At 65.2% G+C, this 111,728-nt stretch carries 110 protein-coding genes, 3 tRNA genes and 1 pseudogene (1 of these 114 running past the window's edge); 56 read left to right on the top strand and 58 right to left on the bottom strand.

Annotated features, from left to right (window positions below; translation table 11 throughout):
- The 3 genes in view from HSR6_RS00555 to HSR6_RS00545 are tightly spaced (at most 49 nt apart) and all read left to right on the top strand, a layout consistent with a single transcriptional unit that may run on beyond the window.
- A protein-coding gene (locus tag HSR6_RS00555; RefSeq protein ID WP_071932519.1) for a replication factor A crosses the window boundary here: on the top strand, positions 1-630 show its 3' portion. It extends 300 nt beyond the left edge of the window; 630 of the gene's 930 nt are visible here — the last part of the coding sequence; the start codon falls outside the window, past its left edge; the stop codon is at positions 628-630.
- The gene (locus tag HSR6_RS00550; RefSeq protein ID WP_070364101.1) at positions 631-1,233 is read left to right on the top strand and encodes an RPA family protein; all 603 of its coding nucleotides are present in this window, start codon (positions 631-633) and stop codon (positions 1,231-1,233) included.
- 49 nt (positions 1,234-1,282) lie between these two features.
- Complete coding sequence (locus HSR6_RS00545; protein ID WP_070364100.1) at positions 1,283-1,699, top strand: CopG family transcriptional regulator; 417 nt, start codon at positions 1,283-1,285, stop codon at positions 1,697-1,699.
- On the opposite strand, the gene HSR6_RS00540 is transcribed toward HSR6_RS00545, so the two are convergent.
- A complete protein-coding gene (locus HSR6_RS00540; RefSeq protein WP_070364099.1) occupies positions 1,700-2,149 on the bottom strand; it encodes a DUF5814 domain-containing protein in 450 nt (149 codons plus the stop codon).
- Positions 2,150-2,246: 97 nt separating this feature from the next.
- Between HSR6_RS00540 and HSR6_RS00535 the strand changes: the two genes are divergently transcribed.
- A tRNA-His gene (locus tag HSR6_RS00535) sits at positions 2,247-2,319 on the top strand.
- Positions 2,320-2,831: 512 nt separating this feature from the next.
- Complete coding sequence (locus HSR6_RS00530; protein WP_070364098.1) at positions 2,832-5,093, top strand: PAS domain-containing protein; 2,262 nt, start codon at positions 2,832-2,834, stop codon at positions 5,091-5,093.
- 4 nt (positions 5,094-5,097) lie between these two features.
- On the opposite strand, the gene HSR6_RS00525 is transcribed toward HSR6_RS00530, so the two are convergent.
- Positions 5,098-6,297 carry a CBS domain-containing protein gene (locus HSR6_RS00525; RefSeq protein ID WP_070364097.1) on the bottom strand — a complete coding sequence of 400 codons (1,200 nt, stop codon included), beginning with the start codon at positions 6,295-6,297 and terminating at the stop codon, positions 5,098-5,100.
- A gap of 70 nt (positions 6,298-6,367) precedes the next feature.
- On the opposite strand from HSR6_RS00525, the gene HSR6_RS00520 reads away from it, so the two are divergent.
- Together HSR6_RS00520 and HSR6_RS00515 are read left to right on the top strand one after the other, a co-directional pair.
- Positions 6,368-6,745, top strand: coding sequence for a cupin domain-containing protein (locus tag HSR6_RS00520; RefSeq protein WP_070364096.1), 378 nt, complete (start codon positions 6,368-6,370; stop codon positions 6,743-6,745).
- A gap of 41 nt (positions 6,746-6,786) precedes the next feature.
- On the top strand, positions 6,787-8,832 hold the full coding sequence (locus HSR6_RS00515; RefSeq protein WP_070364095.1) for a DEAD/DEAH box helicase: 2,046 nt from the start codon (positions 6,787-6,789) through the stop codon (positions 8,830-8,832).
- On the opposite strand, the gene HSR6_RS00510 is transcribed toward HSR6_RS00515, so the two are convergent.
- On the bottom strand, positions 8,829-9,107 hold the full coding sequence (locus HSR6_RS00510) for a pro-sigmaK processing inhibitor BofA family protein (protein ID WP_070364094.1): 279 nt from the start codon (positions 9,105-9,107) through the stop codon (positions 8,829-8,831). The two genes, HSR6_RS00515 and HSR6_RS00510, sit on opposite strands and share 4 nt — an antisense overlap.
- 124 nt (positions 9,108-9,231) lie before the next feature.
- Between HSR6_RS00510 and HSR6_RS00505 the strand changes: the two genes are divergently transcribed.
- From HSR6_RS00505 to HSR6_RS00490, 4 genes are all read left to right on the top strand, one after another.
- Positions 9,232-9,304 (top strand) — tRNA-Pro (locus tag HSR6_RS00505).
- 713 nt (positions 9,305-10,017) lie between these two features.
- The gene (locus tag HSR6_RS00500; RefSeq protein WP_070364093.1) at positions 10,018-10,248 is read left to right on the top strand and encodes an antitoxin VapB family protein; all 231 of its coding nucleotides are present in this window, start codon (positions 10,018-10,020) and stop codon (positions 10,246-10,248) included.
- On the top strand, positions 10,245-10,652 hold the full coding sequence (locus HSR6_RS00495) for a PIN domain-containing protein (protein ID WP_070364092.1): 408 nt from the start codon (positions 10,245-10,247) through the stop codon (positions 10,650-10,652). The genes HSR6_RS00500 and HSR6_RS00495 overlap by 4 nt, the downstream gene beginning before the upstream one ends.
- Before the next feature lie 109 nt (positions 10,653-10,761).
- On the top strand, positions 10,762-11,100 hold the full coding sequence (locus HSR6_RS00490; RefSeq protein WP_071932518.1) for a DUF5658 family protein: 339 nt from the start codon (positions 10,762-10,764) through the stop codon (positions 11,098-11,100).
- A gap of 116 nt (positions 11,101-11,216) precedes the next feature.
- Here the strand turns inward: HSR6_RS00490 and HSR6_RS00485 are convergent, their stop codons facing one another.
- The 5 genes from HSR6_RS00485 to glmM form a co-directional block, all read right to left on the bottom strand.
- The gene (locus HSR6_RS00485) at positions 11,217-11,627 is read right to left on the bottom strand and encodes a type IV pilin (protein ID WP_071932517.1); all 411 of its coding nucleotides are present in this window, start codon (positions 11,625-11,627) and stop codon (positions 11,217-11,219) included.
- Positions 11,628-11,850: 223 nt separating this feature from the next.
- A complete protein-coding gene (locus HSR6_RS00480) occupies positions 11,851-12,048 on the bottom strand; it encodes a hypothetical protein (protein ID WP_071932516.1) in 198 nt (65 codons plus the stop codon).
- Positions 12,049-12,087: 39 nt separating this feature from the next.
- Positions 12,088-12,291, bottom strand: coding sequence for a hypothetical protein (locus HSR6_RS00475; protein WP_071932515.1), 204 nt, complete (start codon positions 12,289-12,291; stop codon positions 12,088-12,090).
- A 40-nt stretch (positions 12,292-12,331) separates the two neighbouring features.
- On the bottom strand, positions 12,332-12,772 hold the full coding sequence (locus HSR6_RS00470; protein ID WP_071932514.1) for a metal-dependent transcriptional regulator: 441 nt from the start codon (positions 12,770-12,772) through the stop codon (positions 12,332-12,334).
- Between the two features lie 62 nt (positions 12,773-12,834).
- Positions 12,835-14,196, bottom strand: a complete 1,362-nt coding sequence (gene glmM, locus HSR6_RS00465; protein ID WP_070364087.1) for a phosphoglucosamine mutase — start codon at positions 14,194-14,196, stop codon at positions 12,835-12,837.
- Between the two features lie 83 nt (positions 14,197-14,279).
- Between glmM and prs the strand changes: the two genes are divergently transcribed.
- On the top strand, positions 14,280-15,122 hold the full coding sequence (gene prs / locus HSR6_RS00460; protein WP_071933603.1) for a ribose-phosphate diphosphokinase: 843 nt from the start codon (positions 14,280-14,282) through the stop codon (positions 15,120-15,122).
- Here the strand turns inward: prs and ileS are convergent.
- A complete protein-coding gene (gene ileS, locus HSR6_RS00455; RefSeq protein ID WP_071932513.1) occupies positions 15,119-18,283 on the bottom strand; it encodes an isoleucine--tRNA ligase in 3,165 nt (1,054 codons plus the stop codon). The genes prs and ileS overlap by 4 nt on opposite strands.
- Positions 18,284-18,365: 82 nt before the next feature.
- Here ileS and HSR6_RS00450 point away from each other — a divergent pair, with 82 nt between their 5' ends.
- Together HSR6_RS00450 and HSR6_RS00445 are read left to right on the top strand one after the other, a co-directional pair.
- On the top strand, positions 18,366-18,794 hold the full coding sequence (locus tag HSR6_RS00450; RefSeq protein WP_070364084.1) for an HIT family protein: 429 nt from the start codon (positions 18,366-18,368) through the stop codon (positions 18,792-18,794).
- Between the two features lie 44 nt (positions 18,795-18,838).
- Entirely contained in the window at positions 18,839-19,591 is a 753-nt protein-coding gene (locus HSR6_RS00445; RefSeq protein WP_070364083.1) for a ParA family protein, read from the top strand.
- On the opposite strand, the gene HSR6_RS00440 is transcribed toward HSR6_RS00445, so the two are convergent.
- The gene (locus HSR6_RS00440; RefSeq protein WP_071932512.1) at positions 19,588-20,103 is read right to left on the bottom strand and encodes a DUF7858 family protein; all 516 of its coding nucleotides are present in this window, start codon (positions 20,101-20,103) and stop codon (positions 19,588-19,590) included. The genes HSR6_RS00445 and HSR6_RS00440 overlap by 4 nt on opposite strands.
- 166 nt (positions 20,104-20,269) lie before the next feature.
- Here HSR6_RS00440 and HSR6_RS00435 point away from each other — a divergent pair, with 166 nt between their 5' ends.
- On the top strand, positions 20,270-21,130 hold the full coding sequence (locus HSR6_RS00435) for a transcription initiation factor IIB (RefSeq protein ID WP_071932511.1): 861 nt from the start codon (positions 20,270-20,272) through the stop codon (positions 21,128-21,130).
- Position 21,131: 1 nt separating this feature from the next.
- Here the strand turns inward: HSR6_RS00435 and HSR6_RS00430 are convergent, their stop codons facing one another.
- The 11 genes and pseudogenes from HSR6_RS00430 to fer all read right to left on the bottom strand — a co-directional run bounded on the left by HSR6_RS00430 (position 21,132) and on the right by fer (position 30,971).
- Entirely contained in the window at positions 21,132-21,803 is a 672-nt protein-coding gene (locus HSR6_RS00430) for a nucleotide-binding protein (RefSeq protein WP_070364080.1), read from the bottom strand.
- Positions 21,800-22,201, bottom strand: a complete 402-nt coding sequence (locus HSR6_RS00425; protein ID WP_071932510.1) for a DUF7857 domain-containing protein — start codon at positions 22,199-22,201, stop codon at positions 21,800-21,802. Before HSR6_RS00425 ends, HSR6_RS00430 begins: the two co-directional genes overlap by 4 nt.
- 26 nt (positions 22,202-22,227) lie before the next feature.
- Positions 22,228-23,055, bottom strand: coding sequence for a DUF7856 family protein (locus tag HSR6_RS00420; RefSeq protein WP_071932509.1), 828 nt, complete (start codon positions 23,053-23,055; stop codon positions 22,228-22,230).
- Positions 23,052-23,390 carry a DUF7855 family protein gene (locus HSR6_RS00415; protein ID WP_071932508.1) on the bottom strand — a complete coding sequence of 113 codons (339 nt, stop codon included), beginning with the start codon at positions 23,388-23,390 and terminating at the stop codon, positions 23,052-23,054. The genes HSR6_RS00420 and HSR6_RS00415 overlap by 4 nt, the downstream gene beginning before the upstream one ends.
- Before the next feature lie 38 nt (positions 23,391-23,428).
- Positions 23,429-23,707, bottom strand: coding sequence for a DUF7854 family protein (locus HSR6_RS00410; protein WP_071932507.1), 279 nt, complete (start codon positions 23,705-23,707; stop codon positions 23,429-23,431).
- Positions 23,708-23,750: 43 nt separating this feature from the next.
- The gene (locus tag HSR6_RS11440; RefSeq protein ID WP_449271677.1) at positions 23,751-25,196 is read right to left on the bottom strand and encodes a hypothetical protein; all 1,446 of its coding nucleotides are present in this window, start codon (positions 25,194-25,196) and stop codon (positions 23,751-23,753) included.
- Positions 25,173-27,899: pseudogene (locus HSR6_RS11180) on the bottom strand (helix-turn-helix domain-containing protein); the annotation flags it as partial. The pseudogene HSR6_RS11180 and the gene HSR6_RS11440, both read right to left, overlap by 24 nt.
- Positions 27,900-27,939: 40 nt before the next feature.
- Positions 27,940-29,079 carry a DUF7118 family protein gene (locus HSR6_RS00400; RefSeq protein ID WP_071932505.1) on the bottom strand — a complete coding sequence of 380 codons (1,140 nt, stop codon included), beginning with the start codon at positions 29,077-29,079 and terminating at the stop codon, positions 27,940-27,942.
- Entirely contained in the window at positions 29,066-29,431 is a 366-nt protein-coding gene (gene hisI, locus HSR6_RS00395; RefSeq protein ID WP_071932504.1) for a phosphoribosyl-AMP cyclohydrolase, read from the bottom strand. The genes HSR6_RS00400 and hisI overlap by 14 nt, the downstream gene beginning before the upstream one ends.
- 43 nt (positions 29,432-29,474) lie before the next feature.
- A complete protein-coding gene (locus HSR6_RS00390; protein ID WP_071932503.1) occupies positions 29,475-30,461 on the bottom strand; it encodes a prepilin peptidase in 987 nt (328 codons plus the stop codon).
- Positions 30,462-30,581: 120 nt separating this feature from the next.
- Entirely contained in the window at positions 30,582-30,971 is a 390-nt protein-coding gene (gene fer, locus HSR6_RS00385) for a ferredoxin Fer (protein ID WP_070364072.1), read from the bottom strand.
- Positions 30,972-31,131: 160 nt separating this feature from the next.
- On the opposite strand from fer, the gene hisA reads away from it, so the two are divergent.
- From hisA to HSR6_RS00365, 4 genes are read left to right on the top strand one after another with little or no spacing between them, the layout of a single operon-like run.
- Entirely contained in the window at positions 31,132-31,857 is a 726-nt protein-coding gene (hisA, locus tag HSR6_RS00380; RefSeq protein WP_071932502.1) for a 1-(5-phosphoribosyl)-5-[(5-phosphoribosylamino)methylideneamino]imidazole-4-carboxamide isomerase, read from the top strand.
- Between the two features lie 56 nt (positions 31,858-31,913).
- The gene (hisB, locus tag HSR6_RS00375; RefSeq protein WP_071932501.1) at positions 31,914-32,501 is read left to right on the top strand and encodes an imidazoleglycerol-phosphate dehydratase HisB; all 588 of its coding nucleotides are present in this window, start codon (positions 31,914-31,916) and stop codon (positions 32,499-32,501) included.
- Between the two features lie 6 nt (positions 32,502-32,507).
- Positions 32,508-33,011, top strand: coding sequence for an amino acid-binding protein (locus tag HSR6_RS00370; RefSeq protein WP_071932500.1), 504 nt, complete (start codon positions 32,508-32,510; stop codon positions 33,009-33,011).
- 41 nt (positions 33,012-33,052) lie between these two features.
- Positions 33,053-33,664 (top strand): IMPACT family protein, encoded by a 612-nt coding sequence (locus HSR6_RS00365; protein ID WP_071932499.1) that lies wholly within the window; start codon positions 33,053-33,055, stop codon positions 33,662-33,664.
- Here the strand turns inward: HSR6_RS00365 and HSR6_RS00360 are convergent.
- Both HSR6_RS00360 and upp read right to left on the bottom strand, forming a co-directional pair.
- Positions 33,661-33,873, bottom strand: a complete 213-nt coding sequence (locus tag HSR6_RS00360) for a DUF7569 family protein (RefSeq protein ID WP_071932498.1) — start codon at positions 33,871-33,873, stop codon at positions 33,661-33,663. The genes HSR6_RS00365 and HSR6_RS00360 overlap by 4 nt on opposite strands.
- 50 nt (positions 33,874-33,923) lie before the next feature.
- Positions 33,924-34,601: a uracil phosphoribosyltransferase gene (gene upp / locus HSR6_RS00355; RefSeq protein ID WP_071932497.1), complete on the bottom strand. Its 678-nt coding sequence runs from the start codon at positions 34,599-34,601 to the stop codon at positions 33,924-33,926.
- Between the two features lie 87 nt (positions 34,602-34,688).
- On the opposite strand from upp, the gene HSR6_RS00350 reads away from it, so the two are divergent.
- Positions 34,689-35,387 (top strand): DUF5828 family protein, encoded by a 699-nt coding sequence (locus HSR6_RS00350; protein WP_071932496.1) that lies wholly within the window; start codon positions 34,689-34,691, stop codon positions 35,385-35,387.
- Positions 35,388-35,432: 45 nt separating this feature from the next.
- Complete coding sequence (locus HSR6_RS00345; RefSeq protein WP_071932495.1) at positions 35,433-36,602, top strand: inorganic phosphate transporter; 1,170 nt, start codon at positions 35,433-35,435, stop codon at positions 36,600-36,602.
- Here HSR6_RS00345 and HSR6_RS00340 read toward each other — a convergent pair whose 3' ends face one another.
- Positions 36,603-37,952, bottom strand: a complete 1,350-nt coding sequence (locus tag HSR6_RS00340; protein ID WP_071932494.1) for a hemolysin family protein — start codon at positions 37,950-37,952, stop codon at positions 36,603-36,605. It lies immediately after the preceding gene.
- 102 nt (positions 37,953-38,054) lie between these two features.
- Here HSR6_RS00340 and HSR6_RS00335 point away from each other — a divergent pair, with 102 nt between their 5' ends.
- Together HSR6_RS00335 and HSR6_RS00330 are read left to right on the top strand one after the other, a co-directional pair.
- Complete coding sequence (locus HSR6_RS00335) at positions 38,055-38,348, top strand: glutathione S-transferase N-terminal domain-containing protein (protein ID WP_070364062.1); 294 nt, start codon at positions 38,055-38,057, stop codon at positions 38,346-38,348.
- The gene (locus tag HSR6_RS00330) at positions 38,348-38,860 is read left to right on the top strand and encodes a redoxin domain-containing protein (RefSeq protein ID WP_198400419.1); all 513 of its coding nucleotides are present in this window, start codon (positions 38,348-38,350) and stop codon (positions 38,858-38,860) included. Before HSR6_RS00335 ends, HSR6_RS00330 begins: the two co-directional genes overlap by 1 nt.
- Here HSR6_RS00330 and HSR6_RS00325 read toward each other — a convergent pair.
- Positions 38,857-39,297 (bottom strand): TIGR00725 family protein, encoded by a 441-nt coding sequence (locus HSR6_RS00325; protein WP_070364060.1) that lies wholly within the window; start codon positions 39,295-39,297, stop codon positions 38,857-38,859. The two genes, HSR6_RS00330 and HSR6_RS00325, sit on opposite strands and share 4 nt — an antisense overlap.
- Before the next feature lie 77 nt (positions 39,298-39,374).
- Here HSR6_RS00325 and HSR6_RS00320 point away from each other — a divergent pair, with 77 nt between their 5' ends.
- The gene (locus HSR6_RS00320; protein ID WP_071932493.1) at positions 39,375-39,983 is read left to right on the top strand and encodes an L-threonylcarbamoyladenylate synthase; all 609 of its coding nucleotides are present in this window, start codon (positions 39,375-39,377) and stop codon (positions 39,981-39,983) included.
- Here HSR6_RS00320 and HSR6_RS00315 read toward each other — a convergent pair.
- Together HSR6_RS00315 and HSR6_RS00310 are read right to left on the bottom strand one after the other, a co-directional pair.
- The gene (locus HSR6_RS00315) at positions 39,980-40,642 is read right to left on the bottom strand and encodes a CRISPR-associated protein Cas4 (RefSeq protein ID WP_233488542.1); all 663 of its coding nucleotides are present in this window, start codon (positions 40,640-40,642) and stop codon (positions 39,980-39,982) included. The genes HSR6_RS00320 and HSR6_RS00315 overlap by 4 nt on opposite strands.
- A 32-nt stretch (positions 40,643-40,674) precedes the next feature.
- Positions 40,675-41,169 carry a hypothetical protein gene (locus tag HSR6_RS00310; protein WP_071932491.1) on the bottom strand — a complete coding sequence of 165 codons (495 nt, stop codon included), beginning with the start codon at positions 41,167-41,169 and terminating at the stop codon, positions 40,675-40,677.
- 251 nt (positions 41,170-41,420) lie between these two features.
- Between HSR6_RS00310 and HSR6_RS00305 the strand changes: the two genes are divergently transcribed.
- The 7 genes from HSR6_RS00305 (at position 41,421) to HSR6_RS00275 (ending at position 50,526) form a co-directional block, all read left to right on the top strand.
- A complete protein-coding gene (locus tag HSR6_RS00305; protein WP_070364056.1) occupies positions 41,421-43,526 on the top strand; it encodes a heterodisulfide reductase-related iron-sulfur binding cluster in 2,106 nt (701 codons plus the stop codon).
- Between the two features lie 40 nt (positions 43,527-43,566).
- Positions 43,567-44,547, top strand: a complete 981-nt coding sequence (gene hemB, locus HSR6_RS00300; protein ID WP_070364055.1) for a porphobilinogen synthase — start codon at positions 43,567-43,569, stop codon at positions 44,545-44,547.
- A gap of 207 nt (positions 44,548-44,754) precedes the next feature.
- Positions 44,755-45,777, top strand: a complete 1,023-nt coding sequence (locus HSR6_RS00295; protein WP_071932490.1) for a hypothetical protein — start codon at positions 44,755-44,757, stop codon at positions 45,775-45,777.
- Positions 45,778-45,882: 105 nt separating this feature from the next.
- Positions 45,883-47,217: a glutamate-1-semialdehyde 2,1-aminomutase gene (gene hemL, locus HSR6_RS00290; RefSeq protein ID WP_071932489.1), complete on the top strand. Its 1,335-nt coding sequence runs from the start codon at positions 45,883-45,885 to the stop codon at positions 47,215-47,217.
- A gap of 58 nt (positions 47,218-47,275) precedes the next feature.
- On the top strand, positions 47,276-48,346 hold the full coding sequence (gene hemC / locus HSR6_RS00285; RefSeq protein WP_071932488.1) for a hydroxymethylbilane synthase: 1,071 nt from the start codon (positions 47,276-47,278) through the stop codon (positions 48,344-48,346).
- On the top strand, positions 48,343-49,068 hold the full coding sequence (locus HSR6_RS00280; protein ID WP_071932487.1) for a uroporphyrinogen-III synthase: 726 nt from the start codon (positions 48,343-48,345) through the stop codon (positions 49,066-49,068). Before hemC ends, HSR6_RS00280 begins: the two co-directional genes overlap by 4 nt.
- Before the next feature lie 36 nt (positions 49,069-49,104).
- Positions 49,105-50,526 (top strand): single-stranded-DNA-specific exonuclease RecJ, encoded by a 1,422-nt coding sequence (locus HSR6_RS00275; RefSeq protein ID WP_071932486.1) that lies wholly within the window; start codon positions 49,105-49,107, stop codon positions 50,524-50,526.
- On the opposite strand, the gene HSR6_RS00270 is transcribed toward HSR6_RS00275, so the two are convergent.
- Positions 50,523-51,149, bottom strand: coding sequence for a helix-turn-helix domain-containing protein (locus HSR6_RS00270; RefSeq protein WP_071932485.1), 627 nt, complete (start codon positions 51,147-51,149; stop codon positions 50,523-50,525). The two genes, HSR6_RS00275 and HSR6_RS00270, sit on opposite strands and share 4 nt — an antisense overlap.
- A 321-nt stretch (positions 51,150-51,470) precedes the next feature.
- Here HSR6_RS00270 and HSR6_RS00265 point away from each other — a divergent pair, with 321 nt between their 5' ends.
- The 3 genes from HSR6_RS00265 to HSR6_RS00255 all read left to right on the top strand — a co-directional run bounded on the left by HSR6_RS00265 (position 51,471) and on the right by HSR6_RS00255 (position 55,423).
- Positions 51,471-52,160 (top strand): helix-turn-helix domain-containing protein, encoded by a 690-nt coding sequence (locus HSR6_RS00265; protein ID WP_070364049.1) that lies wholly within the window; start codon positions 51,471-51,473, stop codon positions 52,158-52,160.
- 617 nt (positions 52,161-52,777) lie between these two features.
- Positions 52,778-53,560 carry an IclR family transcriptional regulator gene (locus tag HSR6_RS00260; protein ID WP_070364048.1) on the top strand — a complete coding sequence of 261 codons (783 nt, stop codon included), beginning with the start codon at positions 52,778-52,780 and terminating at the stop codon, positions 53,558-53,560.
- 129 nt (positions 53,561-53,689) lie between these two features.
- Positions 53,690-55,423, top strand: coding sequence for a BCCT family transporter (locus tag HSR6_RS00255; RefSeq protein WP_070364047.1), 1,734 nt, complete (start codon positions 53,690-53,692; stop codon positions 55,421-55,423).
- A 78-nt stretch (positions 55,424-55,501) separates the two neighbouring features.
- On the opposite strand, the gene HSR6_RS00250 is transcribed toward HSR6_RS00255, so the two are convergent.
- The 8 genes from HSR6_RS00250 to HSR6_RS00220 form a co-directional block, all read right to left on the bottom strand.
- A complete protein-coding gene (locus tag HSR6_RS00250; RefSeq protein WP_071932484.1) occupies positions 55,502-59,575 on the bottom strand; it encodes a DNA-directed DNA polymerase II large subunit in 4,074 nt (1,357 codons plus the stop codon).
- The gene (locus HSR6_RS00245; RefSeq protein WP_071932483.1) at positions 59,576-59,989 is read right to left on the bottom strand and encodes a PPC domain-containing DNA-binding protein; all 414 of its coding nucleotides are present in this window, start codon (positions 59,987-59,989) and stop codon (positions 59,576-59,578) included.
- Positions 59,990-60,049: 60 nt separating this feature from the next.
- Positions 60,050-60,220 (bottom strand): DUF7556 family protein, encoded by a 171-nt coding sequence (locus HSR6_RS11045; RefSeq protein ID WP_449271674.1) that lies wholly within the window; start codon positions 60,218-60,220, stop codon positions 60,050-60,052.
- Positions 60,221-60,342: 122 nt separating this feature from the next.
- Positions 60,343-60,693, bottom strand: a complete 351-nt coding sequence (locus HSR6_RS00240; RefSeq protein ID WP_449271673.1) for a DUF7268 family protein — start codon at positions 60,691-60,693, stop codon at positions 60,343-60,345.
- Between the two features lie 2 nt (positions 60,694-60,695).
- Positions 60,696-61,619 carry an ABC transporter permease gene (locus HSR6_RS00235; protein WP_070364044.1) on the bottom strand — a complete coding sequence of 308 codons (924 nt, stop codon included), beginning with the start codon at positions 61,617-61,619 and terminating at the stop codon, positions 60,696-60,698.
- Positions 61,616-62,635, bottom strand: a complete 1,020-nt coding sequence (locus tag HSR6_RS00230; RefSeq protein WP_071932482.1) for an ABC transporter permease — start codon at positions 62,633-62,635, stop codon at positions 61,616-61,618. The genes HSR6_RS00235 and HSR6_RS00230 overlap by 4 nt, the downstream gene beginning before the upstream one ends.
- 14 nt (positions 62,636-62,649) lie before the next feature.
- Positions 62,650-64,320 (bottom strand): ABC transporter substrate-binding protein, encoded by a 1,671-nt coding sequence (locus tag HSR6_RS00225; RefSeq protein WP_071932481.1) that lies wholly within the window; start codon positions 64,318-64,320, stop codon positions 62,650-62,652.
- Between the two features lie 54 nt (positions 64,321-64,374).
- Complete coding sequence (locus HSR6_RS00220; RefSeq protein WP_071932480.1) at positions 64,375-67,029, bottom strand: ABC transporter ATP-binding protein; 2,655 nt, start codon at positions 67,027-67,029, stop codon at positions 64,375-64,377.
- A 96-nt stretch (positions 67,030-67,125) separates the two neighbouring features.
- Here HSR6_RS00220 and HSR6_RS00215 point away from each other — a divergent pair, with 96 nt between their 5' ends.
- The 5 genes from HSR6_RS00215 (at position 67,126) to HSR6_RS00195 (ending at position 73,310) form a co-directional block, all read left to right on the top strand.
- Positions 67,126-67,620, top strand: coding sequence for a DUF7529 family protein (locus HSR6_RS00215; RefSeq protein ID WP_071932479.1), 495 nt, complete (start codon positions 67,126-67,128; stop codon positions 67,618-67,620).
- A gap of 89 nt (positions 67,621-67,709) precedes the next feature.
- Positions 67,710-68,558 (top strand): CBS domain-containing protein, encoded by an 849-nt coding sequence (locus HSR6_RS00210; protein ID WP_071932478.1) that lies wholly within the window; start codon positions 67,710-67,712, stop codon positions 68,556-68,558.
- Positions 68,555-70,294: a glycine--tRNA ligase gene (glyS, locus tag HSR6_RS00205; protein ID WP_071932477.1), complete on the top strand. Its 1,740-nt coding sequence runs from the start codon at positions 68,555-68,557 to the stop codon at positions 70,292-70,294. Before HSR6_RS00210 ends, glyS begins: the two co-directional genes overlap by 4 nt.
- Complete coding sequence (locus tag HSR6_RS00200; RefSeq protein WP_071932476.1) at positions 70,291-70,848, top strand: dolichol kinase; 558 nt, start codon at positions 70,291-70,293, stop codon at positions 70,846-70,848. Before glyS ends, HSR6_RS00200 begins: the two co-directional genes overlap by 4 nt.
- A 44-nt stretch (positions 70,849-70,892) precedes the next feature.
- A complete protein-coding gene (locus HSR6_RS00195) occupies positions 70,893-73,310 on the top strand; it encodes a DEAD/DEAH box helicase (RefSeq protein WP_071932475.1) in 2,418 nt (805 codons plus the stop codon).
- Here the strand turns inward: HSR6_RS00195 and HSR6_RS00190 are convergent.
- Positions 73,307-73,711, bottom strand: coding sequence for a universal stress protein (locus tag HSR6_RS00190; RefSeq protein ID WP_070364035.1), 405 nt, complete (start codon positions 73,709-73,711; stop codon positions 73,307-73,309). The genes HSR6_RS00195 and HSR6_RS00190 overlap by 4 nt on opposite strands.
- Positions 73,708-74,316 carry an Sjogren's syndrome/scleroderma autoantigen 1 family protein gene (locus HSR6_RS00185; RefSeq protein WP_071932474.1) on the bottom strand — a complete coding sequence of 203 codons (609 nt, stop codon included), beginning with the start codon at positions 74,314-74,316 and terminating at the stop codon, positions 73,708-73,710. The genes HSR6_RS00190 and HSR6_RS00185 overlap by 4 nt, the downstream gene beginning before the upstream one ends.
- A gap of 86 nt (positions 74,317-74,402) precedes the next feature.
- Between HSR6_RS00185 and HSR6_RS00180 the strand changes: the two genes are divergently transcribed.
- A complete protein-coding gene (locus tag HSR6_RS00180; protein WP_071932473.1) occupies positions 74,403-76,664 on the top strand; it encodes an ATP-dependent DNA helicase in 2,262 nt (753 codons plus the stop codon).
- Positions 76,661-77,152: a KEOPS complex subunit Cgi121 gene (gene cgi121 / locus HSR6_RS00175; RefSeq protein WP_070364032.1), complete on the top strand. Its 492-nt coding sequence runs from the start codon at positions 76,661-76,663 to the stop codon at positions 77,150-77,152. The genes HSR6_RS00180 and cgi121 overlap by 4 nt, the downstream gene beginning before the upstream one ends.
- A 211-nt stretch (positions 77,153-77,363) precedes the next feature.
- Here cgi121 and pdo read toward each other — a convergent pair whose 3' ends face one another.
- The 3 genes from pdo to HSR6_RS00160 form a co-directional block, all read right to left on the bottom strand.
- Entirely contained in the window at positions 77,364-78,005 is a 642-nt protein-coding gene (gene pdo, locus HSR6_RS00170; protein ID WP_071932472.1) for a protein disulfide oxidoreductase, read from the bottom strand.
- A 200-nt stretch (positions 78,006-78,205) separates the two neighbouring features.
- Positions 78,206-79,480, bottom strand: a complete 1,275-nt coding sequence (locus HSR6_RS00165) for a hydroxymethylglutaryl-CoA reductase, degradative (protein ID WP_071932471.1) — start codon at positions 79,478-79,480, stop codon at positions 78,206-78,208.
- 43 nt (positions 79,481-79,523) lie between these two features.
- Positions 79,524-81,083, bottom strand: coding sequence for a spermidine synthase (locus tag HSR6_RS00160; RefSeq protein ID WP_071932470.1), 1,560 nt, complete (start codon positions 81,081-81,083; stop codon positions 79,524-79,526).
- Positions 81,084-81,417: 334 nt separating this feature from the next.
- Here HSR6_RS00160 and HSR6_RS00155 point away from each other — a divergent pair, with 334 nt between their 5' ends.
- Positions 81,418-81,621 carry a ferredoxin gene (locus HSR6_RS00155; RefSeq protein ID WP_070365879.1) on the top strand — a complete coding sequence of 68 codons (204 nt, stop codon included), beginning with the start codon at positions 81,418-81,420 and terminating at the stop codon, positions 81,619-81,621.
- 39 nt (positions 81,622-81,660) lie between these two features.
- Here HSR6_RS00155 and HSR6_RS00150 read toward each other — a convergent pair whose 3' ends face one another.
- The 4 genes from HSR6_RS00150 to trpB are packed head-to-tail and all read right to left on the bottom strand — an operon-like array spanning position 81,661 to position 85,458.
- Positions 81,661-82,146 carry a dihydrofolate reductase gene (locus HSR6_RS00150; RefSeq protein WP_071932469.1) on the bottom strand — a complete coding sequence of 162 codons (486 nt, stop codon included), beginning with the start codon at positions 82,144-82,146 and terminating at the stop codon, positions 81,661-81,663.
- A complete protein-coding gene (gene thyA / locus HSR6_RS00145; RefSeq protein WP_071932468.1) occupies positions 82,143-83,138 on the bottom strand; it encodes a thymidylate synthase in 996 nt (331 codons plus the stop codon). The genes HSR6_RS00150 and thyA overlap by 4 nt, the downstream gene beginning before the upstream one ends.
- 39 nt (positions 83,139-83,177) lie before the next feature.
- Positions 83,178-84,263: an NADH:flavin oxidoreductase/NADH oxidase gene (locus HSR6_RS00140; protein WP_071932467.1), complete on the bottom strand. Its 1,086-nt coding sequence runs from the start codon at positions 84,261-84,263 to the stop codon at positions 83,178-83,180.
- A gap of 43 nt (positions 84,264-84,306) precedes the next feature.
- The gene (trpB, locus tag HSR6_RS00135) at positions 84,307-85,458 is read right to left on the bottom strand and encodes a tryptophan synthase subunit beta (protein ID WP_070364025.1); all 1,152 of its coding nucleotides are present in this window, start codon (positions 85,456-85,458) and stop codon (positions 84,307-84,309) included.
- A 127-nt stretch (positions 85,459-85,585) separates the two neighbouring features.
- Between trpB and HSR6_RS00130 the strand changes: the two genes are divergently transcribed.
- Complete coding sequence (locus tag HSR6_RS00130; RefSeq protein WP_071932466.1) at positions 85,586-86,473, top strand: universal stress protein; 888 nt, start codon at positions 85,586-85,588, stop codon at positions 86,471-86,473.
- Positions 86,470-87,660, top strand: a complete 1,191-nt coding sequence (locus HSR6_RS00125; protein WP_070364023.1) for an inorganic phosphate transporter — start codon at positions 86,470-86,472, stop codon at positions 87,658-87,660. The genes HSR6_RS00130 and HSR6_RS00125 overlap by 4 nt, the downstream gene beginning before the upstream one ends.
- Here the strand turns inward: HSR6_RS00125 and HSR6_RS00120 are convergent, their stop codons facing one another.
- Complete coding sequence (locus HSR6_RS00120) at positions 87,661-88,836, bottom strand: inorganic phosphate transporter (RefSeq protein WP_070364022.1); 1,176 nt, start codon at positions 88,834-88,836, stop codon at positions 87,661-87,663. It abuts the gene before it with no gap.
- 132 nt (positions 88,837-88,968) lie between these two features.
- Here HSR6_RS00120 and HSR6_RS00115 point away from each other — a divergent pair, with 132 nt between their 5' ends.
- Together HSR6_RS00115 and HSR6_RS00110 are read left to right on the top strand one after the other, a co-directional pair.
- Positions 88,969-89,514, top strand: a complete 546-nt coding sequence (locus tag HSR6_RS00115) for a hypothetical protein (RefSeq protein WP_071932465.1) — start codon at positions 88,969-88,971, stop codon at positions 89,512-89,514.
- Between the two features lie 250 nt (positions 89,515-89,764).
- Complete coding sequence (locus tag HSR6_RS00110) at positions 89,765-90,313, top strand: DsrE/DsrF/DrsH-like family protein (protein WP_070364020.1); 549 nt, start codon at positions 89,765-89,767, stop codon at positions 90,311-90,313.
- 13 nt (positions 90,314-90,326) lie between these two features.
- Here the strand turns inward: HSR6_RS00110 and HSR6_RS00105 are convergent, their stop codons facing one another.
- Entirely contained in the window at positions 90,327-90,797 is a 471-nt protein-coding gene (locus HSR6_RS00105) for an Lrp/AsnC family transcriptional regulator (protein ID WP_071932464.1), read from the bottom strand.
- Between the two features lie 298 nt (positions 90,798-91,095).
- Between HSR6_RS00105 and HSR6_RS00100 the strand changes: the two genes are divergently transcribed.
- From HSR6_RS00100 to HSR6_RS10945, 3 genes are all read left to right on the top strand, one after another.
- Positions 91,096-93,306 carry an APC family permease gene (locus tag HSR6_RS00100; RefSeq protein ID WP_071932463.1) on the top strand — a complete coding sequence of 737 codons (2,211 nt, stop codon included), beginning with the start codon at positions 91,096-91,098 and terminating at the stop codon, positions 93,304-93,306.
- A gap of 50 nt (positions 93,307-93,356) precedes the next feature.
- Positions 93,357-94,940 carry a Na+/H+ antiporter NhaC family protein gene (locus tag HSR6_RS00095; RefSeq protein WP_070364017.1) on the top strand — a complete coding sequence of 528 codons (1,584 nt, stop codon included), beginning with the start codon at positions 93,357-93,359 and terminating at the stop codon, positions 94,938-94,940.
- A gap of 112 nt (positions 94,941-95,052) precedes the next feature.
- The gene (locus HSR6_RS10945) at positions 95,053-95,202 is read left to right on the top strand and encodes a hypothetical protein (RefSeq protein ID WP_158514124.1); all 150 of its coding nucleotides are present in this window, start codon (positions 95,053-95,055) and stop codon (positions 95,200-95,202) included.
- Here HSR6_RS10945 and HSR6_RS00090 read toward each other — a convergent pair whose 3' ends face one another.
- Together HSR6_RS00090 and HSR6_RS00085 are read right to left on the bottom strand one after the other, a co-directional pair.
- On the bottom strand, positions 95,203-95,634 hold the full coding sequence (locus HSR6_RS00090) for a universal stress protein (RefSeq protein ID WP_071932462.1): 432 nt from the start codon (positions 95,632-95,634) through the stop codon (positions 95,203-95,205).
- A gap of 1 nt (position 95,635) precedes the next feature.
- On the bottom strand, positions 95,636-96,715 hold the full coding sequence (locus HSR6_RS00085) for a sulfite exporter TauE/SafE family protein (RefSeq protein WP_070364015.1): 1,080 nt from the start codon (positions 96,713-96,715) through the stop codon (positions 95,636-95,638).
- Between the two features lie 512 nt (positions 96,716-97,227).
- On the opposite strand from HSR6_RS00085, the gene HSR6_RS00080 reads away from it, so the two are divergent.
- On the top strand, positions 97,228-98,484 hold the full coding sequence (locus HSR6_RS00080) for a twin-arginine translocation signal domain-containing protein (RefSeq protein ID WP_070364014.1): 1,257 nt from the start codon (positions 97,228-97,230) through the stop codon (positions 98,482-98,484).
- A 26-nt stretch (positions 98,485-98,510) separates the two neighbouring features.
- On the opposite strand, the gene HSR6_RS00075 is transcribed toward HSR6_RS00080, so the two are convergent.
- Positions 98,511-98,583 (bottom strand) — tRNA-Gln (locus tag HSR6_RS00075).
- Positions 98,584-98,743: 160 nt separating this feature from the next.
- Between HSR6_RS00075 and HSR6_RS00070 the strand changes: the two genes are divergently transcribed.
- Entirely contained in the window at positions 98,744-99,316 is a 573-nt protein-coding gene (locus HSR6_RS00070; protein ID WP_071932461.1) for an IMP cyclohydrolase, read from the top strand.
- A 25-nt stretch (positions 99,317-99,341) separates the two neighbouring features.
- Positions 99,342-100,001 carry a metallophosphoesterase family protein gene (locus HSR6_RS00065; RefSeq protein WP_071932460.1) on the top strand — a complete coding sequence of 220 codons (660 nt, stop codon included), beginning with the start codon at positions 99,342-99,344 and terminating at the stop codon, positions 99,999-100,001.
- Position 100,002: 1 nt separating this feature from the next.
- On the opposite strand, the gene HSR6_RS00060 is transcribed toward HSR6_RS00065, so the two are convergent.
- Entirely contained in the window at positions 100,003-101,343 is a 1,341-nt protein-coding gene (locus HSR6_RS00060; protein WP_071932459.1) for a tryptophanase, read from the bottom strand.
- 129 nt (positions 101,344-101,472) lie between these two features.
- Between HSR6_RS00060 and lipA the strand changes: the two genes are divergently transcribed.
- A complete protein-coding gene (gene lipA, locus HSR6_RS00055; RefSeq protein WP_257785455.1) occupies positions 101,473-102,393 on the top strand; it encodes a lipoyl synthase in 921 nt (306 codons plus the stop codon).
- On the opposite strand, the gene HSR6_RS00050 is transcribed toward lipA, so the two are convergent.
- Positions 102,390-103,133: a lipoate--protein ligase family protein gene (locus HSR6_RS00050; protein ID WP_157754343.1), complete on the bottom strand. Its 744-nt coding sequence runs from the start codon at positions 103,131-103,133 to the stop codon at positions 102,390-102,392. The two genes, lipA and HSR6_RS00050, sit on opposite strands and share 4 nt — an antisense overlap.
- Positions 103,134-103,272: 139 nt before the next feature.
- Between HSR6_RS00050 and HSR6_RS00045 the strand changes: the two genes are divergently transcribed.
- Positions 103,273-103,707 (top strand): hypothetical protein, encoded by a 435-nt coding sequence (locus HSR6_RS00045; RefSeq protein ID WP_083258751.1) that lies wholly within the window; start codon positions 103,273-103,275, stop codon positions 103,705-103,707.
- Positions 103,704-104,225: a hypothetical protein gene (locus HSR6_RS00040; protein WP_071932458.1), complete on the top strand. Its 522-nt coding sequence runs from the start codon at positions 103,704-103,706 to the stop codon at positions 104,223-104,225. Before HSR6_RS00045 ends, HSR6_RS00040 begins: the two co-directional genes overlap by 4 nt.
- Here HSR6_RS00040 and HSR6_RS00035 read toward each other — a convergent pair.
- The 3 genes from HSR6_RS00035 to HSR6_RS00025 all read right to left on the bottom strand — a co-directional run bounded on the left by HSR6_RS00035 (position 104,222) and on the right by HSR6_RS00025 (position 108,091).
- Positions 104,222-105,193, bottom strand: coding sequence for a radical SAM protein (locus tag HSR6_RS00035; protein ID WP_199399063.1), 972 nt, complete (start codon positions 105,191-105,193; stop codon positions 104,222-104,224). The two genes, HSR6_RS00040 and HSR6_RS00035, sit on opposite strands and share 4 nt — an antisense overlap.
- A gap of 63 nt (positions 105,194-105,256) precedes the next feature.
- Positions 105,257-106,435, bottom strand: coding sequence for an aspartate kinase (locus HSR6_RS00030; RefSeq protein WP_070364007.1), 1,179 nt, complete (start codon positions 106,433-106,435; stop codon positions 105,257-105,259).
- A gap of 120 nt (positions 106,436-106,555) precedes the next feature.
- Positions 106,556-108,091 (bottom strand): DNA-directed DNA polymerase II small subunit, encoded by a 1,536-nt coding sequence (locus HSR6_RS00025; RefSeq protein ID WP_071932456.1) that lies wholly within the window; start codon positions 108,089-108,091, stop codon positions 106,556-106,558.
- Between the two features lie 94 nt (positions 108,092-108,185).
- Between HSR6_RS00025 and HSR6_RS00020 the strand changes: the two genes are divergently transcribed.
- A complete protein-coding gene (locus HSR6_RS00020) occupies positions 108,186-109,016 on the top strand; it encodes a S26 family signal peptidase (protein ID WP_148661787.1) in 831 nt (276 codons plus the stop codon).
- Here the strand turns inward: HSR6_RS00020 and HSR6_RS00015 are convergent.
- The 3 genes from HSR6_RS00015 to HSR6_RS00005 form a co-directional block, all read right to left on the bottom strand.
- Positions 109,004-109,279 carry a DUF7521 family protein gene (locus tag HSR6_RS00015; protein ID WP_095532142.1) on the bottom strand — a complete coding sequence of 92 codons (276 nt, stop codon included), beginning with the start codon at positions 109,277-109,279 and terminating at the stop codon, positions 109,004-109,006. The genes HSR6_RS00020 and HSR6_RS00015 overlap by 13 nt on opposite strands.
- Complete coding sequence (locus HSR6_RS00010; RefSeq protein ID WP_070364005.1) at positions 109,276-109,653, bottom strand: winged helix-turn-helix domain-containing protein; 378 nt, start codon at positions 109,651-109,653, stop codon at positions 109,276-109,278. The genes HSR6_RS00015 and HSR6_RS00010 overlap by 4 nt, the downstream gene beginning before the upstream one ends.
- 130 nt (positions 109,654-109,783) lie before the next feature.
- Positions 109,784-111,268 carry a Cdc6/Cdc18 family protein gene (locus tag HSR6_RS00005; protein WP_071932455.1) on the bottom strand — a complete coding sequence of 495 codons (1,485 nt, stop codon included), beginning with the start codon at positions 111,266-111,268 and terminating at the stop codon, positions 109,784-109,786.
- Positions 111,269-111,728: the final 460 nt, after the last annotated feature.

Here is a 111,728-nt window from a genome sequence, read left to right as displayed (position 1 = left end):
GGGCAGGTTGGCCTGCTCGGCGATGCGAGTGGGACCATCAAGTTCACCGCCTGGGCCAAGTCCGACCTCGAATCTCTCGAGGAGGGGGAGGTCTATCGCCTGGACAACGTCGTCACCGACGAGTACCAGGGCCGATACTCGGTCAAACTCAACAAGACGACCGAGATCACCCACCTCGAGGAGGAGATCGAGGTCGGGAACAACGACACCACCATGGAGGGCGCGCTGGTGGACATCCAGTCCGGGAGCGGGCTCATCAAGCGCTGTCCCGTCGAGGACTGCACCCGAGTGCTCCAGAACGGCCGCTGTTCGGAGCACGGCGACGTCGAAGGCGAGTTCGACCTGCGCATCAAAGGGGTCCTCGACGACGGCCGGGAGGTCCAGGACGTGATCTTCGACCGGGAGATGACCGAATCACTCACCGGGATCGACCTGGACGAGGCAAAGCAGATGGCCCAGGACGCGTTGGACACCACCGTCGTCGTCGACGAGATGGAGGATACCCTCCTCGGCCGGTATTACAGCGTCACTGGCCCGGTTATGGGTCGCTATCTGCTCGCGAACGAAGTCGAAGAACTCAAAGAACCAGTCGATCCGGACGACGTCCTCATCCGGGCGAGGTCGATGTAGATGGCCGAAACCACGACCCCGACCCGGGAGCCAGCACGCCGGGTCTTCGCGACGGAACTCAACGACTCGACGTTCACGTTCAAGGAGAGTGACGACGAGCGAGCGCCGGTGTACGTCCTGCTGCCGACTGGTGAGCAGGCCAACCGGGTGCTCGTCGTCGGGACGCTGACCGAGACCGAGGACGTGGGCAACGAGCAGGAGTACTGGCAGGGCCGGGTCGTCGACCCGACGGGGACGGTATTTGTCTACGCCGGTCAGTACCAGCCCGAGGCCGCAGGGGCACTCCGGGAACTCGAAACGCCGACCTACGTGGCCGTGGTCGGAAAACCGCGCACCTACGAGACCGACGACGGCACGGTGAACGTCTCCATCCGCCCCGAGTCGATCACGGTCGTCGATCAGGCCACCCGGGACCGCTGGGTGCTTGAGACCGCCGAGCGGACCCTCGACCGGCTCGAAAACCTGGACGCGGAGACGAACGAGTACGGGGTTCGGGCTCGCGAGGAGTACGAAGACGGGCCCGATCGCTACCGATCGGCCGTCGTCGAGGCCCTGGAGGGCCTGGACGAGACCGACGCGGCGGCCGAGGCCCCGGACGCGTAGTCGGGGCGTCTGACGAACCCTTAAGGAGCCGGGCACGATAGTCACCCACATGGGGAAGAAGAACAAGACGATCTCCTTCCGGGTCAGCGAGGAGGCCTTCCAGGCCCTCAGAGACATCGCGGAGGAGCGTGACATCTCCCTCTCTGCGGTCTTTCGGGACTACGTCGATCAACTCGTCGCCCACGAGGGGAAAGTGCGGGTCGTCCCGGAGAACGAGGTCCGGGAGACCGACGCCGAGGAGTTTCCCCCACGGGTGGAGGTCCCCAAGAGCTTCGTTCGGGAACACGAGCGCCTGGAGCTGGAGGCCCAGCACCTTCGCGATCAGCTCCAGGAACACAAGGAGTACATCACCCGCCTCCAGAAGCGGGTCGAGGAGGGCGATGCAGTCGAGGAGGTCGTCCAGCTAGAGGACCTCGACGAGGAGTTCGGGTCGGAGCAGGAACCCGACCGCTATCAGATCGGATAGTCAGAGCAGTTCGTGTTTTCGCTGGGCCGCCAGTTGAGCCTGTTTCTCCCGTCCGTCGACCCGGGCGATCTCCTCGACGGCTTCGAGGTTCCGGACCGCGTCGTCGAGAAACGAGTAGATGTCTCCCGGATACGCATAGAGCATGTAGTCATCGGTCATGACGTCGACGATCGATTCGGGGTCGAGGTTTCGCGCCCGCAGATCGAGGAGATAGCGGATGAACTTCCGCTCGGGGTGCCCACAGTAGGGGTTTGACTGACAGGAACAGTCAAGAAAGTCCTCGGCGAAGTCGAGCACTCGCTCCCGGTTTGCCTCGTCGAGTTTCTCCAGTTCGCCCTGGAAGAGCAGGTCGAGGGTCGCCCCCGAGAAGGCCGATTTCGGGAAGGAGACCTCGAGCTGGGAGGCCAGTTGTCGATGGTTTTTCACGTAGATCTTGTCCGTGATGGCCACGCGTAGTTCGCCGTAGCCGAGAGCGGGCCAAAAGCGTGTCGGGAGCCCCCGACCTTTCGTAACGTATTTGGGCGCGAACCCCTTGCGTTCAGCCGTGTCCGGGTTAGGGTAGTGGACTATCCTTCAGCCTTGTGGAGGCTGAGACGCGGGTTCAATTCTCGCACCCGGACCTTCTTTCGCGAACAATACACGAGCCCGTGCTCCGTCAGGAGCCGGGCGAGTGCGTGAGCGGTGAGAGCGTCCTGGGAGAGAATTGAACCCTGGAAGGCGCGCACAGCGAGCGAATGCGAGCGAGCACGCCTACATTCGGTTCAATTCTCGCACCCGGACTTTTCCCGACGAGCAAAGCGAGGAGTGGAAAAACCGGAAGGCGAGAATTGAATCACGCGAGACGAGCAGCAGCGAGTCTCGCCATCGGGTTCAATTCTCGCACCCGGACGGTTCCCGACGAGCAAAGCGAGGAGTGGAACAGCCACCAGGAACAGAATCTGCCGCTGGTAGGCGATTTCCGGCCTGTCGCGGAACCCTTATTTAAACAACCAGCCAAGGGTAGAGGGACATTGGCTGCCATGGATCACGAGCTACGTCGCCGATGCCGCGACGAACGGGGCCACACTCCCGGGCCAGGAGATCCTGGCGGGGGACAGCAGAACCGCCACAGAACGGCCGAGGGAGGAGCCACATGAATCAACCGGGAGGGGGAACCGGGACACGAATCTATCCGCTGGTCGGGGACGAGGAAGTGCGGACAGCCTTCGAAGCGGCAGTCGGATCGACGGATCGGTTTCGCCTCGTCGAACCCGAATCGGGGCTGGAGGGGGCGTTCGATCTGCTGGTGGTCGACGAGAGGGGCCTGGAGAACCACCGGTCGGAACTCGTTGCAAAACGCGAAGCCGCAGGCTCCGAATCCCGACCGACGCTCTTGCTCGTCTCCGAGTCCCAATCCGGCACACCAGACATTCCCGAGCCAGGTTCCGAGCCGATCGACGACCTGCTGGTGGGCCCGATCGAGCCGGACGAACTCGCCTGGCGACTCGAGAGTCTCACCCAGTCGGCCGCGACCCGAGATCGACGAGAGCGAGACGAACTTCGTCAGGGCCGGCAGTACGAGTACGCCGTCGAAGGGGCGACGGACATGCTGGCAGCGGCCGACACCGACGGGCGGCTCCTGTTCGCCAACGCCCAGTATCGGGACTTTCACGGCCTGGATCGTGGGGACGTCGCGGGGACCACACTCCAGTCGCTCCTCGACGAATCGGACTACACGGACCTGCAGCCACGGTTCGATCGCGTCCTCCAGGGCGAACGGGTCCAGTACGAGATGCAGCGGGTCCGAGCCGACGGTGAGCGCCGGGCGATCGAGTCCTCGATGTCGCCCATGGAGAACCCGGCAGGCGAGATCGTCGGGGTCGTCTCGGCCATCCGAGACGTGACCGAACGGCAGGCGAATCTGGATGAGATCAAGCGACTCTCCGAGTACCGGCGGGTCGTCTCGTCGGTCAACCACGAACTGGTCAGGGCCGGGCCGGACGGGGAGATTCTGCCCGAAATCGTCGACGTGCTGGCCACCAGCGACCTGTTCGGCTGTACGTTTCTCGCGCTCGTCGAGGGGAACGAGGTCGAGTTCCTCTGCCAGGAGGGCAGCGATATTGCCACCCCCGAGATAGAACGCCTGCACACCGAATCCTACATCGAGGCCGTCTTCGAGGCCGGAACGCTCCGGATGGACGACGTCACACAGTCGCCCTTCCAGCAACACGAGCCGGACACGGAATCCCACAGCGGCGTGGCGATCGCGATCAGCCACGACGACCGACGGTATGGGATCCTCACCGTGCACTTTCCGCCAGGCCAGCCACCCGCCGACCGCGAGGTCGACCTGCTCGAAGAGCTGGCCGGAGACATCGGCCTGGCCCTCCACGATCAGGAGTTGGAGACGGATCTGGCGACCTTCGAGGAGATCGTCCAGCGCATCGAGGACCCGATCATGCTCCAGGACCGGGCCGGGAACTTCCAGGTCATCAACGAGACGCTGACCGAGTACGCCAACATGTCCCCCGAGGCCCTCTATGGACAGGACGAGTTCGCGTTCATGGACGAGCAGACGGCCACCGAGATCGCACGCCACAAAGCCGAAGTGATCCACGGCAACGAACCACGGACCTACGAGGTCGAGCCGAGCTTTCCGAACCGTGGGAACCGGACCTTCCGGACGACCCGCTACCCACACTACGACGAGGACGGTGAGATCGACGGCACGGTCGCGATCTGTCGGGACGTGACAGACATCCGAGAGCGGGAGCGACAGCTCCAGGTATTCGACCGAGTGCTCCGACACAACCTGCACAACGAGATGAACGTCGTCCTCGGTCACGCCGAAACCATCGCGAACACGGCCGAAGGCGAGATCGCGGCCGCCGCCCGTCGGATCGAAGCCGCCGGGGAGACGCTGGTCGAACTCGCCGACAAGGAACGGCAGATCGTCGAACTCCTCGAACGTCGGGAACCACGGCGGATCACCGACATCGGCCAAATCGTCGAGACCGTCGTCGAGGACTTGCGAGCCACCCATCCCACGGCCCGGATCGACCTCGATGTGCCAGCCCAACTGTACGCGGTTACGACTCCCTGTATCGAGGACGCCATCCACGAGGTCATCGAGAACGCCATCCTCCACACGACGGACCGAACGCCAGAAATCGAGGTCCGGGGGGTTCGGGAGGGGGAGCGCGTGACGCTGCGGGTCGCGGACAACGGTCCCGGCATTCCCGAGATGGACCGGCAGGTGCTCGAAGGTGCGGAGATCACGCCCCTCATACACGGGAGCGGACTGGGGCTCTGGTTGGTGAACCACGTCGTCAGCGAGTCCCAGGGGACACTCAACTTCCAGGAACGAACCCCGCGCGGGAGCATCGTCGAAATCACCCTCCCGGGCGCGGAGTGATCGGTTACCAGCGGGGGGCCTCTGGAGACTCTTCGGCGAAGCGATCTTTGACCGCCGCGCCGCGTTGACTCGGGTTTCCGCCGCTCGACTTGATGATCTCGAAGGCCGTCATCAGGTCGGTCCGCGAGATGAGGCCGGCCAGTTCGTTGTGCTCGTCGACGACCAGCAGCCGCCCGATCTTCTCCTGCTGCATGCGTTCGAGGGCCGTCGCCGCGTTCGCGTGTACCTCGACCGAGTGGAGGTCGGTCGTCATCACGTCCGCGACCCGATGGGCGTCGCGTTCGACGGGATCGATCTGTCGAGCGTCCGAAAGAGTCACCACGCCGACGATCTCCTCGCCCCGTTCGACCGGGAAGCCAGTATGACGCTCGCGGAACATCTTCTCGACGAGGTCGGCCACCGTCGTTTCGGGTTCCACCGTCGAGACCGATTCGGCAGGAGTCATGATGTCCGCCACCGTCACGCCCTCGAACGCCGCCTTGAGCGTGGTCTGCTGGGACTCCCCGGCCGCACCGATGTAGATGAAAAAGGCGATGCCGATGAGAATGATGTTCCCACCGAACAGTCCGGCGATTCCCATGAGGATCGCCACGCCCTTGCCGACTTCAGCGGCCAGCTGAGTCGCCCGAGCAAACGAACGCTTGCGGGCCAAAAGCGCTCGGAGGACCCGACCCCCGTCCATCGGGAAGCCCGGGAGCATGTTGAAGACCGCCAGCGCGATGTTGATCAGCGCCAGGTAGGCCAACAGGAAGAGGAGCACGTCCGGGCCCATCGGGAGCAACACGAGCACGATCCAGAGGCCCACACCCAGCCCGACACTTACGATCGGGCCGGCGATGGCGATCAGCAGTTCGGTTCGCCAGTCCTCGGGCTGCTCGGAGAGCTGGGCGATGCCGCCCAGAAACCAGAGCGTGATCGACTCGATCGGGAAGCCATAATGCATCGCCACGAGCGCGTGGCCGAACTCGTGGAGGAGCACGCCCGCAAAGAGCCCGATGGCGGCTGCCATGCCGACGATTGCGGGCATGGAGCCCGCCGTGAGGATCGCCGCGTCGAGTTCCAACCCCCAGAGCTGGTTGAGGAGCGCGACCAGCTCGCCAACCTGCGAGCCGATGAGCCACGCGAAAATCGGCAGCACGAGGAGAAACGTGATGTTCAGTTTGACCGGGATGCCGAAGGCACTCCCAATCTTGAAGCTGCGCATACTCCAGTATTCACGACGCGTGCGGTTAAATACCAATGCTGGTATAGTCCTCGCCGCCAAAAGCAGGGCTATGCCGGAACCAGTCATCAGACACCCCGAAGAGATCGAGTACGAACCCCAGTCCGCCGCCGAGGGCCTCAAGAAGGGGGTGTTGATCGGGAAAGCCCAGGACGCCCCCAACTTCCGCATGCGACGGTTCACCCTCGACCCGGGCGAGACGGTCCCGAAGCACACGAACGCGGTCGAACACGAGCAGTACGTCCTCGAGGGCGAGTACGTCGTCGGCCTGCGCGAGGACGGCACCGACACCGAGTACGAGATCGGGCCCGGCGATTCACTGCTGATCCCCGCCGGCACGGTCCACTGGTACCGAAACACCGGGGACACCCAGGCCGCGTTCATCTGTGCCGTGCCGAACGGCGAGGACGAGATTCAACTGGTCGAGTAGAGCCGAGGTGCTGAAATACCCCCGACTCCGTAGGCCGGGCCGTGTCCCGGCAGGCAACACGCGTCGAGACGCTGTTCCTCCACGAGCGCCAGGGTGACTACCTCGTGGTCGCCCAGCGGGACGGCGAGCGGCTGTTTCGGGCGACACTCGATCTGAAGGAGACCGCCGCCGGCCCCCGCCCAGCCCGCTTTCGTATCAAGGGCGACCACGACGAGGAGCCCCGGGCCCCAGAGGAGTTCGTCGAGATCGCCCGGCGCGCAGAGCGCATTCGCATCTCCCAACAGACCTCCGCCCGCGGACGGGCGGAACTGGAGGAGATGCTGGGCGGCTATCAACTGGACGCCAAGGCCGTCCGAACCTGCCGGCTCTGTTCGAACCAGTGGCGCTACTCCCCGATCACCACCGACACCGCGGTCAAATCCGGGAGCGAGTACATCTGCCGGGAGTGTGCGGTCCGCGAACTGGAGCGTGAACTCTCCTTCTCCGGGGGGTTCTCCGGCGCCGCCGAAGCCCGGCTCGAAGAACTCCTCTTCGAGGTCGGAGACCTCGATCGGATCGTCGATCTCCTCCAGGGGGAGCTCGATCCCGACCTGACGAAGTTCGACGAGATCTCGGCGACGACCGAGGACATCGAGGACGTCCCCGTCACAGACCTGGATCTGCATCCCGACCTCCAGAGCATTCTCGAAGGACGGTTCGACACGCTGCTGCCGGTACAGAGCCTGGCCGTCAAAAACGGGTTACTCGACGGCGAGGACCAGCTGGTGGTCTCGGCGACCGCGACGGGGAAGACACTCGTGGGCGAGCTGGCCGGTGTTGACCGACATCTCAAAGGGAAGGGAAAGATGCTCTTTCTGGTGCCGCTCGTGGCCCTGGCCAACCAGAAGGAGGAGGACTTCGAGGCCGACTACGGCCACCTGGCCGACGTGACGATCCGGGTCGGCGCGAGTCGGATTCGCGAGGACGGCATCGCCTTCGAACCAGACGCGGACATCATCGTCGGCACCTACGAGGGCATCGACCACGCCCTGCGAACGGGGCGTGATCTGGGCAACATCGGCACCGTCGTCATCGACGAGGTCCACATGCTCCAGGACCCCGAACGAGGCCACCGCCTCGACGGCCTCATCTCGCGGCTCAAACACTACACCGAGACTCGAGCGCGGGGCGCGGGGGATACCCAGTGGATCTACCTCTCGGCGACGGTCGGGAACGTGGGCAAACTGGGCGAGGTACTGGAAGCGACCCCGATCGAGTTCGAGGAGCGCCCGGTCCCGATCGAGCGCCACGTCACCTTCGCCGACAACCAGGAGAAACCCCGGATCGAGAACAAACTCGTCCGGCGGGAGTTCGATCACACCTCCTCGATGGGCTATCACGGCCAGACGATCATCTTCACCAACTCCCGGCGGCGGTGTCACGAGATCAGCCGCCGGCTGGATTACGCCTCGGCACCCTACCACGCGGGTCTGGATTACGGCAAGCGCAAGCAGGTCGAGCGGGAGTTCGCCGATCAGGATCTGGCGGCCGTCGTGACCACCGCCGCCCTGGCCGCGGGGGTGGACTTCCCGGCCTCCCAGGTGATCTTCGACTCGCTGGCGATGGGCATCGAGTGGCTCTCGGTCCAGGAGTTCGAGCAGATGCTCGGGCGGGCGGGCCGCCCCGACTACCACGACCGCGGCCGGGTCTATCTCCTCGTCGAACCCGATGCGGTGTATCACGGCTCGATGGAGCGCACGGAGGACGAGGTCGCGTTTACCCTCCTCAAGGGCGAAATGGAGGACGTGGTGGCCCACTACGACGCTGACGCCGCCATCGCGGAGACGCTGGCGAACGTCACGGTCGGCGGGTCGGCCGCGAAGCGACTCAACGACCGGATGCTCGGGGAGATTCCCACGAAGCAGGCCCTCTCGAAGCTCATCGAGTACGGGTTCATCGACGGCCTGGAGCCGACCCCGCTGGGTCGGGCGGTCACCACCCACTTCCTCCAGCCCGACGCGGCGTTCACGATCCTCGATCACGTCCGGACGGGAACTGACCCCTACGACATCGTCGCGGATCTCGAACTGCTCGACGAGGAGAATTAGAGGACCGCAAGCCCGGCCGCAGCAGGGCCGAACAGGATCCCGAAGTACGCGAGCAGCAGCACCAAGATTGCCCCGGGAATCCCGCCGATGGCCACGACCAGGACGACGATCGGTGTGATTGCCACCTCGAAGCCGAGAACGCCCGCGACCGCCAGGACCAACAGTCCCAGGACGGCGTTGATGATGAACGGTTTCAGCGCGCGGAGCACCAGGTAGGCCACGATCACGGCGACCGCGACCGCGAGCAGCAAACCGAGTTCGATGGGTGTCGCCATGGCCCAGTCAAGGTGGGCCGTGGGAAAGTGTCTATCGTCGGTTTGGGCGATTGGCGCCGACTTTGGCCGATTTTGCCCGGCTGGAGCGAAACCCTCTTTTGGCCACCCGGAGTAATGCGGGCAAGGGACCGTAGGGTAGCTTGGTATCCTTCGAGCTTTGGGTGCTCGTGACCCCGGTTCAAATCCGGGCGGTCCCATGGACCTTTTTCATCGTCGGGTGCGCTTCGCGCACCACTCCTCGAAAAATCTCCACCAAAAAGCTCGTCGCTCACTGCGTTCGCTCCGAGTGAACCGCCTCGCTTCGCTCGGCGGATGCAACTCCACCCACTTTTCGACGAACAAAGTGAGGAGAAATGGGACCACGTCGTGGAGCGAAGCGAAACGACGGCGGTCCCACTTTTCGGACAGCCACCGACGAGGACCGCGTAGCGTGTCCGAAGTCGTGGATTCGCGGTCGTGGTGGGACCATCCCGGATTTGAACCCAGGAAACCGAGCGAGGGACGAGCGAGGTTTGCGCTGGTTCAAATCCGGGCGGCCCCCGTTTCGACGAACGCAGTGAGGAGAAACAGGGGCCTCGTCGTGGAGCGAAGCGGAACGACGGCGGTCCCACTGCACCTTTTACTGCGTCGGGTGCGCCGTTGGCGCACCGCTCCTTGTAAAATCTGCACCAAAACGTTCTCGTCGCTCACTCCGTTCGCGACGAGTGAACCGCCTCGCTTCGCTCGGCGGATGCTAACTGGGAGTAAAATTTGATCCGTTGGCGAGAAGGCGCTGTTGAAATCCCTCGCAACGGACCTCTTCCAACGCCCGTGTTGAGGAAAGACCACGAGTGAAACAGTAGCAGGCTTTGAGACTGATATCTCGTCCAAACCTTGATTACTCCTTGGCGTCAACGCTGTCAACAAAGAGATGTCACACCAGATCCGCCTTGCCGATGACGTGTACGAACACATCAAGGCAAACAAACGCGCCGATGAGTCGTTCAGTGACGCCGTCGAACGCCTAATCGGTGGTCGATCGCTTCGAGATCTCCGTGGCATCTTCGACACGGAGGAGGTGAACGAAATGCGCGACGCCGTCGAGGCCGCCGACCAGGAAGACCGCGACGAGGTTCGAAACATCACAGACCGGTTCGAATGATCGTCGATACCAGCTTCATCCTCGATATCATCGACGACGAAGCGGCCGCTGTCGAGAAGGCGCGCACGCTCGAAGCCGAAAGCGTCCCGCTGGTGATCCCGACGATGACCGTCCTGGAACTTTACATCGGTGTCGGGAAGGTAGCGAATACAAACGAGGAACGGCAACGAGTCGAAGCGATCCTCGAATCCTATCCGTTGGTTGATCAGACGCCAAGCATCTCGCGGCGCGCTGGCCGCCTTCTCGGAGAGCGAATGGCCGCCACCAACCAGGGGGAAGGACCAGGAATCGGCAAGGGAGATGCAGTGATCGCTGCCACAGCGGTGGAGCGGGACGAGCCAGTCCTCGCTGGCGACGATCACTTCGGGAAAATACCGGGAGTTACTCACGAAACGTATCGGTGACTTCGCGGATTGGCTCGGTTTCACCCCTCGTTAAGTGGCACCGCAAATTTCACAGCCACGTCTGAAAAGCCGTGGAGAACTAAATACCAGGCCACTCGAAATGCGGACCATGCTCCGCTGGCCCACAGCCCTCTCGGCCGCGAACCCGGCCGTCCACCGGTGGGCCTGGGTCCTCACGCTCTGCTTTTTCCTCGTCGGGGACGTCATCACGACGGCCATCGGGATTTCCACCACGGGCGTCACGGAGGTGAACGCCTTTCTGGCGACCCAGATCGCGAGTCACGGCGTTGGCGCGATGCTGCTGTTGAAGGTGGTGTTACTGAGCGGGAGTTATCTCGTCTGGCGCGCGCTCCCGGACGAACAGGCAATCGCGATTCCAGTGGGGTTCGCGATCGTTGGGGTAGGAGTTACGGGGTGGAATTTGGTGGTTGTTGGCATTAGTTTATAATTATCAGATTTTTGCGATTTTAATAGATATACAATTTTAATTTCGAATGATTGTACTAAATTAAAAATATCATAGCATCCTCATTCCTTTAAGGTATTTGGAGATGCAATTTGGAATTATGTTGTTGAGTCAACAGAAACTGTTGACTGGCCAATAAGCCCACCAGTAGGCTCGTGGACTACTCGAACAGTATTATCACTTCCTTCACTTACGTTGGTATCGAGTGTCCACGTGTCCCCTGGGCCGATATCGGTGCTCGGTGAATCGCTAAGATTACCATCAACAGTGACTTTAATGTCAGAGTTTGTCAACGTATCCCCACCTTGGTGGGCTACTGTGATTCCTCCAGAGCCGTTATCAGACATTGAAAGGCTCGCCTGCGGCGTCTCCTGAATGTCCCCACCGATTCCCAGCACGAAACTCCCGATAACCGCGGCCAGGATCACCGTGATCGCCACCATCAGAATGACGCCGATCACTGGCGACACGCCCCGGTCGTCCAGTTTGTTACGAATTGTGTCCATCATGGTTTGTGTACGTCGGCGACGACCCCCCTGGGTGCCGATCGAAGATACCCGAAGGATGGGCCGGATAGACCGACGCTTACCACTACATTAACCGGGAATTAACTTAAGAATGCGGGTAAGTGCAGCCCTAACTTGGCGCACGTGCGTCGGACGGCTGTCCTCGACTTCGGGTTCGTTACCTGTCAAATACTAGGTGAAAAGTTCGAAGTGGGTCAGCAAATCACTATTGCCAGGGGTCAGGTGCCAGCCCGAAATAGCGAACGGCCGTGGGGTAGGCCAATCCCAGCAGGACCGCCACGCCGATCTGGACCCAGATACTCGCACCGGGCCAGACCATCTGCAGGGCAGTCAACAGGACCGTCAGGATGACGATGAGCGCCAGGTAGTGGGGCAAGAGTTGTCGGATCGCGTCCCAGTCCATACCCCCTCATCGGGGGCCACCTGCTTGGGTCTTCTGGCCTCAGGAGGCCAAAAGATGTCGCACGCCGAAGTACACACCCCCGAGAACGACGGCCCCGAACAGGACCGGCATGGTAGCCATGTACCCGACATAGAGCAGGTTCTCGGCCATCGTGCCCAGTCGCGTCGTCGTGACGACGAATCCGACCGCGAGGATTCCCAGGAGGACGATCGTCATCTTCCGGGAGGGAAGTGTGGGACTCATACCCGATTCTGGGGGTCGACCGTGATAGCCCTTGGCATTCTCAGGGCGAGAGGTGCGTGCAGTGCTGGGCCTCGGGGTCATAACAGTCCGGACAGTCATCGGGGAGGTCGACGAACCGATCCAGGCGAGCCGCGACCTCGTCGCTCAGGGCGTGCTCAAGCCGGCAGGCCTCCTCGTGGAAGCCCTCGGTGACCCCCAGCTCCTGGACGAGAAAGCGCTCGATGCGACAGTGCTTGCGCAGCAGCGCCACCGCCTCCTCGGTCCCCCGCTCCGTGAGCGAGGCCCCCCGGTGTTTCTCGTAGGTCACCAGCCCCAGTTCTGTGAGGTGGTTGAGTCGGTCGGTCACGCTGGGCGGCGAGACGCCCAGTCGGTCGGCGATGGCTCCCGTCGAGGCCGGATCGCCGTCCCGGGACAAGAGATAGATCTCCTTGAGGTACATCTCCACGCTCTCGCTGTAGGTCTTCTCGGATTCGTGGCTCATGTGGATCACTGGATCGGCCGACTCTCGGGCGGATCACCTCGATGTTCGAGGTGCGGACCCTTTTACTCACCGGCCGCGGCTTCGAGGACCGCGACGAGCCGGTCGGCCAACTCACGCGCCCGAGACGCTTCCCTGGCCTCCGCGTAGACCCGGACCACCGGTTCGGTTCCGCTGGGTCGGGCCAGCACCCACGCGTCGCCGAAGTCAACGCGATAGCCATCGATCGTGCTCACCTCGCCGTCGGCGTTGCGGGCCCACTCGCCTGCGGCCTCCACGAGGGTCGCCCGCTCGGCCTCGTCCGCGTAGTGGACGTTCTCCCGGACGTTCGCGTAGCCGTCGTAGGGCTCGACGACCTCGCTCGCGGGGCGATCGACCAGCAGTGAGAGAAAGCGAGCCGCCGTGTAGGCGCCGTCCCGGTTGATGCGATACGCCGGGAAGATCACGCCGCCGTTGCCCTCGCCCGCGACCGGAACCGTCTCGCCGGCGGACTGCAACTCGCGGATACGGGTCATGATCTGGGTGCTTCCGATGGGTGTGAGTTCGAGGTCCGCCCCCGAAGACTGGGCCACGTCGACCAGGCGCTGAGAGACGTTGACCGCCGAAACGGTGGTATCTCCCGGTCCGAGGGCCGCATCGGCGAGCGCCGCGAGGGTCGCATCACCCTCGATGTACTCCCCGTGCTCGTCGAAGAAGATGGCTCGATCGGCGTCCCCGTCGTGGGCGATGCCCACGTCGGCGTCGGTGGCCCTGACAAGGTCACCCAGATCGCCCAGGTTCTTCGCGACCGGTTCGGGATCACGACCGGGGAAGTGACCGTCCGGGTGGGCGTTGACCGTCCGGACCGAGCAGCCCAGTTCACGGAAGAAATCGGGGCTCGTGAGCGCGCCGGCCCCGTGGCCCGGATCCAGCGCCACCGTGAGATCGGCCCCAGCGATGGCCTCCCGATCGACCGCCGCGAGTAGTTCCTCGCGATAGCGACGCCGGGCGCCCTCGATCCGTCGATCCGTGCCCGTTCGATCCCAGGCGGCATGGGTCTGGCTGCCGTCGAGCAGCACCGATTCGATGGCTTCGAGCCGTTCGATCGAGAGTTCGACGCCGTCCGCGCCGACGAGTTTGATCCCGTTGTACGGCGCCGGGTTGTGCGAGGCCGTCACCATGACTGCCGGGATCCCTTCGGCCGCGGCGTAGGCCTGGAGCGCCGGTGTGGGAACCACGCCGAGACGGTCCACGTCCGCGCCCACACTTGCGAGCCCGCTCGCGGCGGCGTTTGCAAGCATCGGCCCGGTCAGTCGCGTGTCCCGGCCGAGCGCGATGCGGTCGGCCCCCCAGACGGTGCCCGCCGCGGCCGCCACCCGGAGCACGAACTCGGGAGTCAGCTCCTCTGTCACCCGCCCACGGGTGCCACTCGACCCGAATACCTGCATACCGGCTCGTGGCGGCGAGCGACCAAAGCGGTTGTGAAACCCGGAGAGAAACGCGTATGCCGACCGGCCCCGACCGCTCGAACATGATCGTTCCCGGCAGCAGTTCCCAGGAAGTCGCCACCGAACTCGCCGCCGCCCTCGGCGAACAACTGGCCGAGGTCGAGTATCGACGGTTCCCGGACGGCGAACAGCTCGTACAGGTCCCCGAACTGGACGGGCGAGCTATCGTGGTCGCGGCCACGGAGACCAGCGACGCACACATCCAGTTGCTCCAGCTCCAGGACGCCGTCCGGGAGGCCGGGGCGACGGAGGTCATCACCGTCATCCCCTACATGGGCTATGCCCGCCAGGACGAGGCCTTCGAGACCGGCCAGCCCGTCTCGGCCCGCGCGATGGCCCGCGCGATCAGCACCGGTACCGACCGGGTCCTGACCGTCTGCCCGCACGAACCCGCGATTCAGGAGTTCTTCACCGTGCCGACGACGGTCATCGACGCCGCGGGCCGGCTGGCCGAACCGCTGCCGGACCTCAACGACCCGATCTTCCTCGCCCCCGACCAGGGCGCGATCGACCTCGCGGCGACTGTGAGGGACGCCTACGGCCGGGGTGAGACCGACGCCTTCGAGAAACACCGCGACCGGGAGACCGGAGCGGTCGAGATCCAGCCCGCCAACCTCGACGTGGCGGATCGCGATCTGGTCGTCGTCGACGACATCGTCGCCACCGGGGGGACGATGAGCGCGGCCATCGGCGCACTCGGTGCGGAACCGGACCGGGTGTTCGTCGCGACCGTCCATCCCCTGCTGGCCGACAGCGCACGGACGAAACTCGCAAACGCGGGCGTAAAAGCAGTGTATGGCACCGACACGATCGAACGAGCAGTCACCGCAGTCAGTGTTGCGCCGGCGATTGCCGAAGAGCTCTAGACCGGGTCGATCGCCAGTTCGATCTGGATGCCTTCGACCTCCCAGGTCTCCCGGTGGCCGTCCTCGATGTCATCGATTTCGACGGCCCTGACCTCGTCTGCGATCAGGTCCTCGTGACGAGCGACGAGTTGACCGACCCGTTCGTCGTAAATCACGATTTCCAGGGCCACTTCGGCGTCCATCGCCAGGTCGAGGTCCTTGCGCATCTCCTGTGCGCGACGGATGATCTCGCGGGCATACCCCTCGCTCTCGACGTCCTCGGTGAGCGTGGCGTCGACGTACACCCGGCCGCCCTCGAAGTCGGTTCCGGCGACCGACTCCGGCGGGACTTCCTCGAAGGTGACCATCGACTCGGTGAGCGAGACCGACTCGCCCAACTCGGCCTCGACGGCCGCTTCCAGGGCCGAAATGTCGGGTTCGTCGACCCGGGCCGCGTTCAGTGCCTCCATCACCGCGTGGGCCTGATCGCCGAAGGCCGGCCCGAGTTCGCTCATGTCCGCAGTCGCGGTGTAGGCGAGTTCGTCCCAGTCCGCCCCGGGTTCGACGACCTCGATCCGGCGGGCGTTCAGCCGCTCGGCGAGCAGGTCGTCGTAGTCGGCGAGGGTGTCCACGACGGCGTCCTCGGTGGCGTCGACGACGATCCTGGTGACCGGCCACCGGAGCTTTCGCCCCGCGTCCTGGCGCGCCCGGGAGCCGGCCTCCTCGATCTGTCGGACGTGCTCGATGGCCGCTTCCAGAGATTCATCGCGCAGGTCGGGGTCGGGTTCGGGCCAGTCGAGCATGTGGACGGAGGTGAGGCCAGCAGCACCGGTCAGCCGCTGGTAGAGCTCCTCGGTGATGAACGGGGCGTAGGGCGCGAGCAGGGCGATGGACTCCCGAAGGACCGCCGCCAGGGTCGCGTAAGCCGCCCGCTTGGAGGCGGTGTCCTCGGTCTCCCACATGCGCTCGCGGACCACCTGAATGTAGTACCGCGAGACGTCCTCGACGACGAAGTCGAGAATCGCATCGAGGGCCCGGTGTTGCTCGAAGTCCGCCCAGGCCGCGTCGGCGGTTTCTTCGACGGCCTGCAGGCGGGAGAGCAGCCACCGGTCGATGCGCTCCAGGGACTCCTCGGCCGGGGAGAGATCCATCGGGTCGATGCCGTCCATCTCCATGTACGGCAGCGGGAAGCGGAAGGCGTTCCAGAGGATGTTGAGGTCCCGCTGCATCGTCTCGGTCGCCTCCCAGGAGAATCGCATGTCCTCGCCCTGTGGGGTGACCGAGAGCAGGAACATCCGCATCGGGTCCGCGCCGTACTCGTCCATGACCTCGCCCGGCTCGACGGTGATGTTCTTGGACTTGGACATCGCCCGGCCGTCGGGCATCAGCGCGTGGCCATGCATCAGCACCTCCTCGTAGGGGACCTGGTCCATCGCGGCGGTGCCCATCCCGAGTTGCGACCAGAACCAGCCCCGGGTCTGGTCGTGGGCCTCCATGATGAGATCCGCCGGCCAGAGGTCCTCGAAGGCCTCGGTTTCGGAGGGGTAGGAGAGCGTGCCCCAGGAGGCCACAGAGGAGTCCAGCCACACGTCGAAGACGTCCGGGACACGGGTGTAGGTCCGCCCGTCTTCCGTGATGGTGAGATCATCGACCGTGCCCTTGTGCAGGTCGACCGAGTCGGGATCGACCGCCTGATCGACCCGCCGGGCCAGCTCCTCGCGCGTGCCGATCACCAGCACGTCGTCCATATCGCCGTCCCAGTCTGCCGGCGTCCAGATCGGGATCGGAATTCCCCAGTAGCGCTGTCGGGAGACGTTCCAGTCCGGAGCCTCCGCGACGAAATCACGGAACCGGCTGTCGCGGGCCCAGTCGGGGTGCCACTCGGTCTCCTCGATGTTCGCGAGCAGGTCTTCCTTCACGTCGGTGATCGTGATGTACCACTGGTCGGTCACGATCTGGATGATCGGGGTGTCACACCGCCAGCAGTGCCCGTAGGAGTGGTGTTCGGTCTCCCGGGCGAGCAGGTGGCCCCGCCGGTCCAGGTCGGCGATGATCTGCTCGTCGGCGTCCTTGACGTACTCGCCGGCGTAGGTTCCGGCCTGCGCCGTGAAGACCCCGTCCTCGCCGACCGGACAGAACACCGCCAGCCCGAGTTCCTGGCCGCGTTCGAAGTCGACCTCCCCGTGTCCGGGCGCGGAGTGAACCAGCCCGGTGTCCTCGGCTTCGACGTAATCCGCGGTATAGACCTGTCCGGCCCCCTCGAAGTCCGGAGCCGCCGGGACTTCCTCGCGCAGCGGGTGGTCGTACTCCCAGCCGACCAGTTCCTCGCCCTCGTAGGTCGCCCGGATCTCGTAGTCGGTGTAGCGACCGGCCTCCAGGACGGACTCGACGAGGGACTCCTCGACGTAGAGGATCTCGCTGTCCCCGTCTTTGGTGGCGGCGACTTCGGCGTACGTGAGGTCGGGCGAGACGGCGATGAAAGTGTTCGCGGGGATCGTCCAGGGCGTGGTCGTCCAGATGACCAGGGAGCCGTCCCGATCCGAGAGCGGGAATTTCACGTAGATCGAGGGGTCCGCGACCTCCTCGTACTCGACCTCGTTGTTGGCGATGGCGGTCTCACACCGCGGACACTGGTTGATCGAGCGCTGGCCCTGCTCGACGAGCCCCCGCTCGTGGGCCTGCTCGAAGGCCCACCAGGCCGACTCCATGTACTCGGGGTTCACCGTCTTGTAGGGGTTCTCCCAGTCCATCCAGACCCCGAAGGACTGGAAGTCAGACTGAAGCCCCTCGAGTTGCTCCTCGGCGAAAGCCTTGCACTCCTCGATGAACCGCTGCTCGCCGAAGTCCTGGATGTCCTGTTTGTTCTCGAAGCCCAGTTTCTCCTCGACTTTCGTCTCGATGGGCAGGCCGTGCATGTCATAGCCCGGCCGGTCGGTCACGTCATAGCCCTGCATCCGCCGGAAGCGGATATGGGCGTCCTTCAGGGTCTTGTTCCAGGTCGTGCCCATGTGGGCGGCCCCGGAGGTGTAGGGCGGCCCGTCGACGAAGAAGAAATCCTCCCCGTCGGCCCGATAGTCCTTGGTCGCCTCGTAGGCGTCCACGTCCTCCCAGTACTCGAAGACCCGCTGTTCGACGGCCTGCGGGTCGTACTGGTCGGGGACGTCCCCGTCGAAGTGTGTCATACGGAGAGCCTATCGCTCCCGGGTAAAATGATAATCGGTCCGCTCGCCCCAATCTTAACTGCTGGCACGCAAAAGGCCCCCTATGACCGAGTGCATCTTCTGTGCGATTGCCACCGGCGACGCCCCGGCCACGACGATCCGCAAGGACGACCGGACGATGGCCTTTCTCGACGCGAACCCGCTCGCTCCGGGCCACACGCTCGTGATTCCGACAACCCACGCCGAACGACTCGAAGACCTCGACCCGGAGACGGCCCACGCGATCATGGACCGACTTCGCGAACTCGCGCCGGCGATCGAGGCGGCCGTCGATGCCGATGCCACCACCATCGGGTTCAACAACGGCCGGGCGGCCGGGCAGGAAGTCCCGCACGTGCACGGGCACATCATCCCTCGCTTCGACGGCGACGGTGGCGGCCCGATTCACGCCGTGCTGCCGCGAGGGCCCGATCGGGACGCGGGCGACCCCGAAGCGATCGCGCGGGCGATCACCGACCACCTTCAGGACTGACCGAAGTGCGGGCGCTTTTCCCGCCCCCACGCTTGCGGTGAGTTATGCAGCCCGAGAGTGTTGGATTCGTCGGTACCGTCGGCGGGGTTGGAACCACCTGGTCGGTCCTCGAACTCGGCGGGGTTCTCGCCCGCGAGGGCCAGGATGTCCTCGTTTTGGACCTGGACTTCGCGACCCAGGGCCTGGGCCGGCACGTGGACGGCACCGTCCCGGTCGACGCGACCGAACTGCTCGCCGATCCCAGTACCGAACTCGCGGACGCCGTCCACGAGTGGCCGACCGACGGCGAGGGCCGGTTCGAGGTGGTCCCGGCACTGGCCCCGTTCGTCCAGATCGCCGCGGCAAAGTCCGAAGCGGCCGGCGAGCGGGTGGCCGAGCGAATCGAGACGGGGACCGAGCGGGCCGACTGGGTGCTGCTCGACGTGCCGCCGGTCGTCTCGAACCAGGCCATCGGGGCCGCCACCGCCGCCGATCGAGTCGTCGCCGTAATGCCCCCGAGCGAACGGGGCGTCGACGCCCTCCAGCGCGAGCGGGGGCGACTCGCGGACGTCGGGACTGCCTTCGATTCGGTCCTCGCGGTCGGCGACGGTGAGCCGCCGGCCGACGCGACCGCTTCGCTCCCGGCACGCCCCGACGGCGCGCCGGCCCATCGACCGGCGACACTCGAATCGAGCGGCCGCTTCGTCCGCGCCGCGAGAACGGCGGCCGCGACGCTGTTTGATCTGGATGTCGACACTTCGAGTGGCGACTCGCCGATCGGGCGACTCGGCACGCTCGGCGAGAAACTGCGAAACTAGAGCAGATCACTCGCGGCAGTCATCGTATCCGCGAGGGCGTCGCGTTTCTCGACCATGGCGTCACCGTCGGTCGAGAGTGTGTCCTGAAGGGTCTCGTTCGCGCCCGGAATCGGGTCGTGAGTCTCGATGTAGGCCCCGAGCGCGAAGGCCCGATCGCCCACGTCGGCGAGTTCCTGGGCCTCGATTCGAGTGAGCGAGCCCGAGAGCCAGTCCTCACAGATCTCCCGCTGCAGGGGCGACAGCGGCGAGAGCCCCTCGAATCCCAGGCGGTGGAGGGTCTTTGCGGCCGTGATCGGCGCGACACCCGCGGCCGTGGCCGCCTCGCCCACGCTAGTTCCACTGACGTACGTGGAGACTACCGTCGCCGCGGTCTCGGCCCCACAGGGAAGGGACTCGGCGTAGGGCGCGAGGACGGTCGAAAGCGAGGCGTCCGTCCGATCCACGACCGCGACGCCCCGGTCCTCCTGGGCGTGGGTGGCGGTCACCCCCTCGGCGATGTCCGAAAGTGCCATGGCCGAAACTCGGCGGGCCGACGGCAAAAACCTTCGTAGTTAGTTCGCTGAGAGCTTCGACGGGGAACCTACCGGTAACCGTTCGGTTTAGCGCTGCCGTCCCCCGGTTCGAACCCCCGACTCAGCCTTATCTTAAATACCCTTTCGGCGTCAATTTTCAGATGTGATGAGCGCAACCGAGACGGTACGGACTTGCCCCGAATGTGCAGGCGCCCTTCGCGTGGACGGCACCGAGACGATCTGTACCGAGTGTGGCCTCGTCGTGGACGAGGACCGGATCGACCGCGGGCCGGAGTGGCGAAACTTCGAGGACGGCCCCGACCGCCGGCGGACTGGCGCGCCGCTCTCCCGCTCGCGGCACGATCGGGGCCTCTCCACGGAAATCGGGCACTCGAACCGGGTGACTGGCCGGAAACGCCGCCGGCTCAGCCGGATGCGCACCCAGCACGATCGGTCGAAAGTGCGCTCGACGGCCGAGCGCAACCAGATCTACGGGTTCACCGAGATTCGTCGAGTCACCGCCGCGCTCTCGCTGCCGACCGACATTCGCGATCAAGCTTGCGTGCTCTTCGAGACGGCCCAGGACGAGTCGCTGTTCCCGGGTCGCTCCCTGGAGGGATTCGCCGCAGCGGCGGTGTACGCAGTGTGTCGCACGAACGGGCTCGCCCGCACGACCGAGGAGATCACCGGGACCGCAAAGGCCAGTCCCGAGGAGTTCCAGGCGGCCTACGACGCGATGAACCGCGAGCTCGAGCTCCCGACCGGCCCGATCGATCCCGGCGAGTATCTCCCCCGGTTCGCGACGGAACTGGGCCTGGGCTCGGACGTGGAGGCGGCGGCCCGGTCGCTCCTCGATTCGACCCCGCAAGCCGAGATCGGCGGCCGCAATCCGAGTGGCGTCGCCGCGGCCGCCCTCTATGCCGTCACCGACGTGGACGAAGGCGGCCCCACGCAGGTCGAAGCCGCCGAACTGGCCGGTGTAACCCCGGTCACCCTCCGCTCCGCCGCTCGCGTCCTGGTCGACTGAGCTACGTTTCTGTTTGTCGCCGATCACGAGCCAGCGTTCGCACGTGCCCAGCCAGCGGCTCGAAGTGACCGGCGTTCTGGTCGTCGTGCAGCGAAACGGGGAGCCCGGCGGCCTGAGCCTCGTGAATGGCGGCCGTCTCGGGAACGGCAAACTGCGGCCCGCCGAGGGTCTCGGTCACCGACTCCCGCGTGCGGTCGGCCCGATTGAGCACGATCGCGCCCAGGTCGGTGCCGAGTTCACGGGCCAGCGACCGAGTTCGGACCGTATCCGCCAGCGTCGCCGGATCGGGAGTCGTCACCAGCACACAGCAATCAGCCGCCACGATCGGCAGCGCGGTATCGGCCGCGAACCCGGCCGGGGCGTCGACGATCACGTGCTCGTAGGTCTCCGCGAGAGTCTCCAGCACCGAGGCGAGCGCTTTGGGCTCGACTGACCGAGCGCCGGCCAGGGACCGACCGGCCGGCAGCACCCCGACCGCCCACTCCGTCCGGACGGCCGCCAGCGGGTCGACTCGACCCGCGAGCACGTCGAAAAGCGTTGGCCCACCGTCCGTCGGCTGGTCGGCCATCCCCAGGTCGGCATCGACCAGTACCGCGTCGAGTTCGGCGGCCAGGTTGAGCGCAACCGTACTAGTGCCGACGCCGCCTTTGCCCCCGCAGACGGTGACGATCACGGCCGCTCCCCCGTGGTACCCTCGTCGAGCCGTCGCCCGGGCGGGGAAATGACGCTTCGAGGCGGCCGCGGGTCCCGAAAGGAGCGGGCCGCCGTCTCCGCAGTGGGCTCTGAATCGGTCGCCTCGGCGGGTTCGGTCCAGGCGATGGTCGCGGGCTCCGCTTGGGCGGCGGCCGGTACAGCATACCCCAGCGCGCGGCGTTCGCCCGGTTCGAGGACGCCCTCGTAGCCGTTTTCGTCCCAGCCAGCTTCCGGGTGCCCGCGACGTCGGGGTGGCCAGACCGGGCCATCCAGTTCGTTCCGGAGCCGGAACCGAGCCGGCTCGTCGTGGGGGTTTTCGATGACCGCCGTGACGAGTGCCGTCCCGTCGACGGCGGTGGCCTGGGTGTCACACTCCATGGCCACATCTGGGCGGGTGGTCGGATTTAAACGCTCGCCAGCACGACCGGGGCGTCGAGTGCCGCCCGCGCCTCGACGGCGGTCTCGAAGGGGCCGTCGACCAGCACGACCGGCGTCGAGAGGTCGGCGATGCGGGCGACGGCCAGCGCGCCGGTGAGCGTTGGGCCGTCAAAGCTGGCTGGCGGTGTCGGCGCCGCGTCCCCGGGCAGGCTCGCCAGGGCCCGCTCGAACGGCTCGGCGAGCGCGTCGAGAAACCAGGCCCGGGCTTCGCGCCGCCGGTTCTCCCGCCGGTCGACCAGCGATAAGCGTCTGGCTCTGGCGTCTCGGGCCGCCTGGGCCGCCGCCTCGGCCCGTTCAAGGGCCTCCTGAGCCGCGATCTGCTCGGTCTCGGCCTCGGTGAGTTTTCGGGTGAGGTCGTCCAGTTTCGCCTGGACTGCCTCCGTCGGGAGATCGGCCTCGCGACGGGCGGCCAGCCGGCCACTCGTCCGGGCCACTTGCTCCTCCAGCGCGGCCACGTCGGCCCCGGCTTCGGCTGCCCGATGGCGGGCGGCCCGGAGATCGGGCGAGTCTGGCTCGATCGCCGCGATCTCTCGGTCGAGTCGGGCGATTTCCGCGGCCTGGGGCGCGACCAGTCCCAGCGAGCGACCGGCAGCCGCCAGTGCCGTCCGCAGGTCCAACTCCATCCCTGGCTGCAGCAGTCCGACGGCGTCGTGGGGCGGTGTCGGGGCTGGGGCGTCGATCCACTCGGCGCTCGGATCCGCCAGGGCTGCCGAGAGCTGGCCGGGTTCGACGGCTGCCGACCGCAAATCAACCGCCTGGCCGACTCGCTCGTCGCCGGCCACGCGGACCCTCATAGCTCGCGATCGCGAAGCCGCTCGAGCGGCGGGTGTTCCGTCCCGGCGGCGAACTTCGCGTACGGCGTCTGCGGCGAGTCCCGATCGGCGTAGGCAGCCGCCGCGTTTCGAACCGGCTCCGGGACGTCGCTGAACTCGTTGAGCGGCTCGGTTCGGGCCAGTTGCACGTCCGGGCCGTGTCGTTCCCAGAGTCGCAACGCCAGCAGTGCCCCCAGTTCCGTCTCCGCGAGCAGCCCCACGCGACCGAAACGGCGGTGAAAGACGTCTTCGAACGCCCGCTCGGTGTTCCGGAGTTGCTGGCGGGCGGCCGACGAATAGGCGATGACCAACAACACAGCTCAACCCGGTGCCGTCTGGCAAAAAAGGGATTCGATCAGTCCACGGGCTCGACCTCGAAGTCGGGCTCGTCGGGGGCCAGGAGTTCCAGGACTCGCTCCCGGGCCTCCGTCGGGGTTTCGGCGACGACGATAAGTCCCTCGGCGGCCTGCTCGCCGGTCGCTCGATAGGCTCCCAGGCGGCCGTCGTCGAACTCGGTGGCGTAGGTGCGCAGCGTGCCCTGGACCCGGGCTTCCATCGTGTCGAGGTCGATCTCGCCCTGCTCGAAGGCCGCCAGGGCCTCCTCGACGGTCCGAAGTGCCGCGATGCGATCCATAGCGGTCCGTCGGCCGGCGATCCAATGAGGGTTCGGATTCAGCTCAGGTGGTCCGGAGGTGTTCGTTCGTCGGCTCGTAGACCTCGCCTTTCTGTTTGAGCTTCTCGATCTCGTGTTCGGCCTTCGAGCGGTCCATGTCGACCTCCTCCGCGCGGGCCAGCACCTCGTCGATCGGCGCGCCCTCGTCGAAGTCGGCCTCGATGTCCGCGATGAGCTCTCTGATCGTCCGGATGCGATCCCGCTGGGATTTGGACTGGCCGGTCTCGATCACGTCGGCGTCGTACTGGCCGGTCTCGGGGTCCATCCCGATCTCCTTGAGGGTCTTCTCGACGATCTCAAGCGAGCGGTCGGCGTCCTCCAGTTCGACGGTGTCGGAGAGTCGCACCCGGGCGGAGGCCTCGGCCAGTCGCACGATCGCCTCCAGTTTGCGGGCCGTGACCGGCACCGGGGAGTCCTCGCCGGTCCCCTGGGAGCGAAGGTTGACGTAGAACTCCCGGATGCGTTCCTCCGCCTCCTCGGTCATCGTCGGGAAGCACGTCGAACGGGCGTAGGCGATGTACTTCCGCATGAGCTCCGGTTCGATCGCCGGCGCGACGGATTCGGTTGCGCCCGCGACCTCCGCTTCGGAAACGTTCGAGGCGTTGACCTTCGTCCGGTGGGTGTTCAACTCGCCCGCGTAGTTGGTGTTGAGGATGTGCTCGGCGAGATTCGCGTCCTTCTCCTCGTCCGGGTCGTCGGTGACGGTGAAGATCAGGTCAAAGCGGGAGATCAACGCCGGCTCCAGGTCGATCTGCTCGGCCGGGGTCTCGTAGCGGTCAAAGCGCCCGAGTTCGGGGTTTGCGGCCCCCAGAAGCGAGCACCGCGATTTCAGGGTAGCGTTGATGCCGGCCTTCGAGATCGAAATGGAATTGTGGAGAATGACACCGTTGCTGACGAACGTGTTCGTCGGTTCGACGGTCACGTCGTAGACCCAATCAGTGGCGTGTTCGCCCTCGTTGGGAACGGTTTCGACGTTTGAAATCTGGTGGTAATTGAATCCTGCAGGCAACTCCCCGCCACCGTCTGCTGCCACCATAGCCTCACGATCACTGGAAGGCCAATCGACGGGTGCTGGAACTGGCGATCCCGCCTCCAACTGTGCAGCCTCTACGGTCTCAATGGACCCGTCTTCGGCCACGAACATCGGATGCTCCGGGGTGACCAGAACGTCGCGACCGTTCGAGAACGTCACGCGGACGAATTCGTCAGGTGCTTCGTGTCTGCTAACCCGATCAACAGGCAGTTTGGTCGTCTCACCTTCCTCAATGTCTGTCGAGTGGACCGAAAGATCGTCGACTGGGAGGATTTCACAGTCGACACCGTCCACGATTTCGTCCTCTCGAGCGGCCATCTGCTCGTCGACGAAATCGCCGATTTCGACGCGCCGACCGTCGGCGAGCAGAATCTCCGTATCCGGGTGATAGGACTGCTGTTCCAGCGCTTCGTGCATCGCCGAGCGATCGTCCGAGTTGTGAACGACCATCCCGTTGGCGACGAAATTGTGGGTTCCCTCAACGGTGAGATCATAGACATGCTGAGGCGTTTCAGGGAAATCGGCCCGGGGGCGGACTCTTACTGACTTGACTGTCGCAAGTTCAACGTCGGAGCGGAGAGGTAGATCTGTTTCAGCGGTCGGATTCGTGAGAGTGCGAGCACCGCCGTCGGAAGCTACTGTCGAAGCTTGTGGGACGAAAACAGCCGTTCCGGCGTCGAGTTCGGCTGCCTCCCGAATTTTTCGCTCACCCGCCTCAAAGACGAAGAACGGATGATCCGGCGTCGCTATCAACGATTCGCCGGATTCGAGTCGGACTTCACAGAGCTCGCTCGGCGCGTCGTACTCGTGGATCGCCGTGACTGGCCGCTTTTCGATCGAACCGTCTTCGGTCATCGTCCGCACCGAGAGGTCCGGAACGTACCGGATCCTCCGGCCGTTCTCCAGCTCTTCGATGGACCCCTCGGCTGCTGCTTCCCGAGAGAGTTCGCCGATGCGTTCGAGTTCGCCGTCCCCGAGTGAAACCAGCGTATCCCCGGTCACGCAGGCCATCTTGTCGAGTTCGTCCACCGCCGCGATGCCCTTGTCCGCGAGCACCAGCGCCCCCGCTTCGAGGGACCACTGCTGGCCCTCGCCGAAGTCGTCTCGCACTGCCGCCGCCGTCAGCCCGGCCGAAGAACTTCCCTTCCCCGAGGTGTACACTGATCGTGGGGCGATATGTCGGATATATTGTAATATCTGCGAGTTGTGCGAGAGGACGTTGTTCGAGAGATAGGAGTGTGTGCCCTCGACTTCCAGGTCGTAGACCCACTCCTCGCTCGGCTCGACCGCCTCGATGTCGGTGATCTCCGCCCACGCCAGATCACCCTCGACGAGCTGTGAGAGGGCCCGAACCGAATCACTCACCGAGAGCGCGGTTTCGAGACGCTCCTGAAGCACCTCGCGTGCGTCCTGGACCCGACCGCCGTCCGGCACCGCTTCGCCCCGAGTGTACAGCGAAACGGTGGTCTGACCCACACCGATTTCGTCGGCCAGCGCGGCCTGAGAGAGGCCGAGATCCTGTCGGATCTGCTCCACCTGATCCCAGTCGGCCCCATCCAGTGACTGGGCTGCTGCCCGGAGGTCGGCAAGCCGCGATTCGAACGTTTTGAGCACCGTGCGAAGCGACTCACGACCCGGGTTCCGGTCGCCCCGTTCGTAGTGCTGGAAGGTTGTTCGGGGAATCCCACACTCCGATTGAGAGAGTGCCAGGGCCGTTCGAATTCGGGTGAGTTCCTCGCTCACATTGGGGATTACATCCGTCTCTCGATCTGTGTCTCGAGGAACCGCGACGAACGCTCCTTCGGACAGTTCCTCGCCGGTGACTGCCGCAGGTGACCCACTGTCGAGGGTGAAAAGCGGGTGCGAGGGCGTGATCTCTAGTTCGGAGCCATCCGAGAGCGTGACCCGGTACATCGTCTCTGGGGCCTCGCGCTTCCAGACTTTGGTGGCGCTGGCCGGTTCGATCGAGCCCTCCTCGGTCATGGAGAGGACTGGAATATCAGTCCGGGCGAACACGCCATCGTCGACTGGCTGGGGGTCCTCCAGATTCGATTCCACCAGGTCGCGGATGTTCCGCCTGGTTCCGTCGGCGAGCGTGACGGTCGTATCGCCCCGCACGCACTTCCCAGTGCCAGGGTCCCCGACCAGCAAAATGTGCACGTCCCCGCGAATCCGCGCGCCGTCGGGGAGGTGTTTTGTCACGCCGGAGAACAGCTGGAGCCCGATCGCGAGTTTCGCCACGTCGAACCCGTAGATGGTCGGGGCGACCGAGTCCACGAGCTGTTCGTAGATGTCCGGCTGCTCGGAGAGCCGAATGATCTCCTCGCGTTCGGCATCGGAGATCTCCATCTCCTCGAACTCCTCGTCCTCGACGACCACGTCCACGCCCTCCAGGTACATGTCGAAGACCCGGCTGTCCGTCGACTCCATGTCGCTGTCGTCCAGACGGAGGATGCCGGTCGCGGTGACGTGGTCCCCGGGGCTGACCTCCCCGGTGATGTCGTCCTCGATGTGCATGTCGATGCTCTCGGGTGTCTCGCCGCCGGCCAGCCCCTCGGGACTCTCCTGGATACGAAGCTTCTGGGCGTCGACGAACTCGGTCTCGCCGTGATCGGTGAGAAACTGGAAGGGACCCTCACGCTCGCAGCCGTCACACTGGTAGGGGTCCTGGAAGTCGCCATCAGCCTGCGGGACGACGGTGATCGTGCCACAGCGGAGACACTCGAAGGCGGCCCGCTCGATCTTGGGTTTGACACTCGTCGCCTTGCGAACGATGCCCTGCACCGAGACGAGCGTGCCCAGATGTTCAGCCCGGATCGCCCGGATCTCCGTCGCCTCCGGGAGGTTGACGACCCGGACGTGTGCGCCCGAGAGGTCCTTGTCGACCGGCAAGTCATAGCGACCCAGCGCCTCCTCCGCGGCGTCCAGCAGGGTGCGCGGCGAGTTAATGACGTCCTCCGCGAAGTCCGGATCGAACCGAAACAGGTCCTGCCAGTCGATCTCCAGGGACTTGTTCTCGCGGGGGTACTTCCGCGCCAGATCGGCGATCGCGTCGCTCTCGTGCTGCCGGTAGAACGTCTCGAATCTGTCCGTGAGTTCCTGATCCCGGGCCGAGGCCATTCGAAGTCCAATATTCTCCACCCGAATAAGAAGGTTCGTACTACCGGTCGGCCTCGAGGGCGGTCTCCAGGGCCGCCAACCGGTCGCGAGCGGCTTCCAGTTCCGCCTCGATCGTACCGTCCGCGACCTGTCGGCGTTCGGATTCGGTGAGTTCCGTCCGCGCGCGAGCGGTCTTCCTGAGCGACGCGTATCGGGCAGGCTCCCCGCGAGCGAGGTCGAGGACGTCCCTGAGCGCGGCGATCGAGTCCCTCGCGTCGAACCGGTTCAGGACCGAGACGAGTTCCCGCCCGCGGAATCGAAGGTGGTCGGCCGCGGGCGGCGGCCACTCGATCTCGAAGGGCGTCGCATCGAGGGTGTCCAGATAGGTCCGGTTGCCACCGACCACCCGGGCAAACGTCGCCGGCGCGTCGACGTAGTGGGCGAGTTTCGACTGGGAGTAATCGGCGTACTCCAGCAGCGTCGGAATCGTCTCGGTCCCGACGGCGGCCGATTCGAGATACGAGTGAAGTTCCGCGGGCGGCGCGGGAACCGACAGCAGCGGGAAGCGCTCGGCCGTCTCCAGGATCGAGAGAACCTGCCGGGCCGGCATTTCGGACCGGGCCCGCTGAATCGCAGCACGAACCGACTCGTTGTACCGCTCGATCGGATCGCGAAGGTCCTCGACCGGGGCGTCGAGGTCAGCAGTGCCCAACCGTTTGACCGTCTCAAGGCGATCGATGCGTGCCCGAGTCTCGCGAATGGCCGTTCGTATCTCTCCCGCCAGGGTTTGGACGCGTTGCTCGGCCTCGTGACGCTCGGTCAGGCGGTCCAACAGATCCTCGACCGGGCCGAGTCGATCACGGGCCCACTCGAAATCCGCGTCGGTCAGGCGGCGCTTCTGGAGGGTCTCGTCGATCGCCTCGAACGTTTCGCGCTCGGGCAGGTCCTCGGGGTAATCATCCAGAAAGTGAGCCAGTTCGTCCTGGAACTCGACGAAGGCCTGGAAGTCCCCCGAGCCAGTGGCCCGGTCCTCGTAGGTCGAGAGCAGCGTGGTGAACTCCTCGTGGGCCGATTCGAGCCGCCGGAGCCGGGACTCCCCAATTTCCGCCACCTGCGCCTCGGCCTGAGCGAGCGCCTCGCGGGCCGCTTTGAGGTCCGCGACCAGATCCGGCACAGTCATCGGGTCGTCAGTAGACGTCATCGGGGTCGAAGACGACCTCGCCCACGTCAGTTCCGTCGAGGGTGCGGTAGAAACAGGAGCGATGGCCCGTGTGACAGGCCCCACCCTCCTGTTCGACGCGGTAGAGGAGGGTGTCGGCGTCACAGTCCACCCGGATCTCTTCGACCGACTGGGTGTGCCCGGAGCTTTGTCCCTTCTCCCAGAGTTCGTCTCGGCTGCGAGAGTAGTAGTGTGCCCGCCCCGTCTCGACGGTCTGCTCGACGGCCTCGCGGGTGGCGTAGGCAAACATGAGCACCTCCTCAGTTTCGACGTCCTGGGTGATGACGGGGATCAGCCCGGAATCGAAGTCGAGTTCGACCTCGAAGGAATCCATACCCAGAGAACGGGTGGCCGCCGGATAGCCGTTTCGTCCGGGGTCAGGGACCGGCCAGGCCGAGCAATTCGAGCACCCAGAACAGCAGGTCCCCGGCGATGAGCGCGAGGACCAGACCCAAAACCGTCGGGACGATGAAGGGAATTCCCGGCGAGACCCAGACCCGGTCCGCTGCCACGATTCGATCGAGGCCCGCCCGGAGATCCGCGGGGCTGGTCCCGTAGGCCGAACCGTCGAGGGCGTCGAGGAAGGCTTCCGCGCCCCAGCGGTCCGCCGATTCCTCGGTCGTCTCACTAGCACACGGAAGCGAGGGGTCGGTCGCCGCCGTTCCTACCCCAACAGCCCCGTCCGTCGGGTCACCGGGCTCCTCGGGAAGCGTCGCAGGATCGACGAGTTCCGGCGTGGTACGCAGTGTCGCCAGGTCGATCCGTCGCCATCGGAGATACATCCGCAGGGCGTCCAGATCCAGCCCCGAGCGAGTGAAGCCGCCGTCAGTGTCGAGCAGGGTGCCGTGTCTGGCCGGCAAACTCGCGACGGAGACTTCCCGGGCGACCAGGGAGAGTGGGGAGAGCGTTCCACCCCGGAGATTCGAGACTGCGAGTGCGAGCGGGTAGGCGGCCCCGATCAGGACGGCGTTCGTCAGCACCGTGAGCGAGAAGACCCCGATCGTGGTCTCGACGACGGGAAGTGTGAGACCAAACGCCTCGTAGGCCGGGTAGGTCGGGAAGAGAACGGCGAGGGTCAGAAACGCCTTCGCGTCGGCCCCGCCAAAGCCACCGATGATCCAGAAGCCGAGTGCGAGCCCCCCGACCAGCCCCACGCTGAGCCCGACTCGAAGCAGATAGAGGCCGAATCCGGGGGTTCCTGGGCCCAGCACCAGGAGGTCCCAGCCGACGAGCAGCACACCGAGGCCCACGAGGGGCAGCCAGGTCCGATTCGGTACCCGGCGGGTCCTGAGGTCCTGAATCCCAGCCCAGGCAAAGACGGGGACGGCGAGCAGCCGAAGCAGGTCGGGGACGGTGGCGTCCACGAGTCGGGACTGGGCCCGCCCGCGGTTTGAAGGTTTCTAGAGCGGTTGCTCCCGAGTGGGCGTTTCCAGAGCGGCTGCTCACGAGTGCGAAAAAACAACGGGAACGTTGGGCCGACCCGATCAGATGACGCGGTCCTGGAGGAAGTCCAGGTGCTTGGCGTTGTAGACCAGCTGGACCTCGTCCGTCGCGGGCGAGCCGATGCATGTCAGGCGGACGTTCTCCTCCTCCATCTCCTCGTCGGAGAGGATCTGCTGCATGTCCATCTCGATGTCGCCCTCCTTCACGACACCCGCACAGTTCGCACAGGCACCGGCCCGGCAGGAGAACGGCCAGTCGTACCCCGCGGCCTCGGCGGCCTCCAGGATATACTCGCCCTCACCGACGTCGAGTGTGCCATAGTCCTGGTCGTCCAGTCCCGCGTCGGCAGCCTTCTCGAAGAGGTCGCCGTCTTCGAGATCCCAGCCCTGATCGTCGAGTACCTCGTAGTTGATGTATTCTACCGTGGGCATCAGAGGACCTGTTCACAGGCCAACGTGATAGTCGTTTCCATCACCCCAGTTTCGTGCCGAAAGGCAAACGGGGCCAAACTGCCACTGGCTGGCGATTAGCCCGCCTCACGACGCGGACAGCCAGCACCTTCAAAAGGGAAACCGTCATAGCCGCGATGCAATGGCCTTCGAATCCTTCGAGGTGATCCCGGCGGTCGATCTCAAAGACGGCGAGGTGGTACAACTCGTCCAGGGCGAACGCGGCACGGAGACGAGCTACGGCGATCCAGTCACGGCCGCGACCCGGTGGGTCGAGGCGGGCGCGGAAACGCTCCACCTGGTCGACCTCGACGGGGCCTTCGAGGGCGAGCGACAGAACGCCGCGGCGATCGACGCGATCCTCGACGCCGTCACGGTCCCCGTCCAGCTGGGCGGGGGCATCCGGACGGCCGAGGACGCCAGAGCGCTCCTCGATGCGGGGGTCAAACGGGTCATCATGGGCACGGCCGCCCTGGAGAATCCGGAGCTGGTCGAAGCGGTGAGCGAGACCCACCCGGAGAGCGTGCTGGTCAGCCTGGATGCAAAGGAGGGCGAAGTCGTCGTCTCCGGCTGGACCGAAGGGACCGGGCTCACGCCGGTCGAAGCCGCGAGTCGCTACGCGGAGATGGGAGCGGCGGGCATCCTCTTCACCGACGTGGATGTGGAGGGGAAACAGGCGGGCGTGCGCACCGAACCGGTTGCAGCCCTCGTCGAGGCCGTGGACGTGCCGGTAATCGCCAGCGGCGGCGTCGCGACCGTCGAGGACATCAACGCACTGCAGGAAGCCGGGGCCGCTGCGGTCGTCGTCGGTACGGCCCTCTACGAAGGCGCGTTCACGCTGGCCGAGGCCCAGGCCGCCGTGAATTGAGACACCCCGGTGGCGTGAGCACAACGGTCATATGCGTCCCGCGGCAGAGTTGAGCCATGAGCGAACGGCACGCGGCCCGAACCCGGGAGACCGCAGAGACGGACGTCTCGGTCACGATCGACCTCGACGGGACCGGCGAGACGACGGTTGACACCGGCGTGGGCTTTCTCGATCACATGCTCACGGCCTTTGGCACCCACGGCTACTTCGACCTGACCGTGCGGTGTGACGGGGATCTCGGGGTCGACGAGCACCACACCGTCGAGGACGTCGGCGTGGTCCTCGGGCAGGCCATCGACGAGGCACTCGGCGAGCGCCGGGCCATCGAGCGCTTCGCGGATCGCCGGGTTCCCATGGACGAAGCGAGTGCGTCCGTCGTCCTGGACGTGAGCGGCCGCCCGTTTTTCAGCGCCGAGGGCGAGTTCTCCCAGGAGCGGGTGAACGAGTTCACGAGCGTCCTGGCGACCCACTTCTTCCGCTCGCTGGCCGAGAACGCGGGGCTCACCCTCCAGGTCGAGTTCCAGGGCGAAAACGCCCACCACGAGATCGAAGCGCTGTTCAAAGGCGTGGGTCGGGCCCTGGACGACGCGACACGACTGGACGACCGCCGGGGCGGGACCCCGAGCACGAAAGGGACCCTGTGATCGTCGATGTTCAAGGCCATCATGGAGAAGTTCGAGGGGAGTCCCGGGCAGCAGGCCGTGGTCAAACTCCTGCTCGAACGCGGGTTCTCCGTCAACGAGGCGGGCCGGGTCGTCTCGGGCTCCATCGAGATCCCCAACACCCAGGTCGCCGAGGAGGCCGGCGTCGATCGTCGGGTCGTCGACTCCACGACTGACGCGATCCTCGAGGATCCGGAACTCGAACGCATCTTCCGTAACATCTCCCAGATCCCGAGCCTGATGGATCTCGCCCCGCTTTTGGACCTGACCGTCCTGACGATCTCGGTCCGCTCCGCCGGGGAGTCCGGCATTATCGGGGCAGTGACCAACCTGCTCGCCGAGCACGACATCACCATCCGGCAGGCCGTCAGCGAGGATCCGGATTTCACCGACGAACCGCGTCTCCACATCATCACCGAGGAGCAGGTCCCCGGCGACGTGCTGACGGCGCTCACCGACCTGGAGTTCGTTCGGTCGGTCGAGATCGCCTGAGAACCGCAACCCCGAAGGCGGTCGACCGACGATTCAGGACGATGGCCGACACCTATCGCACCGTGGCCGAAGTCGGCCGCGCGTACTTCGAGGTCCGGGGCTCGGAGTTCACCGGCCACGTCGCTCCCGTTCGATCCAAAGACGCCGCCGAAGCGTACATCGAGGAGGTGCGGGCCGAGTTCTCCGGCGCGACGATCATCCCGGCCTACCGGGTGCGGGTCGATTCGGGCTCGGGCTACATCCTCCGTGAGTACCAGAGTGACAGTCACGAGCCGACCGGCTCGGCCGGTAAACCGGCGCTAAACGTCCTCGTCCAGCAGGAGTTGGAGAACGTGGTGGCCGTCGTGGCCCGCTACTACGGTGGGACCAACCTGGGAATCGGCGGCCTGGCGAGAGCCTACGGACGTGGCGTGAAAGAGGCCGTGGAGGATGCAGGCATCACCGAGCGGCGGCCCGAAGCGACCTTCGACGTGGAGGTCGTCTACGACGATTCGGGCACGGTGCGAGGGATTCTTGAGTCCGCCGACGTGGAGTTCGACGCCGACTACGAGGAGACGGTCTCGTTCAGGGTGACCGTGCCAGTTGATGAGGTCGCGGGGCTCAAAGACCGACTCCAAAGCGCCACGAGCGGCCGGGCCGACATCACGGACTAGTCGACGATGAGTTCGTCGTCCTCGGAGACGACCGTCGAGGCGGCCTCGTGTTGCATCTCCGTCTCGTAGCGGTCGATCCACGCCGCGAAACACTCCGGACACAGTCGCTGGGAGTCGATCTGGGAGCGGTCGACCGTCAGCCGAACAGTTCGGGCCAGCGCATCGGTGACCGGCTCCCCACACGCGTCACAGCGATCGGCGTCTGTCATGCTCGAAGTCCCGACCGCGAGAGACATATAGCTTGTTTCGTGTCGTCCGGTCAGGCCGTCCCGAACGCTCGATCGCCGGCGTCCCCCAGCCCGGGGACGATGTAGCCGTCCTCGTCGAGATGATCGTCGACCGCGACGGTGAGCACGGAAACATCGGGGAATTCGTCCTCCACGCGACAGACGCCCTCCGGCGCACTCACGGCGGCGAGCAGCATGACCTCGGCCTCGTCGGGGGCGTCCTCGGCGACCCGCGAAAGTACCGTCGTCGCCGTCGACCCCGTCGCGAGCATCGGGTCGGCGACGATGACCGTATCCTCGGGGGAGATGTCCGGAAGCTTCACGTAATCCACGTCGATCGGGAAGGTGCCGTCCTCGGTCATCCCGGCACCCTCGTTCCGGCCGGCGCTGATGACTCCCTGACGCGCGGAGGGGAACGCCTTGAGCAGCCCCTCGACGAAGGGCGTCGCCGCCCGGAGGACGTTGATGATGACCACGTCATCGAGGCCGCCGACCTGCTGGCCCATCGTGTCGGTCAGTGGTGTCTCGATCTCGACGTACTCGGTGTCCATCGCGCCGTCGATGATCTCGTAGCCACAGATACGGCCCAGTTTCACCAGCCCCTTTCGGAACCCGATCTGTTCGGTCTCGACCGACCGCAGCCGCGAGAGGGTGTGGGTCGCGAGTGCGTGGTCGATGAGCGCGCCGTGTTCCTGTTCCCGAATCGGCATGCACGGGTGAAATCGCGGCGGCGGGTTAGCGCTACCGATCCCGGGGAAGGGGAAAAGTGTTTACTCGCCGCTGGGTTACGGGGCATAATGGAAGAGAGCATCTCGGGTTTCAAACAACGTGGAACCTGGGGTGAGATCGTCGAACACGGCGAACGAATCACCACCGCCCTCCGAGAGGCCTCGGCCACCGAGAAATACCCCGACGCGTTCGAGGACTGGGTCAAGTGGCGGCCCAAGATCCACGAGCAGATCGAGGAGGACGTCTCGGCGAAAACCGCCGACCAGGCGAGCGTGGGCGAAGGGAAGGGAGAGGCCAAAGGCAAATCCGCCGACGATGACCTCCAGTCCGCGGGCGAACACCTCACCGAGTCCTACGAGAAGATCGAGGAGAACGACACCGACGGCGCGGTCGAGAAGTGGCAGGACACCCTCGATTACGTCGCCCGGGCGGCCGACACCGCCAGTCGCAAGGCTCTCCGGAAGGTCGAGAGCACCGTCTACGAGCGCGTGATGACCCAGGTCGCCCCCTACTACTTCGACAACGACCTGATCAGCGCGAACATCCAGCGGGTGCGCTCCCAGGAGGAGTTCGTCTTCGAGGTCAACGTGAACGACGAGACGCTCAAAGACGAGGTCCGGGAGCACCTGGAGTCCTTCGAGGACCTGGATCGCTGGCACGTGGACACCGAGAAAGCAACAGAGATCGCCGAAGCAGTCGAAGGCGTCGAGACTCCCGAGGGGACAGAGACCCCGGACGACACGGCACCGGACTCGCATACGACCTGAGCCGAGCCGCCAAGCACTTATCGCGGCCCCGTCCATCCGAACGTAATGAGTGGCGGCGCCCTCCTGACCCTCGCGGTCGCCTCGCTGGCGAGTCTCTTCATGGCGTGGGCTATCGGGGCCGGATCGAGCGGCTCCACGCCCTTCGCCCCGGCAGTCGGAGCAAACGCCATCTCGGTGATGCGGGCCGGGTTCCTCGTCGGGATTCTGGGCTTTGCCGGCGCAGCCCTCCAGGGCGCAAACGTCTCCGAGACGGTCGGAACGGGATTGATTCAGGGCGTCACACTGACACCGGCTGCCGTGGTGACCGTGCTCGCCATCGCCGCCACGCTGGTGGCGGCGGGCGTGTTCCTGGGCTATCCGATCGCGACGGCGTTTACCGTCACGGGAGCCGTGGTCGGGGTCGGCCTCGCGCTGGGCGGTGCGCCCGCCTGGGCGGCCTACTACGAGATCGTCGGACTCTGGGCCGCCGTCCCCTTCGTCGGTGGTGGGGTCGCGTTCGCGACCGCGAGACTTCTCCGGTCGGTCGATCGTGATCAGCTGACGGTGCCGGCCCTCGGCGCGCTCGTGGGGGTCGTCGTCGCGAACATTCGTTTTGACATCCTCGGGGGCGACGGGGGCCAGTCGATCGCCGAGAGCATCGCCGGACTCGGTGAGTTCGGCTCGGCCGGCGTCGGCCTGGCGACCGTCGGCCTGGGGCTCCTCGTGGCCCTGGTCCTTCGGTGGGACGTGGGAAAACACCCGATCGCCGGCATGCGACACTTCCTGGTCGCCATGGGCGGGCTGGTCGCGTTCTCGGCCGGGGGGAGCCAGGTCGGGCTGGCCGTCGGCCCGCTCATCCCACTGCTGGGCGATTCAATCCCGCTCTCGATGGTGCTGGTGGGTGGCGGGCTCGGGTTGCTCGTGGGCTCCTGGACCGGTGCGCCGCGGATGATCAAGGCCATCGCCCAGGACTACTCCTCGCTGGGCCCGCGACGCTCCATCGCGGCGCTGATCCCCTCCTTCGTGCTGGCCCAGACGGCGGTCCTGCTGGGCGTGCCAGTCTCGTTCAACGAGATCGTCGTCAGCGCGATTATGGGCAGCGGCCTGGCCGTGGAGGGCCGGGAGGGGGTGAGTGCGGCGAAAATGGGGTATACGGTCCTCGCCTGGGTCGGCTCGCTCGTGCTGGCGATCGTCGTGGGTTATGGCGGGTTCAGGCTCGTCTCCCTGCTGTTCTGATCAGAGTTCCTCGACGTTCGGGCGCTCCGCGTCGGGAAGCGCGTCGTCGCCCTCGTGTCTGGTCACCCGGGCTTTCATGATCCGGGTGTCCTCGACCTGCTCGGCCCGTAACTCGATGTTCTCGTAGGTGAAGACCTCGCCCTCCTCGACCAGCCGGCCCGCCCGGTTGAAGATGAAGCCGGCGATGGTCTCGAACTCCTCGCCTTCCGGGAGGTCGATGGCCAGGGCCTCGTTGACTTCCTCGATGTTGACCTCGCCTCTGACGAGCACGGTCTGCTCGTCCACGCGGTCGATCGGGCGCTCCTCCTCGCCTTCGAGGATCTCGCCGGTGATCTCCTCGATGATGTCCTCGGTGGTGATCAGGCCCTCTGTCGTCCCGAACTCGTCGATGACGATGACCATGCCCACTCGCTCTTCTTGCATCTCCTGGAGGAGTTCGTCGACGTTCTTGGACTCGGGGACATGCAGGGTCGGCTGGATGAGATCGCGCAGTGTCGCCTCGCCGTTCTCGCTGTAAAGGTACTCACGAACCAGATCCCGCAGCTGGACGATCCCCAGCACGGTGTCCAGGTCCGACTCGTAGACCGGGACCCGCTCGTGGCCGCTCTGGGTGCAGGTCTGAATCGCCGTCTCGATCGGGTCGTCGGCATCGACCGCAGTCACGTCCAGTCGCGGGGTCATGACCTCCTTGGCGATGGTCTGGTCGAAGCGGAAGATACGCTGGAGCATCTCGCGCTCGTCGGTCTCGATCACTCCCTCGCGCTCGCCGGTCTTGATGAGGTTCTGGATCTCGTCGCGGGTCACGTAGGAGGACTCGATGGCCGCGTGCCCGCCCGTGACCTTGATGACGACCCGGGAGAGGTAATCGAAGAGCACCACCAGCGGATAGAGCAGGCGTTCGGTGAGCGCGAGCGGCCGGGAGACTCGCAAGGACCACTCTTCGGTGTGTTCGACGGCGTAGGACTTCGGCGCGATCTCGCCGAACAGCAACACCAGTGCCGTGATCCCGAAGGTCGCGGCGAAGACGGCCTGGCCCTGGGTGAGAAAGACCCCGAACAGGGCCGTCGCGATGGAGGACATCGCGATGTTCACCAGGTTGTTCCCGACGAGGATGGTCACCAGGAGCCGGTGGGGGTCCTCCTTGAGGTCCATCACCGTCGCCGCGTTCGGGACACCCTCCTCGTAAAGCGCCTCGATGCGGTGGCGAGCCAGCGAGAACATCGCGATCTCCGAGGAGGAGAAAAAGCCGGAGAGTGCCACGAGCAGGAGGATCGAGGCGAAGCCGAGCCAGACCCAGAGCCCCGGCGAGCCGGCGCCGATCCCATCGATTGCAGCGGGAAGTATACCCATCAACACCCGAGATTCCGGGCGCGGCCCCTAAAGCATTTCTTCACCCCCGGATCGATTGGCCGGACTCGGCAAGGTTTTCCCCGCCGATCCCTCAGCACGGATATGGCAGAGCAGACGCTCGATGAGCCCGCGAGCGTGGATGCGGACCTCACGCTGTATCGGCTCCAGGGCTGCCCCTTTTGTGAACGAGTCGTCCGGACCCTCGAAGACCTGGACGTGTCCTATCACTCCCGCTTCGTCGAGGCAAAACACTCCGAGCGAAACGTCGTCCAGCGCCTCTCCGGCAACCGCGAAGTGCCGGTGATCGTGGACCACAACACCGGCGTGACGATGGGCGAGAGTCCCCGAATCGTCAAATACCTCTACAAGACCTACCGGAATCGGGGTGGGGACTGATGCGCCGGAAAGTCACCGAACTCGAAGCCACGGACCACGTCGAGACGGGCGAGAAAGCGCCCGATTTCACCCGACCACTCGTCAACGATGAGTTCTGGGAGGACACGGCCCTTTCGGACGTCCTCGAGGACGGGCCGGTCCTGCTCATCTTCCACCCGATGGACCGGGCGTTCCCGACGACCTACGTCTACAACGCGCTCAAAGAGCGGTCGATCCTCTCGGGGCCGGCCCAGGTAGTCGGCATCACGATTTCCACGCCCTACGACCACGCCCGCACGATCGAGGACCGTGGGATCGAGGCCATCCGCGGCCTCTACTCGGACCCGAAAAACGAGGTGGCCGCGGAGTACGGCCTCGCACACGACCTGGACGGCATGGAAGGGATCGAGGAGCCTCGCCTCGCGCTCTATCTCATCGAACCCGACCGGACCGTCGCCTTCGACTGGGTCGCGGAGGCCTGGCCGCAGTTCCCGGATTACGACGCGCTCGAAGACGCACTCGAAGCACTCTAGACGACCGATTCGACGTATTCGATCGCCGCGGACGGCGAATCGACGGCTTCGACGCCGGCCACGTCGTGGGTTTCGATCCCCGCCACCGGCCGGTCCAGATCCAGCGCGTGAGCGAGTTCCGAGAGCGTGCCGTAGCCCCCATCAATGGCGATCACCGCGTCGCCGTTCCGGACGACCAGCACGTTCCTGGCGTTTCCCAGTCCGGTCGCGATCGGCACGTCGATGTGGGGGTTGGCCGCCGCACGGTCGTCCCCGGGAAGGATGCCGATGGTCCGGCCGCCCGTTTCGGCCATCCCCGCAGCGACCGCCTCCATCACGCCCGTGAGCCCGCCACAGACAACGTCGTGGCCGCGCTCGCCGAGTCGCTCGCCGAGTTCTTCGGCCAGCTCGTCGGTTTCTGCGTCCACGGAACTGCCACCGATGACACTGACTCGCATATCGTTGCCTCGGTGCCCAGCCCCGTAGTCGTTTGCCGATCCGGGATTTCTTTGCCCCCGCCACCGAGATGGGAACCATGGCCGAACGGCTCGACGGACGGCAGGACGACGCCATAACGCGAGCGGCCGCGGCGCTCGGTCGGGGCGAACTCGTCGTCTACCCCACCGAGACGGTCTACGGGCTGGGGGCCGACGCCCTCGACCCAGCGGCGATCGATCGGGTGTTCGACGCGAAGCACCGGGACCGAGACGAACCGGTCTCGCTCGCGGTTCCCAGCGCCGCGGCGGCCCGGGACTACGTCACCCCGAGCGAGCGGGAAGCCGAGTTCATGGCTGCGTTCCTGCCCGGCCCGGTGACGGTGGTCCTCGAACGGAAGCCGATCGTCCCGGACGTGCTCACGGGCGGTCGGGCGACGGTCGGCATCCGGGTGCCTGACCACGCGGTCGCCCAGGCGTTGCTGGCGGAATTCGCACCGATCACCGCCACCAGCGCCAACGTCAGCGGCCGACCCAGCGCGACCCGCCCCGAAGCCGTCGACCCCGAACTCGAAGCGGCCGTGGCCGTGATCCTCGAAGCCGGCCGGACCGGTGGCGCCGGGAGCACAGTGGTCGACGTGGCAACCGACGAGTTGCTCAGGGAGGGCCCGGAGGCTGATGCCATCCGGGACTGGCTCGCGAGCCACTAGCCGCCGGGCAGGAGCGAGGCGAGCGAACGGGTCTGTGTCCCACACTCACCAGCGAAGCGACAGGTCTCGCACTTGGCGTCGTCGCCGATCCGGGGTGGCGGGCCGTCCATCGACCGGACGGCTCTAAGGGTGCGCCGATAGGTTGCCTTCCGACGGGTCGTGAGCGGCACCGAGCGAACGATTCCGTGCCGGGGGTACTCGACGTAGGCCGTCTCGACTTCGGTCGATGCCGTCCAGGCGAGTGCCTTGGCCGCCCCGACAGCTTTGACCGTCTGTGGCTGCCAGACCCCCTCCGGCGGGGGCGAGCCGGCGGAGACGATCGTCGGCGCGAGCGAGTCGGCGAGCACTTTCGCGACGCGCCCGCGAACGTCTTTGCCCGTGAGAAGCACGTCCGTTCGATCGGGGTCGACCAGGTCGGCCCAGCGAGGGTGGGACGACCGGAGCGCTCGAAGCCGCTCGTAAAACGTCCCCCTCGGGACTGCGAGGTCGGCCGCCGGCGTCGAGTCCGGATCGGCGAGGAGTGTTTCGTACTGGCGGCTCAATTCGAGTGCCGCCGCGTGTTCGGGCGGCGGCGAGCGGTCGTCCTGCCTGGCGTAGTAGAGTTTCCGCGGGCAGAACGCCGCGAGGGCCAGATCGGAGAGTGCGAGGCGTTCGGACACGAACCCGGGTGGGCCGGTCATCGCCCCTAAGCTTACATGTCGACGTCGACTTCCTGGTCCGCCAGGGACTCGTCCAGCCCGGTCGCCTCCAGACTCGACGTGAGCCGGTCCGCGATGTCCCGGTCTTCGAGGATCGACTCGAAGGCCTGTCGGTAGCGATCGGCGACCCGGCGGCGTTCGGCCCTGACTGCCTGGCTTCGCTCGTCGGGATCACTCGATCGCTGGAGGTGCAGGTCGTGGCGAGCAGTCGCCACCGCCGCCTCGGAGAGATCCTCGTGTTCGGCGGCGATCTCGGCGTCTGATTGGCCCGCGTAGTAGGCCTCGACGATCGTCGCCAACTGCGCGGTGGAGAGCTCCGTCTCGAAGCCCAGCACCGAGCGCATGTCCTCGATCTCCTCGATCAACGCCGCCCGGACGTCCTGCTCGGACCGGAGGGTCCCTCGCGTGTCCTGCTGGCGCTCGGTGACGGTCTCGGTCCCGGTCACCGATTCGAAGAGGTCACGAAGTTCCGCCGTCCGGTCGCCCATACCAAAATTTGGTCCGGCGAGCCGCATAGGTCTGTCGTCGACCGGCGCGCGCTCGCGGCCGCGGGTCGCTTCCGGCGAGTCGAGCCGCATCCAACATGGCGTGCGCACCCCGAAATTGGGCTCGAATCGGGCGTCCATTCCGTGTGCATGTCCCACACTTCCCGCAAATTTTTCCCCCAGAAGGGGGCGAGTTTCGCAGGTATTCGGGGGTCTTGGAAAGTTTTATGCGCGGCGTCGGGAGAGCATCCCCTATGGTGCTACTCGCACAGGCAAGTGATATCACGCGTGAAGCGTTCTGGCAGATCAGCCACGCGGGGGAACTGGTCTTCTACTACCTCACGATCGTGGCGGTCCTGCTGTTCGCCTACGGCTTTTACCGCCGTGTCGAGCGCTATCGGCAGGGGGACGAGGATCCCTTCGAGCGGCTCGATGACCTCGTCGATCGAATCGTGGAGGCGACCAAGATCGTCGGAAGTAACGTAAAACAGTTCGACAGGGACTTCTTCGCGGGGTTGATGCACTCCTTCATCTTCTGGGGGTTCCTGGCGCTTTTGATGACGACGACGATCGTCGCCTTCGAGATGGACGTCTGGGTGAAACTGCTCCAGCAGGATCGCTTTTTCGTCGGTGACTTCTACCAGTCGGTCTCGATGATGGCCGACATCATGGGCTTTGTCTTCGTGGTCGGGATGGCCATGGCCCTGAGCCAGCGCTACGTGACCCGAAAGGACCGGCTCTGGGGTGAACACACCCGACTGGAGGACGACCTCTTCGTCTGGGCACTGTTCCTGCTCGGCGTCGGCGGGTTCCTCCAGGAGTCGATTCGCATCGTCGGTGCCGGCATGCCCGAGTTCGAGACCGTGAGCGTCGTCGGCTACGCGCTCGCCTCGGTCTTCACGGGCCTCGGCATGGACCCCGAGATGGCCGCAACCCTCTACCGCCCGCTCTGGTGGTCCCACGCCCTGCTCGCGCTGGGCTTTGTCGCCACGGTGCCCTACGCGAAGCCGGTGCACATGCTCACGAGCTACGCGAACGTGGTGACACGCGATCCGAAGGCCGGCGTTCGCCTGCCGGGCGTTCCGGAGGACGCCAGCCCCGAGGAGATCGGCACCACGGATATCGAGGACTTCTCCTGGAAGCAACTGCTCGATCACGACGCCTGTACGAAGTGTGGCCGGTGTACCTCGGTGTGTCCGGCCAACCAGTCCGGTCGCCCGCTCGACCCGCGAAACGTCATCCTCGACCTGCGGAAGTACGGGCGGGAACTCGAAGCCGGCGAGACCGAGGAGATCCCGATCATCTCCGGCGAGGAGGAGTCGGTCATCGACCCGGAGACCATGGAGTCCTGTATGACCTGCATGGCCTGTGTCGATGCCTGTCCGGTCGAGATCGAGCACGTCACGCAGTTCACGGAGATGAACCGTCGGCTCACCGAGTCCGGCGCGATGGACGAGAACGTCCAGGAGGCCATGATGGGCCTCTTCCAGCAGGGCAACTCCTTCGGCGAGCCGGAAGCCCAGCGCGCGGAGTGGACCGAGGAACTCGAGTTCGACATTCCGGACGCCCGCGAGACCGAGGTCGATTACCTCTGGTACGTGGGTGACTACCCGAGTTTCGACGACCGGAACCAGAAGGTCGCCCGCTCGCTGGCCCGGATCTTCGAGGCCGCGGACGTCTCCTATGGCATCCTCTACGAGGACGAGAAGAACGCCGGGAACGACATCCGCCGCGTGGGCGAGGAAGGGCTCTTCGAGATGCTCGCGATGGAGAACATCGAGACCTTCGAGTCCGTGGACTACGACCAGATGGTCACCACGGACCCCCACGCCTACAACACCTTCAAGAACGAGTACGAGCAGTTCGGCTGGGAGCGCGGTGACGACGTGGTTCACTACACCCAGGTCGTCGAGGACCTCGTCGAGTCCGGCGCGCTGCCCCTGGAGGGCACGGAACTGGACACCCGCGCCACCTTCCACGACCCGTGTCACCTCGGCCGCTACAACGACGAGTTCGAGGCCCCGCGTGCGGTGCTCGACTCCACGGGCGCCGAACTCGACGAGATGCCCCGGAACAAGTCCGACTCCTACTGCTGTGGTGGCGGTGGCGGCGGCCTCTGGCTCGACCCCGACGAGGACGAGAAGCCGGCCGAAGAGCGCATTCGGGAGGCCCTGGAGGACACCGACGGCGGCGAGGACGTCGATCAGTTCGTCGTCTCCTGTCCGATGTGTATGACCATGTACGAGGACGGCGCCAAATCCGGCGGCTACCAGGACGACATCGAGGTCGTCGACCTCGCGGAGATGGTCTGGGACGCACTCGAGGCAAACGGCGCTGCCGAGTCGGTCGCCGCGGACTGAGAGTCGGAGTCTCTTTTTGGGTGGGGCGGTCAGTACGGGTATGGAACAGACCCGACGCCCCAGACGCCTGCGCCAGGACGGTATTCGCGAGCTGGTCAGGGAGACGACAGTCTCCCCGTCGGACCTGATCGCGCCCGTGTTCGTGGACGCGACGATCGACGAACGGGTCGAGATCCCCTCGATGCCCGGCCACGAGCGGGTCCCGCTGGACCAGATCACGGAGCGAGTCGAGGAAGTGCTCGCGACCGGCATCGAGGCCGTGATTCTCTTCGGGGTACCCCAGGAGAAAGACGCCGAGGGCTCACGGGCCTGGGCCGAGGACGGCGTCATCCAGGAAGCGACCCGTCGCGTGAGCGAGGCGACTGAGGCGTACCTCATCACAGACGTCTGTCTCTGTGAGTACACCGACCACGGCCACTGTGGCGTACTGGAGCCCGGCGCGCCCGAGGACGTGACACTCACGGTCGACAACGACCCGACCCTCGAACACATCGCCCGAACCGCAGTCTCCCACGCCGAGGCAGGGGCAGACATGGTCGCCCCGAGCGGAATGATGGACGGGATGGTCGGGGCCCTGCGAGAGGCACTCGACGAGGCGGGCTTCGAGCACACCCCGATCATGAGCTACGCGGCGAAGTACGAGTCCGCGTTCTACGGGCCCTTCCGGGACGCCGCCGACGGCGCACCGAGTTTCGGGGATCGCCGCCACTACCAGATGGACCCGGGGAACGCCGAGGAAGCCATGCGCGAGGTCGCCCTCGACGTCGAGCAGGGGGCCGACGTGCTGATGGTCAAACCCGCCTTGCCCTACCTCGACGTCGTCCGGGCGGTCGACCAGTCCTTCGAGTACCCCGTCGCGGCCTACAACGTCAGCGGGGAGTACGCCATGCTCCACGCGGCCGCGGAGAAGGGGTGGCTCGACCTCGAAGCGACGGCCCTCGAATCCCTCCAGTCGATCAAGCGGGCCGGCGCGGATCTGATCCTCACCTACTTCGCCGAGGACGTCGCCAGGCGGCTGTAGTCCGCGAACAGAGAGGGGGATTCGGACGCCCGCGGAGAATCGGGTACATGGCCCCGGGTCGACCGAGGCGGTCCGGCCCGAAAACCATCGCATCGTGTGGCGAACCGACCGCTGCCCGGCTGTGCTGGCGATCGCGAGGGGGATCGCGTATGAGTCAATAGATACCAAGCGACAAATATTAGTGATCGGGACAGTCCTCCTGGAATCATGGATAGAAACCGGCGAGCGTTCCTCTCGACCGTGGGGACGGCGTCGCTACTGATGGCCGCTGGTTGTTCGACCACGGGGGAACGTACATCACCGACCGAAGAAAGCGATAGCCCATCGGATCTCAAAGCGGCGGTCGAACCACAAAGAGAGGTCGTGCAATCAGTGGACTGTACAGCGTACGATACTGATGGCATATTCAGGCTTGAAACGACCGGAACACATGCGATAAGCAAATCTGAGGACCTCGCAGCAGAGATCAAATCACACGTCTCCCAATCGGCGAGTGAAAGCTCTGTCAACGTCGAAATCGAGAAGTTCGAGGCGGGATCCACGACGTTTTTCGTTGTGAAAGTGCCCCCGAATGTGAGTTCGGCCCGAGATCTCCGGGCGGAGTTTTTCGAATCGTCGGAGTTTGTTGCAGCTAGAGCAGGGCAACCGATCAGATCAGTCACGGCGTACTTTGACCAACTAGCGGCCTGGCTACAAAGTCAAACCCTCCACGAGGAGTCCACTTCGAGGGTTGGTTGGCCCGAGCCCCCCGAGCCGATAGAAGCGACTGCAACGATCGATGGCGTGAGCCAGATGACCGATGTCGTCGGGGAGGATCTCATTCAGGGGCGTGTCCCAATGGACGGCGGCGAGGAAACAGTGTTTTCGACTGCCGATTTGTCCTCGATTACATCCCCACCGAATTTGGAAAGGGGGCTAACGGTTTTCTTTTCGTTTTCGACCGCCGCCCAAACCCGCGTGTTAGAGCGGTTGCGCGAGACAAATGTCATAACCGATTCCGAGAAGGGAGATAACGATCTTCACTTCTATGTCGCCGGAACGGATGTGGGCGCGCCCCGAATTCTCCCTGAAGCAATCGAAGGTTGGAATGAGAATGGGCGAATCCGGGCGATGGGGGCCCCAATCGAGATCGAAGGCGCCAGACGATTTTACGATCGATTCCCCCATTTGGACGTGATGGGCTCGAATGGAACGATCGAGGCAAAGTTCGAGATTGAGCTGTGTGACTGATTACACTCCGGTTGGGCTTTTCGAGCCGCGACACGATCCCGCTCGAATAGTTCGGCCGAGCGGACCAACACCACCTTCATTGCCCCCGGTGGCAAAACCCGTAGCATGAATCTGGAGTCCTCACGTGACCTGTACGACCGCGCGCTTTCGGTCCTCCCTGGCGGGGTGAACTCCCCCGTTCGGGCGAGCTATCCCTACCCCGCGTTCATCGAGCGCGGCGACGGGGCCCACGTCATCGACGCCGACGGCAACCGCTACATCGACTACGTGGCCGGCTACGGCCCGGTCCTCCTGGGCCACTCGCTCCCGGATCGCGTGATCGCGGCGATCCAGTCCCAGGTCAGCGACGGGCCGATGTACGGCGCGCCCACGGAGGTCGAGGTCGAACTCGCGGAGTTCATCACACGCCACGTGCCCAGCATCGAGATGGTCCGCTTCGTGAACTCGGGCACCGAGGCCACGACGGCCGCCGTGCGACTCGCCCGCGGCTACACGGGCCGGGACAAGGTCGTGATCATGCAGGGCGGCTATCACGGGGCCCAGGAGAGCACGCTGATCGAGGGCGACCAGCACGAGGCCGCTCCGTCCAGTCCCGGCGTCCCCGCCGAATTCGCCGCCAACACGATTCCCGTCCCGTTCAACGACGAGGGGGCGGTCGAGGCGGTCTTCGAGGACCACGGCTCGGAGATCGCCGCCGTGCTCACCGAGCCGCTGCTGGGCAACCAGGGCATCGTCATGCCCCAGCCGGGGTATCACGAGACGCTTCGCGAACTCACCCGGGAACACGGTGCACTCCTGATCTTCGATGAGGTCATGACCGGGTTCCGGGTCGGCGGCCTGGGCTGTGCCCAGAGTCACTTCGGGATCGAACCCGACCTGACGACGCTGGCGAAGGTCATCGGCGGCGGGTTCCCGATCGGGGCGATCGGGGGCCGAACCGAGATCATGGAGTCCCTGACCCCCGCCGGCGACGTCTTCGAGGCCGGGACCTTCTCCGGACACCCGGTCACCATGACCGCGGGACTGGAGACGCTGCGCTATGCCGCCGAGGAGAACGTCTACGAGCACCTGTCCGACCTGGGAGAACAGCTCCGATCGGGGCTGGTGGACATCGTGGCCGATCAGGCCCCCGCCTACACGGTGACGGGCATCGACAGCATGTTCAAGGTCATCTTCACCCGGGACGGGCCGGCCCAGACGGGGGCCTGTTCGGCCGGGTGTCGCCAGGATCCGGACTGCCCGCACAGCCAGGCCTGCCCGAAGAACGCAGGCGACGTGAACGCCGCGGCGACCGACCGCTGGGAGCGGGTCTTCTATCACCAGATGCGCGAGCAGGGAGTCCTACTCACCCCCAACCAGTTCGAATCCGAGTTCCTCACCGCCGCTCACACCGCCGAGGACATCGAGGAGACGTTGGAAGCCTACAAGGCCGTCCTGTAGACATCCCCAGCGGCCACGAGACGAATGGTTTTCCCTCGCTGGGCCCCGAGCAGCGGACATGAGTACACAGGGCCCGCTCGAACTCGCGACGCGGGGCTCGGATCTGGCGCTTCGACAGGCCAGTCAGGTCCAGTCCTGGCTCGCGGACCACCGGATCGAAACGGATCTTCACGAGGTCGAGACCCGAGGCGATCGAATCGAGGACGCGTTGATCCAGGATCTGGGGAAAACCGGGGCGTTCGTCAGAGAACTCGACCGCCTGATCGTCGAGGAGACCGTCGACGGAGCCGTTCACTCCATGAAGGACGTGCCGACCGACGAGCCCGAGGAGATCACCATCGCGGCCGTGCCCGGTCGTGGGCCGGTCGGCGACGTGCTGGTCACTCCCGACGGGGACACACTCGATGGACTGCCCTCGGGCGCGACCGTCGGGACGTCGAGTCTCCGGCGCGGGGCCCAGTTGCAGGCCCGCCGGCCCGATCTGGAAATCGAGCCGCTCCGGGGGAACGTCGACACCCGACTGGAGAAGGTTCTCGCACCCACACTGCAGAGCGAACACGAGGCGCGGCTGGCGGCCGAGGAAGACGAGGACGTGAGCGCGCCGGACGAACTGTCGGTCGAGGAGTGGTTCGACTCCCTGGCCGAGATCGAGCGGGCCGCCCTGGGTCGGGAGGTCGAGGTCGAGTACGACGGGATCGTGCTCGCGAAAGCGGGGCTCTCCCGGAGTGGCCTCCTCGATGCGGTCCCGACACACGATCTTCCCGTGGAGTCCCACGTCCCCGCCGCGGGACAGGGTGCGCTGGCGGTCGCTGCAAAGGACGGCTCGGCCGCCGCCGAGGCCATCCACGAGGCGCTGGACCACGCGCCGGCCCGCATCGCCACGACGGTCGAGCGGATAATCATGCAGGAACTCGGCGCCGGCTGTGTCGCCCCGCTGGGCATCCACGCGACCCTGCAGGGCGACGTGGTCAGGACCACGGTACAGGTCCTCAGCCGCGACGGGAGCGAGACGATCGCCGAGACGCGGGCGCTGGAGGTGAACCGATACGCGGCGGCAGCCCGCGAGTTCGCTGCCGATCTGGCCGACCGCGGGGCCGACACCCTGATTCAGGAGGCGAAGCGCGAATGAGCGAGCGACCTCGCGTGGCGGTGTTCCGTCCGGACGACGAGCGGATGGCCCAGGCGATCGAGATGCTCGAATCCCTGGACGTAACGCCAGTCCCGGACCCGATGCTCGAAATCCGACCGACTGGGGCCACCCCACGCACGGACGCGAGCGTCACGATTCTCACGAGCAAGACCGGGGTCGAACTCGCCGCGGGATGGACCCCCGGCGAGACACGGCTGGTCGCGATCGGGCCCTCGACCGCCGAGGCCGCCGAAGACGCGGGGTACGAGGTCGATCTGATCCCCGACGCCTATACCTCGGCCGGGCTCGTTGGGGCCCTCGCGGACTCGGTCGCCGGCGAACGCGTCGAGGTGGCCCGGAGCGACCACGGCAGTGCCGTCCTCACCGACGGGCTGAACGAAGCCGGCGCCTACGTGCACGAGACCATCCTCTACGAACTGACCACGCCAGACGACGCGGGCGAATCCGTCGAACTGGCTGCCGCTGGCGAGCTGGATGCCGCGCTTTTCACCTCCTCGTTGACCGTCGAGCACTTCCTCGCCATCGCGTCGGAACGAGGGATCGAGGCCGAGGTCCGGACGGGACTCGCCCAGGCGACGGTGGGCGCGATCGGCTCGCCAACCGCCGAGACGGCGGCGTCAATGGATCTTTCCGTGGACGTGGTCCCGGCGGACGCCGACTTCGAGGCGCTGGCCCGGGCGGTCGTCGCCGAACTCGACTGATCACGTTTATCCCGGATGCCGACCCACTCTCGGGTGATGGATCCGCCGGTCCCAGCACTCCACGACCGGGCCGTGGCCGCCGCCGATCGGCTGCTCGCGGCCGAGTCAGTCCGGGTAGTCTCTCACGACGACGCCGACGGCCTGACGAGCGCGGCAATCGCTGCGACGGCCCTCGAACGGGCCGGGCTGGCTGTCGACGTCGAGATCAAACACGGGCTCGACGAGGCGGCGATCGACGATCTGGCCACGACTGGTGGGACCGTCCTGTTCACCGATCTGGGGAGCGGCGGACTCGATCGACTCGCCGAACTCGCCGATACGGGGTCGTTCACGCCTGTCGTCGCCGACCACCACGAGCCGGCAGACGGGTCGATCGAACACCATCTCAACCCGCACTGTGTCGGGCTCGACGGAGGGCGGGAACTCGCCGGGGCCGGGACGGCGTATGTCCTCGCCCGAACCGTCCTGGATCGGGCTGGAGTCGACGAGCCGGACCCACGCGAGCTGGCGGCACTGGCCGTCGTGGGAGCCGTCGGGGACCGCCAGACCGTCGACGGCGAACTCGTGGGGGCAAACGCCGCCGTCGCTGCCGACGGGGAGGCTGTCGGCGTCATCGAGAGTGGGACCGACCTCGCGATCTACGGCACGCAGACCCGCCCGCTGCCCAAACTGCTGGAGTACACCACGGACGTTCGAATCCCCGGAATCACTGGAAACCGGCAGGGCGCGATTAGATTTCTGGAGGCCCTGGACGTGGAGTTACGAACCGAGGCGGGCTGGCCGACCTGGGCGGATCTCGGGCCTGAGAAACGGACCCAGGTCGCGAGTGCGCTGCTCACGCGGGCTATCGAACGCGGCGTGCCCGCGGAGCGAATCGATGCGCTGGTCGGGACCAGTTACATCCTGCCCCGGGAGGAGCCGGGAACGCAACTCCGGGACGCAAGCGAGTTTGCCACGCTGCTGAACGCGACGGCCCGCTACGAGGAAAGCGAGATCGGGCTGGCCGTCTGCCGGGGGGATCGGGATGGTGCACTCGATCGGGCCGAAACGCTTCTCAAGAACCACCGACGGAACATCTCCGCGGGGATCGAGTACCTCGCTGAGACTGGCACGACCGAGGCAGAACACCTCCAGTGGGTCCACGCCGGCGAGCAGATCCGGGCGACGATCGTCGGCATCGTGGCCGGGATGGCCCTGGGCGAGGGCGACATCGACCGGCACACGCCCATCGTCGCCTTCGCGAACAAGCCCGACGGCGGCGTCAAGGTCTCCGCCAGGGCGAACGGTCGACTCGGCGACCGAGGGTTGAATCTCGGGACGGCCTTGCGCGAAGCCGCTGCAACCGTCGGCGGCGAGGGCGGTGGTCACGCGATGGCTGCCGGCGCGACGATACCCGAGGGAGCAGAAGAGACGTTCGTCAGCGCCCTCGACGGGCGGATCGGCGCACAACTGAATTAGGCCAGAATCGAGTTCAGGAGCTTGGACTGTGCGGCAGCGAGGTGTTCGGTAAAGGTGGAGGTGGTAATACCGAGTTCGTCGGCGACTTCACCTGCGTTTGCGCCTTTCGGGTGATCGAAGTACCCCAGCCGATGGGCCGTTTCGAGGACCTCCCGCTGGCGGTCGGTGAGTTCGCCCCGGTCGACGAGCACGAGATCTCCTTCGCCGGCCTCCTGGGCCCGGACGATGCGGACGATTCGCACGTCGGGGAACGTGTTGCGAACGCCGATGACCACCTCTCGAAGTTCGTCCATGTCCTCGACGTAGATGGCAAAGTGAAGCGTTCCGTCGACGGTTCGCACGTCCCGAACTGGCACGTCGAAATCCTGGACGATGCCACAGGGACAGCACTCGGCCTGCTCGCGCTGGAAGCGATAGACCGAGCGGTCGCCATAGGAGAACACTTGTGTCGCCTCCTCGATGTCGGGGTCGCCCTCGACGGCGAACTCCTCGGTGATCCGCCCCGATTCGGGGGCGACCGACCACGAAATCGACTTCGCGTCGCCGGCGTCCCCGAGATACTGCGTGATACGACAGGCATCAGGGCTCTCGAAGGCCAGCTCGGCCCGAATGCCAGTCGGCATGACCCTACAGAGCGGAGTAGACAGGTAAACCGTTCCGGCCCCAGCAAGCCTGGCCCCGTTCTCGCCCGAGAGTTCCCCTATATGAGGGGGCAGTCAAAATGCGCACGGGCTCGGATTTCACACCCCACATCGGCCGAAAACACCCTCTTCCCAGGTTTTTCACCGTTTTCAAAGGATGGGAAGCGCAACGTGTTTTAGGGTTACGGACCCGTAGGTACCTCACATGTACGCGAAGGGCGATCGACAGGACACGACCGTCAAGCGACGGTCGCGAGCGAACGCGTGGGGCGGGCACCGCCGCCGAAACGGTGCGGGGCAGTCATGAGCGCCCTCGCGGAGCAGCCAAGCGAGTCCGACGAGTCAGGTGGCATCCGAGCGGAGATCCAGCTTGCCGATCTGCGGAGCTGTCCGGTCGCACAGGTTTCAAAACAGGGTGTGGAGTGTTTCAACGTCTCCAAGCGAGTCGACCCGGAGACCGGCCGGGTGACCGAAGAGTTCGCCACGGATGCCGATCTGGACGGGGAATCGGGCCTGGATCCCGTCTTCTCGTATGGAAACCAGTCGGTCTACCGCTTCCAGCGAACCTTCGGTCACGACTGTGCGTGTGAACTCGTCGAGGAGTATGACTGCCCGATCGTCGACGTCCAGGCCCAGGACGGCGATCTCACGATGGTGTTTCACGCGCCGTCGATGGACGAGCTCCGGGGGGCCGTGACGGCCTTGCGGGAGTCGTTCCCCAACGTGGACGTCAAACGCCTGGTCAGCTCCCGTGATGAGGACGGCAGTGAGGATCTGGTCTTCGTGGACCGTGGCGTGCTCACCGACCGACAGCGTGAGGTCCTCGAAACGGCCCACGAGCTCGGGTATTTCCAGCATCCGAAGGGCGCCAACGCAGGTGAAGTCGCCGACGAACTTGGCATTACCACTTCCACCTTTACCGAACACCTCGCCGCAGCCCAGTCCAAGCTCCTCGACGCAATCCTCGAAGAACCCGAGCCAGTCGGAACCTGATCACCCGTCAATCGCCGCCTCTCACGTTTTTCGACTGCTAGCGTTCCCGTTCAATTCGGCTGAGAAGCCCTGAAGCGCTAGTCACGCGCATTTCCGGCGTTTTGGAGCCAATTTTGTCGGTTGGAGAGGGTCAGATCAGTTTCAATTTTTCATATAGCGGTATTTAGTTTATAGACCGGGTTTGGGCCGCCAGACCGGGCAAAATCAGCGAGTGATACCATGCGACAATACAGCTAGCTCGTGTTCCAGTTTGCTCGACCAACGTGCAAGCAGCCCCGAAGTGAGGTCGAGAGCCGATCATCCCACCCCCGACCCCCGCCACAGCCACCACCAGGGACCAAAAATCAGCTCGATAAACCACATCTCGATATACAAAATTATCGACCAGGCGTCCACGGGCCAGAACCCCAATGAGAAGTCACGTCAGCAGCTGTCCAAAGCGAACTGAGGAAATCTCCTCGAACGGATCGATCGGAAGAAATTCCGCCCCAAACCAGATTCCTGTCTTTAGCAATACAACAGAATACCCGAATAAACTGTATTCCGCTATATGAAATTCAGCGCCGTGGATCACGCAATGGAAACGTTTTCCATAACATGAAACCGAGATTGAATCGATGAACGAGCATCGAGGACGGACCCACGAAACCACGAACACCTCGCTGCGCGTACTCGATGCCGTCGCGGACCTCGAAGGGGCCACGGTGAGCGAAATCGCCGACGAACTGGACATGGCCGTCAGTACGGCCCACAAACACCTTCAGACCCTCTTGGGAAACGGCTTGATCGTCAAGCACGACGACGAGTACCAGCTCGGGCTCAAACTCTACCACCTCGGGTCGAAAGCCAAACGCCGAGAGCCCCAGTTCATGCTCGCCCGCGAGAAGACCTACGAGCTTGCGGAACGCACTCGCGAGGTCGTGAACTTCTCGGTCCTGGAGAACGGCCGCGCGATCACCCTCTTCGACAGTCTCGACACCGGAACCCTCGAAGGCTTCCAGCGGGGCCAGTACTTCTATCTCCACAGCACGGCCGCAGGCAAGGCGATGCTCGCCGAGATGGACGAATCCCAGATCGACGCGATTATCGACCAGTGGGGACTCCCGAAGTTCACCGAGTTCACGATCACGGACCGCGAGACACTCTGTGAGGAACTCGAACAGGTCCGCAAACGGGGGTACGCAGTCAACAAACAGGAGTCCTGGGAGAACCTCAAGGCGGTCGCGGTCCCCGTCACGGATTCGAATGGTGAGGTCCTGGGTGCGATGGACGTCTCCGGTTCGCCCCACCGGATCTCCTACGAGCGCTCGATCGCCCGAACCCTCGCCAAGAGCGTCGACGAACTCGAACGGGCCCTGGAATCCCACACGGTCCTGGAGTCCCACTGGAACGACCGGTAACGAAAGCGGCGAATCGTGGGACTTTTCCTCGCGTATTCGAGAGTTCGTTCTGTCGGCTTGACACTGGTGAATGTGGGGAGTACTCCCAATGTTTCAACAAACAACCAGATTGTTGTCATAACTCAAACCATGGACAGTGACGATCAGGGCGAACGGGACGCAGAATGGTGGTCGAAACGACAGGAGGAGCTCCTGTACGCGGATTCGGACAGGGAGCCAGGCGAGGGGAACCTCACGGGGTTCGGGATCGACGCCCACCCGGTCGTGTTTCCAATCTCCCTGGCGATGATCGCGCTCTTTCTGGTTGGCACGATTCTCTTGGGCGATACGGCCGCGACGGCCTACGAGACGGTCAATTCGGTGATCAACACGAATCTGGGGTGGCTGTACATCTTCTCGGCCAACGTCTTCCTGCTGACGTTGGTGTACTTCGCGGCGAGTCGCTACGGCGACATCCGCATCGGTGGCCTCGGAGCACGGCCCGACTACACGACCTTCGAGTGGATGGCGATGCTCTTCAGTGCCGGGATGGGCATCGGCCTGATGTTCTGGAGTGTCGCCGAGCCGATGAACCACCTCGCAACCGGTGGCGGGACGATGTTCCCCTTCACACCGAACACCGCCGAAGCCGGGCGTGCGGCCCTCGGCATCACCTTCTTCCACTGGGGGATTCACCCCTGGGGGATCTTCGGGCTGGTAGCACTGGGACTTTCCTTCTTCGCCTTCAACCGTGGGCTCCCGCTCACCTTCCGCTCGATGTTCTACCCGCTTTTCGGCGATCGGGTCTTCGACTGGCCGGGCCACATCGTCGATCTGGTGACCGTCTTCGCCACGATCTTCGGGCTGGCGACCTCGCTGGGACTCGGTGCCTCACAGATCAACGTGGGGCTCTCGGTCGTCCTCGAACGGCTGGTCGGAACGGGAGTGCCCTTCGGGGGCGGGACCCAGCTACTCATCATCGCGGCGATCACCGCGATCACGGGCATTTCGGTGGGCCTGGGCATCGACAAGGGCCTGAAGCGGCTGAGCACGATCAACGTCTACCTGATGATCCTGCTCATGCTCTTTGTCCTCGCGGTTGGCCCGACGCGCTATCTGCTGGAGGGGATCATCCGCGAGGTGGGCTTTTACATCCAGAACCTGCCGCACATGTCCCTGTTTACGGAGACCTTCATGGGCCCGCTGACCGATCAGGCCGGCAAGGAAGCCGGTTGGCAGGATAGCTGGACCATCTTCTACTGGGGCTGGTGGATCGCGTGGTCGCCCTTCGTCGGGCTGTTCATCGCCCGCATCTCCCGGGGCCGATCGATCCGCCAGATGATCCTCGGGGTCTTGCTGCTGCCGACCGGCTTCTCGATGGCGTTCCTGGGTTCGTTCGGCGGGCTGGCAGTCTTCACCGAACTCGAACTCGGCGGGACGATCCAGCAGACGGTCGTCGAGCAGGGGTCGGCCTACGCCATGTTCGAGTTGCTCGGGGCCTATCCGCTCTCGACGATCACCTCCGCTGCCGCGGTGGGTCTCGTGGTCACCTTCTTCGTGACCTCCGCCGACTCGGGTTCGCAGGTCATCGCGCTGGTGACTGCCGGCGGGAAGCTCAACGTGTCCCAGCGCCAGCGCATGCTCTGGGCGATCGTCGTGGGCATCGTCGCCGCGGCCCTGCTTGTTGGTGGCGGCCTCAACGCCCTCCAGACGGCGGCGATCACCACGGGGCTGCCCTTTGCCGGCGTCATCCTCATCCTGATCTACACGCTCTACAAGGGCCTCCAGGAGGAGTACGAGACCCTCCAGGAGATCGAAACCCCGCCCGGCGCGGCCGGTGGGTCCAGTCCCAGTTCGCCAGTGCCACAGTCTGACGACGACTAACCCACCTTTTACTGCGCTCGGTCCCTCCGCGACCTCGCTTGCAAAAGCTGGACCAAAACGATCGCTACCGGCCGGCTCTTACATGAAGTCCGCAATTCCTGACTGTTTGTTCTTGTCGTTCTCGAAAATCGACTCGATCGAGCGTTCGAGGATGTGCAGACGCTGTTTGGTGTACTCCCGCGAGCCGTACTCCTCGGCGACCTCGATGGCCGTATCGAGGTACTTGGTCACCGACCCCTCGTGAACGGTGAGGGTCACGTCGCCGCCACACTTCCGGCACTCGCCAGTCAGGGGCGCACGGCGGTACTTCGCGCCACAGGAGAGACACCGGACCTCCTGGCGGGTGAACGCCCGCAAGTTTCCGATCAGATCCGGCAGGAAGTGATACTCGATGACCCGCTCGGCGACGTCGGTCTCGTCGACGGCCCGAAGCTTCCGGGCGAGTTCGAGTTGGGCCTCCATCTTGTCCATCATCGACTCCAGGGTCTTGTACGCCGAGAGATCCGGCCCGAGCGCGATGTCAGAGGTGTCGTGGGTGAACCCGAAGTCCGAGTAGGCCCGGTCGGTCCCCAGGTGGGCCTCCGCGATCTCGATGTCGACCTCGCCGGGATCGGCCATCTCCCGGGTCGCCTCGTAGAACTCCCTTGGATACTGGTCCACCGTGTCGACGTTGTGGGCCTCGTCGTCGATCTCCGCCGGGTCGATCCGCGAGGACATCACGAGCGGGGCGTCCATCCGCCCGCCACGCTGGTCGGGAAGGTACTGCTTCGAGAAGTTGAGCAGGCCGTCCATCAGGAGCATCACACAATCTTCGTCACCGTCGCACTGGCCAACAAAATGACCATTCGCAAGTAGCGTGTGAGTGTTCTTTACCGTTAATGAGTACGTGTATTCAATATCGCTTTCAATGATGTTGATAGTTTCGACTTCGTCGAAGTCCACAGGCCCCATATCCCCATCAGTGGCAGTGGAAGCTGAAGCGGTGGCGTTCGGTTGGCTGTTTGCAAGCCACCGATCGAGCTGTGACCCGTCTGTGAGGTCAACGCTACTCGCCCCGAAATTCGGGCGTGGTATCACGTCACCCTCCTCGATCTGTGACGCAGCCAGTTCACAAACGCCGCCGTCCCATTTTCGCATCGAATGATCCGGAGTTACAGTAAGTGACCGGCCCGATTGAAGCTGGATTTCGAGGAGGTGATCGGTCGAGAGGTGTTTCGAGACGGCCGTGACCGGTTCCAGCGTCGGCGTTCCGTCTGCCTCGATCGAGGGAACTTGGATCTGGCCGTCGATTTCTTCGACTACCGTCCCGAAATCGTCCTCGCGTGGCTCTTTCAGCCGATCCTCGACTACTGATTCGATCGTCTCCAGTTCCCACGTCCCTTGCTCGTCCTCGAACCAGATCTTCGTCTCGGGGTGGAAGCAATTCCGGCGCTTTGAGGCGTGAAAGTACGGATGCGCGTAGCCAACCGCTGCCGAGGTGAACCCGGCGACCCGCCCCACGACCGCCGCGGAGGTATGTGGGGCCATCCCGAAGACGAGTTCGCCGATCAAATCCTCACGATCCTCGAGTTCGTAGAAGGGGTCCAACCCGTAATAGTCCGTGAGGAGTTCGTCGACGAAATCCGCGGTCTTGAGCATGTGCTCGGCGGCCCCATCCGAGAGGATCACGTCCTGAACCCGCAGTTCGACCAGTTGATCGGCGTGCTCCAGCGGGTCGCCGTTAATATCCGTCTCGTACCCCAACTCCCGGAAGTCCGCGACGGTCACGTCCAGTTCCGCGGGCCGAACCGCGGTCACCGGGAGGTCGGTCATGTCGTACCGGACCGTCCCGTCCTTGAACGCCGTCACGCCGTGTTTGGCCCGGAGAACGCCCTTCTCCATCGGTTCGGGGACCTTGGTCTTGGACATCAACCCCTTGACGCCCTTCACGATGTCGAGGGAGGTCTCACGCTCCTCGACGGCCGCCAGGGCATCGTTGAACTCCGCGCCCACGTCCACGGTCTGGATGTCGACGTTCGAGAGCGTGCGCTCACAGCGCGGGCACTCCACGCGACCGGCCTCGTCCGGTTCGACACGAATGGAACACTCGGGGCACTCGTAGTACGGCTTCGTCCGCTCGCCACACGCCGGACAGCGGGGTTTGTACGTGTGCTCGCCACAGGCAACACAGACCCGCTCGCCGAGTTCCACCTCGACGGTTCCCTGCGTACCGTCGATCGAATCCCCCGCAGCAGCCGCTTTGCCCACGTCCCGCTGGTTCCCTCCGGCCTCCCCGATCGGGAAAAGGGTGTGGACCGCGGGGCTCAGGTCGCGGGACTCGGATTTCTCCGGGCGGCCCATCCGGTTCCCGATCCGGGTCGGAGCGCGTTCACGGACCTCGAAGGGGGCGATCTCCTCGATTGCCCGCATCGCGTTCTCCCAGTCGAGCGCGGCCTCGGAAAGGTCGTCCAGGGTCCACTGTCGTTCGAGGTCGGTGCTGACCCCCACCGTCTCGGCGAGCGGGTGCCAGTCCTCGATCTGGAGCGTGTCCTCGTCCTGGTGATGCTCGATTAGCAGTACCTCCAGAATCTCCCGAACCGGCTCCGTACGGGGGACAGCGAGGGTTTCCCCCTCGATCGTCGCCTCGGACAGGGCCGCGGCGAGCGTGTCGAGGTCCTCGACGCTGATGTCGTGATAGAGGTACGTGTAGGCAGGATGGAGCGGTGCGTCGTGATCCCGGGCCCAGTTGAGCGCCTGGGCCGGCTCCGGATCGGCGAGATCGACGTAGGGAGAGTCCCGCAGCGCCTGCACGTCGGCCCCGGCTGCAGCCAGGTCCTGCACCCACCACTCGGTAGTGTAGGACGCGGGCGCGAGGGGTTTGTTGTTCTCGACGAACTCCCCGTAGTTCACCAGGTACTCGCCGACGTCGAGGATCGCCTCCACGCCGTTTCGCACTTCGAGGGCCTCCGCGGGGTCGTCGATCCGGCGGACGTCGCCGTTCGCGAGTTTGACCGTCGGTCCCTCGATGGAGTCGACCGGGATCACGCCGGCGGCCTTGCCCGGGCGCTCGGTCTTGATCTGGGTGCCCGTCGCGAGGAAGTCATCGACGAGGTGCATCGTCGCCGGGTGGACCCCGGCCGTGGCGAAGCCGTGATTGCGGGCTCGACCGTACCGGAGTCGGAATCCGCCAGGCTCACTCGGGTGTGAGAAGACCGGTCGGCCCGCGATGAGATCCCGGAGGTACTTCGTCTTGGGTGGGGCCCGCGGCGGGCCCGACTGCTCGGCCGCTTCCTCCTCGGTGGCCCCCGCAGAGTCGTCCTCGGCGTCGTCTTCGCCCACGTCCCCGTCGATCAACGCCTGCAGCCAGGGCCACTCGACGTCCTCGAGTTCGTCGGTGTACCGCTTGATCTTCGGGGCCTTGAGCGCGATCCCCTCCGCGAGGACCAGACACATCCCCCCACGGGGGCTGTTGGTGTCGACCCGTTCGAGGTCCCGGTAGCCCGAGACCTCCCCGTCGCCGGTTGCCTCCCCGTCGAGCATGATCGGCACGTTTCGGGCGATATGGGTAGCCTCCTCGTCGGAGGGCGTATACTGCAACCCGGTCTCCTGATCGTAGAGGGCGATCTCCTCGGCGTAGCGCTCGATCTCGTCCTCGCGGGGCTGGAACGCCTCGATGCCCAAAAGCGAGCGGGCGTAGTCCGCGACCAGCACCGACAGCGCCTGAGCCGTCCCGCCGGCCGAACGGATCGGGCCGGCGTAGGCAACCGAGACGAACTCGGTCCCGTCGTCGTTCGTCCGCAGTTCGACCCGGTCGATCCCCTCGATCGGCGCGGCGACGACCCCCTCGGTGAGCAGGGCGACAGCGGTGCGAACCGCGCCCTCGACTTTGCCCTGACGGGTCTCGTAGTCGCCAACCGTGCCCTCGACGAAGTCCTCGACGAGCATGAGCGCGGCCCGCTCCCGGGAGTAGTCGCCTTCGAGTTCGCGCACGCGCTCGGCGACCCCGTCGATGCCCAGAATGTTCTCCACGCGGTCGGCCATATCCGTGGCCACGGGGATCTCGACCTCGGGCGTGGGGTCCTCGCCACGCTCCCGGGCGGTCTCCGCGATGTCGATCGCCCGGTCCAGCCGGGTTTCCAGTTCCGCGAAGTACTGGGCGTCGACCTCGCGCATCTACAGATCGAGCCGGTCGAGCCCGGTGGCGTCGTCACGGTCCCTGTCGAGTGATTCCTCGAAGCCCCAAAGGAGGGCCTCACCGCCGTAGACAGTCGCCGATTCGATCCGGCCGGCGACGGCCTGGCCCGAGGGGCGCGAGAAGACCCCCTGGACGGCAATTTCAGGGCCAGTGGTCACCGTCCCGGTGAACACGGGCATTTCGAGCGGTTCGTCGAAGGCGACGGCGTCGGCGGCGAAGGCGTCCTGATCGTAGACGGTCAGTTCGAGTTCGCGGACGGCCCCGGAGCCGAGCATCCAGGCCGATTCCAGGTCGGCCTGGGTGACGGCAGCTTCGAGTTCCGCGAGCAGTGACTCGTCGTACGCAAGATCGACGAGCAGGGTCCGGTCAGGGGACACCTCCTGAAAGCGCATATCGACCGGGACGGGACCCGCGGGCAAAAAGCTGGCCTCTCCTGCGTTGACCCTCGGGTGTCAGCGCCACGCCTCGAGGTCGCGTGTCGCGTCCATCGACGCCGATACCCAGGCCCCGTCCTGGGAAATGTCGGCGATGACGAGCCGCGACTCGGAACCGGCCTCATCGACTGCAGCCATGACCTCTCCGGCAGTACCCGTGGCGGCCATGGACGTGGCATCGGACACCATGACGTTTGGTACAATGTCTCACCGATTATTTAAACACGTCGAATCGGGGAGACCTGCGGGTCACAAACCGGACAGCCCATTCAACTAGTCGGAATCCGGTCGTTCGGGAGGGCAACCGGGATTCAGAGAACGAAAAGCCCGACACCCGTCGCCCCGAGCATCATCCCAGCACCGAACGCGGCCACCCGCGCCATCGCTCGCCGCGAGCGGGTCTCCGTCCAGCCGGTTCCCAGGTCCATCCGCGCCTGGAGCCCCTCGATTGTCCGACCAAGCATGATCGAACTCGCCCAAGATAGGAGTCCGAACCCGAACCAGATCCCCCCGAACGCGAAGGTACTGTCGACCCAGATGGGGACCGACCGACCGACGAGACCGAGACTCGCCAGGAAGGCGACAGCGAGGATGACACCGAACAGGCCGGCTGGAGCCACGAGTCGAACCCGGTGCCGAATCGCCCGAAAAGCGGTTCGCACGGTCAGTCCACGGCCTCACGCATCCGTGGGTCGAGGGCGTCACGCATGCCGTCACCGAGCAGGTTGAACCCGAGGACGGTCAATGCGAGGAACAGTCCCGGGAAGAACGACCACCACCAGACCCCGGTCAGGAGGCCCAGGCTGACGCCGTTCGAGAGCATCAATCCCCAGGACGGCGTTCCCGCCGAGGCGCCGAAACCCAAAAACGAGAGCGCCGCGAGGTCGATGATCGCGAGCCCGAAGTTGAGGGTGCTCTGAACGGTAATGGGTGCGAGCGTGTTTGGCAAAATGTGTCGAACGAGGATTCGCGGATCGGTCGCCCCGAGGGCCTCGGTGGCGTCGATGTACTCGTCTTCGAGGACCGTGAGTGCAGCCCCCCGTACGACGCGGGCAAACCGTGGCGTGTAGACGAGGGTCAGTGCCATCACGGCCCGCCAGAGGCCCAACTCGTCGGGGAAGATCGAGACGAGAGCCAGGGCGAGGAGCAAGGAGGGGAACGCGAGCAGCACGTCCATCGACCGCATGATGACGTTGTCAGTCACGTCGCCGTAGTAGGCTGCAATGATGCCCATCCCCACACCGAGCACCGTCGACGCACCGACGGTTATCGACCCGTAGAGCATCGCGTACCAGGCCCCATAGGCCACCCGGGGCAGCAGATCTCGGGCCTGCCCGTCGGTTCCGAAGGGGTACTCCAGACTCGGGGCCGCCCGATTCGGGTTCGTGCCGAGCTGACTCTGTGAGATGACCTCGAGGTCCAGTGCGAACCGGGAGTAGATCGCGATGGCGAGCATCGCGAGGATGATCAGAATGCCGGCAAGCGCCAGCCGATTCGACAGGAGCTGGGAGAGGAACGGCGAGGCGCGAAGCCGCTCGAAGAGGCTCCGGGTCGAACTGCCGCCCTCCTGGACTGTTTGTGTACTCATTGGTTGATCCGTGGGTCAAGGTACGAGTAGGTGATGTCGACGCCGAGGTTCACGAGCGTGAAGAGGAACGCGAAGGTCAGCACCGTTCCCTGGACGATGGGGTAATCACCGACCTTGATCGCCTCGACGAGCAGGACGCCGATACCGCCGATCGCAAAGACCGTCTCGGTCAGGACCGCGCCACCGAGGAGGGTGCCAAACTGGATGCCGATGACCGTGATGACCGGGATGAGCGCGTTTCGGAAACCGTGTTTGAGGACCGTGATCTTGGCCCCCTGGCCCTTCGCCCGAGCCGTTCGGATGTAGTCCTGTCTGATAACCTCGAGCATCGAGGACCGCATCATCCGGGAGATCAGCGCCATCGAGTAGATTCCGATCGTGAGCGAGGGCAACAACATATGCCGAACCGCGGAGACGAACATATCCCACTCGCCAGCGATGAGCGTGTCCACGGTCACCAGGCCAGTAACCCGTATCGCCTGGAAGTTGTAAAGTGAGGAGATCCGGCCACTTGTCGGCAACACGCCGAAAAACTGGGCGAAGACGAAGATCAGGATCGGCCCACTCCAGAAGATCGGGATGCTGATGCCGGCCAGGGCCCCGACCCGGGAGAGGTGGTCGGTGATCGTGTCCTGCTTGATCGCGCTAACGAGCCCGAACGGAATGCCAAAGAGAATGCCGAAAAACTGGCCGTAGAGCGCCAGTTCGATGGTCACCGGGAGCTTCTCGATGAGGACCTCCCGGACCGGCGTATTCCGGTAGATGATGTAGGAGTCCCCGAAGTCGAGCTGGGCGGCATTCCAGAGGAAGTCCACGTACTGAACCCATATCGGATCGTTCAGGCCGAGGCCTTCTCGGATCTGTTCGACGAACTCCTCGCTCGCTCGTTGCCCGGCGATCGTCAGTGCCGGATCACCCGGAGACAGGTGCAAAATCGAGAAGACGACTGTCGCCACCCCGATCAGCACGGGGACGAGCAGCAGGAGGCGTTTGATGACGAAACGCTTCGGGAACATCGGCTCGTCGAAGCCTATTCGACGGAGACGTAATTAAGATACGGACCGCTGATGGTCGCGACGGTGTAGTTCTGCACCCGATTGGCGACACCGCGAAGCTCCTCGGCGTAGTCCAAGTAGACCCACGGCGCCTCGTCGTGAGCGATCTGCATCGCCTGGTTGTAGAGGTCCTCTCGCTCGGCCTCGTCGAGGGTTCGCTGACCCTGCTCGACCAGATCCATGTACTCACGGTTTGCCCATCCCGCGCGGTTGCTCGTGTTGAAGCCCTCGGTGTCGAAGCTGACCCAGTCCTGGCCTTCCGTGAGCTGGTCCGACTCGACCTGTGGGTGCAACAGCGCGTACGCGAAGTTGTCCGGGTCCGCGTTGTCGGTCATCCAGCCGAGGAAACACGCGTCGTGTCGACCTTCGGCAGTGTATTCGAGGAACGGCCCGAAGGACTGCTGGTTGATCTCCACGTCGATGCCGACCTCGCCGAGGTTCGAGGCGACGGTCTCGGCAGTTTGTAGCGGCGACGGGTTGTACGCCCGCGGGTTCTGGAAGGTGGCCAGTTCGAAGGAGAACCCATCGCCGTAGCCGGCCTCATCGAGGAGTTGCTGGGCCTCGTCGGGATCGTACGGGTAGGGATCGAGATCCTCGTTGTACCCCAGGAGGTTCGGTGGCAGCGGCTGGCTTGCCTGGACCGCCACACCGGCGTAGATCTCTTCGACGATGGACTCCGTGTCGATGGCGTAGCTGATTGCCTGCCGGACCCGGCGGTCCTGGAATTGCTCGATCGAGGAGAGGTTGAACGCCATGTAGCCGATGTTGATCCCCTCCTTGCGCTCGAGTGACGCGTTGTCGAAGCCTTCGACCTGCTGGGCGGACTGGGCACCGAGGCCGTCGATGATGTCCAGTTCGCCGGAGCCAAGAGACTGGGCTCGCGTCGAGTTCTCACCGACGGTGACGAAGACGAGTTCGTCGACGTGGGGGCCTTCACCCCAGTAGTCCTCGTTGGCCGACAGCCGGATCTGCTCGTTGCCGTCGTCGAGGGTCTCAAGCTCGAAGGGACCAGTTCCGTTCGCATTTGACTGCAGGTCCGTGCCGTACTCTTCGATGGACGCCTCCGAGTGGACCGCAGAGGGGAACATGGCCAGATTCCGGAAGAACGGGGCGTATTGCTGGGACAACTCGATCGTCATCTCGTAATCCCCGTCCACCTGGATGTCTTCGATCCAGTTCCCGAGCGTAAAGCCGCCGTACGCGGACACGTAATCGTCGCCGGCGTAGTACTCGTAGTCAGGATCGGTGAAGCGGCGATAGGTCGCCACGAAGTCCTGGGCGGTGAACTCCTCGCCGTCGTGGAAGGTCACACCCTCTCGGAGCGTCAGCGAGACGGTCTGGCCGTCCATCGAGTAGTCCGTCGCCAACCCCTCGCGCAGCGTCGCCTCACCCGGGACGAAGTCGATCAGCTTGTCATAGAGGTTCTCGGTGACCTTCGCGACCTCGCCACTGGTACTGTTCTGGAAGTCAAGCGTCGTCGAGTGACTGCCACGGCCGTATCGCAACAGCGTGGAATCCTCGGAATCCCCGTTGTCTTGGTCGTCAGTCCCATTACCACTACATCCCGCGAGTGCAGCAGTAACGGCAGCACCGCCGGCTGCGGTGAGAAATCCACGACGCGAAACCGTGCTGTCACTGGATGACATGAATACTTCTCAGATGTGTAACTATCATAAATGTTTGCATCAATTCAGATCTCGTCAATCCAGCAGATGACACGCCGCGGGATGGTCCCCATCCGACAAGACCGGGTCCGCAACCTCACAGACACTTTCGAAGGTTTCGTCGAGGAGCGATTCCGCCCCCTCCCAGTCGCCCGACGCGACCTGTTCGACTGCCGACTCGAGAACCGTCCCGGCCTCACCGGTTGGAAGCGTGTCGAAGTGATCCTCGCGCAACTGCTCGGCGATCGCGCGCGGCGTCTCGGAGTCGGCCTCGTTGGTCGCCGTCTCCAGGTCGATTGCCCGGTCCTCAACGCGCTGTTTGAAGAACATGATCTCTCGATACACCTCCTGATCCACGTCGAGGTCCGCGGGCGGAATGATCTGCGGACACCGTGTGCGGAAGTGACAGCCCGACGGCGGGTCGATGGGGGATGGAACGTCACCCCGCAGGATGTCGCGGTCTTCGGTTCCCACCGTCGGATCCGGGACCGGAATCGCCGAGAGCAGGGCCTGTGTGTACGGGTGTCGGGGATCTTCGAATAGCGCTTCGGTGTCCGCGAGTTCGACGATCTCGCCGAGATACATCACCGCGACGCGGTCGGAGATATGTCTCACAACCGAGAGGTCGTGGGCGATGAACAGGTACGTGAGATCGAAGCGATTTTGCAGGTCCTCGAGCAGATTGAGGATCTGGGCCTGAACCGAAACGTCCAGCGCCGAGACCGGTTCGTCGGCGACGATGAAGTCCGGATCCACCGCCAGCGCACGGGCGATCCCGACCCGTTGACGCTGGCCACCCGACATTTCGTGAGGATACCGGTTGTACTGACCAGTTTCGAGCCCGACGGCTTCGATAAGCTGGTTGACCCGACGGCGGCGTCGGAGCCGGTCGCTGTCGCCAGCGGAGACGACAACCGAGACCAGTTCGATCCGGCCCGATTCCGAGCGTGAAACCGTGGTTTCGACGCCAACGTGTTCGTCCACCTCGACGGTGACGTCGTCGTCCGCGACCGCCACGGAGACGTGTACCGTCGAGACATCCTCAGCCGCCCCGACCACGGCATCGACCTCGTCGCCAACCTCGACTTCCACACGGTCCCGTTCGATTCCCGAAACCGTGAGGTCGGCCGTCGTGCTGACGGACGGATCGCTCTCCGGGAGGTCGTGGATCTTGAGCGGTTCCATGATCGTCTGCCCGACTGTCAGTCGGGGGTCGAGCGAGGAGAGCGGGTCCTGGAAGATCATCTGCATGTCCTTCCTGGCCTCCCGCAACCCGGACCGATCCAGGTCGGTGAGGTCAGTGCCGGCAAAGAGGACCCGCCCGTCGGTCGGCTCGACGAGATGGAGGAGGGCCCGGCCAGCCGTCGATTTCCCACAGCCGGACTCCCCGACGAGGCCGAGTGTCTCACCCGGGTAGATCGAGAAGTCGACCCCGTCGACGGCCTTGACACTCTTTCCGGTGCCACCGAGGAAGCGATCGAGAACGCCGTCCTCTTCCTCGTAGTACTTCTTGAGATTGGAGACCTCGAGCAACGGCTCCGCCCCGCGCTCACCGGTGTCCTGTGGGAGGACGCTGTCCGTCCCGTATTTCGCCTTGTCGAAATCCTCGAGGAGACACTTGGACCGGTGGTCCACCGCGGTCCCACCGTGTTGCCGGAATTCGATCTCGCCGTCCGTACAGCCATCGGTCACCCAGGGACAGCGCGGGGCGAAGTGACACCCCTCGGGCATGTCGATGAGATCGGGAACGTTGCCGGCGATGGGCGTGAGACGCTCCTTGTCCTCGGTCGGGATGGATTCGAGCAGCGTGTAGGTGTAGGGATGGGACGGGTTCGCAAAGACCTCCTCGGCCGGACCTTCCTCGACGATCTCGCCGGCGTACATCACGGCGACCCGATCACAGGTCTCGGCCACCACGCCCAGGTCGTGAGTGATCATGAGCACGGACATCCCCAGTTCGGCCTGTAACTCGTCGATGAGGTCCAGAATCTGAGCCTGAATCGTCACGTCAAGGGCCGTGGTCGGCTCGTCGGCGATGAGCAGGTCCGGCTGGCTCGCCAGCGCGATCGCGATGAGAACCCGCTGACGCATGCCACCGGAGAACTCGTGGGGGTACTCCTCGAAGCGGGCCCCTGGCTCCGGAATGCCGACCTCCTCGAGGATCTCGATCGTGCGTTCGCGGATCTCCGGGTCGATATCCCGACTGATTCGGGGCAGGATCTCGCGGATGGCGTTCAGCCACGTGTCCTTTCGCCGGCCGCCGAACTGGTGGAGAGACAGGCTCTCCGCGACCTGCTCGCCGACCGTATGGGCCGGGTTGAGGGACGTCATCGGGTCCTGGAAGATCATACTGATCGCCTGCCCCCGCACGAGACGAAGCGCCGCCTCCGGGGCAGCGGTCAAGTCGACGGTGTTGCCGTCGACGAAAGTTGGGTTAGAAAACGTCTCACGGAGTTCAGCAGCAATCTCGGCATCCGTGAATTCGATGGTTCCCCCGGCAATCTCACCGGGATCGTCGACGAGACCCATCGTCGACAGCGCCGTGACACTCTTGCCAGAGCCGGACTCCCCGACCAGGCCGACAGTCTCCCCGGGCTCGATCTCGAGATCGATCCCGTCGACTGCCTTGACCCGACCGCGGTCAGTAGCGAATTGGGTGCGGAGATCCTCCATAGAGAGCAGCGGCGGCATACCCACCGTTTGTCCCCGCGTCGGCGATATATCTTTTCACTACCGAAGGTTCACCAGGAGACAATGTTTACCCGTCAGGGACCACCCAATGCGGGTATGGATGACGTGAGTCACCCGTTGGACGGCGACCAGAGTCGGTGGCAGGAAGTCGTCGAGGAGAGCCAATCGCTGGCCGCGGACTACGAAACACAGGGGTGGGACGTCTTCGCCCCCGTCCCAGGAGATGTCGTTCCGGTACCGGCACCGGGTGGCTCGGAGACGACAAAGGTGGGCCTTGACGTGCTCGTCTCCGGTGACGAGTTCGAGAAACTAGAATCGATGGTCGAGACCGGGACCTTCGACGAGTTCGAGGCGTTCAACGCGCAGGACGGGGGGCTGGTCTACGCCACGGTCGTCTTTCGGTCCTCGGCCGAGGAGACCGCTGTCTGCCTCCCGCTTTACTATCGCACCGCCGAGGCCGACCGGATGCTCGAACGGGTGCGGGGGGGCGAGCAACTCCACGTCTACCTCCACCCGCTTTCCGGCGAGCAACACGTCCAGTTCGGCGTCGAGGACCCTCGGCCGCTGTTCCCCCCGGAGGACCTCGATTGACATCCTCCCCGGGCTGAAGCGCGATAAAACCGAGAACTCGACACGTAGTGTCGTAGCCTACATATGCGAGGATGCTGTAAACCGCTCACATGAAAGTCGCCGACGCGATGACACCCCGGGAGGACGTGGTCACTGTCTCGCTTCCCGGAACCAGGGACGACGTCCTGGAGTACCTCCAGGAGCGGGCCTTCTCCTCGGTCCCGGTAGTCAAAGAAACGGACGACGGCGAACAGTACCGCGGGCTCGTCTCCCGCGAGGCCCTGATCGCCAGACCGGACGAGGACCAGCTCGCCATCCTGATGGAGGACGTCCCGACGACCGAGAGCGAAGCGGACATCCACGACGTGGCGCAGGTCATGGCCGAAACTGGCGAGCGGCGCATCCCCGTCGTCAACGGGGGCTCGTTGACCGGGATGATCACCGTCACGGACATCATCCGGGCCATCGCTGACGGCGACGTCGACGGCGACCTCGAAGTCGGCGACCTCGCGAGTTACGACGTGAACACGGTCTTCGTGGGCACGCCGCTGGTCGTCGCCGAGCGGGAGATCGCCTTTGCCAACGTGCCGTATGCCATCGCGCTCGACGAGACGGGCGAGATGGCGGGTATCATCACCGAGGTCGACCTCATCGATGTCGCCGAGGTCGTCGAGGGCGAGGACGCCACCGGCGATTCGATCGCCAACCAGGACGACGACTGGATGTGGGAGGGGATCAAGGCCGTCGGCAACCGCTACCTGCCGACCCGCGACGTCGAACTCCCGGACGCGCCGGTCAGCGAGTACATGAGCGATCAGCTGGTGAGCGTGACCGGGACCCGCAGCGCGCGGGAGGTGGCCGGCCTGCTGCTCGACAACGACATCGAGCAGGTCCCGCTGAAGCGGGGTGACGAACTCGTCGGGGTCGTTCGCGACGTGGATCTCATCGCCGGACTATGAAGGCCCTGACCGAACTCGCGAAGCGCCGGGGGTTTTTCTTCCAGACCGGGAAAGCCTACGGCGGCGTCGGCGGGTTCTACACGTACGGCCCGGAGGGAGCGACGCTCAAGTCGACCGTCGAATCGACCTGGCGTGACCGCTGGGTGACACGGGAGGGCCACGACGAGATCGACGCCCCGACGATCCTGCCCGAGGCGGTCTTCGAGGCCTCGGGGCATCTCGATGGCTTCGATGATCTGCTGGTGGAGTGTCCGGAGTGCCAGAGCAGCCACCGGGCCGATCACCTGATCGAGGACCAGACCGACATCGCCGAGGCCGAGAGTTTCACGCCCAGGGAGATCGAGTCGCTGCTCGCCGAACACGAGATCGAGTGCCCGAGCTGTGGGACCCCGCTCGCCGGCGAACCGGTCGAGGAGTTCAACCTCATGTTCGAGACCGCGATCGGCCCCGGCTCGACGAACAAGGGCTATCTCCGCCCGGAAACCGCCCAGGGAATCTTCGTCGACTTCCCGCGGCTCCGCGAGTACGCCCGCGGGGAGTTGCCCTTCGGCGTGGCACAGATCGGTCGGGCCTACCGCAACGAGATCAGCCCGCGAAACGCCATCGTGCGCACGAGAGAGTTCACTCAGGCCGAACTCGAACTGTTCTTCGATCCCGAGAGCGACGACCCGCCGCTCTCCCGGGTCGCGAACGTCGAGGCCCCACTGTACAGCGCCGCGGACCAGGACGGCGACGGCGAGGTGCACTTCGAAGCGATCGGCGAGGCCGTCGAATCCGGCCCGATCGCCGACGACTGGGTCGGCTACTACGTGGGCGTGGCGACCGAGTGGTACGAGCGGATCGGGATCGACCTGGATCGGCTCCGGTTCAGACAGCACCAGCCCGAGGAGCGGGCCCACTACGCCACGGACTGCTGGGACGCCGAGGCCGACGTGAGCGGGCCCGACGAGGAACCGAACTGGATCGAACTGGCGGGTATCGCCAACCGGGGGACCTACGACCTCTCCCATCACGCGGCCCACACCGACGAGCGGTTCAGCGTCTTCCAGGAGTACGACGAACCACGGACGGTCGAGCGGGCCACGGTCGACCCCGACATGGCCGCCCTGGGACCGGAGTACGGCTCCCAGGCCGCCGATATTGCCGCCGCGCTCGAGGAACTGGCCGAGACCGATCGGTCGGCCTTCGAGGGCGACAGCGTCACCGTCGAACTCGACGGGGAGACCGTCGACGTGCCCATCGAGCAGACCGGCTTCCAGGTCGCGGAAGTCACCGAGCGGGGCCAGCACGAAACCCCGACCGTGATCGAGCCCTCGATGGGGATCGACCGGACCGTCTATGCCATCCTGGTCCACGCCTACGACGAGGACGAGATCGATGGCGAGCACCGGACCGTCCTCCGCCTCCCGGCCGAGATGGCTCCCACCCTGGTCGGGGTCTTCCCGCTGATGGACAAGGACGGCCTCGGCGAGCGGGCCCGCGAACTGGAGCGGGAGTTGCGTGCGGCCGGACTCGCCACGACCTACGACGACTCGGGGGCGATCGGTCGTCGCTACCGCCGTCAGGACGAGGTGGGCACGCCGTACACGGTGACCGTCGACTACGAGAGTTTAGAGACCGACACCGTCACGATCCGGGACCGGGACACCACCGAGCAGGTCCGGGTCCCGATGGCCGAACTGCCCGAGACCCTCGCCGCGCTCCGTGACGGCGAGCGCACCTTCGAACAGCTGTGAGCGAACCCGGCCGGCGGCTGGTGCACGCGAGTGGGAGTCTGGTCCCGATCGCCTACGTCTTCGAGTTGCTCACCTGGCGACAGGTCCAGGGACTGCTCGTCCTCGCGCTGGCCGCCGTCACGATTCTGGAGGGATTGCGGCTCTCCGGCCGACTCGACTGGTGGGTCTACGAGCGGTTCACCCGCGACTACGAGGAACACTGGCCGGCCGGCTACGCGCTGGCACTCCTCGGTGCGACCACGACCGTCCTGGTCTTTCGGCCCACGGTGGCGGTGCCGGCACTGCTCATGCTGACCATCGCCGACCCGATCAGCGGCGTGCTCTCCAGTGACGAACTCGCGGTGAAGCAGGGCTACGTGTTGCTGGTGACCTTCGGGGTTAGTCTCGGCATTGCCGGCCTGCTTCGGGTCCCCCTGCTCGCAGCAGTGCTGGGGGCGGGCGCGGCCACCGTCGCCGACGGCGTCAAGCCCACCATCGCGGGCTATGTCATCGACGACAACCTCACCATCCCCGTCGCCGCCGCGGCCGCGATGGAACTCGGCCTGTTCTTCTGAGACACACGAACCCTTAACCGCTCGAACGCACAATCCACGATCGAATGGCAGCAGGCGAGGGGACACTCGAATCGCCCCTGATCGAACCGGGCGCGATCGAGGCACGACCGTACCAGACAGAGCTGGTCGAGAAGGCCCGGGACGCCCACACACTCGTCTCGCTCCCGACCGGCCTGGGGAAGACCGCGGTGAGCCTGCGGGTGACCGCCCACCGACTCGCCGACCGGCCGGACGGGAAGGCCATGCTCCTGGCCCCCACAAAGCCCCTCGTCGAGCAACACGCCGCGTTCTACCGGGAGGCACTGACGATTCCCGACGAGCAGATCGTCGTCTTCACCGGCGAGACCGCGCCCGAGGATCGCGGGGCGCTGTTTTCCGACGCTCGAATCATCGTCGGCACGCCCCAGGTGATCGAGAACGACCTGCTGGGCAATCGCATCGATCTCGAACCCGTCGTCCACCTGACCTTCGACGAGTGTCATCGGGCGAGCGGGGACTACCCCTATGCCTACGTCGCTGAACGCTACCACGAATCGGCCGCCGATCCGCTCGTGACCGGGATGAGCGCCTCGCCGGGCGACGACGAGGAAGCGATCGAACAGGTCATGGCCAACCTGGGCCTGGAGCGGGTCGCGGTGAAGACCGAGTCCGACCCGGACGTGGCCGAGTACACCCACGAGACCGACGTCGAGTGGGCGCGAGTCGAGCTCCCGGAGGCGGTGATCGAGATCCGGGATCTGTTACAGGAGGTGCTCGCCGACCGGCTGGGAACCCTGCGCGAACTGGGGGTCACCGGCAAGACCGACCCGGAGATCTCACAGGGAGACCTCCACGAGATCCGCAAGAAGCTCCAGCGGCGGATCGACGACGGGGATTCGGCGGGCTACGAGGGCATGTCCGTCCACGCGGAGATCATGAAGGTAAAGCGGGCCGTCGAACTGGTCGAGACCCAGAGTGTCGACGCCCTCCGGCGGTACTTCGAGCGCCAGCGAAACGCGGCCCGCTCCTCGGGGGCCTCGAAGGCCAGCCAGCGATTCGTCTCGGACCCACAGATCAAGCGAGCGATGTCGAAAGCCGAGTCCTTCGAGGACCTCCACCCCAAGTTCCGCCGGGTCCGAATTTTGCTCGCGGAGACGCTGGGCGTGCGGGACGGCGACCGGGTCATCGTCTTCACCGAGTCCCGGGACACCGCCGAGGCGCTCACGGAGTTTCTCTCGGCCCACTTCTCGGTCCGGCGATTCGTCGGCCAGGGCGACAAGGAGGGCTCCTCCGGGATGACCCAGACCGAACAGACCGAGGTGCTCGAGGCCTTCCGCGCGGGGGAGTTCGAGGTCCTGGTCTCGACCTCCGTCGCCGAGGAGGGACTGGACGTCCCGGAGGTCGATCTGGTCTGTTTCTTCGAGCCGGTTCCCAACGCGATCCGCTCGATCCAGCGCAAGGGCCGAACTGGCCGACAGGCCCGGGGGCGAGTCGTGGTGTTGCTGGCCGAGGACACCCGCGATGAGGCCTACTTCTGGATCTCGCGCCGCCGCGAGGACGAGATGGCCGCGGAACTGGAGGGGCTCCGAGAGGCCGCGCCGGAACTCGAAGCCGAATTCGATGACGAACAGGCCGGCCTGGAGACCTTCGCCGGGGAGGATGGCCCGACCGACACGTCAGAGGAGCGAGAAGCCGACACGGGGGACGGACAGGCCGGCATCGCGGACTTCGGGGCGGCAGAGACGAATGAGGACGGAGCGACAGAAGCGCCGCCGGGAGAAGTGTCAGCGGACGACTCTGGGGTCGTCGCCGAGGCGGGCGGCGAGGACCACGTCGAGATCGTGATCGACCAGCGGGAACTGGACGCCAGCATCGCCCGTGACCTCTCGAAGCGCGAAGGGGTACAGACCCGCCTGGAGACACTCGAAGTGGGCGATTACGTGCTCAGCGACCGGGTGGCCGTCGAGCGCAAGACCATCGAGGACTTCCTCTCGACCCTGCTCGACGGCGATCGGGGGCTGTTCGACCAGATCGGCGATCTGACCCGCCACTACGGCCGTCCGGTCCTGGTGATCGAGGGTGAGGGGGACCTCTACGGCGAGCGAAACGTCCACCCGAACGCGATTCGTGGGGCCCTCGCCAGCCTGGCCGTGGATTTCGGCATATCGGTGCTGTTCACCCCTGACGAAGCCGGGACGGCGGCCCTGCTGGAGACCATCGCCAGACGCGAGCAAGAATCGCGGGATCGCGAGGTGAGCGTCCATGGCACCTCCGCGGCGAAGACACTCGCGGAGCAACAGGAGTACGTCGTGGCGTCGATCGCGGACATCGGCCCGATCACCGCTCGCTCGCTTCTGGAGGCGCTGGGCAGCGTCGAGGCGGTCCTCACGGCGGATGAAGCGACCCTCCAGTCAGTCGAGGGCGTGGGAGAAGTCACGGCAAGCCGGATCCGCGAGGTCGTCGGGAGCGAGTATGGGAGTTAGGGGACGACCGTGAGCCGCACCCGTTCGCTGCGCAGCACCGTTTCAGCGGCACTACCCAGCAGCGCCCGCTCGACCGGGCCGGGTGGCTCGGCGTGGCCCATCACCACGTGATCGGCCCCCCGCTCGGCGACCAGGTCCAGCACGTCCTCGCCCAGTCGGTCCGCCGGCCGGAAGTCGAGATCGAGATCGGTCGAGAGTGAGAGTGAGGCCTCGACGTCGGCCGCTTCAAGGATTCGACGGGCCCGGTCGAGGACTGCCTCGGCCGCCTGCGTTCGGTCGGTCGTGATGTGCACCACGTCCAGGGTCGCATCGAAGGCCGCCGCGAGGTCCACGGCATACGAGAGGGCCCGATAGCTCACGTCCGAGCCGTCGATGGGCACGAGCACCCGGTCGGTCGTCATCGGCCGGCGAGTGCCGCGAGGGCCTCGGCGGCCTCGCGAGCGGCCTCGAGGAACGCTTTTGCCTGCTGTGGATCCTCGCTCGTCCGGGCCCGCTCGGCGAGGACGGCGATCGTCTGGGAGAGGGACTCCTGGGCCCCGGACGCGGCCGGCTGGGCGGTCCGGCCGGTCGCAGGCGGCTCGGACTGGGTGGGTTTCGTGGCCGCCGCCTGGGTGGGTTCGGTTCCAGGGGCAGTCTGGCCGGCCCCAGCATCGACCTGGGCGGTCGCCGGGTCGGGCTGGCCCCCGGCCGCCGGGTCAGCGCCGCCCGTCGACGCGCCGACGCCCGGTTCGGCGGGCGAGTCCTCGCGCTCGGGCTGGCTCTCCCCGGCCGACTGTCCAGCGGACTGGGCCGCCGGCTGACCCTCGGCCTGACAGGTGGGGCAGAACTCCTGGCCCTGATAGCGGAAGATCGGCGAACCGCAGGTGTCACAGTGTTTGTTGGTCATCGTCGCGCCCTGGAGCAGCAACTCGCTCATCCGCTCGGTGGCTTCCCGATCCCCCTGATCGGACTCGTACTTCTCCCGGAGCCGTTCCCGTTCGGCCTCCTTGTCGAAGTCCTCGCTCATTGGTCGGTACGTCGGGCCGCGACGGTTAAAATGGCGCGGCTAAGAGCCCGTGATCTTATAACCGGGGCCGGACCTAGGGCCGGCCAATGCAGATCGAGGACCTGTCGGGGCTGCCCGACGGGGTGACAGAACACTTCGTGTCCGCGGGCATCGAGGAGCTCTATCCGCCCCAGGCCGCGGCCGTCGAGGCCGGCGTGCTCTCCGGGGAGAGTGTCGTCGCCAGCGTGCCGACGGCGAGCGGCAAGACCCTCATCGCCCAGCTCGGGATGCTCTCGGCCATCCACGAGACCGACGGGATGGCCCTGTACATCGTGCCGCTGCGGGCCCTCGCCAGCGAGAAGGCCGCCGAGTTCGAGGCTTTCGAGCAGTTCGGACTCGACGTGGCGGTCTCGACGGGCAACTACGAGGAAGACGGCGACTGGCTGGGGAACGCCGACGTGGTCGTCGCGACCTCCGAGAAGGTCGACTCGCTCATCCGGAACGGCGCGGACTGGATCGACGACCTGGCCTGTGTCGTCGCCGACGAGGTCCACCTGGTCGATGACCGGGGCCGGGGCCCGACCCTGGAGGTGACCCTCGCGAAGCTCCGTTCGCGGGTCCCGAACCTCCAGGTCGTCGCGCTCTCGGCGACCATCGGCAACGCCGACGAGATCGCCGACTGGCTCGAGGCCGAACTGGTCGATTCGGACTGGCGACCGATCGAACTCCGGACCGGGGTCCACTACGGCGACGCGTTGCACCTCGATGATGGCTCGACGACGGAACTCCCCACCGGGTCACAGGACCAGACCGAGGCGCTGGTCGCGGATACCATCGCGGCGGACGGCTCGGCGCTGGTCTTCGTCAACTCCCGACGGAACGCCGAGGCCGCGGCCCGGCGGCTGGGTGAGGTGACCGAATCGGCCCTCTCCGCCGCGGACCGGGAGGCCCTCCAGGAAGTCGCCGACGAGATCCGGGCCGTCAGCGACACGGAGACCAGCGAGGATCTGGCGGCGGCCGTCGAGCAGGGCGCGGCCTTTCACCACGCTGGCCTCGCGCGCGGCCATCGCACCCTCGTCGAGGACGCCTTCCGGGAGCGGCTGATCCGCGCTGTCAGCGCCACGCCCACCCTCGCGGCCGGCGTGAACACGCCGAGCCGGCGGGTCGTGGTCCGGGACTGGCGGCGCTACGACGGGTCGACGGGTGGGATGGCCCCGCTCTCGACCCTGGAGGTCCACCAGATGTTCGGGCGGGCGGGCCGGCCCGGCCGTGACCCTCACGGCGAGGCCGTCCTGCTCGCGAAGTCCCACGACGAACTGGAGGAGCTGTTCGACCGCTATGTCTATGCCGACCCCGAGCCGGTTCGCTCGAAGCTGGCCGCCGAGCCGGCGCTGCGCTCACACGTGCTCTCGACGGTCGCCACCGGCTTCGTCCACAGTCACGAGGGGTTGCTCGAATTCCTCGGTGAGACGCTGTACGCCTCCCAGACCGACGATCCCTCCCGGCTGGAGGCGGTCACCGAGGACGTCCTCGAGTATCTCGATCGAAACGACTTCCTGGTCCGGGAGAACGGCGACTTGCGGGCCACGCCGGCCGGTCATTTGGTCTCCCAGCTCTACCTCGATCCGATGTCCGCGGCGATCATCATCGACGGACTCCGTGCGGGTGAGGGCTCGCCCTCCCCGCTGGGGCTCTATCACCTGGTGAGTCGCACGCCGGACATGTACGAGCTATATTTGAAGTCCGGCGACGAGTCGACCTACACGGAGATCGCCTACGAGCGGGAGCGGGAACTGCTCGGGCAGACCCCATCCGAGTTCGCCGAGGGCGAGTTCGAGGACTGGCTCTCGGCCCTGAAGACCGCCAAACTCCTGGAGGACTGGGCCGAGGAGCTCGACGAGGACCGGATCGCCGAGCGCTACGGCGTCGGCCCCGGGGACATCCGTGGGAAGGTCGAGACCGCCGAGTGGCTGCTCCAGGCCGCAGAGCGACTCGCCGGGGAACTCGAAATTAGTTCGGCAAGTGCGATTCGCGAGGCCCGGATCCGGGTCGAACACGGCATCCGGGCGGACCTGCTCGACCTGGTCGGGATCCGACACGTCGGCCGCAAGCGGGCCAGACGTCTCCGGGAGGCTGGGTTCGAGACCCGCGAAGACCTGCGACAGGCCGATCCGGGACGGGTGCTCGCGGCGCTTTCCGGACGGCAAAAGACCACGGAAAAAGTCCTCGCGAGCGCGGGGCACCCCAATCCGGACCTCGACGGGGTCGAGGCGGATGAGGACACACCGTCGAGCCAGCACACGTCCACACGGGAGGACCCCCCGGAGAACTCGCAGGGCACGCAGGCCAATCTGGGTGAGTTCGAGTGAAGACGGTGACGGGCCGGGTGACGATCGACGGAGACGACGACCTCCAGTCGTTCCTCGACTCGCTCCGGCGTGTCGGGACGGACCACGACGTGCTGGTCCAGGCCTTCGACGCCCGCTACATCGCCGGGTCGGCCCACCTCGAATCGGCGCTTGCCCACGCGAAGCGCTCGATGGAACGGGGCGAAAACGTCGCCGACGACCTCGCGGTCGAGGTCCTGTGCTATGCGGCCGGCCGCCGACAGATCGACCGGGCGATGGAACTCGGCCTGGGAACCGGCGAGCAATCGGTGATCGTCCTGATCGACGGCGAACGAGAGGCTGCAGCGGCTGAGGGGGTCGCCGAACTCGTCTCGGCGGGATCGGTGGCGCCCTCCGAGGAGCGTCTCACCGACTTCTTCGGGATCACCCGTGCGGAGCGGGCGGCGACCACCGGAACCCTCACCGACCTGGTGCTCGAACGGGTGGCGCTGCTGGACGTCGAGAAGTGAGGCGACGGATCGAGTTCTCCAGTTGAAACAGAGGGGTTCGAACGCGTCGCCGGCAGTCGATTACGTGAAACCGATTCACATGGACATGTTGGGCCCGAAGAATCGATCGGACGGGAAAATCGAGGGAACACGACGGGCGTTCCACACGAAACGCCGCCCGCGTGCGTCAGTCAATCGCACGACTGACGTCTGACACCACGTCGGGACCGACTTACAGCGCGTTCTTGACCTGCTCGAGGAACTGCTGGGGCGGCTGTGCGCCCGTGAACTCGCCGGCCTCGTCGTTGATGTTGACCTGCGGGACCCCCCGGACACCGAAGTCCTGGGAGAGTTCCATGAACTCCTGGGCCTCGATCATCTCGGAGGTGAAGTTGGAGTTCTCGATCGCGAACTTGTGGGCGGTCTCGACGGCCTGCGGGCAGTGCGGGCAGGTCAGGGTGACAAAGACCTTGAGGTTCACCGGCTCGTCGATCTCGGCCAGTTCCGCCTTGATATTCTCATCGAGGCCGCTCTCGCCGGTGGAGACCGCGACGATGTCACGGACGTAGGCACCGAACTCCTGACCCGAGGGGATGCCATAATAGCGCACACCCTTGATCTCGCCGTCGGTGATGACGGTGACCGGAGCCTGGTCGTACTTGTTCGCGTTCCACTCCTCGGCGGCCTCGCTGTCCATGTCGTGGACCTCGACCGTGTACTTCTCGCTGAGGGATTCGAGTTCCTCGTTGAGTTCCACAGTCTCCTCGCAGTACTCACAGTTCCCGTCCGTGAAGACGTGAGCCGTGACTTCGTTTGTCATCTGCTCGAAGACTTCCCGGACGTCGTCGCGGTTCTCGTCGGAGAGTATTGCCATCTTAACTCAACACTACCGCCCCAGCTATTAATATGTGTTGGGCTCGGTTCGGTCGAGCGGTTGCGCCGATCCCCTCCAAACCGACTGCTACGGGAAGGAATCGCCAATATCCCCGATCTTGCGAACGAGTTACGTGGGAATATTTACCACGATTTAGTGGGGCGGTATTGCACACCCGGAGTAAAACTGCCGCGTGTCGGTTACTCCTCCAGTTCTTCGAGGATCGCCTCGGCCTGGGCCTGGCCGATGTCGCCTTCCTCGATCATCCGGCTGGCGACCGCGTCGATCTGATCGCCCTCCGCGCCGGCCTGGATCGCGAGGTTCTGGGCGTGCAGGGACATGTGGCCCTGCTGGATGCCCTCGCTCACGAGCGCCCGGAGCGCCGCGAGGTTCTGGGCGAGGCCGACCGACGCGAGTACGCCGGCCATCTCCTCGGCGGAGTCCACGTCGAGGATCTCCATTGCGGCCTGGGCCACCGGCTGGAGCCCGGTCGCGCCGCCGACAGTCCCGACCTGGATCGGGAGTTCGATGCTGCAGGCGAGGTTGCCATCCGCATCGACCTCGTAACTCGTCAGGGAGTCATAGCCGTCCCGGGCCGCATAGACGTGTGCGCCGGCCTCCATCGCTCGCCAGTCGTTGAACGTCGCGGTCGTCACCGCGTCGATGCCGTTCATGATGCCCTTGTTGTGGGTCGCCGCCCGGTAGGGATCACCCATCGCGAAGGCCCAGGCGTCGACGATACGGTCACGGACCTCCTCGCCAGTAAACTCGCTGTCCTCATCCGCCAGCTCTTCGGGCGGGATAGTACAGGTCGCCCGCGCCAGCCGGCGATCGGCCAAATTCGAGAGGATGCGCATCTCCACGTCGCCGCCGGTCAGGGCCTCGATTTCGGGGGCCAGGGCCTCGGCCATCGTGTTCACCGCGTTGCCGCCCATGGCGTCCTGGACGTTCACGATCAGATGGGTCACGACCATCTGGCCCGTGGGCGTGTCGATCACCCGAACCTCGATGTCCTCACAGCCGCCGCCGAATTTTACCAGCGTGGGATCCTGCTCGTCGGCCAACTCCTGCAGCCGCTCTTTTTCCTTCAGGATCCGCATCCGTGCCGCCTGGGGATCGGCGACGTCCACGGCCTGAATCTGGGCGATCATGCGCGGGGCGTCGACCTCCGTCTCGAAGCCGCCCTGGGTCCGGGCCATACGGGCCGCATACGAGGCCGCGGCGACCACACTGGTCTCCTCGATGGCCATCGGAATCAGTCGGTCCTCGCCGTCGACCCGGAAGTTCGTCGCGACCGAGAGTGGGTACTCCAGGGTCCCGATGACGTTCTCGCTGACCGTATCCGCCCGGTCGTCGTCCAGCCCCGTGCCGCCGATCGCCTCGGTCGCCTCCGCGGAGAGGTCCGCCAGGTCCGCGATCGTCTCCCGCCGCTCTTCGACCGGCAGCTTGTAAAATCCGGAAATGCGCGAGTCCATGGCGTGGGAAAGACCCTGACAAATAAAAAACCTCCCCGGACGGTCAGGCGGTCGTGGTCCGCTCGCCGGTCTCGATCACGTAGCGCTGGCCGACCATGGGGTCCAAAAGCGAGTCGACTGGAGCATCGTCGTCCCGGAGCACCGGCACGTCCGTGGTTCGGACCGACTCGACCTGTCTGTCGATGGCGTCGTCCAGTTCGTAGCCGATCGGTCGGGTCGCGGCCCGCTCGCGGAGTTCGGCCGTCGAGAGCGAGGAGGACTGTTTGGTCGCCACGATCTCGACGTTCTGGACGACCCCCGGCTGGGCGGTCCGGAAGGCCGTCACCGTCGGGAAGACGGTCTCCATGGTCCGATACTCCGCCCGGAAGAAGGCCGACCCGGACCCGCTGGGGGCCGAGATGATGTTCGCGAGGAGGACGCCGTCCGCGGAGAGCCGCTGGGTGGTGAGGTCGAAAAATTCCGTGGTGGTCAGGTGAAAGGGCACCGTGTCCCGCTTGTAGGCGTCCAGGACGATGAGGTCGTACTCCGTGTCGGTCTCCCGGAGGTACTGCCGCCCGTCCATGGTGTGAACCGAGAGGTCCGGGCCGGTCTCCAGGTCGAAATAGTCCCGGGCGGCCTGGACGACCCCGGGGTCGATCTCGACGACGTCCACGTTCACGTCGTACTTTTGGGCGAAGATCTTCGGCCCGGTGAAGCCGCCTCCGCCGATGAACAGGACGTTCTCGACATCGTCGACCGAATCGGTGTAGAGGAAGGGCAGGTGGAAATAGCGGGTGTAGGTGAAGACGTGCCGATCGGGATCCTCGAGGTCCATCGCGCTGTGTGAGACCCCATCGAGGTACAGCGTGCGGACCCCGTCCTGGTCGGCCACGCGGAGTTGCTGGTGAGCAGTCTGGGTCTCGTAGACCGTCTCCCCGGCCATGGCGACCCCGAACGGGGGTGCGAGGACCGCCCCGAGGAGCAGCGCCGTGACGAGCAGCACGCGAATCACCTCCCGATTCGAGGGACTCGGAAAGGCGAGGGCGGCGGCCGTAACGAGGGTCATCCCGCCGAAGATCAGGCCGATGACCTCGATGGAAAAGGCCGGGATCAGGAGGAACGTCGTCCCAAAGGCCCCAACGATGCTCCCGATGGTGCCAAGCGCGTAGACCCGTCCCGAGGCCGCCCCGGTGCTCTCGGTTCGGGACAGTTCGGCCGCGTAGGGGCTGATGAAGCCCAGGAGGTAGGTCGGCGGGCCGAAGAGCAGCGTGACCGGCACGAGCGAGCCGAAACGGGCCGGGATCGGGAGCGTCGCGGTCTGACGAATCAGGAAGTCCCCGGCGAAGATCAGGAAGGCGACGTACACCGTCGACCAGAGCAACAGCGTCCGGAGCGAGGTGACACTTGCAACGGTCTGTGCGCGGCGGCCACCCCGTGCGTAGCCCAGACTCAGCGCGGTGAGGAACACCCCGATGATGCTCCCCCAGGTGTAGATCGAACTGCCGAACTCCGGAGCGATCATTCGTCCCGCGAGGATCTCCAGACCCATGCTCGCGACCCCGGAGACCAGCACCGCGAGCGTGGGCTCGTCGAACCAGTCCGCACGCACGCGGGGCGTATCCATAGCGGTCGTTGGGCGAGGACGGCCAAAACGGTTGGCACTCGGGGACGAACCCCTTCGTTTCGTCTGGAGAATGAGACACAAACCCACGAACTGCGTCGGGATCGTGGCAAAACCGTGTAGAACAGAAGAGGCTTTCGAAACGAAGGTCCCACGAACCCTCGCTGCCCCAGGACGACACCGGTACAGTGGGGCAACACTCGGCTCGAACGGGCTACTGGCGGTGTTGGTGGCTCCAGCCGCCCGCGTTCGTGTGTGAGACTCTCACCCAGATTGCCGACGAGATAGGGCGTCTTATGTATCGGCAGTCACTACCCGGAAAGTGGGTACTACCATCATGGCGGAAGTTGAAGTCGACCAGGACCTTTGTATCGCGGACCAGGTTTGTGCATCGATGCATCCCGACATCTTCGAGATGGGCGACGACGGGTTCGCTCACGTCGTCGACGGGATGGAAGAACTCGAAGACGCCGGCGACATCGACCGCGCGAAGGAGGCCGCCGAGGCCTGCCCCGTCGACGCGATCACCGTTTCGGAGTAACGGTTCACTCGCGGCCGGTTTCTCGGATTTTTCGGTCCGTTAGCGCGAGCGCTCGTAGGTGGCAAAAACGAGATCGCCCCGTTCGTCCTGCTCGATGAGTTCCCACCGATCCCGGTCCCACTCCGGGAAGTGGGTATCGCCGGTCGGCGATTCGGGGATCTCGGTGATGTAGAGTCGATCAGCCCGGGGGAGGAACTGCTCGTAGATCGAGCCGCCGCCGGCGACGAAGGCGATCTCGGAGTCAGTCGCGGCTGCGACCTCGATGGCCTCGGGGATACTCTCGACCTGCACGGCCCCCTCCATCACGTCGATCCCGTTCGTGGAGAGGACCACGTTCAGCCGGTCGGGAAGTGGCTCGCCGAGGCGGTCGACGATCGCCTCGTAGGTTCGCCGGCCCATGATCACCGGGTGACCGACGGTACACTCCTTGAAGTGTGCCAGATCGGCGGGGTAGTGCCAGGGGATCGACTTGCTGTCGCCGATCACGCCGTTCTCCGCGACCGCGGCGATGAGCGCGATCTTCATTCGGCCACCGCGAAGTCGATCGCGGGTGCGGGGTCGTAGCCCGAGAGGGTGATGTCCGCGGCCGTGAGCGAATCCAGGGGCCGATCCGCGATCTCGATCTCGGGGCGATCCCGGGGCGTTCTGGTCAGTTGGGTCAACAGGCCCGGCACGTGATCGTAGCCCTCGGGGTCCGGCGGAGCGTTTGCCTCGATCCACTCTCGGATGGCGGTGTACCCCGATTTCTCCTCGACGGCACTGACCCGTTCTCGCAGCTCCGCGGCGTGATCCTCGTACCACGACCCGCGCTCGCCTTTGCCCAGGTAGATGTGGGCGTCGACGATGCTGTGGCCGAACTCCCCGACGGGGAGCCCGACCTGGTTCGCGACCGCGTGAGTGAGCAACGCGTACGAGGCGATGTTGAACGGGATCCCCAGCGCGATGTCCCCCGAACGCTGCTGGAGGTGCGTGTTGAGCCGACCGTCCTGGACGTTGAAGACGAAGGTGTAGTGACACGGCGGGAGCGTCGAGTCCGCGGCGTTGGCCGGGTGCCAGGCGTTGACCACCAGCCGCCGGCTCTCGGGGTTGTGCTGCAGGCCATCGAGCACGTAGGCGATCTGGTCGAAGGTCCCCTCCTCGTTCAGATACTGACTGTCCGGGTCGGGCCAGGACTCGCCGGGCAGGCGGTCGGCTTCCGCTGGCACCGGGTACCGACGCCAGAACCGCCCGTAAGCCGTGTCGAGATGCCCCGCCTCGTCGGCCCAGGCGTCCCAGATCCCGGTCTCCTCGCGGAGGGCGCGGATGTGCTCCTCCCCGGAGAGATACCAGAGCAACTCCTGGACCAGCGAGTTCCACCGGGCCCGCGAGAGGTCCTTGGTCGTCAAGAGCGGGAAGCCGGCCTGCAGGTCAACCGTGTAGTGCTGGGAGAAGTCGGCCAGCGTGTCGACGCCGGTCCGGTTCTCCTCGTAGGTTCCGGTCCGGAGCACCGATTCCACGAGATCGAGGTACTGCTGCATCTGCTCGAAACCCCGATCCGAGGCGGCATAAATCGTTGCCTACCAGCCGCGACGGTACTGGGCCGGCACGTCGGGCTCGACCTCGTACAGAGACTCTGCAGCCCGGAGTCCGAAGTACGGGTCGTTGAGAAACTTGCGCCCGACGATGGCCACGTCGGCCCGGTCGTTTCGGATCAGGGCCTCGCCCTGTTCGGGCGTCGTGATCGCCCCGACGGCCCCCACGGTGGGCAGGTCTGTCTCCGCACGCACCTGCTCGGCGAGGGCGACCTGGTAGTTCGGCCCCGCATAGTCGATCTGCTGGTCCGGGTGGATACCGCCACTCGAAACGTCGAGGAAGTCCAGCCCCCGATCGGCGAGGATCGAGCCGAGTTCGACCGTGTCCTCGATCGTCCAGGACGGTTCGGGCAGCCAGTCGGTGCCCGAGACACGCATGAAGACCGGAATCTCCTCCCCGACGGCCTCCCGCACCGTGTCGTACACCTCGCGGGCTACGCGGGTCCGGCCCTCGAAGTCCCCGCCGTAGGCGTCGGTTCGCTGGTTCGTGACCGGCGAGAGGAACTCGTGGAGCAGATAGCCGTGGGCCGCGTGGATCTCGACAGCCTGGAACCCGGCCTCGATCGCCCGCTCGGCTGCCGCGCCGAAGGACTCGACTATCGCCTCGATGTCGTTCGGGTCGAGCCGTTCGGTCGGCGGGGCCGCGCCCTCGTATGGGTAGGGCTGGCCACTCGGCCCGACGACAGTCCAGCCGCCCGCCTCCGGCTGCAGCGGTTCGGAGCCCTCCCAGGGCCGGGTCGTCGAGGCCTTGCGCCCCGCGTGAGCGAGTTGGATCGCCGGGACCGCACCCTGCTCGGCGACAAAGTCAGCGATCGGCGCCAGCGCCTCGGCCTGCTCGTCGTTCCAGAGCCCCAGGTCGTGGGACGTGATGCGGCCCCGCGGCTCGACGGCCGTGGCTTCCTGAATGACGATCCCGGCCCCGCCGACCGCCCGGGAGCCGTAGTGGACCCGGTGCCACTCGGTCGCGACCCCGTCGGCCCCAGCGGAGTACTGACACATCGGCGAGAGCGCCAGGCGATTTCGCGCCCGCACCGATCGCAGCGAGAGTTCGGAGAATAGCCCTGTCGACATACCCGAACCTGGGGTCGAGACGGGGATAACCGTTCGGGCCGGATTACGCGCTCAGATCGAAGTGCTCGGCGGCGATGTCCATGTCCTTGTCCCCGCGCCCGGAGAGGTTGATCAGGATCGTGTCGTGTTCCGACGCCAGGTCCGCGGCCAGCGCGATGGCGTGACTCGATTCGAGGGCCGGAATGATCCCTTCAGCCTCCGAAAGTGTCCGGAACGCCGCCAGGGCCTCGTCGTCGGTAACCGCCCGGTACTCCGCCCGCCCGATCGCCCGGAACATGGCGTGCTCGGGCCCGACTCCCGGGTAGTCCAGGCCCGCCGAGACCGAGTGCACCTCGGTGTCTTCCGGGAGCACCCGGGTGGCCATCCCGTGCAGCGTGCCGTCCTCGCCGGCAGCCAGCGGGGCGGCGTGGCGTTTCGAGTCGCCACCCTCACCGCCGCCCTCGGCGCCGTAGAAGGCCACGTCGTCGTCCCGGAAGGCATGAAAGAGCCCGATGGCGTTCGAGCCGCCCCCGACACACGCGACCGCGGCGTCCGGGAGTTCACCCACCCGGTCCTGGAACTGCTCGCGGGCTTCCTGCCCGATGACCGACTGGAAGTCCCGGACCATGCGCGGGAACGGGTCGGGGCCGACCGCACTCCCCACCAGATAGTGGGTGTCCGCGACGTTCGCCGCAAAATCCTCGAGGGCGGCGTCCACGGCCTCGGCGAGCCCCGCGTCGCCGGTCGTGACCTCGTTTACCTCCGCGCCGAGCAGCCGCATGCGGAAGACGTTCATCCGCTGGCGGGTCACGTCCTTCTCGCCCATGTAGATCTCCGTGGGGAGGTCCAGTGCGGCCCCGACCATGGCGGTCGCGACGCCGTGCTGGCCGGCCCCGGTCTCGGCAATGAGACGAGTCTTCCCCGCCCGGTCGGCGAGCAGCCCCTGCCCGAGGGCGTTGTTGATCTTGTGGGCGCCGCCGTGGAGGAGGTCCTCGCGCTTGAGGTAGATCTCCGCGCCGAACTGCTCGCTGAGTGTCTCGGCGTGATACAGCGGCGTGGGTCGCCCCGCGAAGGACTCCCGCAGGTCGGCGAGGGCCGCCTGAAAGTCGGGGTCGTCCTTGTACTCGTCGTAGGTGTCTGCGAGGCGTTCCAGTGGCTCTGCGAGCGGTTCGGGCACGTGCCGACCGCCGTACTCCGCGAAGTCGCCTGCGGTCATACCCGATGGATAGGGGCCGAGCGATAAATACGTGTGCACTACTGCACAGGGCCGTTCACTGCGGACAGGATCTGGCAGTCAGCGATCCCCGCCAATCCTTATCCGCCGGTGGCGTGTAGTAGTTTACATGGTCGGTCGAGGGAGCGATGGCGACGTGATGGTGGCCGTCGAAGATCCAGCGCAGGTTGCACAGCTCGTCCGCACGGCCCGTGACATCGCCCAGGGGTATGGCGGCACGGTGAGACTCGTCACCGTCGTGGTCAAACCCTACGAATCCCCGTTTGGCATGTTCTCGGACGAGACGATCGTCCAGGAGTTCGCGGCCGACAGCCACGAGTTGCTCGACCGTGCCCCGGACCCCGAGGGGGTCGAAGTCGTCCGGGACCTGGTCGTCGCCCGCTCGGTCGAGAAGGGACTGGTCTCGGCCGTGAAACGAACGAACCCGGCGGCGCTGGTCATCGGCTGGGACAGCGACCCGCGACGGAGCGACGCCCTTCTGGGGACAACCGTGGACCACGTGCTCGAACACGCCCCGACTGACGTCTACGTCGAGCGGATCGGGCGGGAAGCGGGGACCGTCGAGTCGGTGTTGCTCCCGGTCGCGGGCGGGCCCCACACCCCGACCGCGCGAACGGCGGCCGTGGCGATCGCCCGGGCGAACGACGCCGCGATCACCGTTCTCACGGTCGCGACCGAGACGACCCCCGAAACGGAGGCTCGGGCCGTAATCGACCAGGAAGCGGCCACCATCCGGGAACAGCAACCGGACCTCACGGTCGAGACACAGATCGAGCGAGGAACAGTCGAGGACGCGATCGTCGATGCGGCCGGCGCCCACGACGTGCTCGTCCTCGGGGCGACCCGAAAAGGGCCCCTTCGGGGTCGACTGGTCGGCTCGGTTCCACGGCGGATCGTCGACGGGACCGAACAGACAGTCATCATCGCCCGGTCCGCGAGTGTCGCTGGCGGACTGTTCAGTCGAGTGGCCGCGGCACTCACGGGAGGCGGACGGTGACTGCCTGGGGCCTCGTCCTTCTCGCGACTGTCATCGCTATCTTCACCGCCTGGACCCTCGGCGCGAACAGCAACTCCCCGCCCTTCGCGCCGGCGATCGGGGCCAGAGCCATCTCGACGATGCAAGCGGCGTTTCTCATCGGCCTGCTGGCAGGCGCGGGGGCCCTCCTCCAGGGCGGGAGCATCTCGGAGACCATCGGGACCGGGCTGTTTCAGGGGGTGGCCTTCACGCCGCTGGCGGCGACTGCCGGGTTGCTCACCGCCGGGGCGTTCATGGCCGTGGGGATCTTCGCCGGCTATCCCGTCCCAGCGGCCTTCGCCACGACGGGCGCGATGGTCGGCGTGGGCCTCTCGCTTGGCGGGACCCCGAACATGGAGACGCTTCGCGGAATCGGGCTGTTCTGGGTCCTCGTCCCGCCCGTCTCCGGAGGGCTGGCCTTCGGGACGGCGTCGCTGCTTCGCCGTGATGACATCTCGGATACGCTCAGCATTCCATTGCTCGCCGCGATCGTCGCGGCCGTGCTCGCAAACATCGAACTCGGTGTGATCCCGGGCCCGCCAGGGGTCGCCCAGAACTCACTCGCCCGGTTCGTCGCCGGGACCATCGCCACCCCAGTCGTGGGTACCCTCGACGTGGGTATCGTCCTGGTGACGCTTTTGTTCGCGATCGGCGGCTTTGTCTTTATCAGACGGCGCACCCAGCAGTCAGTTGATCGGGGCGTCAAGACCTTCCTGGTGGGCCTCGGGAGTGTCGTCGCCTTCTCCAGTGGCGGGAGTCAGGTCGGACTCGCGACGGGGCCCCTGGAATACCTCTACGGCGTCGAGTTGGGCCTGCCCGGGATCGTCCTGCTGGCGATCGGCGGGGCGGGCATCCTGGCCGGGGCCTGGATGGGGGCCCCGCGCCTCCTCCAGGCGACCTCGCGGGAGTACGCCCAGCTCGGAGCGCGGCGGTCGATCGCGGCCCTCGTGCCCGGGTTTCTGATTGCCCAGGCGGCGATCGCGCTGGGTATCCCGATCTCCTTCAACAACATCATCATTTCGGGGGTGATCGGCGGTGGCCTGGCCGCCGGCTCGGCCGGGGTCTCCCGACGGAAGATCCTCGTCACGCTGAGCTTCTGGGTGATTACGCTCGTCACCTCCGTCGCTGTCGGGTACGGCGTCAACACCGGGCTGGGGCTGGTGTTCTGATCACCAGACCAGCGTGAACAGAAGCGTGAAAGTCACGTACGCGCCCACGGTGGAGAGCAGCGGAACCACGTTTTGCATGACGATCACACGGCCGGTCGTGGAGGGATCGAACAGGTCTGCAGCCGACGGGATGTCCGCGGGGTCCTCCTCGCCGATCGGCGGGAGTTCCTCGCCCGGCTCTTCGGCCGCAAGCGCGCCCACGGAGACCCCCTCGGTCCCCTCGCCGTGAACGACCTCCGGGATCGTCGCGGGGCGGGTCGCTCGCCCCCAGCCCAGACCGACGATGGACATCGTCGCGATGATCACGAAAGAGGCCGGGATGCCGATCGCCGAGAGCCCGATCACGATGGCCGAGGAGACGATCGCCACGATGATCGCCGCCGTGAGCGGGAGGTCGGTGATGTCGTTCCCGAGCGTGTCGAGGGTCCGTCGGGCGATCGTAAAGGCCCCGACCGCGACTGCGACCCCGCCCAGAATGATCATCATGTTCATGTCCACGCCGGCCCCCACGAGGGGTGCGATGGCGTTCGCGATGTTCGAGGTGCCCGAGGAGAAGGCCATCAGGCTGCCAATCACGATCACCACGATCGCGCCGGTCAACTCCCGGCGGGTCGTGTTCGGCCCGGTCGTGGGCTGGGGGATGGCCCCGGAGCGATCCAGTTCCCAGAGCGCGCCGGGCGTGTTGTCGATCGCCACCCAGCGATTGATCCGGGGATAGAGATAGCGGCCGATCATCCCGGAGACCCAGAAGCCGACGATCGGGGCGACGATCCACCAGACGGCGATCTCGCCCATGACCGCCCAGTCCAGTTCGCCGGTGGCGACGCCCAGCCCGGCGATCGCGCCGACGGCCGTCATCGAGGTCGAGGCCGGGACCCCGAAGTAGTTCCCGACGAACAGCGCGCCGCCGATGAAAAAGAGGACGACGATACTCGATTCCATCGTGAACACGGTTGTGCTGGTGATGAGTTCCGAGCCCAGCGTGTCCACGACTCGACGGCCGATGGTCCACGCGCCGATGAAGAAGAATATCGACATGAGCGCCGCGGCCCCGGTCTTCGAGATGGCGTCCGAACCGACCGCCGGGCCGAATGCCGGGCCAGTGGTGGCCCCGCCGATGTTGAACCCGACGAATAGCGAGACGCCGATTCCAATGAGAAGGAGGATTTCGATCATATTTGAGTCTCGGTTCGAAGTTCCTTAAGCACCGTGACAGCGGTGGGAGAGAAGGGACGGGTATTCCTATCTTGAGATGCTCTGGCCACATATGCACATCTCCGACTGGCTTTCGGCACTGGAGGGGCGACGATGAACCCGAACCGCGCCGATTTCGTCATCGATCTGACCTACGGGCTATTGATCTTCGTGGCCATCGCGCTCATCCTCGTGGTCGAAACGGTCGTCGGGATCGCCTTCGGCCTGGGCGTGTTAGCCTCCTACACTGTCCACATCGGCTGGAAGATGGCCCGCTTCGACCCGGACTGGATGACCAAGGACGTGGCCGAACAGGTCGAGCAGTCCGTCACTCGGGAAGTCGAAGACACGATCACCAAGGAGATGGACGAGGTGACAAAGCAGGTCGAGGAGAAGGTCACCGAGGACGTCGGCGAGACCGTCGAACAGACCGTCGAGGAGACGGTCAGCGACGAGATGGACGAGGTGACAAAGCAGGTCGAAGAGAAGGTCACCGAGGATGTTGGGGAGACCGTCGAGCAGACCGTCGAAAAGACGGTCGAAGAGACAGTCGGAGACACTGTCGAGGAAACCGTCGAAGAGACCGTCGAGGAAACCATCAGCGAGGAACTCGAAGACAAGAAGGAATCCGAGGACGAAACGGACGAGGACACGGCCTAATCGAGCGCGCCCGATTTTTGGATTTTCGACGACCTGGCGGTTGTAAATCTGTTTTCAGTTTGCCCACTGTCCGTACTATTCTCTCCATCACTCTACGAGAGAGAGTTGCACTGACGAGCGTAGAACCCGCTTTTCCGAGTCCCAGAAACGAGTAATCGGCCGGTCGTTTTTATCACCCGCTGTGCGAACTTGTAAACTGCATTCACGACAGCACCACATCGCCGGCACGCTGTCGGAGGCGACTCCAACCATGGACGACGACACCACTATCGAGGAACTCCGCGAACAGATCACGTCGCTCGAAACACAGGTCGAAGAACTCCAGGCGGAGGACGACAGCCCCACCGAGATGGTCATCATCGCGACCAAGGGGACCCTGGACATGGCCTACCCCGTCCTCATTCTCGGGCCGATGGCCGCCGCCTTCGGCTGGAACGTGACCGTCTTCGCCACGTTCTGGGGCCTGGACATGCTCCACGAGGAGAACTACCGGGACCTCAAGCTGTCCTCGGCCGGGAACCCGAACATGCCCCTGCCCAACCTCCTCGCCGTCATGCCCGGCATGGACCGGCTGACCACCAAAATGATGCGGGACAAGATCGACGAGGTCGGCACCGACTCGGTTCCGGAACTGGTCGAGCGTGGCCTCGAAAACGGCGTGAACTTCCAGGCCTGCCAGATGACCATGGACCTGATGGATTATGACGACGGGGAGTTCATCGACGGCGTCGAAACTGGCGTGGGTGCGGCCCACGCGCTCCGCCAGATGGCCGACTCGGACGTCCAGCTTCTGGTCTAGACGACTCTTCGGTTCATTCCTCCCGGGTCAGGAGTCCGGGATCCGCACAGATGTACTCGTCTCGGACGAGCTGTTCGTCGACGACCTGCAGGCCGAGTTCGTCCAGTTCGCGGCTGATGCGGTCCAGATCGTCGTGATCGAGGCCGAGGGCGTTGACGTAGACGTTTCGCTCCCCCGTCATCACCTCCCGCACCGCGGTGACACCCTCGATCTCGCGGGCCCGCTTTGCGAGGGCGTCGCGCCTGGCAATCGGAGCTGTGCAGATGATCTTCGTGTAGAGTGGATAGCCCGCGGCGTCGTAATCCACGTCGACGTAATACCCCCGAATGATTCCTTCTTCCTCGAGTTTTGCGAGCCGAGTCCTGACGGTACTGGCCGAGATGTCGAGCCGGTCGGCTACCTCGCTCGAGGAGGTGTGGCGGGCGGCCCCCTGTAAGGCACCGATGATCCGGCGATCGATCGCATCGAGGCTCCCATCCTTCATTGTACAGGTCACCGAGCGGGGGCGGGTTAACTTGCCCGGCCCGAGTCGTGTGGCCTGGCCCAGTCGTGAAACCAGACCCGCCTCGACAGATCGGGGAAAAGCAACGGCCACAATGAACGAACCGTTACTGCTATCCATGTATTTATAGTGATCCGTTCGTAAATTCACTCGAACACACGCCGGTCCGGATCGGCACTTTCTCTCTCATGATCCACACCACCGTCCTCTCGATGAGCCACGGACATTCGAACCGTCCCGCAGGTTTCAGTTCGGACGAAATTGGGGGTGTGCTCCGGGAATGAAGGAACTCGAACGCGACCTCGGCCTCCCGGCCGTCCTGGCGATCAGCATCGGAGCGATGGTCGGGAGCGGGATCTTCATCCTCCCGGGCCTCGCCCTGAAGATGGCCGGGCCGGCAGTCATCCTGGCCTACCTGCTCGCCGGATTGCTCGTTTTGCCCGCCGCGCTCAGCAAGTCCGAGATGGCGACTGCGATGCCCGAATCCGGGGGCACCTACCTGTACATCGAGCGCGGAATGGGCCCGCTGCTGGGAACGATCGCCGGCGTCGGGACCTGGTTCTCGCTCACGTTCAAGGGGGCACTCGCGCTCATCGGCGGCGCGCCGTATCTCGTCCTGCTCTTCGATCTCCCCGTCAAACCCGTCGCGCTGGTGGCCGGGTTCGTTCTGATCGTGATCAACATCGTCGGGGTGAAACAGACCGGTCGACTCCAGGTCGCGATCGTCGTCGTCATGCTGGCCGCGCTCACCTGGTTCGTGGCCGGGAGTGCGACGGCGATCGATCCCGTGAGCTACGGCGGCTTCTTCGACAGCGGTCTGAACGGCTTGCTCGCCGCGACCGGTTTCGTCTTCGTCTCGTATGCCGGGGTGACCAAGGTCGCCAGCGTCGCCGAGGAGATCGAGAACCCGGACCGGAACATCCCGCTCGGGATCCTGGGCTCGCTTGCCTTCACGACCGCGCTGTACGTCGCGCTGGTCGTGGTCATGGTCGGGGTCGTCCCGGCCGCCGACCTGATGGGCTCGAACATCCCGATGGCCCTGGCTGCGGAGGCCACGCTCCCTGGCATCGGGATCTTCGCAGTGATTCTGGCGGCGGTCATCGCCCTGATCAGCACCGCGAACGCCGGAATCCTCTCCTCCTCGCGGTATCCGCTGGCGATGAGCCGGGACGCGTTGGCGCCGCCGACGTTCACCAGGGTCAGCGACCGGTTTGGCACCCCACTCAACGCGATCACGCTCACCGGGGCCATGCTGCTTTTCATGGTGGCCTTTGTCCCGATCCAGGAGATCGCGAAACTGGCCAGTGCCTTTCAGATCCTGGTCTTCGTCCTCGTCAACATCGCGCTGATCGCCTTCCGCGAGGCCGATCCCGACAGCTACGAACCCAGTTTCCGCACCCCGCTGTACCCGGTGCCACAGCTGTTCGGGATCGTCGGCGGCATCGTGTTGATCCCGTTCATGGGTCTGATCCCCCTGGTGGGCGCGGTACTGATCGTCCTGGGCTCGATGGCCTGGTACTACACCTACGTGCGCACCCAGAGTGAAATCGAGCGCGAGGGGGCGGTCACAGACGCCGTTCGCCAGCAGCTGGGCAAAGAGACCCTCGAACACACCGAAGCCATGATGACATCGCCGGGCAGCTACGACGTCCTGGTGGCCGTCACCGAGAGCACCCCGGTCGAGCGCGAGCGGACCCTGTTGGCCATCGCGGAGGCCATCGCGAGCGCACAGGACAGTTCGATCCGGGCGACGCGGTTCGACGAGGTGCCCGACCAGTTGCCCCTGGGCACCGCGAGTGACCGGCCGATATCCGGGGACAAGTCCTTCGAGGAGCGGATGGCCGAGTTCGCCTCTCAGACAGCGGTGCCTATGGAGTATGGCACGGCCGCCTCCCACGACACGAAACACGCGATCGTCAATCACGCCGATCACCACGATCTCGACGCGATACTGATGGAGCGGCGGGGCGAACAGCACCATACCTCGGTGTTCGGGAGTGACGTGGGGTGGATCAAGCGCCACACCGAACGGGACGTCATCGAGGTCGAGGATCGGGGCCTGGCCGACATCGACCGGGTCTCGCTGGTCACCGACTGTGGACACGGCGACGCGACGAAACTCCTGATCGCGGAGGCCCTCGCGGCGACCTATGGCGCGGATCTCGAACTGCTGGCCGCAGTCGAGCCAACCGCGACCGACCCGAAACGGGCCACCACCAGCGAGCACCTCGAGGAGATGGCCAGTCACGTTTCTGTCCCGGTCCAGACCCGTCTCATCGAGGCCGAAGATCGGCCCGCAGGATTGATCGAGGCCACCCGAGGGACCGGCCTGCTGGTCACCTGTGCGGGCCCGACAGGCCTCCGTGGGGCGTTACTCGGGCGACCGGAAGACCGGCTGATCGTCGGGAGCGACGCGACGGCCGTCGCGATCACCACCGGTGGGGCCCGTCCCAGTCGGCTGCGGCGATTCCTTGGGAACCGGGTCTTCTGACGGCCCGGGCTTCGTAGCGCTTATTGGGCGGTGATCGGAAGCGAATCCACATGTCAGACTTTGGCGCGCTCTCCCTCGTGCCCCCGCTGTTAGCGATCCTCCTGGCGATCGTCACACGAAAGGCCGTGTTGTCACTCTTCCTCGGCGTCTGGGTCGGGGGAGTCATCTACACCGGCGGGCTCGGGGTCGGCCAGACCTTTACCTGGATCGCGTCGGCCCTCGGCGACAGCGTCTTTCACGCACAGGTCGTGATCTTTCTGTTGCTCCTGGGTTCGGCCGTCGCGATGATCTGGCGGATCGGCGGCTCGTATGCCGTTCGGGACTGGACCATGGACCACCTCGACAGCCAGCGGAAAGCCGGCGTCGTGGCCTGGCTGTTGGGTATCGCGATGTTCTTCGACGATTACGCCAACACGGCCATCGTCGGGAGCAGCGTGAAAGACGTCTCCGACCGGCTCAAGATCTCCCGGGAGAAACTCTCCTACATCGTCGACTCGACGGCGGCCCCGGTCTCGACGCTGGGCATCTCTTCCTGGGTCGCCTATCAGCTCACGATGATCGAGGAGGGCTATGCGGCGACTGACCTCGCCGCAAGCGAGATCCCCGACGCCTTCGAGGTGTTCCTCCAGTCGATTCCCTTCAACATGTACGCCATCCTCGCCATCGTGATGGTCGGCATCGTGGTCCTCTCGGGGCGGGACTACGGCGAGATGCTGGGGGCCGAACATCGGGCCGCGACGACCGGACTCGTGAGTCGGGAAGAGGCCCGACCGATGCAGGATGTCGCCGCCGAACTGGGCGAACCCGACGTGACCAATCCCCGGTTGCGTTCCTTTTTCCTCCCGATCGCGGTGCTCATCGTTGTCACACTTGGATCGGGACTGTACACGGGCTACCAGCCGGGCGCCACGCTCCAGGAGATGTTCACCGGCGGGGACTATGCGATGGCCCTGATCTTCGGGTCCTTCGCGATGGTCGTCTCGACGTATCTGTTGGCCTGGTTCGACGGCCACCTGACGCTGAGCGAGAGTGTTGATGCCACCATCGACGGTTTCTCCCTCATGCTCACCGCGGTGACGATCCTCGTCCTGGCCTGGTCGATCGGCAACGTCGCGAACGACCTGGGGACCGGGACGTACGTCGCCGGCATCGCCACACAAACCCTCTCCCCGGCGGTGTTACCCGCCGTCGTGCTTTTCGTCACGGGCTTTGTCGCTTTCTCGATGGGGAGTGCCTGGGCCGCCATGAGCATCATGACGCCCATCGTGATTCCGGTGGCCTGGGAACTCGCCGGCACGCACACCATGGTCGCCGTGGTCGTCGGGATGGTCTTCTCGGGGGCGATCTTCGGCGATCACACCTCGCCGATCTCGGACACCACGGTCCTCTCCGCGACCTTCACCGGCGCTGACCTGATCGACCACGTGCGCACGCAACTCTACTATGCGATCACCGTCGCCGTGGTTACCGCGTCCCTGATGGTCGTCTGGGGCGTGACCCGCATCTCGCCGCTGGTTCTCCTGGTGGTCGGTGTCGTGGTCCTGACCGGCCTGGTCTATGCCCTCTCGGCTCTCGACGCGCGGCGTCGATCCATCGACCCGGTCCAGACCCCAGCCGAATCCACCGACGACTGACCTACCACTGCTTCGATAGCTCGATCGGCGTCCCGATCGACGATTCAGGGTCGTTTCGGTGCCCGTTTGTCCATGAACATTTATGACAATGCGGCCGTTTTGTCAAGTCGTAATGTTTCGTCGCAACCGAATCTTCGAGCGGACCGAGACGACGCCGTCGATCACCGCAGGCCTCACGCGTGGCGTTCGGTTGCTTCGAAACCACCTGTCCGAGTGGCCGCGACGCTACGTGGAGATGCGAATCGGCGGCCGGATCGAGTGATTACCCGATCCGGACCGTGAGCACCGGCGCAGTCGCGTGTCGAACCACCTTCTCGGCGACGCTACCCAGCAGGTAGTGGTCGATCCCCGTCCGCCCGTGAGTACCCATGACGATCAGGTCCACGTCCGCCCGGTCGGCGTGTTCGAGAATGACCTTGTGGGGAACCCCAGACTCGACGTATCGGTCAACGGCGATGTCGGCGGGGAGTTGGGCTGTGGCCTCCTCGACGACTGTTTCGGCGCGTTCCCGTTCGGTCTCGCTCCAGACCGACTCCCCGAGGCCCATGTTCGGCCCCTCGAAGCGGTTGCGCGTGTCCAGCACCGAGACGACGTGGACGGTCGCGTCGTACTGTTCAGCCAGCGACCCCACGTGGGCCGCGAGCTGGTCGGTCCCCTCGCTGCCGTCGGTCGGGAAGAGGATGTCCTGATACATCTCAGAACCCACTCGCCATGAGGAACAGTGCGATCGAGATCACCGTGAACAGGCCAGCAATACCGGTTTGGATCGTCTCCGTGTTGAGGGCGTTCGAGACGTAGGGAGCGATCTGCCCGCCGGTAACCGTCGCTGGGACGGTGAACACGACCATGTTCCAGGGCGTCGAGGCGATGCTCATCGCGTGGCCGCCGGGGATGAACGACCCGCCAAAGACGTGCACGACCGAGGCGATGATAGCGGTACTCGCCACGACGATGTGGTTGGTACCGATGGCCACCCGGGTCGGCACCTCGGTCCGGAGCTGGGAGATGATGCCCAGTTCGCCGATGCCGAAGCCGGCCAGACCCTGGAACGTCCCGCCGACGCTGTAGTTCAGGAACCGTTCGAGGTAGCCCGACCAGGAGTACTGGTAGGTGTCACCCTCGCGGTCGACCCGCGTGACCTGGCCGTCCTCGTCGGCCTCGACCCCGGCGGGACCGAGTTTACCGGCGTCGTCGGGAAGCTCCTCGATACCCCCGTCGGCCACGGCTTCCTGGACGCCTGACTCGGTGGAGGTCTCGTGGCTCATGTCGGCCTTCTTCATGAGGTAGGCCGCCGCGAGCAGCGCGACCCCCAGGGCGGCATGGAAGACCGCCTCCGGAATGAAAAAGGAGAGCACCGCGCCGCCCACGACGAAAGGCACGCTGCCCCCGACCAGCGTCAGGGCCAGTCGGCGGTCGACCAGCCCGTACTGGATGAACGCGAAGGTCGAACTCGACAGGCCGAAGGACTCGCTGATCAGCCCGACCTTGACCAGCGTCTCCGGCTCCAGGGGATGGGCCAGAAGCGGGAAGATGAAGATGAAAAACGGCACGAACAGCGCCGAACCGCTGATCCCGGCGGTGTTCACCGTAGTCGCCCCCAGCAGGAAGAACGGGAACAGCCACCAGTACTCGAGCCAGTAGGAGAAGCCTGCATCCGCCGGGGTCGGCGCAGCGGTGAGCACCACGAGGACGAACAGCGCCGGCGCCAGGAACACGAAGACGTGCTGGTACTTCAGGAACGCCTTCTGGAGTCGGGTAGTTGGCTTCGGACTCATTGGCACTTACAGCGAGAAGTGAGTGGGCTGCTCGGTCGCGGCTGGCGAGCAAACCGACGAATTGTCAGGAGACCGACCTTCGCAATCGATCGAGTAGTGCCGGATGGACATTCAGGAAAACCCCCGGACAGTGTGGGTTCGGTTTGGGCGCGCATCGATCGGCTGGCAGCGAATGCGGGACATGACGTGACCCGCGGCTATCAATTCCCCACCCATAAATGCTGTGAGAGCAGCGAGACGTTTGCCCATCGGGTGCAACACAGGTCACACGGCAGCCAATTCCGACCCTGGCACAGCTAAAGCGCATCGGTTTCGCCACCGTTTACCGAAAACCGCCCGACTGCACCAGGTCCACTCCTGGGTTAACAGCCACCTACCGTCCTACCGCTCCTGATTTCCCTCGATGAATTCGGCAATACCAACGGTAACGATCCTCACACTTCATCTTCGCTGGTCGCCTATGAATAAGCGTCTCACCTACTGGAAGTTGGAATGGGTGAGCAGAGATAACCATGACAGATCCAGGGAAATACGAGGGGGAGGGAATCGACCGCCGAACACTACTCAAGGGGACTGCGACACTCGCCGGGGCGGGACTGATCGGCGTTCCGATGCTGAGCGGGAGCGCCACAGCAAAGCGGCCTGCGAATCGGACACCGTGTCACCAGGAGTTCGCTTGCAGCGAGGACGGCACCGACGTCAAGTTCGAGTTCGTCATCGTGGAAGACGACGAGGGGAACGTTTTGGATTGCTACTTCGAGGAGGAGACGGACACCGGATTGCTCGAGATCACGGATTGGGAACACAAACCCGGCGAGCCCTGTGAGCCCATCGCCGTGGAGTGGAGCTCGGACACACACATCGCAACCAAGGTGCTGGCCTTCGGTGGCAGAGACTGCGAGCTCGTCGAGGATCCGGGCGAATCCTATCGCGCGGACGGGGAGGGTGAAGCCGGTCTGGACACCCCCAGTGGGCAGACGGCCGCGATCAGCAACCTCCAGTTCTGTGTCGAGGAGGCTCCGTTCCCGGCGTGTCCGTTCTACGGGACGACCCGGTCGGACCCCACCGCGATCAACAGCATCCAGTACGATCCCGGGCTCGGACAGATCGTGGAGACGTCGATCGGGGACATCCCCGATGACTTCGCGGACAGTAACTACCCGAACGGCGTGGCCTTCGACGACGCGAACGACGTCTGGTACTTCGCCGAGAAGAACGGCGCCCTCAAGACGATGAACGAGGACGGTATGCTTGGAATCGAGGAGTACGGCGTCATCACGCCGGGCAACGAGTCGATCGCCGGGGCCGCGTTCCGGGACGACCTCGCGGAGTACCTGTTCATCCCGAACGGGACAAACCGACTCATGGCCGCGTCCATCGCGGGCGGCAGCGTGACGACTCGGGACGTCGCCACCCTGAATTGGTCGGTCGGGCTCGGGGACCTCGCGATCAACCGGGCTGAAGACGTCCTGTATGTCAGCACGACCAGCTCGAACACTGTCGGCGCGCTGTTCTTCAGCGTCGATCTGCAGGATCCGACCACCCAGACGCTGATCGCCAGCGAGGCGGACGGCGACCGGACCCAGTTCGCGATCAAGTCCCAGATCGCCTTCGACGCGGACGAGACCCTCTGGGCGCACAACGCGGGCACCGGCGACTGGAGAACGGTGACCGACCTCACCACGGGCGCACTGAGCGACGTGGTCGCGACGACCCGGGAGTACACCGACCTCGCCCGCTGTGGGTTCGCGGAGTACAGCCAGGCCTGATCGAGGCAGTCACTGGAAAAGGGTGATAGTCCCACCAGGATTCGAACCTGGGTCGTTGCCCCCAGAAGGCAACAGGATTGGCCACTACCCCATGGGACTTCGTTTCACTCGCCCCATGTGCATCGCAAACCTGACGGTTTGCTCAACCCCATGGGACTTCACCCGACCCTATTCGACGGTCGCCCTTAACCGTTCCGCGTTCGACTCACGAACCGCCGTTTCGCTACACTTTTGGGACTCATCACAGACTCTCGGGACGATGTACATCGGTCGCTTCATCGTCGTCGGCCCGGAGATCGCCGCCTATCGGGTCTCCTCGCGATCGTTTCCCAACCGTGAGATCGTCGAGCGCGGGGACACCCTGACCGTGCGGCCGACCGCCGAGGCCCCCGAGTCGGACAATCCCTACATCTCCTATAACTGTGTCAAACCGGGCGGGGACTCGATGGTCGTCGGCAACGGCTCGCACGTCGATCCCATCGCCGAGAAACTCGACCTGGGGTACCCGCCCCGGGACGCCCTCGTTTCCGGGCTGTTCGCCCTCGACTACGAGAAAGACGACTACGACACACCTCGTATCGCCGGCGTGGTCGGCGAGGAGGCGTACATCGGGATCGTCCGCCGGGACGCCCTGCTGGTGCGCTCGGTGACAGAGCCGACCCTGGTCGCGACCTACGAGAAAGACGCCCCCGAATCCTACGACTTCGCGGCGACCGACGCCGAGACCGCCGCCGAGGCGGTCTACGAGGCTGACTTCGAGCACGCCGTCGCCGCGGCCGGCGTTTCGCGTTCTGGAGACGAGTTCGAACGGGCCGTCCACAACGGGAACTAACCCCGTTCGGCTGGTAGGGCCGTCCATGAAGGTCGGGCTCATCTCGGACATCCACGCGAACCGGGTGGCGCTCGAAGCCGTGCTGGACGACATGCCCCCAGTCGATCTGATCCTCTGTGCCGGGGATCTGGTCGGGTACAATCCCTGGCCGGCAGCCGTAATCGAGACGATCCGCGAGCAGGAGATCCCCTGCGTGCAGGGCAATCACGATCGGATGGTCGCCTCGGGACGAAATTTTCCCGGGAACGAGATGGCCCGGGCCGGCGTTCGACTGGCCAGAGAGCAGCTTTCGGCCGATCAGATCGCCTTCCTCGACGGCCTGCCGACCGAGCGACACGTTTTCGACGGCCGGGTGAAAGTCGTGCACGGCCACCCGGCGGACCCGGATCACTACACCTACCCGGAGGAGTTCGGGCCGGATCTGCTCGGCGAGGAGTCTGTCCTCGTCCTCGGCCACACCCACGTACAGCACGTCGCGGAGACTTCCGAGGGCGTGATCGTCAACCCCGGGAGCGTGGGCCAACCCCGGGATCGGGACCCCAGAGCGGCCTACGCGGTGCTGGATCTCGATTCTATCTCTGTCGAGGCCCGTCGAGTGTCCTACGACATCCCTCAGGTCGAGCAGGCCACAATCGAAGCCGGGTTGCCACGGTCGACGGCCACCCGCTTGCGTGACGGCCGGTAGCTCAGACGGGTTTCAGTTCCGCGGAGAAGTGCCGGAGTTCCTCGTTTGGCGGTTCGGCGACGATCTCGTAGCCGGGGACCGAATCAGCCGTCTCCAGGACTGCCGCCGCCGTCTCGACGACGTGATCGATGTGTTCGCGGTGATAGGTCCGCCGAGGGAGCGCGAGGCGAACCAGTTCCGGTCGGTCGGTGCCGGGAAACGCAAAGCTCCCGAGTTCCACGGCCCGCACACCGCCCTGGCGGTACAGTTCGACCACCAGGGCCTGGCCCGGGAACTGGGATGCCGGCACCTCGGGCACCATCTTCTCGGCGTCGAGGTAGACGGCGTGGCCGCCGACTGGCTGGTAGATCGGGACCCCGGCCGCATCGAGTGCGTCGCCCAGCGCCTGGGTCTGTCCCACCCGCTGAGTCACGTACTCGTCCTCGACGGCCTCGCGGAGCCCGACTGCCAGGGCCTCAAGATCCCGGCCGGCCATCCCGCCGTAGGTCGTAAAGCCCTCGTAGAGGATCGCCCGCTGTTTGACCTGTTCGAACAGGTCGGGATCCCGGACGGCCACGAACCCGCCGATGTTGGTGATGCCGTCTTTCTTGGCGCTCATGACCACCGCGTCGGCATACGAGAGCTGTTCGCGGGCGATCTCGGCGACACTCGCGTTCGCGAACTCCGCCTCGCGCTGTTTGACGAAGTGTGCGTTCTCGGCGAACCGGCAGGCATCGACGACCAGCGGCACGTCGAGTTCCTCGGCCAGCGCACTCGCCTCGCGGGTGTTTTCGACACTGACGGGCTGACCCGCCGCGGAGTTGTTGGTGATCGTCAACACGATCGCCGGGATCGACTCGGCCCCGTGCTCATCGGCGAGTGCCCGCACGCAGTCGAGATCGAGATTGCCCTTGAAGTCGCCGGGGGCGTCCGGATCCATGGCATCCTCGACCGGACAGTCCACCGGGTTCGCGCCCGCGTTCGCGACGTGTGCACGCGTGGTGTCGAAATGGGTGTTGTTCGGGACCACGTCGCCGTCCTCGAACAGCGTCCCGTAGAGGACGTTCTCCGCGCCTCGGCCCTGGTGAGCGGGAACGACGTGTTCGAAGCCCATGACCGATTCGACGGCGTCCTCGAAGGCGCTGAAACTCGAACTCCCCGCGTAGGCCTCGTCGCCGCGAAAGAGGGCGGCCCACTGCTCGTCGCTCATGGTGCCGGTCCCGCTGTCGGTCAACAGGTCGATGTACACGGCTTCGGCGTCGAGGTTGAACACGTTGTAGCCGGCCGCCTCGATGGCCGTCTCGCGTTCCTCGCGAGGCGGAAGCCGGGTACTGCTCACCATCTTCGAGAGATACGAGCGCATAGGCTGTGTGAGGGATGGCGACCCCTAACTCTTCCTGGGGATTCGTGTGCGTAAGTGCAAATTCGGCGTCGGCGTCGGGCGAATCTGATCAGCAAAGCCCGGATCTGTCGGTGTGCCACTATCGTTATATTGCGGGCTCGAAAAAGCCGGGCCATGGCCCAGCGGAAACCAGCGTGGCTCCGGGCTGAGCTCTCCGGAGTCGATCGACAGCACCACGCCGTTCACGAGACCGTCGCGGATCGGGACCTGAACACCGTCTGTGAGGGAGCCTCCTGCCCCAATCGCGAGGAGTGCTGGTCCCAGGAGCGCACCGCCTCGTTCATGATCCTCGGGGACACCTGCACGCGGGACTGTTCGTTCTGTGACGTGCCAACCGGGTCACCGAGTCCGCCTGACCCGACAGAGCCCGATCGACTGGCCGGGGCGGTCGAGGACCTGGATCTCTCCTATGTGGTCCTCACCTCGGTCGACCGGGACGACCTGCCCGACGGCGGCGCTGAACACTTCGCTGACTGCATTCGTGCCGTCCGCGAGCGAAATCCCGAAACCACCATCGAGGTACTCATTCCCGATTTCATGGGCTCGACCGACGCCCTGCGCACCATCGTCCGGGCCGGCCCCGACGTGATCGGGCACAACCTGGAGACGGTTCGCCGGCTCCAGGGCGAGCTCAGGGATCCACGAGCGGCCTATTATCAGTCCCTGTCGGTACTCGAAGGCGTAAAGAAACTCGATGAGACCATCTTCACGAAAAGCGCCCTCATGGTCGGGTTCGGGGAAACCGAAGCCGAGGTCACCGACGCGATGGACGATCTGCGGGGCGCGGCCGTCGACTTGCTCACCATCGGACAGTACCTGCGGCCCTCCGCCGACCACCCGGAAGTACAGGAGTACGTTCCACCCGAGCAGTTCGAGGCCTACCGCGAGTACGGCGAGGCGCAGGGATTCAAATACGTCGCCGCGGCTCCGACCGTCCGGTCCTCCTATCGAGCCGGTGAGCTCTGGGTCGAGAACGCCCTCGACGACGGGGTCGAACCTGATCGCCTCTAGCGGTCGCGATTCCAGGCGTCGGTCCGGTACTTCTCCTCGGCCAGCGTCTCGGCCCGGTCGAGTTCCGCAGCGCGATAGTCGTCGATTCGATAGTCTCGGCCGGCGGTAAACGCCTCGATCATCGCCGATCGAAGGTCTTCCATCGAGGCGTCGCTCACCGAGCTAACGGTGGCGACCCGATTTCGGGCGGCCTCGACGGCTTTGTCTGCCAGTTTTTCCTCGTCGACGGACAGGGCCGTGAACATCTCTTCGGGGTCGAGATCATAGAGGAGTGTCCCGTGCTGGAGCAACACGCCGTTTCGGCGGGTCTGGGCGTTCCCCGAGAGCTTCCGACCGTCGTACTCGATGTCGTTGATCGGCGCGAAGTCGGCATCGATGCCCAGGCGGTCGAACCCGTCGAGGACCCGCTCGCAGATCTCCCGGTAGCTCGCCTCGATGGCCGCCGAATAGTTCTCTTCGGGGGCGATCACCGAGTAGGTGAGCTCCCCGGTCGGGTCGTGGTAGACCGCCCCGCCCCCAGTTCGGCGACGGACGTAGTCGATGTTGGCCGACTCACAGGCCTCGATATCGACCTCACGTTCGAGGGACTGGAAGTAGCCGATACTTACCGCTGCGGGCTCCCAGCGATAGAACCTGATGACCGGATCCGCGCCCTCGGCGACCCGCTCCTGGATCGCCTGATCGAGTGCCATGTTACTCGCCGCGTCGAACTGCCCCTCCTGAACGAGTCGCCAGGTCACGGGCCACCACATCCCCGGTCCGCCCTGTCACTGCAAGCCATGGACGGGCTCGTGCTGGAAGCCGAAAAAGGATAGCGATCCTCGAGATATCGGGCTCGCACCGAAATGTCGAACTTGCTGGCCGTCACACTCCCGGTCGATGGCGGAGCGAGAAGACGGGCTCAAAGCCGCGATGGCTGGGGCGGTGCGGGGGATGGGAAAGGCCCTTCCGATCATTCTCAGCGTCGTTTTCCTGTTGGGACTGTTCCGGACGTTCGTCTCGCCGGCGCAGCTTCAGGCAGTCTTCACCGGGTCCGGTGGGCTCGATATGCTCCTCGGCACCGTTTCGGGGAGTCTCTCGACGGGGAACGCCGTGACGAGTTACGTCATCGGCGGGGAGCTACTGTCAGACGGTGTTCGACTCGAGGCCGTTACCGCTTTCCTCGTCGCCTGGGTCACCGTCGGCCTCGTTCAGCTCCCCGCGGAGGCGGCGTTGTTGGGTCGCCGCTTCGCACTGGTTCGGAACGCGACGAGCGCCCTGAGCGCGATTCTGGTGGCCATCGTAACCGTTCGACTCGTGGGGGGTTTCGCGTGACCGATTCAGCCAGGAACCCCGGAGCGGCCTCGGCCCGGCCCAGTGGGATCTACGCCCTCATCGCCGTTGGCTTGCTCTATCTTTTCAGTTTCAGCTTCGACCCCGCCGGGACACGGGCGGCACTCGATCAGAGTCTGGCCATCCTCGGCCGGATCGCCCCGGTGCTGGTCGGGGTAACTGTCCTCGTCGGACTGAGCAAGTACGCCCTCGGACCACAGGTCGTCGCTCGGTACGTCGGTGCCGAATCGGGCTGGGTGGGCTATCTACTCGCTGCCCTCGGCGGGTTGCTCAGCCACGGCCCGGTCTACGCCTGGTATGCGCTGCTTCGGGATTTCCAGGACGAGGGTATGCGAAACGGGCTGATCGCCGTGTTCCTCTACAACCGGGCGATCAAACTCCCGCTGCTCCCGCTCTTTCTATATTACTTCGAGGTCGAATTTGCCGTCGTGCTCGGGGCCGTAATGATCGTCGTCTCGGTCGGTCAGGGGTTCGTCGTCGATCGCCTGGCTCCGAATTAATGCCGGTCGGGGCTGATGGGACGCACGTAGAAGGTTTCCGCGTCGTACTCGAGTTCGATCAGTTCGCCCGCATCGAGGAGGTCCTCGACAACCGACCAGTCGGCGTCCTCGCGGTCCAGCAAGGCCGACACCTGGGAGGCCCGCATGGGGTGGACCGCCGTCACGCCCAGCAGGTCGGTCCGGGGATCGCCCGTGCTAGCGAAAGTATCTCCCTCCGCACCGATCAGATACTCCACGTCATCGACGTACTCGGAGAAGGTCCGATAGGCCCGGGTAACTTCGGCTTCGTCGGGTGGCTCCACCCACTCCTCGTCGGGGGGGGGGGGGGGGACAGCCACGAATGCGGTGTCTGGGGCGATTTCCCCGACGAGTTCCGCAGTTGGTTCGACCGCGGCCCCGTCGTTGACTCCGGCGACGAGCATCGTTTCGGTCGTCAACGTGCCCTCGAAGTCACGAGCGAATCGCACTATGCCGTCCCGGACCGCCTCGAAGTCGACCGCCCCGTGCGGGCGGTCGACCTGCGTCCAGACCTCGTGATCGGCGGCATCGACCTTGACCGAGAGCCAGTCGGCCCGGGCGAGATCCGCACGGACCGATTCCAGCCGGAGGAGCGACCCGTTGGTGATAACCGCGACGTCCACGGGAAAGCGTTGTAATCGGTCGATCGTCTCGCCAAGGTTGGCATCCAGGGTCGGCTCCCCGTCGGGGACAAAGGTGACGTAGTCGACTGTCTCCTCGGGCCCGAGCGCCGCGAGTCGGTCCTCGATCGCCGACTCGATTTCCGCGGGGTCGAAAAACGCCTGGCGGTCCGTCTCGGGGTTAGTCGTCGAACCGAGCTGACAGTACACACAGGCGTAGGTGCAGGTCGTGGGCGGGACGTTGTTGATGCCGAGACTCTGTCCGAGTCGACGTGACGGAACGGGGCCGTATGCGAGTTCCATGAGACACTGGACCCGTAGCGGGTCCACGACCGGCCGTAGGGGATCAAAAGCCATTGGTGTGGCGGTCGTTCCCACGACCGTCCCACGAGTTCAAAACGCGTTCTGGACGATCTCCAGGGCCTTCTCGCGGTCCGCCCAGGGGACGAAGGCCGCAACGGATGTGGCACTCGTGATCACGTCGACCAGGTTGATGTGAGCTCCGGCCAGCGGGCCGACGATATCCTGAACGACACCGGGTTGATCCGGGAACTCGGTCCCCAGGACCCGAATGACGGCGATGTCCTCGGTAACGGTGACACTGGAGAGGGTGTTGGTCTTGAGGATCTTGTCGTGGAGGACGTTCTCGGCGGTGTCAGCGACGTCCACCCCGACGTAGAACGTGATGGAGTCCATTCCCGAGGCCACCGCGTCGACGTTGATGTCGGCCTCGTAGAGCGCCCCCGAGAGTTTGTGGAGAATCCCCGGACTGGTTCGAATCGAACGGCCGGCGACGGTGAGACAGGCCAGTGGTTCCTCACGCATGTCGACCATGTGCTCGAACTTGCCCTCGATCGTGGTCCCCCCGGAGAGGATGTCCCGGTGCTGGTAGTGAATAACCCGGACGGTCAGGTCCTCGTCCTTGTAGCTGAGCGCGCTCGGGGCGACGACCTCGGCCCCCCGGAACGAGAGGTTTCGGAGTTCGTCGACGGTGATCTCCCCGACGTTCTGGGCCCCCTCGACGACGTTCGGGTCCCCGGTCATGACCCCTTCGACGTCGGTGACGATGACCACCTGGTCGGCGTCCATGTACTGCCCGAGCATGATGGCCGTCGTGTCGCTCCCACCGCGGCCGAGCGTGGTCATGTTGCCCTCGGGATCCTCCGCGAGGAATCCCGTGATTATCGGGACGACGTCCCCGAGTTTCCTGGAGAGGGCCTGGGCTCGCCGGCGGGTCTCCTCGGGGAGGACCTCGCCCAGTTCGTTCGTGACGACCGGCCAGTCGGGGTGGCCGGGTTCGACAAAGACACTGTCGATCCCTCTGGCGGTGAGCGCGGCCTTGAGGAGCCGAACACTGGTTCGTTCCCCCATCGAGACGATTTCGGCTTCGTCCCGGTCAGTCGCCTCGAACTCGATCGCGTCGAGGAGTTCGTCGGTCGTATCACCCATCGCACTCGCGACGACTGCGATCTCGTGGCCCGCCTCGGCAACCTCCGCAATAGAATCCGCGGCCCGGTCGATACGCTCGCCGCTGCCCAGACTCGTCCCGCCAAACTTGGTGACTACCCGCATACCAGATGCCTCCGTGCCGTGGTAGAGAGGTGCATAGGCTGGGGTAACGGATGGGTAATCATAACTGTGTCCTTCCTGTGCCGCCGGATTGGCCCCCGTTCGCAGGACAAAACGCGGGCTTCAGGCGAACTTCCGCACGGTTACCTCAAGGGTGTCCAGATCCAGAATCGGCGCGGTCCCCACGTCGGGGGAGATGTTGACGCTCCGCTGGAAAGCGGTCTGGCCCTGGAAACAGCCGGAGTTCACCAGTCTGACGTCGTTGTAAGCTCCGACACCGAGTTTGTGAACGTGGCCCGAGTGTACCACGTCCGGGATGTCTTCGATGACGAGATAGTCCTGTTTCTCCGGGGCGATCCGGTTCTTCCCACCGTACTTCGGGGCGACGTGGCGTTTCTTCAGGAGCTGGGCCATGGCCTGATCCGGCTGGTCGTAACTGACCTCCGGCATGGGGAGCTCCGCGACGAGTTCGTCCAGGGAGACGCCGTGATAGAGCAGGATCGAGACTCCCTCCAGGGTGACTGTCGAGGGATTGCTGTAGATATGGGCGTCGTGAGCTGACATGATCTTCCGCAGTTCGGGCTCGAAAGCCGGCTGGGGTTCGGCCAGTCGCACCGCGTCGTGGTTGCCGGGGACCATCACGATCTCCATGTCCCCGGGGACGGCCTTGAGCCGCTCCGAGAAGGCCTCGTACTGCTCGTAGATGTCGATAATATCGAGTTCCTCGTCCTGGTCGGGGTAGACCCCCACGCCCTCGACCATGTCCCCGGCGATCAGCAGGTACTCGACGGCGTCGGCCGCGGGTGAGTGCAGCCAGTCGGCGAAATCCGCCCAGGCCCCGTCGAGGAACTCCTGGCTCCCGACGTGGAGGTCACTCACCAGGGCGGCCTGCACGTGTCTGTCGGCGGTCGAGGGTTCGAACGTCCGGGGAACGTCGGGGAAAAAGAGGTCATCGACGAAGAGAATCCCGCCATCGTCGGAGAGCGTTCCCTGGACGGCGATGACTTCGTCGAGAAGGAGTTCCTCGACGGCCGAGGCGAACTCCCGGTCTTTCATCACCAACGCCGGGAAGGTTCCGTTCGTGTCCTCGAGTTCGACGAGCCAGTGCCCGTTTCGCGTCGAACGGATGTCGGTCACCAGCCCGATGAGCGCGCCCTCAGCGCCCCCGGGCATCGATTCGAGCGCGTCGGTCGGGCGGTGTTTGACCCGCCCGCGAAGCATGGCCGAAAGCCGTTCGTAGCGGTCCCGAAACACGGACACGAAGTCCTCGTACTCGCCGGTTCCAGTGCTCTCGCCGGTCATGTCCCCGTGGACGATGGGTTCAGCCGGGTCGCGGGGCGATCGATTTGACGCTTCCTGATCGGCCTGTTCGACCCCCGTTACTTCAGCTGCGGACGCGGCCGCTTTCGATCGATTTGTGCTTGTTTCCCCTCCACCCGAAACGGTGGTATCGTCGGTTCGGTGGGTGGCCCCGTTCAGGACCGCCCGTACCTCCCCGGCAGTGATAGTCACCGTCTCGGACTCGATCTGGTCGAGAAGGGCCTCGACGGCTCGGTCCGGGTCCGGCGCGCCGGCTAACAGCGTGACGGCTTCGCGATCGGCGTTGTAGCCGGCCGCGGTGAGCTGTTTCACGATCCGGACGGGCGACGCACGCGGCACGCAGCAAAGGAAGGGGACTTGCCCCAAAAGCATAGCGACTGCCCTCGCCGTGGGCATGGGAAGGTTGAAACCACAAACCACTGTACATCGGGCCATGGGTCGTGACGAGGGGACAAAAGAGACCAGGTGGGGCGATCGGCCCGAAGAGGAGGGCCGTTCCGATTCCCGTCACACACGCGGGCCCACGCGTCGTCGGTCCCAGGACACCCGTCCAGATCCACGTTCCAGCCCCCGAGCGGCGCTTACCTGGCTCGGGACGACAGATCACAGCACCGTGCAGTTCCTGCGAGAGATCGTCGTCAGTTTGCTGATCGTGGTTGCGGTCGGATTCGTCCTCTTTGCGATCAGCGGCGTGTGGCCACCGCTGGTCGCCGTCGAGAGCGACAGCATGGAGCCACACCTCCAGAAGGGCGATCTCGTGCTCGTGATGGACGAAAACCGGTTCGAGCCGGCATTCGCCGTCGGAGACACGGGCGTCGTCACGGCGGCGGCCGGGGCCGAAAACGATTACCACCGGTTCGGTGGGCCTGGTGACGTGATCGTCTATCGCCCCTCCGGTTCGGCCGCCGCGACACCGATCATCCATCGTGCGCATCTCTACGTCGAAGCCGACGAGAACTGGTACGATCGGGCCGACCCGGACGTAATCGACGCCAGTTCGTGTGCGGATCTGGCCGCCTGCCCGGCTCCCCACGCCGGGTTCATCACGAAGGGGGACAACCGGGTGACCAACGACTACTACGATCAGACCAGGGGCATCAGTACCGTCGTCGAGCCCGAGTGGGTCAAGGGACGGGCCGTCGTCCGGATTCCCTGGGTGGGCTGGATTCGACTCGTCGCCTCGGACCTGACGTTACCGGGGCTCTCGGCCACCCTCTTCGCTGGCGGCACAATCGGGATCGGCCCGGGTTCTCAATTAGCGTAAAGCGAGTAGAGAATCACGCCAAAGCCGATCACGGCGAGGGCGCTCTCGACCGTGATCGCCCACTCGCGTGTCATGACGAGAAACGTGTCGACGACCCCACCCAGCAGGGCCCCGAGCGTGACGATGCCGAACCCGACCGAGAGGAGCTTGAGGGGGCGGGCCTGGGTCCGGTTGTAGGCCCGGAACGCGTAGAACGTGATGAGCCCGCCCAGCAGCAGCGAGGCGCTTTTCAGGAGGACGATAAATCCCATCGGGTCGATCATGTTTCGCGTCGCACCTCCGCCCAGAGGGTTTCAAGCCGTTCGTCCGTCGACTCGGGCTGGCGCTGGATCGCGACCTCGATGTCGTGGTCCTCGTCGAGGCCGATCTGAACCCGTTCGAAGGCGACCTCGTACTGGGTCGTGTGGTGTCCATCCGACTGGATCACGGTCCGCTCGGAGAGCAACGAGGCCTCGGTGAGAATGTCGAGTTTCCGGTAGGTCGTCGAGAGCGGCAGATCGCAGTTCTCGGAGAGTTCTTTTGCCGTTCGCGGATCGTCCAGATGCTCGATGATCCGGCGGCAATCGCTGTCCTCGAGGGCGGCGAACACGGCCTGGGTATCGGGCGTGTCGACGTCCCTCAGCGGACCAGCTACCATCAATAAAAGGGTGGTGCCGTGAACCTAATAACTCCGTCGGCTGTCCGGTTCACGGAGCAATTCTGGTCGCTCAATTCGGCTCACTGCGGATGCTGGCGGAATTCTCGACCCGGAAAATGGGGGCTGCCGGTCAGTTGTGATCGCCATCGAAACGCGCCTGGAGGAACGGAGACACATCCCCCACGTCACCGATGCGTGAGTCCGCCTGCAGGACCGTCTCGGTCTCGTCGACCGGGACCGAGAGGCTGATCTCCTTGGTCCGGCCGTAACGACCCTTGCTCACCACGACCGCGTTGACGATCCCGAGCATGTCGAGTTCGCTGATGAGATCGGTGACCCGGCGCTGGGTCAACACGTCGGCGTCGATTTCGGTGCAAAGTCGCTTGTAGATGTTGTAGACCTCGCCGGTGTTGATGTTCCGCACCCCGTGTTTCTCGTGGAGGACGATGGCATAGAGGACGAGTTTCGACTGCGTGGGGAGGGTCCGGACGACCTCGACGACCCGATCGAGTTCGATCTTGTCCTGGGCCTTCCGAACGTGTTCCTCGGTGACCTGTTCGGCCTGTTCGCGTTCGGCGAGTTCCCCCGCGGTCCGGAGCAGATCGAGGGCACGTCGGGCGTCACCGTGCTCCTGAGCGGCAAACGCCGCACAGAGGGGAATAACATCCTCGGAGAGGGCATCGTCCTTGAAGGAGACGTCCGCCCGGTGGGTCAAAATGTCCCGGAGTTGGTTGGCGTCGTAGGGCGGGAAGACGATCTCCTCCTCGCCCAGGCTGGACTTGACTCGCGGGTCGAGGAAGTCAGTAAACTTCAGATCGTTCGAGATGCCGATGATCGAGACCCGTGAGTTCTCCAGTTCCGAGTTCATCCGGGAGAGATTATAAAGGACGTCGTCACCGCTTTTCTCGACGAGTTTGTCGATCTCGTCGAGCATGATGACCGCGACCCGCTCGACGTAGTCCACGGCCTCGAAGAACGTCGAGTACACCCGGTCGGTTGGCCACCCGGTCATCGGGACCGGCTCCATCTCGGCCCGATCGGCTTCGAGTCGGTCGATCTCGGCCTGGAGATCCCCGAGTGAATCGTAGTTCGAGTCCGCCAGGATGGCAGAATCCACGCGGGCACGCTCGTGGAGGTCCTCGAGATCGGTCAGTCGGTCCTCGACGTAGGCCTGGTTGCGTTCGATGAACGTGTTCGCGAGCTGAGCCAGGACTCGGTACTGGGTGTCGGTCACCTCACAGTTGATGTACTCGACTCGACAGGGGACGTCGTACTTCTCGGAGGTCGCCTCGAGCTCCTGGCTGACGAACTTCGCGCTCGCGGTCTTCCCGGTCCCGGTCTTCCCGTAGATGAGGATGTTCGAGGGCGTCTCCCCGCGGAGCGCGGCGACGAGGATCGTCGCCATCTTGTTGATCTGGTCGGTCCGATGTGGCAGTTCGTGTGGCGTATAGGAGGGACGGAGGACCTCCTTGTTCTCGAAGATGGGTTTGCCCGAGAGGAGATCGTCGAAGAGTCCCTGATCGGTCTCGGACTCGTCTTCGAGGACCTCGTCGAGATCCACCTCGAAGTCTCGTTCCGCCCCGTGTGTTTCCGATGTGTGGCCTTCCTCTTCCATGTGTCATGTCCCCCGGTTCGAGTGGGACAGCGGAGGATACCGGGTGGAAACGCATTGCAGCGCCCCGCTCCGGGCAATTAGAGGGGCCACACCAGGTACCTCCCCGTCCAGTTGATGCAGATGAAATCACGGATCTGGGACGGACAAAAAGGTATCGGTCCACCGGATCAGAACGGGAGCGAAACCGATCGGGTTTACCGACGACTGAGCGGGCGGTGAAACGGATTGTTCGACAGCAGATTAGTTGCAAAAACAATATTTTCAGGATATGGAGGGCTTAACGACTGGGATCGGGCGCGATTTCTCCCTAGCCCCCCACCCCTTCGTTTCGTGTGGAGCGACGAAACAGGGTGAGTGTCCCCCGCTACTGAACTAGGGAAGATTTATGGTGGTGATGTGAAAACAGTATCCGTAAACCAGTAAAGAAAACAGCCTATACTATTCTCGTTTACTGATAAAC

Origin of the sequence: Halodesulfurarchaeum formicicum, assembly GCF_001886955.1 — an archaeon.
GTDB lineage: Archaea > Halobacteriota > Halobacteria > Halobacteriales > Halobacteriaceae > Halodesulfurarchaeum > Halodesulfurarchaeum formicicum.
Note: the sequence above shows the minus strand (reverse complement) of the source record. Positions and strands in the feature narration are given on the sequence as shown.

Coding starts and splice junctions, on each gene's coding strand:
- HSR6_RS00070 (WP_071932461.1), top strand. CDS start 98,744: ATGTACATCGGTCGCTTCATCGTCGTCGGCCCGGAGATCGCCGCCTAT.
- HSR6_RS00155 (WP_070365879.1), top strand. CDS start 81,418: ATGGCGGAAGTTGAAGTCGACCAGGACCTTTGTATCGCGGACCAGGTT.
- hisB (WP_071932501.1), top strand. CDS start 31,914: ATGAGCGAACGGCACGCGGCCCGAACCCGGGAGACCGCAGAGACGGAC.
- hisA (WP_071932502.1), top strand. CDS start 31,132: ATGGCCTTCGAATCCTTCGAGGTGATCCCGGCGGTCGATCTCAAAGAC.
- HSR6_RS00265 (WP_070364049.1), top strand. CDS start 51,471: ATGAGCGCCCTCGCGGAGCAGCCAAGCGAGTCCGACGAGTCAGGTGGC.
- HSR6_RS00330 (WP_198400419.1), top strand. CDS start 38,348: ATGCGCCGGAAAGTCACCGAACTCGAAGCCACGGACCACGTCGAGACG.
- HSR6_RS00400 (WP_071932505.1), bottom strand. CDS start 29,079: ATGACGTCTACTGACGACCCGATGACTGTGCCGGATCTGGTCGCGGAC.
- HSR6_RS11045 (WP_449271674.1), bottom strand. CDS start 60,220: ATGGTGTCCGATGCCACGTCCATGGCCGCCACGGGTACTGCCGGAGAG.
- HSR6_RS00235 (WP_070364044.1), bottom strand. CDS start 61,619: ATGAGTACACAAACAGTCCAGGAGGGCGGCAGTTCGACCCGGAGCCTC.
- HSR6_RS10945 (WP_158514124.1), top strand. CDS start 95,053: ATGTTTCGTCGCAACCGAATCTTCGAGCGGACCGAGACGACGCCGTCG.
- HSR6_RS00180 (WP_071932473.1), top strand. CDS start 74,403: ATGCAGATCGAGGACCTGTCGGGGCTGCCCGACGGGGTGACAGAACAC.
- HSR6_RS00370 (WP_071932500.1), top strand. CDS start 32,508: ATGTTCAAGGCCATCATGGAGAAGTTCGAGGGGAGTCCCGGGCAGCAG.
- HSR6_RS00420 (WP_071932509.1), bottom strand. CDS start 23,055: ATGAGGGTCCGCGTGGCCGGCGACGAGCGAGTCGGCCAGGCGGTTGAT.
- HSR6_RS00360 (WP_071932498.1), bottom strand. CDS start 33,873: ATGACAGACGCCGATCGCTGTGACGCGTGTGGGGAGCCGGTCACCGAT.
- HSR6_RS00045 (WP_083258751.1), top strand. CDS start 103,273: ATGGCGGAGCGAGAAGACGGGCTCAAAGCCGCGATGGCTGGGGCGGTG.
- HSR6_RS00510 (WP_070364094.1), bottom strand. CDS start 9,107: ATGGCGACACCCATCGAACTCGGTTTGCTGCTCGCGGTCGCGGTCGCC.
- HSR6_RS00130 (WP_071932466.1), top strand. CDS start 85,586: ATGGTCGGTCGAGGGAGCGATGGCGACGTGATGGTGGCCGTCGAAGAT.
- HSR6_RS00310 (WP_071932491.1), bottom strand. CDS start 41,169: ATGGGCGACCGGACGGCGGAACTTCGTGACCTCTTCGAATCGGTGACC.
- HSR6_RS00275 (WP_071932486.1), top strand. CDS start 49,105: ATGGATCCGCCGGTCCCAGCACTCCACGACCGGGCCGTGGCCGCCGCC.
- HSR6_RS00480 (WP_071932516.1), bottom strand. CDS start 12,048: ATGGACTGGGACGCGATCCGACAACTCTTGCCCCACTACCTGGCGCTC.
- HSR6_RS00410 (WP_071932507.1), bottom strand. CDS start 23,707: ATGGATCGCATCGCGGCACTTCGGACCGTCGAGGAGGCCCTGGCGGCC.
- HSR6_RS00550 (WP_070364101.1), top strand. CDS start 631: ATGGCCGAAACCACGACCCCGACCCGGGAGCCAGCACGCCGGGTCTTC.
- HSR6_RS00140 (WP_071932467.1), bottom strand. CDS start 84,263: ATGTCGACAGGGCTATTCTCCGAACTCTCGCTGCGATCGGTGCGGGCG.
- HSR6_RS00165 (WP_071932471.1), bottom strand. CDS start 79,480: ATGGACTCGCGCATTTCCGGATTTTACAAGCTGCCGGTCGAAGAGCGG.
- hemL (WP_071932489.1), top strand. CDS start 45,883: ATGAATCTGGAGTCCTCACGTGACCTGTACGACCGCGCGCTTTCGGTC.
- HSR6_RS00085 (WP_070364015.1), bottom strand. CDS start 96,715: ATGAGTCCGAAGCCAACTACCCGACTCCAGAAGGCGTTCCTGAAGTAC.
- HSR6_RS00225 (WP_071932481.1), bottom strand. CDS start 64,320: ATGTCATCCAGTGACAGCACGGTTTCGCGTCGTGGATTTCTCACCGCA.
- HSR6_RS00545 (WP_070364100.1), top strand. CDS start 1,283: ATGGGGAAGAAGAACAAGACGATCTCCTTCCGGGTCAGCGAGGAGGCC.
- trpB (WP_070364025.1), bottom strand. CDS start 85,458: ATGACCGCAGGCGACTTCGCGGAGTACGGCGGTCGGCACGTGCCCGAA.
- HSR6_RS00015 (WP_095532142.1), bottom strand. CDS start 109,279: ATGATCGACCCGATGGGATTTATCGTCCTCCTGAAAAGCGCCTCGCTG.
- HSR6_RS00100 (WP_071932463.1), top strand. CDS start 91,096: ATGAAGGAACTCGAACGCGACCTCGGCCTCCCGGCCGTCCTGGCGATC.
- HSR6_RS00010 (WP_070364005.1), bottom strand. CDS start 109,653: ATGGTAGCTGGTCCGCTGAGGGACGTCGACACGCCCGATACCCAGGCC.
- HSR6_RS00095 (WP_070364017.1), top strand. CDS start 93,357: ATGTCAGACTTTGGCGCGCTCTCCCTCGTGCCCCCGCTGTTAGCGATC.
- HSR6_RS00450 (WP_070364084.1), top strand. CDS start 18,366: ATGACCGAGTGCATCTTCTGTGCGATTGCCACCGGCGACGCCCCGGCC.
- HSR6_RS00110 (WP_070364020.1), top strand. CDS start 89,765: ATGGACGACGACACCACTATCGAGGAACTCCGCGAACAGATCACGTCG.
- HSR6_RS00230 (WP_071932482.1), bottom strand. CDS start 62,635: ATGTTCCCGAAGCGTTTCGTCATCAAACGCCTCCTGCTGCTCGTCCCC.
- glyS (WP_071932477.1), top strand. CDS start 68,555: ATGAAGGCCCTGACCGAACTCGCGAAGCGCCGGGGGTTTTTCTTCCAG.
- HSR6_RS00220 (WP_071932480.1), bottom strand. CDS start 67,029: ATGCCGCCGCTGCTCTCTATGGAGGATCTCCGCACCCAATTCGCTACT.
- glmM (WP_070364087.1), bottom strand. CDS start 14,196: ATGCAGGTATTCGGGTCGAGTGGCACCCGTGGGCGGGTGACAGAGGAG.
- HSR6_RS00470 (WP_071932514.1), bottom strand. CDS start 12,772: ATGAGCCACGAATCCGAGAAGACCTACAGCGAGAGCGTGGAGATGTAC.
- hemC (WP_071932488.1), top strand. CDS start 47,276: ATGAGTACACAGGGCCCGCTCGAACTCGCGACGCGGGGCTCGGATCTG.
- HSR6_RS00530 (WP_070364098.1), top strand. CDS start 2,832: ATGAATCAACCGGGAGGGGGAACCGGGACACGAATCTATCCGCTGGTC.
- hemB (WP_070364055.1), top strand. CDS start 43,567: ATGGAACAGACCCGACGCCCCAGACGCCTGCGCCAGGACGGTATTCGC.
- HSR6_RS00270 (WP_071932485.1), bottom strand. CDS start 51,149: ATGCCGACTGGCATTCGGGCCGAGCTGGCCTTCGAGAGCCCTGATGCC.
- HSR6_RS00185 (WP_071932474.1), bottom strand. CDS start 74,316: ATGAGCGAGGACTTCGACAAGGAGGCCGAACGGGAACGGCTCCGGGAG.
- HSR6_RS00305 (WP_070364056.1), top strand. CDS start 41,421: ATGGTGCTACTCGCACAGGCAAGTGATATCACGCGTGAAGCGTTCTGG.
- pdo (WP_071932472.1), bottom strand. CDS start 78,005: ATGGCAATACTCTCCGACGAGAACCGCGACGACGTCCGGGAAGTCTTC.
- prs (WP_071933603.1), top strand. CDS start 14,280: ATGATCGTTCCCGGCAGCAGTTCCCAGGAAGTCGCCACCGAACTCGCC.
- HSR6_RS00345 (WP_071932495.1), top strand. CDS start 35,433: ATGAGTGGCGGCGCCCTCCTGACCCTCGCGGTCGCCTCGCTGGCGAGT.
- HSR6_RS00485 (WP_071932517.1), bottom strand. CDS start 11,627: ATGATGGACACAATTCGTAACAAACTGGACGACCGGGGCGTGTCGCCA.
- HSR6_RS00090 (WP_071932462.1), bottom strand. CDS start 95,634: ATGTATCAGGACATCCTCTTCCCGACCGACGGCAGCGAGGGGACCGAC.
- HSR6_RS00335 (WP_070364062.1), top strand. CDS start 38,055: ATGGCAGAGCAGACGCTCGATGAGCCCGCGAGCGTGGATGCGGACCTC.
- HSR6_RS00120 (WP_070364022.1), bottom strand. CDS start 88,836: ATGATCGAAATCCTCCTTCTCATTGGAATCGGCGTCTCGCTATTCGTC.
- thyA (WP_071932468.1), bottom strand. CDS start 83,138: ATGCAGCAGTACCTCGATCTCGTGGAATCGGTGCTCCGGACCGGAACC.
- HSR6_RS00115 (WP_071932465.1), top strand. CDS start 88,969: ATGAACCCGAACCGCGCCGATTTCGTCATCGATCTGACCTACGGGCTA.
- HSR6_RS00525 (WP_070364097.1), bottom strand. CDS start 6,297: ATGCGCAGCTTCAAGATTGGGAGTGCCTTCGGCATCCCGGTCAAACTG.
- HSR6_RS00365 (WP_071932499.1), top strand. CDS start 33,053: ATGGCCGACACCTATCGCACCGTGGCCGAAGTCGGCCGCGCGTACTTC.
- HSR6_RS00295 (WP_071932490.1), top strand. CDS start 44,755: ATGGATAGAAACCGGCGAGCGTTCCTCTCGACCGTGGGGACGGCGTCG.
- HSR6_RS00320 (WP_071932493.1), top strand. CDS start 39,375: ATGGCCGAACGGCTCGACGGACGGCAGGACGACGCCATAACGCGAGCG.
- HSR6_RS00445 (WP_070364083.1), top strand. CDS start 18,839: ATGCAGCCCGAGAGTGTTGGATTCGTCGGTACCGTCGGCGGGGTTGGA.
- HSR6_RS00255 (WP_070364047.1), top strand. CDS start 53,690: ATGGACAGTGACGATCAGGGCGAACGGGACGCAGAATGGTGGTCGAAA.
- HSR6_RS00020 (WP_148661787.1), top strand. CDS start 108,186: ATGGGTCGTGACGAGGGGACAAAAGAGACCAGGTGGGGCGATCGGCCC.
- HSR6_RS00160 (WP_071932470.1), bottom strand. CDS start 81,083: ATGGATACGCCCCGCGTGCGTGCGGACTGGTTCGACGAGCCCACGCTC.
- HSR6_RS00080 (WP_070364014.1), top strand. CDS start 97,228: ATGACAGATCCAGGGAAATACGAGGGGGAGGGAATCGACCGCCGAACA.
- HSR6_RS00210 (WP_071932478.1), top strand. CDS start 67,710: ATGAAAGTCGCCGACGCGATGACACCCCGGGAGGACGTGGTCACTGTC.
- HSR6_RS00440 (WP_071932512.1), bottom strand. CDS start 20,103: ATGGCACTTTCGGACATCGCCGAGGGGGTGACCGCCACCCACGCCCAG.
- HSR6_RS00065 (WP_071932460.1), top strand. CDS start 99,342: ATGAAGGTCGGGCTCATCTCGGACATCCACGCGAACCGGGTGGCGCTC.
- HSR6_RS00005 (WP_071932455.1), bottom strand. CDS start 111,268: ATGGAAGAGGAAGGCCACACATCGGAAACACACGGGGCGGAACGAGAC.
- HSR6_RS00150 (WP_071932469.1), bottom strand. CDS start 82,146: ATGAAGATCGCGCTCATCGCCGCGGTCGCGGAGAACGGCGTGATCGGC.
- ileS (WP_071932513.1), bottom strand. CDS start 18,283: ATGACACACTTCGACGGGGACGTCCCCGACCAGTACGACCCGCAGGCC.
- HSR6_RS11440 (WP_449271677.1), bottom strand. CDS start 25,196: ATGCACGAAGCGCTGGAACAGCAGTCCTATCACCCGGATACGGAGATT.
- HSR6_RS00500 (WP_070364093.1), top strand. CDS start 10,018: ATGTCACACCAGATCCGCCTTGCCGATGACGTGTACGAACACATCAAG.
- hisI (WP_071932504.1), bottom strand. CDS start 29,431: ATGGATTCCTTCGAGGTCGAACTCGACTTCGATTCCGGGCTGATCCCC.
- HSR6_RS00520 (WP_070364096.1), top strand. CDS start 6,368: ATGCCGGAACCAGTCATCAGACACCCCGAAGAGATCGAGTACGAACCC.
- HSR6_RS00495 (WP_070364092.1), top strand. CDS start 10,245: ATGATCGTCGATACCAGCTTCATCCTCGATATCATCGACGACGAAGCG.
- HSR6_RS00425 (WP_071932510.1), bottom strand. CDS start 22,201: ATGGAGTGTGACACCCAGGCCACCGCCGTCGACGGGACGGCACTCGTC.
- HSR6_RS00350 (WP_071932496.1), top strand. CDS start 34,689: ATGGAAGAGAGCATCTCGGGTTTCAAACAACGTGGAACCTGGGGTGAG.
- HSR6_RS00245 (WP_071932483.1), bottom strand. CDS start 59,989: ATGCGCTTTCAGGAGGTGTCCCCTGACCGGACCCTGCTCGTCGATCTT.
- HSR6_RS00475 (WP_071932515.1), bottom strand. CDS start 12,291: ATGAGTCCCACACTTCCCTCCCGGAAGATGACGATCGTCCTCCTGGGA.
- HSR6_RS00195 (WP_071932475.1), top strand. CDS start 70,893: ATGGCAGCAGGCGAGGGGACACTCGAATCGCCCCTGATCGAACCGGGC.
- HSR6_RS00215 (WP_071932479.1), top strand. CDS start 67,126: ATGGATGACGTGAGTCACCCGTTGGACGGCGACCAGAGTCGGTGGCAG.
- HSR6_RS00280 (WP_071932487.1), top strand. CDS start 48,343: ATGAGCGAGCGACCTCGCGTGGCGGTGTTCCGTCCGGACGACGAGCGG.
- HSR6_RS00260 (WP_070364048.1), top strand. CDS start 52,778: ATGAACGAGCATCGAGGACGGACCCACGAAACCACGAACACCTCGCTG.
- HSR6_RS00250 (WP_071932484.1), bottom strand. CDS start 59,575: ATGCGCGAGGTCGACGCCCAGTACTTCGCGGAACTGGAAACCCGGCTG.
- HSR6_RS00060 (WP_071932459.1), bottom strand. CDS start 101,343: ATGCGCTCGTATCTCTCGAAGATGGTGAGCAGTACCCGGCTTCCGCCT.
- HSR6_RS00325 (WP_070364060.1), bottom strand. CDS start 39,297: ATGCGAGTCAGTGTCATCGGTGGCAGTTCCGTGGACGCAGAAACCGAC.
- fer (WP_070364072.1), bottom strand. CDS start 30,971: ATGCCCACGGTAGAATACATCAACTACGAGGTACTCGACGATCAGGGC.
- HSR6_RS00030 (WP_070364007.1), bottom strand. CDS start 106,435: ATGCGGGTAGTCACCAAGTTTGGCGGGACGAGTCTGGGCAGCGGCGAG.
- HSR6_RS00490 (WP_071932518.1), top strand. CDS start 10,762: ATGCTCCGCTGGCCCACAGCCCTCTCGGCCGCGAACCCGGCCGTCCAC.
- HSR6_RS00435 (WP_071932511.1), top strand. CDS start 20,270: ATGAGCGCAACCGAGACGGTACGGACTTGCCCCGAATGTGCAGGCGCC.
- HSR6_RS00105 (WP_071932464.1), bottom strand. CDS start 90,797: ATGAAGGATGGGAGCCTCGATGCGATCGATCGCCGGATCATCGGTGCC.
- upp (WP_071932497.1), bottom strand. CDS start 34,601: ATGCCGATTCGGGAACAGGAACACGGCGCGCTCATCGACCACGCACTC.
- HSR6_RS00190 (WP_070364035.1), bottom strand. CDS start 73,711: ATGACGACCGACCGGGTGCTCGTGCCCATCGACGGCTCGGACGTGAGC.
- HSR6_RS00340 (WP_071932494.1), bottom strand. CDS start 37,952: ATGGGTATACTTCCCGCTGCAATCGATGGGATCGGCGCCGGCTCGCCG.